This window comes from Streptomyces sp. NBC_00322, assembly GCF_036147535.1.
Classification (GTDB): domain Bacteria; phylum Actinomycetota; class Actinomycetes; order Streptomycetales; family Streptomycetaceae; genus Streptomyces.
This window is the reverse complement of the sequence record NZ_CP108019.1, coordinates 6,592,022-6,707,364: the sequence shown is the minus strand read 5'-3', so window position 1 is coordinate 6,707,364 and position 115,343 is coordinate 6,592,022. Positions and strand designations below refer to the sequence as shown.

The following is a 115,343-nucleotide window of genomic DNA, read 5'->3' as shown; positions in this document are numbered from 1 at the left end:
CTGTGCCGGGCCCGCGCCGGCCGTTTCCGCTGAGCGTCGCGGGCCTGCGGGACCGGGCCGTCGTGTACGTGGACGGGGTCGCTGCGGGCGTACTGAGCGGCGAGTACGAGGCCCTGGCGGAGCCGGTGGCCGGTCCCGCGTCGGTCGAGCTGTGGGTGGAGTCGCTCGGTCGCGTCAACTACGGGCCGCGGACGGGCGAGTCCAAGGGCATCGCGGGCGGGGTGCTGCACGAGCGGCAGTATCTGCACGGCGTACGGGCGCGGGGGCTGCGGCTGGCCGCGTTCGAGTCGGCGGCGGTGGAGAAGGTGCCCTTCCGTGCGCCCGAGGGCGGTGCGGCGGGCCTTTACCGGGGCTCGTTCGAAGCGGCCGCTGCGGGGGATGCGAGGCTCGAACTCCCCGGCTGGACGCGGGGGTTCGTGTGGGTGAACGGCTTCTGCGTGGGGCGGTACTGGGCGGTGGGGCCGCAGCGGTCACTGTTCGTGCCGGGGCCGGTGCTGCGGGAAGGGGCGAACGAGGTGTGGGTGCTGGAGATGGAGGGGGCGGGGGGGTCGTTGTGGCTGGGCTAAGTCCTGCCCCCTGAAGGGGCAGGTGCTGGACCAACCCGCCCAGCACCTGCCCCTCACCTCTCACGTGCTGAAGATCCCGCTGCTAAAGCCTGGCCGCCGCGGACTTGATGGCGGCCGCGAAGGTGGACACCTCGGTGTAGACACCCGGGTAGTTGGGCCGTGCGCAGCCCTCGCCCCAGCTGACGATGCCGACCTGGATCCACGCGTTGTTGTTGTCCTTGCGGAACATCGGGCCGCCGGAGTCACCCTGGCAGGTGTCGACGCCGCCCTGCTGGAACCCGGCGCAGATCTCCTCGCCTGCCACGAGCTCGGGGTACGCCTGCTTGCAGCCGGCGTCGGAGACGAAGGGCACCTGGGCCTTGAGGAGGTAGCGCTGCTGGCCGCCGCCCTCGCGGGCCGCACCCCAGCCGGCGACCGTGAAGGTGCCGTTGTCGAAGGCCTTGGTGTCGGCGATCTTGAGGGTGGGCAGGTCGATCGGCTTGGCGAGCTTGATCAGCGCCCAGTCCTTGCCGGTGCCGTTGTAGCCGGGGGCCTGGAGGACCTTGGTCGACTTGACCTTGATGGCGCTGGAGCTCTGCAGGTCGACGACGCCCGCGGTCGCGGTGATGCTGGTGTTGTTGCCGGAGCCGCTCACACAGTGCGCGGCGGTGAGCACGATCTGCTTGGTGTAGAGCGCGCCGCCGCAGCCCATGGAGAGCCGGACCATGAACGGGAACTCGCCCTGGGCGGCGCGGGTGCCGCCGACGACGGGCGGGGTGGCGGCCGAGGCCGAGGTGGGCTGGAGGCTGATCGCGGCGAGGACGACGGCGCCTGCGGCGGCGCATCTCTGGAGCGCGCGAACGATGTTCTTCTTCAACTGACTGCCTTTCGTGGGGGGTTGAGATGTACGCCCGCACGGATCCAGGCAGCATTGCGGCACGCTGACATGGGCCCGACAAAGCGTGAACCGGATTATGGAGAGTGGATCACCCGGCCACAAGGACCACTTTTCGGCCAGCCTCACCAGCGGGGATTCGCCTCGGCCTGCCCGTAGAGTTGAAAGCGGCCGACCGTCGTGCATGGGGGGTACGGGACGTGGTGGCGAAGGACAGCGAGGTCGTACACGGCTACCCGCACCTCGACACCGTGCGGGCGGCGATCACCGCTCTGTACAAGCGGATCTCGCCCGACGGTGTGCACTCCTACGCGCCCAGCGTGCTGCCGGCCGATGTCGCCTTCGCCGACCAGGACGATCTCCACCTCGGCGCCCAGCGCGTCGCCCATGCGCTGGTACAGCATCTGCGGCTGCCGGACGCCCGGATGGTCGTGAGCTTCCGCGAGATGCACCATGCCGCGAGCGTCGAACTCGTCGGGGGTCCGGAGTACTTCATCGAGCTGAACGACCGCTTCCGCACGCATCGCCGAGACATCGGGGCGGCTCTCGCCCACGAGATCATGCATGTGCTGCTGCACCGGCTCGACCTGGCCTTCCCCGGCACCCGCGACAACGAGATCCTCACCGACACCGCGACCACGTATCTCGGCGCGGGCTGGCTGCTGCTCGACGCCTTCCGGGAGGACGGCGTCTCCAGCCAGAAGCTGGGCTATCTCACCCCCGAGGAGTTCGGGTACGTCCTGGCCAAGCGGGCGATCGCCTTCGGCGAGGACCCCTCGCCCTGGTTCACCAGCCCGCAGGGTTACACCGCGTACACCAAGGGCCGCGCCATGGCCCTGCGCGATGCCCAGCAGCCGCCGCTGACCACGGCCGGGTGGACGGGACGCCACCGCTATGCCAAGGAGCGCCGCCTCGCCCAGGAGCACCCGGCACGGGCCGCCGCCCCCTCCCCCGAGGCCGAGTCGTCCGCGTACGCCTTCGAGCACGGGCCGGACGGGCTGCGCGTCTCCTTCCCCTGCCCCACCTGCCACCAGCGCATCCGTGTTCCCGTGCGCGGGCGGGTACGGGCCCGCTGCGGGCTGTGCCGCACGATTCTCGAATGCGACACCTGACCGACCTTCCGTAGGCTCGAAATATGACGAAAGAGCCGACGGCGGGCGCCCGCGAGATGTTCGAAGCGGTGTACAGCGGCGCGCAGGACGCCGTCGTGGCACTGCTGCGCGCCAAGGTCCCCGCTGACCTGACCGACACGGACGGGCAGACTCCGCTCTACCGGGCGGCGGTGAGCGACGAAGCGGGCATCGTGCGGCTGCTGCTGGCCGCGGGCGCCGACCCGGGGCGTGGCTCGGGCCCCGAGGGCGGGGATCTGCCGCTGTGCGGGGCCGCGGTCGGCGGGCACACCGAAGTGGTGCGGGCGCTGCTGGCCGCGGGCGCCCGGCCCGACCAGCCGGAGGCGTACGGCTTCACGGCACTGCGCTGGGCGGTGACGCTGGGGCACGCCGCGACGGCCGAGGCCCTGCTGGAGTACGGCGCCGACCCCGATCTGGAGGGACCCGGCGGCGAGCGGCCGCTGGTGCTCGCCGCACGCCGCGGCTCCCCCTCGACCGTGCGGGCCCTGCTGCGGCACGGTGCCAAGGCCAAGGAGGCGGCGCTCGCGGAGGCCCGGCAGTGGCTCGCGCGGGATGTGGAGAGCGAACTGCGCGCGGGGCTGCTCAGCGCGTACGGAAAGGGCGAGGAGTACGAGACGGTGGCGCGCCGGATCGAGGAGGACGGCGGGGTGACCGTCGTCGTCGAGCTGCTCCTGGACGGCGCACCGAGGGCGGGCAGTGAGCAGCAGACCGGCCACCCGGCGATCGTGACGCTGCTCGAGGGGCAGCTGGGGATCCGGACGCCGTACGAGGAGCTGGCCGAGCGGGCCCTGCGCTGCGGCGATCCCGGACAGGACGACTGGGTCGAGTCGGTGATGGCGCTGTGGGGCCGCGGCGGCGAGGAGACCTTCCAGGCGGCGGCCGCCTGGTGTGCGAGCGACGATCCGCTGCGCCAGGCCTTCGCGGCGGACGTGCTGGCTCAACTGGGCTTCGGGGAGGAGGGCTTGCGCCCGTTCGCGGCCCGCTCGCTGCCACTGCTGCGCGAGCTGTCCCGGGAGGCACGGGAGCCGGAGCTGATCCAGGCGGTCGTCCTCGGGCTCGGGCACCACGGGGATCCGGCCGCCCTGCCGGAGATCCTGCGGCATGCCGGGCATCCGGACGCGGAGGTGCGCAATCAGGTGGCGCTCTCGCTGTTCGGGCTCGTCCCCGGCGATCACGCCGAGGGCATCGGGACGCTGATCACGCTGAGCCGGGACGTGGACCCCCATGTCAGGGATTGGGCGACGACGGCGCTCGCGGACGTGGAAGCCGATACGAAGGAGATCCGGGAGGCGCTGGCGGCGCGGCTCACGGACAGCGATGTGGATACGGCGGCCGAGGCGGCCCGTGGGCTGGCGATCCGTCAGGATCCGCGTGCGGAAGCGACCTTGGCGCGGATTCTCGCGGACGCGGACCCGGACGGGTACGCGCGCGAGGCGGCCGCGGAAGCCGTGCGGCACATACACGACGACAGGCTCAGGCGGCGGTTGGAGCACACTTCTCCGCGCTACCGCTGATCGCGCTCGCCGAAAGTGCTCACATCAGACGGAGAGCGCCGGGCGCCCGCTCCTCCATGATCTCCACCAGCCAGTCGAAGACGGTCGTGCCGATGCCGTCCCTCGCCTGCTCCAACTGCTCTTGGACAAAGGCCCTGTTGGTCGGATGGCACCGCGCCAGCCGCAGCTCAAGCTGTCGTACGGTCTCGTCCCGGCCGAGCGCCGTACGGGAGCGTTCGTGGTCGTGCCACTCGATGACGAAGTCGCCGTCGTCCGGTGCCCCCATGCCGCCGCTGAGGCAGTCGGCGAAGGAGTCGAGATTGCGGCCGAAGTAGCCGCCGGGCCCGTTCACGGCTTCGCCGATCACCCGCCAGAAGGCGTCGAGGTCGGTGACCTCCGCCCCGTCGATTGCATAGGTCCTGGTCACGGGGCGGAGGATACCGGCTCAGCAGCGGTGGTCGACGAGGTCGAACGAGGCGTAGTGGTCGGCGGTGTAGTAGTCCTCCTGGGCCGCGCTGCCCGTGACGATGCGGCGGGCGCCGCGGTTCGGGGAGCCCGGGGTGATGACCGTGTACTCGTGGTAGTAGCCGGAGGAGTGCGAGGGCAGGACGTCTTCACGGTTGGAGAAGACGGTGCCGTCCTGCTTGTACGGGAACGGCCCGCCCTGCTCGATCAGGTCGAGGGTGTCGTGCGCCTGGGAGGGAAGGTCGGAGTAGCAGATGTGACCGATGTCGGCGGCGGTCGTGGGGGGAAGCGTGGCCAAGGGGGTGGCCGTGGCCTGTCCGCCGATGAGGAGGGTGGAGGCGAGGACAGCGATGCCACCGAGGGTGGCGATTCGTGGGGGGATTCGCATACGGACCATTGATGCGCGTAGACCTTGACGCGTCAACGCCAACTGGGGGGAATTTCCCGGGAGTTAACCGGCCAAAGAACCGGCGGACTCCTGCCTTCACGATCTGTCCGCGTGGTTACCGCACGCCGTACACAAGTCCCGGAGGCTCGGCCTCGGCCAGCAGCTTCAGCGCGGCTTCGCCCGCTTCGGCAGGACTCCAGCGCGCTCCCCTGTCGGCCGTGGGGCCGGGCCGCCAGCCCTCCATGACGGTGATACGGCCCGCCTCGGCCTCGAAGACACGGCCGGTCACGCCCGAACTGGCCGGGGAGCCGAGCCAGACGACGAGCGGCGAGACATCCTCGGGCAGGGCGGAGAGACCGGCGAAGGTCTCCTCGGTCATCCGGGTGCGGGCCGCCGGGGCGATGGCGTTGACCTGGACGCCGTAGCGGCCCATCTCCGCCGCCGCGACCAGGGTCAGGCCGATGATCCCGGCCTTGGCCGCCGCGTAGTTGCCCTGGCCGACGCTGCCCAACAGCCCTGCCCCGGACGTGGTGTTGACGACGCGTGCCGCCACCGGCCGCCCGGCCTTGGCCTCGGAGCGCCAGTGCGCTGCGGCGTGCTTGAGCGGCAGGAAGTGGCCCTTCAGATGGACGCGTATCACGGCGTCCCAGTCGTCCTCGTCGAGGTTGACGAGCATCCGGTCGCGCAGGAAGCCCGCGTTGTTGACCAGGGTGTCGAGCCGTCCGTAGGCCTCCAGCGCGGCGCTGACGAGAGAGGCCGCGCCCTCGCTCGTCGCGACGTCACCGCCGTGCGCCACGGCCCGGCCGCCGAGCGATTCGATCTCCTCGACGACCTGCCGTGCCGGTCCGCTCGATCCGCCTTCCCCGTCGAGGCCGACACCCAGGTCGTTGACGACGACCTTGGCGCCTTCGGCGGCGAAGGCGAGCGCGTGGGCCCGCCCGAGTCCGCGCCCCGCACCCGTCACGATCACCACCCGCCCGTCGCAGATGTTCCTGCCGGGGGTGCGGGGGTTGTCCCCCGGAATGGCACTGCCCGTCATCTCATGTCTCCTTGTTGACAGTTGCGGCATCGAGGAAGGCGGGGCGCTCCCCGCCGCCGTGCACCAGAAGCGAGGCGCCGCTGACATACGCCGCCCGGCGAGAAGCGAGGAACACGGCCGCGTCACCGATCTCGGAAGGCTCGGCCAGCCGCCCCAGCGGGACCGTGCGGCCGACCGCGGCGATGCCCTCCTCGTCCCCGTAGTGCAGAGGGGACAGTTCGGTGCGGACCATGCCGAGGACCAGGGTGTTCACCCGCACCTCGGGTGCCCACTCCACGGCCATGGAGCGGGCCAGGCTCTCCAGTCCGGCTTTCGCCGCCCCGTACGCGGCCGTGCCGGGCGAGGGGCGGCCGCCGCTGACGCTGCCGATCATCACGATCGAGCCGCGGGTGGTCCTGAGATGTCCGTGGGCCGCGAGCGACGCGGTCAGCGGTGCGGTCAGGTTGAGCTCGATCACGCGCGCGTGGTGGGCCGCGTCTGCTTCCCCGAGGAGGCGGTACGGCGTGCCGCCCGCGTTGTTGACCAGGGTGTCCAGCCGGCCGTGCCGAGCCACGACCCCGTCGAAGAACTCCCCCACCGCCGCCGGATCGCGCAGGTCGAGGGGCACGAACTCGGCCCCGGCTACGGGCGCTTCGGGCGGCCGTCGCGCGCAGACCACCACCTTCGCGCCCGCCCGCAGGAACGCGCGGGCGATTCCGGCGCCCACGCCCCGCGTGCCGCCGGTGACGACGGCCACCCTCCCGTCCAGCTCCATCGGCTGCTACCTTCCTCACCTAACAAATGTTTGGTGGAAAGGTAGCTGATCCGCCCATGGGTGTCTCCACCGCAAGCCCTGAGAAGGGCATCTGTGCCGTCACGGTCGACTTCCCACCCGTCAACGCCCTTCCCGTACAGGGCTGGTACGACCTCGCCGACGCCCTGCGCGCGGCCGGCCGGGACCCCGAGGTCCGCTGCGTCGTCCTGGCCGCCGCGGGCCGCGGCTTCAACGCGGGCGTCGACATCAAGGAGATGCAGCGCGACAGCGGACACTCCGCCCTCATCGGCGCCAACCGCGGCTGCTACGAGGCCTTCGCCGCGGTCTACGAGTGCGAGGTCCCCGTCGTCGCGGCCGTGAACGGCTACTGCCTGGGCGGCGGTATCGGCCTCGTCGGCAACGCGGACGTGATCGTCGCCAGTGACGACGCCGTCTTCGGACTGCCCGAACTGGACCGCGGCGCACTCGGCGCGGCCACGCATCTCGCCCGGCTGGTGCCCCAGCATCTGATGCGCGCGCTGTACTACACCTCGCGCACCGCGACCGCGCAGGAGCTGCACGCCCACGGCTCGGTCTGGAAGGTCGTCCCGCGCGACGGACTGGCGGACGCCGCACTTGAGTTGGCGCGGGAGATCGCACAGAAGGACGGCCTGCTCATCCGGCTGGCCAAGGCCGCCATCAACGGCATCGACCCGGTCGACGTACGCCGCAGCTACCGCTTCGAGCAGGGCTTCACCTTCGAGGCCAACCTCAGCGGCGTCGCCGGCCGCGTCCGCGACACCTTCGGCACCGAAGGCAAAAAGGAGGACCGAGCGTGACCGACAAGACGATGACGGCCGACGACGTCGCCTCCCGCCTGCGCAGCGGGATGACGATCGGCATCGGCGGCTGGGGCTCGCGCCGCAAACCCATGGCCCTGGTGCGAGCGCTGCTCCGTACCGAGATCGCTGATCTCACCGTCGTCTCCTACGGCGGCCCCGACATCGGCCTCCTCGCCGCCGCCGGCCGCATCCGCAGACTCGTCACGGCCTTCGTCACCCTCGACTCGATCCCGCTCGAACCCCACTACCGCGCCGCCCGCGAGCGCGGCGACTTCGCCCTCACCGAAGTCGACGAGGCGATGTTCATGTGGGGACTGACCGCCGCCGCCAACCGGATGTCCTTCCTCCCCGTCCGCGCGGGCCTCGGCTCGGACGTGATGCGGGTCAACCCGGAGCTGCGCACGGTCACTTCGCCGTACGAGGACGGCGAGGAGTTCGTGGCCGTACCGGCCCTGCGAATGGACGCCGCGCTCGTCCACCTCAACCGTGCCGACCGGCTCGGCAACGGCCAGTACCTGGGCCCCGATCCCTACTTCGACGATCTGTTCTGCGAGGCCGCCGACACCGCGTACGTCTCCTGCGAGCAGCTGGTCGAGACCGCCGAGCTGACCAAGGACGCCGCCCCGCAGACCCTGCTGGTCAAACGGCACTCGGTCACGGGAGTCGTCGAGACGCCGAACGGCGCGCACTTCACCTCCTGCGCCCCCGACCACGGCCGCGACGAGGCCTTCCAGAAGCTGTACGCGACCACCCCCTGGCCCGAGTTCGCGCAGCGCTTCCTGTCCGGCACGAGCGAGCACGACTACCAGTCGGCGGTCCAGGCCTGGCACAAGGAGCAGCAGTGATCAGTCGTTCCGAGTACTGCGTGATCGCCTGCGCCGAGGCATGGCGGGGCAACGGCGAGGTGCTGGCCAGCCCTATGGGCCTGATCCCGTCCGTCGGCGCCCGGCTGGCCAGACGGACCTTCTCGCCCGACCTCCTCATGACGGACGGCGAGGCGATGCTCGTCGGCCTGGACGGAACGACGGAGGGCTGGCTGCCGTACCGCCAACACCTCGCGCTCGTCACCGGCGGGAAACGGCACGTGATGATGGGCGCGAGCCAGATCGACCGCTACGGAAACCAGAACATCTCCTGCATCGGAGCGTGGGAGCGGCCCACGCGCCAGCTCCTCGGCGTACGCGGGGCGCCCGTCAACACCCTGAATAATCCGGTGAGTTACTGGGTGCCCAGGCACTCCCCCCGGGTCTTCGTCGAACGCGTCGACATGGTCTGCGGCGTCGGATACGACCGTGCCGCCGGTGCGCGCTACCACCGCATCCCACGGGTGGTCAGCGACCTCGGCGTGTTCGACTTCGAGACCGAGGACCGCTCGATGCGGCTCGCGTCCGTGCACCCGGGTGTCACGGTCGAACAGATCCGTCAGGCCACCGGCTTCGCGCTCACGGTCCCCGACGGTGTCCCGTACACGCGTGAACCGAGCGCCGCCGAACTCCGGCTGATCCGTGAGGTGATCGACCCGAAGGGTCTGCGCGAACGCGAGGTCAGGGTCTGATGGAGACGGCCCTCACGAAACTCACCGGCGTCCGGCACCCCATCGTGCAGACGGGCATGGGGTGGGTGGCGGGACCCCGCCTGGTCTCCGCGACCGCCCGTGCGGGCGCGCTCGGCATCCTCGCCTCGGCGACGATGACCCTCGACGAGCTGCGCCGGGCCGTCCGCGAGGTCGCCTCCCGGACGGACGCGCCCTTCGGCGTCAATCTCCGGGCGGACGCGGGTGATGCGCGCGATCGCGTACGGATCATCATCGACGAGGGGGTCCGTGTCGCCTCTTTCGCCCTGGCGCCGTCCCGCGAACTGATCGCCGAGCTGAAGGACGCGGGGGTGATCGTGATCCCCTCGATCGGCGCGCGGCGGCATGCCGAGAAGGTGGCGGCGTGGGGCGCGGACGCGGTGATCGTCCAGGGCGGCGAGGGCGGGGGCCACACCGGTGACGTGGCAACGACCGTCCTGCTCCCGCAGGTTGTGGACGCCGTCGACATCCCGGTCATCGCAGCGGGCGGCTTCCACGACGGACGCGGCCTGGTCGCGGCGCTGGCCTACGGGGCGGCGGGCATCGCGATGGGCACGCGTTTCCTGCTCACGTCGGACTCGACGGTGCCGGAGGCGGTCAAGGCAAAGTACCTGGCCGCGACGGTCAAGGACGTCACCGTCACTACGGCGGTGGACGGTCTGCCGCACCGGATGCTGCGGAGCGAGCTGGTCGACTCGCTCGAGCGTGCGGGCCGTGCGCGAGCGCTGGCCCAGGCGGTGCGCCGGGCCGCGGGCTTCAAGAAGCTCTCGGGCCTGTCCTGGTCGCGGATGATCCGCGACGGCCTGGCCATGAAGCACGGCAAGGACCTGACGTGGAGCCAGGTGCTGCTCGCCGCGAACACCCCGATGCTGCTGAGGGCCTCGATGGTGGAGGGCCGCACGGATCTGGGCGTGATGGCGTCGGGGCAGGTGGCGGGGCTGATCGAGGACTTGCCGAGCTGCGAGGAGCTGGTGGGGCGGGTGATGTCGGAGGCGGCGGTGGTGCTGGGTGCGCTGCCGCGGGCTTGTTCCCCTACCCGCCCCTTCCCGTAACTGGGGCTCCGCCCCAGACCCCGCGCCTCAAACGCCGGCGGAAATTCAGCCCGTCCGGCGTTTGAGGACATGCGGCCGAAGGTCGCATACGGGGGTCCAGGGGGCGAAGCCCCCGGTTACGGGAAGGGGCGGGGTGGGGGTGAAGCCCGCCGCAGGCGACTACGCCGCCGTGCGCCGGCCGCCCCTCGCGCCGCCCGCCGGGCGACCCGCCTGGCGGGCCTGACCGCCCTGGCGAGGCTGGCCACCCTGACCGCCGCCGGCACCGGCACCCTGGCCGCCACCGCCGCGTCGGCCACGGCTCCGGCCGCCACCGCCGCCGCCACCCTGCGCGCTCTGCCCCGGCACCTGCGCCCGCCGCCGCTGCGGTCGCTGCTGCTGCACGACCGGCTGCGGCACCTCGATGGTGACCGCGACCCCGGACGGCTCGCGCGCGCCCGTGATGCGGCTGAGCTCCTCGTCGCTGGACTTGACCCGGGCCGAGCGCGGGTCGATGCCCGCGTCCGCCATCAGGCGGGTCATCTCGCGCCGCTGCTCGGGCAGCACCAGCGTGACGACACTGCCGGACTCGCCCGCCCGCGCGGTACGGCCGCCGCGGTGGAGGTAGTCCTTGTGGTCGACGGGCGGGTCGACGTTCACGACCAGGTCGAGGTCGTCGACGTGGATGCCGCGGGCGGCGACATTGGTCGCGACCAGCGCGGTGACCTGCCCGTTCTTGAACTGGTCGAGCGTGCGGTTGCGTTGCGGCTGCGAGCGGCCGCCGTGCAGCGCCGCGGCCCGTACGCCACTGGCGAGGAGCCGCTTGGCGAAGCGGTCGGCGGAGCGCTTGGTGTCGACGAAGAGGATCACCCGGCCGTCACGGGCGGCGATGCGCACGGCGACGGCCTTCTTGTCGGTCTCGTCCGCGACGTGCAGCACATGGTGCTCCATCGTGGTGACCGCGCCCGCGGACGGGTCGACGGAGTGCACGACGGGATCAGTGAGGAACATCCGTACGAGCCGGTCGATGTTCTTGTCCAGCGTCGCCGAGAACAGCATCCGCTGACCGCCCGCCTCGACCTGCTTGAGCAGCGCCGTGACCTGCGGCATGAAGCCCATGTCGGCCATCTGGTCGGCCTCGTCCAGGACGGTGATCGCCACCTGGTCGAGTACGCAGTCGCCGCGTTCTATGAGGTCCTTGAGCCGCCCCGGCGTGGCCACCAGCACCTCGGCGCCGCGCCGCAGCGCGCCCGACTGTTTGGTGATCGACAGACCGCCGACGACGGTGGCGATCCGCAGCTGCACGGAAGTCGCGTACGGGGCCAGGGCGTCGGTGACCTGCTGTGCGAGCTCACGCGTGGGCACGAGGACGAGCGCGAGCGGCGCCTTCGACTCGGCGCGCCTGCCCGCGGTACGGGCGAGCATCGCGAGCCCGAAGGCCAGCGTCTTGCCTGAGCCGGTGCGCCCGCGGCCGAGGATGTCGCGTCCTGCCAGGGAGTTCGGCAGGGTCGCGGCCTGGATCGGGAAGGGCTCGGTCACGCCCTGGGCCACGAGGGTCTTCAGCAGGGCGGCCGGCATGTCCAGCTCGTCGAACGCCTCGACGGCGGGCAGCGCGGGGGTGATGGTTTCCGGCAGCGTGAATTCCTGCGGGGGCGCCGCCTTGCGGGCGGGAGCCTTGCCGGAGCCCTTCGCGGGGCCCTTGGCACGGGAATTGACCGGGCGCTGTCGCGTCGTGGGACGGGCCGGGCGTTCGGAGCGAGTCATGCGGATATTGCCCTCCTGGGCATGTGAGACAGCACACAAGCCGGGGCCCGCACCTTGACGGTGCGGGCCCCGGCTGCGAGATACGCGTCAGGCAATTAGGCCGGGACGATGTTCTCCGCCTGCGGGCCCTTCTGGCCCTGCGTGACGTCGAAGGAGACCTTCTGGCCCTCCTGCAGCTCACGGAAGCCAGAGGTGGCGATGTTCGAGTAGTGGGCGAAGACGTCGGCGCCGCCGCCGTCCTGCTCAATGAAGCCGAAGCCCTTTTCCGAGTTGAACCACTTCACGGTTCCAGTAGCCATGTCATTCTCCTAAAACAGGGGCAAGCCGGAAACTCACACCTCGTGAATTTCCCGTCGCTAGCATTGACCCCCATCCGGAGAAGCCGGAAACAATAATGTGCGCCTGAGGAAGCATTCCCGTCAGGCGCACACAAAGTTCATGGGTACCAAAACTGCAACGACTTCACCGTAGCATGTCCGGCCCCGAAAGGCTCGTGTTCACAGCCGTTCGATGATCGTGACGTTGGCCTGCCCTCCCCCTTCACACATCGTTTGCAGCCCGTACCGCCCTCCCGTGCGCTCCAGTTCATGCAGCAGCGTGGTCATCAGCTTCACGCCCGTGGCGCCCAGCGGATGGCCGAGCGCGATGGCCCCGCCGTTGACGTTGACCTTGCCGGGGTCGGCTCCGGTCTCCTTCAGCCAGGCGAGGACCACCGGCGCGAAGGCCTCGTTGATCTCGACGAGGTCGATGTCGTCGATCGACATGCCGGTCTTCTTCAGCGCGTACGCGGTGGCCGGGATGGGGGCCGAGAGCATCCGGATGGGGTCCTCGCCCCGTACGGAGAGGTGGTGGATCCGGGCCCGCGGCCGCAGTCCGTGCTCGGCGACGGCCCGCTCGCTCGCGATCAGCAGGGCCGCCGCGCCGTCCGAGACCTGGGAGGAGCAGGCGGCCGTGATGGTGCCGCCCTCCAGGACCGGCTTGAGGGCCGCCATCTTCTCCAGGGTGGTGTCGCGGCGCGGGCCCTCGTCGACGGTGACCTCGCCGTACGCCACGAGCTCCCGCTCGAAGCGGCCTTCGTCGATGGCCCGGATCGCCCGCTGGTGGGAGGTGAGCGCGAACTCCTCCATGTCGCGGCGCGAGATCCCCCACTTCTGGGCGATCAACTGCGCGCCGTGGAACTGGTTGACGGGCTGGTCGCCGTACCGGGCCCGCCAGCCCTCGCTGCCGGCGAAGGGGCCCTGGGTCAGTCCGAGCGGCTCGGCGGCCTGCCGGGAGGCGAAGGCGATCGGGATCTGCGTCATGTTCTGGACGCCGCCCGCGACGACCAGGTCCTGGGTGCCGGAGAGCACGCCCTGCGCCGCGAAGTGCACGGCCTGCTGGGACGAACCGCACTGACGGTCGATCGTCACGCCCGGCACCTCCTCGGGCAGTCCCGCCGCCAGCCATGCCGTGCGGGCGATGTCACCGGCTTGCGGGCCCACCGTGTCCAGGCAGCCGAAGACAACGTCCTCGACGGCGGAGGGATCGACTCCGGAGCGCTCGACCAGGGCCCGCAGCACATGCGCACCCAGATCCGCCGGGTGGACACCGGACAGTCCGCCCTTGCGCCTGCCCACCGGTGTGCGTACCGCCTCGACTATGTAGGCCTCGGCCATGACTGCTCCCCTCGGTTCATCTGCGTACGGCGATACCGTCCAGCACCATCGACAGGTACTGGCGGGCGATCTCCTCCGGGCTGTGCTGTCCGCCCGGCCGGTACCAGGACGCCGCGACCCAGACGGTGTCGCGCACGAACCGGTAGGTGAGCCGGACGTCCAGGTCGGCGCGGAAGACCTGGTCCGCGACCCCGCGCTCCAGGGTCCCGAGCCATGCCTTCTCGAACTTCTGCTGAGAGTCGGTGAGGTAGTGGAAGCGGGGCTGGGCGGCGAGGTGCCTGGACTCCTTCTGGTAGATCGCGACGGCGGCGCGGTGCCGGTCGATCTCCCGGAAGGACTCGGTGACGAGGGCCTCGATGGTCTCCCTGGGCCCGCGCCCGGCGGCGAGCACGGCGTCGTATCCCTGCCACAGCTCGTCCAGGAAGGTGGAGAGGATCTCGTCGAGCATCGATTCCTTGGAATCGAAGTGGTAGTAGAGGCTGCCGGCGAGCATCCCCGCCTGGTCCGCGATCTTGCGGACGGTGGTGGCGTTGTAGCCCTGCGCGGCGAACACCTCGGCGGCGGTGTCGAGGAGCTCGCGGCGACGCTCGGGCGAGGCGGTCACCTGGGTCTTCTTCTTGCTGTCAGTCGGCACGTGCCCATTGTGGTCCTACGCATGCTGGCTGCTGACGGATATGACCTCGCCGGTCAGGTACGAGGAGTAACCGCTGGCCAGGAAGACGATGGTGTTGGCGATCTCCCACGGCTCCGCGTACCGACCGAAGGCCTCCTTGGCGGTCAGCTCCTCCAGCAGCTGGGCCGAGGTGACCTTCACCAGGTGCGGGTGCATGGCGAGGCTGGGGGCCACGGCGTTGACGCGTACGCCGTACTCCGCCGCCTCGATCGCCGCGCAGCGGGTGAGCGCCATGACTCCGGCCTTGGCGGCCGCGTAGTGGGCCTGGCCTGCCTGGGCGCGCCAGCCGACGACGGAGGAGTTGTTGACGATCACGCCGCCGCGGCCGGTGTCGCGGAAGGAGCGCAGGGCGGCGCGGGTGCAGCGGAAGGTGCCGTTCAGGGTGACGTCGAGGACCGTGCCCCACTGCTCGTCGTTCATGTCGACGAGGGCGGCGGTGCCGCCGAGACCGGCGTTGTTGACGACGATGTCGAGGCCGCCGTGCTCGTGTACGGCCTTAACGAAGAGCGCCTGGACCTGGGTCTCGTCCGTGACGTCGCAGGGCAGTGAGGCCACCGCGTCGGCGCCGAACTCTCCGGCCAGCGCCTCCTCGCTCTCCTTCAGTCTGCGGGTGTGCGCGTCGCTGATCAGGATGCGCGCGCCCTCCTCCAGGAATCTGCGGGCGGTGGCGCCACCGATTCCGGCCCCTGCCGCGGCGGTGATCACGGCGGTACGGCTCTTCAGCAGGCCATGACCCGGTACGTACTGCGCCCTGTTGTCCGTCACGGCAGCACGTTAACCTACCAAACACTTGTTAGGGAAGGATGCGCGAATGGACCTGCACCACTCCGCCGACGAGGAAGCCTTCCGGGCCGAGGTCCGCGCCTGGCTCGCCGCGAACGTGCCCGCCGAGCCGCTGCCCTCCCTGGAGACCAAGGAGGGCTTCGCGGCGCACCGCGCATGGGAGGCGCGGCTGTCCGCGGACCGCTGGTCGGTCGTCTCCTGGCCACGGCGGTACGGCGGCCGGGGCGTCGACATCTTCCACTGGCTCCTCTTCGAGGAGGAGTACTACGCGGCGGGAGCGCCGGGGCGGGTCTCGCAGAACGGCATCAACCTCCTCGCCCCCACGCTCTTCGACCACGCCACCGAGGAGCAGCGCGCCCGCGTGCTGCCCACGATGGCGAGCGGCGAGGTCATCTGGGCGCAGGCCTGGTCGGAGCCCGAGTCCGGCTCCGATCTCGCCTCGCTGACCTCGCGTGCGGTGCGGACGGACGGCGGCTGGCTGCTCAGCGGGCAGAAGACCTGGTCGTCTCGGGCGGCGTTCGCCGACCGGGCCTTCGGCCTCTTCCGCACCGACCCCGATGCGCCGAAGCCGCATCAGGGCCTGACATATCTGATGTTCGACCTCGCGGCGCCGGGGGTGAGCGTGCGGCCCATCGGCCGCATCGACGGCAAGCCCGCCTTCGCCGAGCTTTTCCTCGACGGCGTGTTCGTCCCCGACGAGGATGTGATCGGCGAGCCCGGGCAGGGCTGGCGGATCGCGATGTCCACGACGGGCAACGAGCGGGGCCTGACGCTGCGTTCCCCCGGCCGTTTCCTCGCAGCGGCGGACCGTCTCCTGCGGCAGTGGCGCGCGTCGGGCGATCAGGCCGACACCGCGCTGCGCGACCGGGTGGCGGACGCGGTGATCGGTGCGCGGGCGTATCAGCTCTTCACCTGTGCCAACGCCTCGCGCTTCGCCGCGGGCGCCGGCATCGGCGCGGAGTCCAGCCTGAACAAGGTCTTCTGGTCTGAGTACGACATCGCCCTGCATGAGACAGCGCTCGATCTGCTGGGCGCGGAGGGGGAGTTGGCGGACGGTGAGTGGGCCGAGGGGTATGTCTTCTCACTGGCGGGCCCCATCTACGCCGGTACGAACGAGATCCAGCGCGACATCATCGCCGAGCGGCTGCTCGGCCTTCCGAAGGGCCGCCGCTGATGCGATTCCTGCTCACCGATGAACAGCGGGCGTTCGGCGACTCGCTGGACGCGATGCTGACGTCGGCGGACACTCCGGCTGCCGCACGCGCCTGGTCGGCGGGAGACCCCGCTCCGGGGCTGGCGTTGTGGTCGCGACTCGCCGAGGCGGGGGTGTTCGCGCTCGCCGCTCCGCAGGCGTACGAGGGGGTGGGGCCGCTACCGGTCGAACTGGCGGTGGCTTTCACCGAGTTGGGACGACATGCGGCGCCCGGCCCGGTGGTGGAGACGGTCGCGGCGGCGGCGCTGCTGACCCGGCTGGCGGAGTCGGGGGAGGAGGGCCCGGCGAAACGCCTGCTGCCGGGGCTGGTCACGGGCGAGTCGACCGCCACGCTGGCGGGCCGGGGCGCATACGCACTGGACGCGGATGTGGCGGGTGTGACGCTGGTGGTCTCGGAAGGGGACGCCGGCCCCGGGCCCGGCGCGGGCCGCACCGCCTGTCTCCGTATCGCCCACGGGCACGGCTCCGTGCGCGTATCCGCCGACCCCGCCCGGCGGTTGGCCGTGCCCGCGGCAGAGGGCGAGGTCATGGCCGAAGGGCGCCACGTGGCCCGGGCAGCCGCGTACGCCGGGGACGTCGCGCGTCTGGTCACCGCGGCGCAGGCGCTGGGTGTCGGGGTCGCGCTCCTCGACCGGACCGTGGCGTACGTCAAACAGCGCACCCAGTTCGGCGCCGCCATCGGCTCCTTCCAGGCGGTCAAGCACCGGCTGGCGGACACCCTGATCGGGCTCGAATTCGCCCGGCCGCTGCTGTACGGGGCGGCCCTGTCCATGGCTCCGGCAGATATCGCAGCCGCGAAGGTCACCGCAGGCGAAGCCGCGTACGCAGCCGCCCGTGCCGCGCTCCAGCTGCACGGCGCGATCGGCTACACCGAAGAGCTCGACCTCTCCCTCTGGCTGCGCAAGGCCCGCCCGCTGCGGGACGCCTGGGGCACCCCCGCGCTCTGCCGGGCGACGGTACTCGCGGGCTGACCCATGGGCCAGGACTCAGCGGCGCCGGTACGTACGGACCGGGCCGCCCGGCAGCCAGGCCCGTACCACCAGTTCCTCGCCGTCGACCGACGTCTGCACCACGTGACCGACCTCGACGCGGAAGAGATGGAACGGCTGCGGCGGCCCCGCCTCCGCCACGAAGCGGTCCAGCACCTCGGAATCGGTCACCTCCACCGCGCGCCCGGAGATCTTGACGTCACCGCCTTCCATGGAGTCGTCCGGCCCGGGGTTCGCATGGATCGCGAAGCGCGGATCGCGCAGAAGGTCCTGGGCCTTGCGTGAGCCGGGCATCATGCCGAGCCACAACTCGCCGAAGCGGAAGTCGACTTCGAGGCCGGTCACGCGCGGGGACCCGTCCTTGCGCACCGTGGCCAGCACATGGTGCTTGTACCGCTGGAAACGGTTCTGCACGGTCTCGGCGAAGTCCGGCTCCGCCGTCCGGAAATCTGCCCACGTCGAAGAGGTCATGACTCCATCGAACCGCGGAAACCAGACACCGCCTGTCGGGATTCACCTGCGCGCACCGGCTCGGATGCCCTACCGGGGCGTACGTGCTGTTCTGGTACTGGCCAAAAACCAGCCATTTCACCCGAGGAGAGTACCGATGGCGATCTTCATGCATGCCACCATGCCGGGCATCACAACCGACCAGTACGACGCCCTCAACGCCCAATTGCAGGCACTGCCCGGCGACACCTTCGCAGGGTGCCTGTCGCACACCTGCGTGGCGACCGACTCCGGCCTGGAGATTTTCGACCTGTGGGAGTCCCAGGAGGCGATGGACAAGTTCGGCACGGTGATGATGCCGGTGGCCGAGAAGCTGGGCTTCCCCCAGACGGGCCAGCCTCCGAAGGTCGCTCAGGTCCACAACTGGTGGACCCCCAGCTGACACCGCTCAGCCGCTGCGCAGGGTGACGACCGCCGCGTGCCCCTCCGTATGCAGTGATCCCGGCGACTCGTCCAGCACCGCCGCGTCGTACGGACCGAGTGTCACGTTCGCCTCCTTGAGGAGCGTGGGCCCGTCCAGCGCGACGATCACGACCGTCGAGCGTGACGGCACCACGACCGGCAGTTCTCCGCGCACCACCGAGCTCAGGCATGCCGTACGCCCCCTGCGGTGCATGACGTTGAAGTTGACGACGGGCCGCCCGTCGACGAGGCGGCCGTCGGTCTCCACGTCGCCGGGGAAGCGGTAGGGCCGGTAGCGCTCGTCGGCCAGTGTGCGCCGTCCGCCGACCGTGAGGTCCATCCCCGCCCCCTCGACGACGGTCAGGATCCGGTCCACGCCGGGGAAGGCGGAGAACGGCCCGTCCGCGCCGACGTCCGCGAGGCTGATCCGCCAGTCGAAGTCGTCCGTCCCGGCGCCCTCGGGCGACACGGCGATCTCGCGGGTGACGCCGCCGCCGTTCTTCCACGGCACGGCCCTGCGGTCGGCGGCGCGCAGCACACGTACCGTCATCGCACGATGCCCTGGGCCCCCGCGGCGGCCAGCCACAGCGGGAATTCGGAGACCAGCCGGTCGTACAGCTCGGAGTCGGGGACCTGGCGCGGGTCGAGTCCGGCGTGGAAGAAGCCCGCGTTGTCGACGACGCGCTTGGCGGGGACGGCGAGTTCGTCGAGCCTGTGCAGGAAGTCGAACTGCGAGCTCTGCTTGTTCCCGAAACCGATGAACTGCCAGAACAGCGGCAGCTTCGCCGCCTTGCACAGATAGCGCTCCGCGGCGGGCTTGCTGATCGGGCCGCCGTCCGTCTGGAAGACGACGAGCGCGGGGGCGGTCGAGCCGCTGTCGATGTAGTGGTCGATGACCGCGTCCATGGCCAGGTGGTAGCTGGTCTTGCCCATGTGGCCGAGGCCCGCCACTATCTCGTCGACCCGGCCGCGGTGGTTGTCGAGGGCGATGTCCGTGACCGCGTCGATGTCCGTGGAGAAGAAGACGACCGGCACGGAGCCGTCGTCGTCCAGGTTGGCCGCAAGACCGAGCACCCGGTCGGCGAGCGCCTGGACGCTGCCGTCCTTGTAGTAGTCCTTCATCGAGCCCGAGTAGTCGAGCACCAGATAGACGGCGGCGCGCTGCCCGCTCAGCCCGTGCTTCTGCAGCGATACGCCCGCGCTCTTGTAGAGGCTGACGAGCGCCGGCGCCTTCTCCTCGACCTTGGCGAGGCTGATGGCCGCCATGCGGGGCTCCGTTCGTGCGAGGGGACGGGAGAGTTGAGGCTACGTCACCGGAACTCGACCGGGCCGGTCCCCCGTCAGGACGGAGAATCCGGCCCGGCCCACCCGTCTCCTCAGAGCGCCAGCCACACCGCGGTGTCGCCCGGCAGCCGGTCACCGTCCAGCGTCCCGCTGGCCAGCAGTACCCGGCTGTGGGCGGGCAGGGCCACCGGCTCGTCGGAGAAGTTCACCACGCACCGGAAGCCGGGCTCACGGCGGAACGAGAGAACGTCGCTGTCCGGGGCGCTCTCCCAGGTCAGCGTGCCGTCGCCGAGAGCGGGGTTGCTCCGGCGCCCGCTCAGCGCCGACCGGTAGAGGTTCAGCATGGAGGCGGGGTCGCCGTTCTGAACCTCCGCGGTCAGGGACTTCCACGCCTCCGGCTGAGGCAGCCACGGCGCCGCGGTCGTGGCGTCGGGGCTGAAGCCGAACGGCGGGCAGTCACCGTTCCACGGCAGCGGGACGCGGCAGCCGTCACGCCCTCGGTCGGTGTGGCCGGAGCGCTCCCACGTGGGGTCCTGGAGCACGTCCTCCGGCAGATCCTCGACCTCCCACAGGCCCAGCTCCTCGCCCTGGTACAGATAGGCACCCCCCGGCAGCGCCAGCGTGAGCAGGGCGGCGGCGCGCGCCCGGCGGGTGCCGAGCTCCAGATCGGCCGACCGGTCCAGTTGGGACAGCGAGCGCTGCTGCCCCTCGGGCTGCGGCCTGGCGTAGCGGGAGACATGCCGGGCGACATCGTGGTTGGACAGCACCCAGGTGGCGGGCGCACCCACCGCGCCGAGCGCGGTGAGCGACTCGTCGATCACCCGGCGCAGTTGGCCTGCCCGCCAGGGGGCCATCAGATAGTCGAAGTTGAACGCGGTGTGGAGCTCGTCCGGGCGGACATAGCGGGCCAGCCGCTCCGGAGTGCCCGCCCATGCCTCCGCGACGAACGCACGGGTCTCGCCGTACGCGTCGGCGACAGCCCGCCACCCCTGGAAGATCTCGTGGACTTCGTCGCGGTCCCAGTGCGGGTGGTCACCGACGCCCACTCCGTCGAGGAGCTTGACGTCGAGCGAGCCGAGGTCCGGCAGCCCCGGTGCCTTGACCAGGCCGTGCGCCACATCGATGCGCACCCCGTCGATGCCCCGGTCGAACCAGAAGCGCAGGATCGACTCGAACTCGGCGCGCACCTCGGCGTTGTCCCAGTCGAGGTCCGGCTGCTCGGGTGCGAACAGGTGCAGGTACCACGGCCCGGGTGTGCCGTCGGGCTCGGTGATCCGTGTCCAGGCGGGGCCGCCGAACACGCTGCTCCAGTCGTTGGGCGGCAGGTCGCCGCGGGGGCCTCGACCGGGCCGGACGATGTAGCGGTCCCGCGCCGGCGACGAGGGGCCGCCGACCAGCGCCTCGCGGAACCACGCGTGCTCGGACGACGTGTGGTTCGGCACGATGTCGATGAGGACGCGCAGCCCGTGCTCGTGCGCCTCTTCCACCAGGGCCTGTGCGTCGTCCAGGGTGCCGAAGGCCGGGTCGATGTCCTGGTAGTCGGCGACGTCGTAGCCTCCGTCGGCCATGGGGGACGGGTACCAGGGGCTGAGCCAGAGCGCGTCCACGCCGAGTCGGGCGAGGTGGGGAAGGCGCCGGCGCAGGCCGGCGATGTCACCGATACCGTCGCCGTTGCCGTCGGCGAAGCTGCGGATGTACACCTCGTAGATGACGGCGTCGCGCCACCACTTGGCGGGGGTCCGGGCAAGAGCCACGGTGTTTCTCCTCGAAAGAACGTAGGTGAGGGGCGGGCGGGGGCCGGTTACTTGACGGCGCCCGCGGTGAGTCCCGCGATGATCCTTCGCTGGAAGATCAGTACGAGGACCACCAGCGGCACCGTGACGACGACGCCGGCCGCCATCTTGGTGCCGTAGGGGATGTCGAACCCGGTCGACCCTCCGAAGCGGGAGATCGCGACGGTGGCGGTCTGCATCGAGTTCTTGTTCACCATCGAGACGGCGATGATGAACTCGTTCCACGCGGCGATGAACGTGAGGATCGCGGTGGTGAACACGCCTGGCGCAGTCAGCGGCATGATGACCTTGCGGAACGCCTGTCCTGGAGTACAACCGTCCACCATCGCGGCCTGTTCCAGTTCGCGCGGAAGCTGCTTGAAGAACGCGGTCAGGTTCCACACCGCCAGCGGCAGTGCGAACGACATCGACGGCACGATCATCGCCTGGTAGGTGTTGACCCAGTGCAGCGTGTTGGAGAACAGCTTCAGCATCGGCACGACCAGGGCGATCCCCGGGAACATGGAGGTCGCGATGATGACGGCCAGCACCGCGTTCTTGAAGCGGAACTCCAGCCTGGCCAGTGCGTAGGCGGTGAACACCGCGATCACCAGGGTGAGCACCGTGGTGATGCCGGCCACGAGCAGGCTGTTGAGCAGCGCCCGCCCGAAGCCCGTCCCCGGCCTCAGCACCGCCCGGTAGTTCTCCAGCGACCACGGCGAAGGGATCGGGGACTTGTCGAACAGATCGGAGCTGCGCCGCAGGCTGGAGACGACCATCCAGTAGAACGGCGCCAGACAGTAGGTCATGATCGCGGCGACGCCGGTGAAGGCGAGCACGGCCGGTGCGGTGAATCGTCGCCGGGGCCGAATCCGTACGGTGGTCGAGGTGGCGCTCATGCCGTCGCTCCCTTCGTCGTTGCCCGCCGGGCGCGGCGGTCGCGCTTCGTGGCCCGCTGCTCGGAGAACACGTCGGCGCCCAGGAGTCTGACGAAGACGAAGGCGACCACGGCGACGTAGAGGAAGAGGATCACCGCGTAGGCGGAGGCAGGCCCGTAACGGGTGTTGGCCGCCTCGTCGAACGCCAGCATCGACAGCGTCTGAACCGACTCCTTGTGCGCGCCGACGAGGACGTACGGCAGGTCGAACATGCGCAGCGCATCCAGCAGCCGGAACAGCACGGCCACCAGCAGCACCGGCCTGATCATGGGAAGGGTGATGCGGAGGAACTCCTGCAGGCGGTTCGCGCCGTCCACACGCGCCGCCTCGTACACCTCTCTCGGGATGAGCTGGAGACCGGCCAGTACCAGCAGCCCCACGAACGGGGCGGTTTTCCAGGTGTCCGCCACGATCACCGCAAGGGCCGCCTGGACCCCGTCCGTGGTCCACAGGATCTCCTGCCCCAGCAGGGCGTTTGCCGCACCGTCGGCCTGGAAGATCCACTGCCACAGCAGGGCGGAGACCACCGTGGGGATGGCCCAGGGCACCAGTACGCCGGCCCGGACCAGGGCTCTGCCGCGCACCGCGTGGTTCATCACGAGCGCCATCGCCACGCCGAGCACGGTCTCGATGAGCACGGTCGTGACGGTAAAGAACGTGGTGTTGGAGAAGGCGTTCCAGAACTGTTTGCCCGCCTCCCCGCCGAAGATCTCCCTGTAGTGCGTCAGGCCGGTGAACTGCTCTCCCTCCGATACGAAGCCGGAGCTGTCCAGACCCGACTTCTCACTGAACAGGGACTCGCGGAAGGCCGCCAGCACCGGGTATCCGGCAACCAGTGCGAGAACCAGGAGCGTTGGGGACACGAGCAGTGCGGCAAGTCGGCCTGTGCCGCGTTTTCGGGAGGGGCCGGGGGCGGGGGGCGCCTTGGGCGCCAGGGTGGCGGGGCGTTGCGGTGCCGTCAGGCTGGACATCGGAGGTCACCTTCAGCGGGGCGGGGAAAGGGCGGGCGAAGTCAGCCGCGCGGAGCCGTGTCAGGGACGGCTCCGCACGGACCGGGGGTCACGGCTTCGCGATCTTCTCCAGACGTTCCTGGAGCTCCTTCAGTGCCGCCGCCGGCGTTGTGCCGCCTTGCAGTGCCTGGTACGCGGCGCCCTGGATCGCCGCCGTCGCGTCTCCGTAGCGCACCACGCGCGGCCGGGGTGCTGCGCCCAGGATCGAGCTCTTGAGCACCGGCAGGTACGGGTACTTCTCGATCATCGCCGGGTCGTCGTACAGGGACGCGATGGTCGGCGCGTTGGAGCTGAGCAGCAGATTCTCGCGCTGCGACTGCTCGCTGGTGATGAAGGCGATGAAGTCGAGGGCCGTGGCCTTGTTCTTGGCGAACCTGCTGACCGCCAGGTTGTGTCCGCCCAGGCTGGAGACGCCCGGTCCGTCCAGGCCCGGCAGCGGGGCGACCCCGAACTTCCCCGCGACCTTGGAGGAGCCGTCCTTGGCGTTGGCCAGGGACCACTGGTACGGCCACTGCCGGTGGAAGACGAGCCGGCTCTGCTGGAACGCCTGCCGGCCCTCCTCCTCCTTGAAGGTGATGGCCTTCTTCGGTATCAGGCCACTCTTGTAGGCGTCCGTGAAGAAGCTGAGTCCCTTGAGCGCCTCGGGTGAGTCGACGGTCGGCTTGCCGTCCTTGTCGACGACGGAGCCGCCCGCGCCGTCGATCATCTCGGAGAAGTTGACCGTCAGGCCCTCGTACTTGTCGAACTGGCCCGCGTAGCAGGACATGCCCTTGCCCTGCGGAAGGGCCAGGACCTTCTGGCAGGTCTGCTCCATCTCCGCCCAGGTGCGCGGGGGCTGGGCGCCCACCTGCTTCAGCAGGTCGGAGCGGTAGTACAGCAACCCGCCGTCGGAGGTCCACGGGGCGGCATAGAGACGGCCGCGGTACGAGGCGCCTTCCAGCGTGGGCCCCAGGTACTTGCCGGCCTCGAACCTGTCCTTGGGCAGCTCGGCCACCCAGCGGTTGGCGGCGAACTCGGCCGTCCACACGACGTCGAGGCTCAGTACGGAGAACTCGCCCGACTTCAGCGATGCGTTCTGGATCATCCGCTGGCGCTGGTCGTCGGCGTTGTCGGGCAGTTCGATGAAACGCACCTGCTCGCTGCGGTGGCCCTTGTTCCACTTGTCGAGCATCTTGGCGAGGACACCCGTGTTGTCCTTGCCGCCCGCCAGGGTGATGGGTCCGCGGCCCTTGAAGCTGTCCTTGCTGTTTCCGCCGGCGCTGGGCGCCTGGGTACCCCCGCTCCCGCATGCGGCCAGAACGGCCGCAGCCGTGCTCACCACGCAGGCTCTGAGCAGCAGGTGCCTCATGTTGATCTCCTTTGTGCGGCTCCCGGCGGTCGTCCTCCGCCAAGGTGCAGTGAGACTAAACAGCGAGGCGCAAGGGAGTCTACAGATACTCGCAAGTTATTTAACATTTCTTATGTAAGCAGCCGTCATTCGCGATCGGCTCCATGCGAAAGGCGGCGTCCTGGAGGACGCCGCCTTCTCTTCCGGTGGGGTGCTCCCACCACTGACTTTGCCAGCCGCGGACTTTGCTAGCCGCGCGCGACCGCGGTGCTGCCCCGCATCACCAGTTCGGGCTCGAACAGGAGCTCCTCGTTGCTGTTGCTGTTGCTCTTGCCGGCGATCCGGCTCGCCAGCAGTGAGACCGCGGCCCTGCCCATCGACTCGACCGGCTGACGCAGCGTGGTCAGCGGGGGGTTGGCCAGCGGCATGAACATCGAGTCGTCGTACCCCACGACGGAGACGTCGCCCGGCACGTCGAGTCCCATGCGCTGGAACGCCCGGACGGCACCGAGGGCCATGAGATCGCTGCCGGACACCACGGCCGTGACGCCCTGCTGAATGAGTCTTTGCGCGGCCGCGGCGCCGCCCTCCAGCGAGTACATCGTGTGCGTGACGAATGGCTCGGGGTCCCGCACGCCGCAGAGCTCGCGCATCGCCGTGATGAACGCCGTCTTCTTGCGGACGGCGGGCACATGATCGTCGTACTCCCCCAGGGCCAGCCCGATGCGCCGGTGCCCCAGGGAGGCCAGATGACGTACCGCCAGCTCGGCCGCCATCCCGTCGTCGGTCGACACGGACGGGAAGCTCAGCCCCTCCGCCATCCCGTTCACCCCGATGACGGGCAGTCCGCGATCCAGCAGCCGTTCGTAATGACTGTGGTCCGCCTTGATGTGCGAGTGGAGGCCGCAGACGAACACCGCGCCGGAGATCTGGTGCTCCAGCAGCAGGTCCACATAGTCGCTCTCGGACACCCCCCCGAACGTGCGGGTGCACAGCACGGGCGTGAACCCCCGCTGCGCCAGCGTGGAGCCGATGACCTCGGAGAACGCCGGGAACACGGGGTTGGTCAGATCCGGGGCCACCAGCCCGACCAGGCGATTGCCCCGCTCCCTCAGCTGCCGGGGCCGCTCGTACCCGAGGACGTCGCACGCGCTGAGCACCGCGGCCCGGGTCGACTCCGCGACCCCCGGCTTCCCGTTGAGGACGCGGCTGACCGTCGCCTCACTCACCCCGGCGTATTCCGCCACCTCGACCAGTCGTTTCGCCATGACCGCAAGGCTACTGCAAGACTTGCATTCGTTTACATGAGTCCATGAGGGCGGGAGCTCTCCGGGCCCGCTCCCCGTCAGCCAGACATGCCGCGGCGCCCGCCCATCGTCCGGTCGGGGACAGTTGGGCAGGCGCCGCGTTGAGTTCCGTACGCCGTTGTACGGGACCGTATGAGGGGTTGAGCGGTGATCAGACCGTCAGCGCACGGTCCGTCGGACGGATCGGAGCCGGAAGCTCACTCGCCCCCGTCAGGAAGCGGTCCACACCGCGAGCCGCCGAGCGGCCCTCGGCGATCGCCCACACGATCAGCGACTGGCCGCGACCCGCGTCGCCCGCGACGAACACGCCGTCGACGTTCGTCGCGAAATCCGCGTCCCGCGCGACGTTGCCCCGCTCGTCGAGCTCCAGGCCGAACTGCTCGACCAGGCCGTTCGCCTGGTCCGTGCCCGTGAAGCCCATTGCCAGGGTGACCAGCTGCGCCGGGATCCTGCGCTCGGTGCCCGGCTTCTGGGTCAGCTTGCCGTCGACGAACTCCACCTCGATGAGGTGCAGGTACTGGACGTTGCCGTCCTCGTCGCCCTCGAAGTGCGTCGTCGAGACGGAGTAGACCCGCTCGCCGCCCTCCTCGTGCGCCGAGGTGACCTTGTAGAGCATCGGGAAGGTCGGCCACGGCTGACCCGCCGCACGCTCGTCGCCCGGCCGCGGCATGATCTCCAGCTGGGTGACCGAGGCCGCGCCCTGACGGTGGGCCGTGCCCACGCAGTCCGCGCCCGTGTCGCCGCCGCCGATGACGACGACGTGCTTGCCCTCCGCGGTGATCGGCGGGGCGACGAAGTCGCCCTCCTGCACCTTGTTGGCGAGCGGCAGGTACTCCATCGCGAAGTGGATGCCGTTCAGCTCACGGCCGGGCACGGGCAGGTCGCGCGAGACGGTCGCACCGGCGGCGATGACCACGGCGTCGTAGCGCCGCCGCAGCTTCGCCGCGTCGATGTCGCGGCCGATCTCGACCTCGGTACGGAACTTGGTGCCCTCCGCGCGCATCTGCTCGATGCGGCGGTTGATGTGCACCTTCTCCATCTTGAACTCGGGGATGCCGTACCGCAGCAGTCCGCCGATGCGGTCCGCGCGCTCGTACACGGCGACCGTGTGGCCCGCCCGGGTCAGCTGTTGGGCGGCTGCCAGGCCCGCCGGGCCCGAGCCGATGACGGCGACCGTCTTGCCGGAGAGGCGGTCCGGCGCCTGCGGCCTGACGTCGCCCGTGTCCCAGGCCTTGTCGATGATGGAGACTTCGACGTTCTTGATGGTGACGGCGGGCTGGTTGATGCCGAGGACGCAGGCCGACTCGCACGGAGCGGGGCACAGGCGGCCGGTGAACTCCGGGAAGTTGTTCGTGGCGTGCAGCCGCTCGGACGCCGCCTGCCAGTCCTCGCGGTACGCGTAGTCGTTCCACTCGGGGATCAGGTTCCCGAGCGGACAGCCGTTGTGGCAGAACGGAATGCCACAGTCCATGCAGCGTCCGGCCTGCTTGCTGATGATCGGCAGCAGCGAGCCCGGAACGTAGACCTCGTTCCAGTCCTTCAGCCGCTCGCCCACCGGACGGGTCGTGGCGACCTCACGGCCGGTGGTCAGGAAGCCCTTGGGGTCAGCCATTGGTCGCCGCCTCCATCATCTTCTCGGTGGTCTCCTGCTCGGAGAGACCGGCGAGCTCAGCGGCGTCCTTGGCGGCGAGCACTGCCTTGTACGTGGTCGGGATGATCTTGCTGAAGCGGTCCACCGCGACGGACCACTCGGCCAGCAGCTTCGACGCGACGGTCGAGCCCGTCTCCTCCTCGTGGCGGCGCACGACATCGTGCAGCCACTGCCTGTCGGACTCGGTGAGCGACTCGATCGCCTGCAGGTTCCCGGCGTTGACGTTGTCCCGGTCGAGGTCGATGACGTAGGCGACACCGCCGGACATACCGGCCGCGAAGTTACGTCCCGTCTCGCCGAGGACCACCGCGTGACCGCCGGTCATGTACTCGCAGCCGTGGTCGCCCACGCCCTCCGAGACGACCGTGGCGCCGGAGTTGCGGACGCAGAAGCGCTCGCCGGTGCGGCCGCGCAGGAACAGCTCGCCGCCTGTCGCACCGTAAGCGATGGTGTTGCCCGCGATGGTGGAGTACTCGGCGAGGTGGTCGGCGCCCCGGTCCGGGCGGACGACGACGCGGCCTCCTGAGAGGCCCTTGCCGACGTAGTCGTTGGCGTCGCCCTCCAGCCGCAGCGTCACACCGCGCGGGAGGAACGCTCCGAACGACTGGCCGGCCGAGCCGGTGAAGGTGATGTCGATGGTGTCGTCGGGCAGGCCCGCACCGCCGAACTTCCGCGTCACCTCGTAACCGAGCATCGTGCCGACGGTCCGGTTGATGTTGCGGATCGCGATCTGCGCGCGGACCGGCTGCGCGGCCTCGGCGGAGACCGCGTTCAGCGCCTCGGCGGCGAGCTCGATCAGCTCCTTGTCGAGGGCCTTCTCCAGACCGTGGTCCTGCTCGATCAGCTGGTGGCGCACGGCGCCGTCCGGCAGTTCGGGGACGTGGAAGAGGGGCGCGAGGTTGAGGCCCTGGGCCTTCCAGTGGCTCACGGCCCGCTCGGTCTCGAGGAGTTCGGCGTGGCCGACGGCCTCCTCGATCGTACGGAAGCCCAGCTCGGCGAGGAGCTCGCGGACCTCCTGGGCGATGAACTCGAAGAAGTTGACGACGTACTCGGCCTTGCCCGCGAAGCGGTCGCGCAGCACCGGGTTCTGGGTGGCGATACCGACCGGGCAGGTGTCCAGGTGGCAGACGCGCATCATGATGCAGCCGGAGACGACGAGCGGCGCGGTCGCGAAACCGAACTCCTCGGCGCCGAGCAGCGCGGCGATGACGACGTCGCGGCCGGTCTTCAGCTGGCCGTCGGTCTGCACGACGATGCGGTCGCGCAGGCCGTTGAGCAGCAGGGTCTGCTGGGTCTCGGCGAGACCGAGCTCCCAGGGGCCGCCCGCGTGCTTCAGCGACGTGAGCGGGGAGGCGCCCGTGCCGCCGTCGTGGCCGGAGATGAGGACGACGTCCGCGTGCGCCTTGGAGACACCCGCGGCGACCGTGCCGACACCGACCTCCGACACCAGCTTCACGTGGATACGCGCGAGGGGGTTGGCGTTCTTGAGGTCGTGGATCAGCTGAGCCAGGTCCTCGATGGAGTAGATGTCGTGGTGCGGCGGCGGGGAGATGAGGCCGACGCCCGGGGTGGAGTGCCGGGTCTTGGCGACCCACGGGTAGACCTTGTGGCCGGGCAGCTGGCCGCCCTCGCCGGGCTTGGCGCCCTGCGCCATCTTGATCTGGATGTCGTCCGCGTTGACCAGGTACTCGGAGGTCACACCGAAGCGGCCGGAGGCGACCTGCTTGATGGAGGAGCGGCGCTCCGGGTCGTACAGGCGGTCCGCGTCCTCGCCGCCCTCACCGGTGTTGGACTTGCCGCCCAGCTGGTTCATGGCGATGGCGAGGGTTTCGTGCGCCTCGCGGGAGATGGATCCGTAACTCATCGCGCCGGTGGAGAAGCGCTTGACGATGTCGCTGACCGGCTCGACCTCGTCGATCGAGATCGGCTGCCGGGCCTCGGACTTGAAGCCGAAGAGGCCGCGCAGCGTCATCAGCCGCTCGGACTGCTCGTTCACACGGTCCGTGTACTTCTTGAAGATGTCGTACCGCTTGGTGCGCGTGGCGTGCTGCAGCCGGAAGACCGTCTCCGGGTCGAACAGGTGCGGCTCGCCCTCACGGCGCCACTGGTACTCACCGCCGATCTCCAGCGCGCGGTGCGAGGCGGCTATGCCGGAGGCCGGGTAGGCCTTGGCGTGCCTGGCCGCGACTTCCTTGGCGACGACGTCGAGACCGGCGCCGCCGATCTTCGTGGCGGTGCCGTTGAAGTACTTCTCGACGAAGGCCTCGTCGAGGCCGACGGCCTCGAAGACCTGCGCGCCGCGGTAGGAGGCGACCGTGGAGATGCCCATCTTGGACATGACCTTCAGGACGCCCTTGCCCAGCGCGTAGATCAGGTTGCGGATGGCCTGCTCGGGCTCCAGGCCCTCGATGAAGGTGCCGGCGCGGACCAGGTCCTCGACCGACTCCATCGCGAGGTACGGGTTGACGGCGGCAGCGCCGTAGCCGATGAGGAGCGCGACATGGTGCACCTCACGCACGTCACCGGCCTCGACCAGCAGCCCCACCTGGGTGCGCTGCTTGGTACGGATGAGGTGGTGGTGCACGGCCGAGGTGAGCAGCAGCGACGGGATCGGCGCGTGCTCGGCGTCGGAGTGCCGGTCGGACAGGACGATCAGCCGGGCGCCGTCCTCGATGGCCGCGTCGGCCTCGGCGCAGATCGCCTCGATACGGGCCGCGAGGGCGTCGCCGCCGCCGCTCACGCGGTAGAGGCCGGAGAGCGTCGCGGCGGTCATGCCGGGCATGTCGCCGTCGGCGTTGATGTGGATGAGCTTGGCCAGCTCGTCGTTGTCGATCACCGGGAAGGGCAGGGTGACGCTGCGGCAGGAGGCCGCGGTCGGCTCCAGGAGATTGCCCTGCGGGCCCAGCGAGGAGTGCAGCGAGGTGACGAGCTCCTCGCGGATGGCGTCCAGCGGCGGGTTGGTGACCTGCGCGAACAGCTGGGTGAAGTAGTCGAAGAGCAGCCGGGGACGCTCGGACAGGGCCGCGATCGGCGAGTCCGTACCCATGGAGCCGAGCGGCTCGCCGCCGGTCCTGGCCATCGGCGCGAGGATGACGCGCAGCTCCTCCTCTGTGTAGCCGAAGGTCTGCTGGCGGCGGGTGACCGAGGCGTGGGTGTGGACGATGTGCTCGCGCTCGGGCAGGTCCTCGAGCTCGATCTCACCGGCCTCCAGCCACTCGCGGTACGGCTTCTCGGCGGCGAGCGAGGACTTGATCTCGTCGTCCTCGATGATGCGGTGCTCGGCGGTGTCGACGAGGAACATCTTGCCGGGCTGGAGGCGGCCCTTGCGGACGACCTTGGCGGGGTCGATGTCCAGGACGCCGACCTCGGAGGAGAGGACCACAAGACCGTCGTCGGTGACCCAGTAGCGGCCGGGGCGCAGTCCGTTGCGGTCCAGGACCGCGCCGACCTGGGTGCCGTCGGTGAAGGTGACACAGGCCGGGCCGTCCCAGGGCTCCATCATCGTGGAGTGGTACTGGTAGAAGGCACGCCGGGTCGGGTCCATGGAGTCGTGGTTCTCCCACGCCTCGGGGACCATCATCAGCACCGAGTGGGGCAGCGAGCGGCCACCGAGGTGGAGGAGCTCAAGCACCTCGTCGAAGGAGGCGGAGTCGGAGGCGTCCGGCGTACAGACCGGGAAGATCCGTTCCAGCTTCTCGCTCCCGAAGAGGTCCGAGACGAGCTGCGACTCGCGGGCACGCATCCAGTTGCGGTTGCCCTTGACCGTGTTGATCTCGCCGTTGTGCGCGACGAAGCGGTACGGGTGGGCCAGCGGCCAGCTCGGGAAGGTGTTCGTCGAGAACCGCGAGTGGACGAGCGCGACGGCCGTGGCGCAGCGCCGGTCGGAGAGGTCAGGGAAGAAGGGCTCCAGCTGCCCGGTCGTGAGCATTCCCTTGTAGACGATCGTCCGGGCGGAGAGCGAGGGGAAGTAGACCCCGGCCTCGCGCTCGGCGCGCTTGCGCAGCACGAAGGCCTTGCGGTCGAGCTCGATGCCCGTGCTGGTGGTGTCTGCCACGAAGAGCTGGCGGAAGGCCGGCATGGTGGCGCGGGCGCCGCTGCCGAGGAGATCCGGGGTGACGGGGACCTCGCGCCAGCCGAGGACGTTCAGGTCTTCTTCAGCGGCGATCGTCTCAATGAGTGAGACGGCCTCGTCGCTGTCCCGCGCGGGCAGGAAGGCGATGCCGACGGCGTACGAGCCTGCCTCGGGGAGCTCGAAATCCACGGCCTCGCGGAGGAAGGCGTCCGGAACCTGGAGCAGGATGCCCGCGCCGTCGCCGGAGTCCGGCTCGGAGCCGGTGGCGCCGCGGTGCTCAAGATTCCGCAGGACGGTCAGCGCCTGTTCGACCAGCTCATGGCTGGCAACACCGGTGAGGGTGGCCACGAACCCGACGCCGCATGCGTCGTGTTCGTTACGGGGGTCGTACATCCCCTGAGGGGCGGGGCGACCGTCCATGGGCGACCAGGCGTCGGAACGCATCGGCTCTCCCGTCGTCGTCGTGGCATGTTCACTGCCGAGGGACGACGTTGGCCCTCTGCGAAATTTCGTGCAGGTTACATGATGGAGTGCTTCTCGGAAAGTGGATAGGTCATTCCAACATGCGGACACCGCCCAAGGCGGTGGAGGTGGGTCACACACGGACAGATCGGTGTCAGTGGACCCGTCGCAGAGCAGGCTTCATTGCCCGCAGCGCCTACGGCTCATGCCCAGTGGTTAAGGACTCGAAACCGCGGAGTAACGGCAACTTATGTAGCGCATTGCATAGTGTCGCACCTGGGGCGGATTTCGTAGACAGGGCGTACGTCACAACTTTCGGCCCGCGGGCGCCGGGGCGCACGCGGGCCGGTGGGAGCCAAGGAGCGGGGCGCGTCAGATTGCCGCGCCGAGGAGCGCGCCGAGTCCGTAGGTGACGGCGGCGGCCGCTCCGCCCAGGACCAGCTGGCGCAGTCCGCTGTACCACCAGTTGCGCGCGGTGACGCGGGCGACGAGGGCGCCGCAGGCGAAGAGCCCGACGAGAGCGAGCAGCAGCGCGGGCCACAGGGCACTCGCTCCGAGCAGGTAGGGCAGTACGGGCAGCAGCGCGCCCAGAGCGAACGAGCCGAACGACGAGACCGCGGCGACGGTCGGCGACGGCAGGTCGTCCGGGTCGATGCCGAGCTCCTCGCGGGCGTGGATCTCCAGCGCCTGCTCGGGGTCCCTGGAGAGCTGCATCGCCACCTCGCGGGCGAGCGCGGGCTCGACGCCACGGGCGACGTAGAGGGCGGCGAGCTCCTCCATCTCGTCGACGGGGTGCTTACGCAACTCCCGCCGCTCGACGTCGAGTTCGGCCTCCACGAGCTCGCGCTGCGAGGCTACGGACGTGTACTCGCCGGCGGCCATGGAGAACGCGCCGGCGGCGAGACCGGCGAGACCGGTGATGACGATCGCCTGCTGGGACACCACACTGCCGGCCACACCGGTCATGAGCGCGAGGTTGGACACGAGTCCGTCCATCGCACCGAAGACCGCGGGTCGCAGCCAGCCGCCGTTGACGTCACGGTGGGTGTGATTGTCGCGGTGCGCCGCGTGAAGCGTCGCTTCGGTTTCGATGATGGACACAGTTCTCCCCTTTTCCGGCAGCGGACTTGATGGTCCGTGCCCCCTCCGACACCCTCGAAAATACGCACGATGTAAGGGCCGCGCCAGCAAGGCAGGCCGTACTTACCTGGAGTCGGGCGGGTGACATCGAGCGGGTGACAGGGATGTTTCTCAGACTCGTCGCGCGCCGCGCGTGGCACAGATGCAGGAACAGGCTCGGTGCGCGCGAAAGGGGCCCGCCCCATGGAGTTGATTGCATGCAATCCCGTTGATCCGGCCGGTAACGCCTCGCTTCTGCGCGATCGGGCCTGTGGTGCGCTGCTGGGCCTCGCGGTGGGCGATGCGCTCGGTGCACCCGCCGAGAACATGCGGCCGTCCGAGATCCGCCGCAGATGGGGGCGTATCGAGGGCTTCGTGAGCGACGACCCGGCGGGCACGGACGACACTGAGTACGCGATCTTCTCGGGCCTGCTGCTGGCGCGGCACGGCTCGGCGCTGACCGTCGCGCATGTCGAGAACGCGTGGCACCACTGGATCGCGGATCTGGACGAAGGCCCGTTCCGGGGTGCGGGTTTCAGTGAACGCGGCACCCTGGAGAATCTCAGGCGCGGACTCGCCGCCCCCATCTCGGCTCAGCACCGGCACGCATGGAGCGACGGGCTGGCGATGCGTGCGGCGCCGTTCGGGGTCTTCGCGGCGGGGCACCCGGCGGAGGCGGCGCGACTGGTCGCGATCGACGGCTGCGTCAGCCACGACGGCGAGGGCATCTACGGCGGCCAGGCAGTGGCGGCGGGTGTGGCGGCCGCGATGGCGGGCGGCGGCCCGGCCTCGGTGATCGGCGCCGCGCTGTCCGTCGTCCCCATGGACTCGTGGACCGCCCGCTCCCTGCGCCGCGCGGTGGTGGCGGCCCAGCGCACCCACGCGGACACCCTGGCGATGGAACGCTCCGTCCGCTCGGCGGTGGTGATCGGCGGCTACCCGTGGACTGACCTGGCCCCGGAGGCGGTGGGCCTGGCCTTCGGCGCGTTCGCGGCGGCCCGCGGAGACTTCCGTACGTCGGTCCTGACCGCGGTCAACATGGGCCGCGACGCGGACACGACGGCAGCGGTGGCGGGCGCCCTCGCCGGCGCGCTGTCTGGGGCGTCGGCGATCCCCCCGGCGTGGGCCTCGGCGATCGGCCCGGTCCGCGGGAGCTGCCTCCCGTCGATGAGGGGCTACCACGTCCTGGACATCGCGGAACTACTGACGCCGGACGACGACGCCCAGGTGACACGATGACGGCGGAGGGCGGGGCACCGGCCGCGGGCGACGTGGTCGGCACAGGCTGTGACCCGACTGCCGGTGCCGGCCCGCGGGCCTCACGTGAAGCGCGGCGCGACACCGCGGTCGGACGGGGCGACACCGCGGTCGGACGGGGCGGCTCCGGCGGCACGACGGCCCCGGCCGGTCCGCACGGCTTGCGCGAAGCACTGGGCGACTCCGCGGGCGGCTCGCGCGAAGCGCCTGGCATCGCCTCGGGCCGGGCACCGGCAGCCCCGGAGGCGCTCCGCTCGGGAGCAGCATCGCCCAGGCCCGCGGACAGCGCAGTCCGCACGCCCGAAGCGGCGAGCAGCCCGGCAGGCAGCGCACCGGCCGCGGCCAGCGCGCGCCGCTTGCGCGAGGCAGCGGGCGAAGCGACCAGCATCCGCCGGAGGCCCGGGGGTCGGCCCGCCCGCGCGGCCGAGGCGCACGGGGTGGGGGAAAAGCCCCCGGCCCGGCCCATCGAAGGGCTGCTCCTCGGGCTCGCCGCCGGGGACGCCGCCGGGTGGCCCGCCGCGCGGCATCGGGCGGCGCGGATGCCCGAGTGGACCCGGCGGCTCACCCGTGAGCTCGATACCTTCGCCGAGCAGAACGCCACCACCACCCTCCCCGTACCCATCGCCCTCAACCAGCCTCCCGAACCCCTCCGCCTCGGCCCGTCCGACGACGCCGAATGGGCCGCCTTCGCCGCCGAGACCGTGCTCACCGCCGCCGGGGACCTCTTCGCCGGGCTCGCCCCCGGCCGCCGGATGCGCGCCGCCGTCGATCTCGCCTGGAACTCGCTCGCCAGCGAGGTCGCCGCGGCCGCCGACCGCGCCCCCGAGGTCGAGTCCGCCGTGCTCCCCCTCCGCGCCCGTATCTCCGTACGCGCCGGACTCGGCAATCTCGCCACCGGACTGCGCCCTCCCGCCACCGGCCATGACAACCCGCACTACTTCGACGACGCCGCCTGCGTACGCGCCGCGGTCCTCGCCGTCGTCCACCCCGGCGACCCGGCCGCCGCCGCCGAACTCGCCGAGTTCGACGCGCGCTACAGCCAGGACGGCGACGGAGTGCACGGCGCCCGCGCCATGGCCGCGGCCGTCGCCGCCGCGCTCGGCGGGGCATCCGTCGACGACGCCGTCGACGCCGCACTCGCCGAGCTCCCCGACGCCACCGAGATCGGCCGCAACGCCCACCACGCCGTCAAGCTCGCCCGCGACTCGACGGGCGCCTTCGAACTCGTGCCCCTTCTGGAGCACCAGATCGTCGACCACGTCTACAGCTACGGCATCGCCGCCGCCGAGACCGTCCCCGTCGCCCTCGCCCTGGCCGTCGCCGCCCGCGGCCGGGTCGCCGAGGCCGTGCCCGCCGCCGCCTGTCTGTCCCGAGTGGCCGACTCCGCCCCCGCCCTCGCCGGTGCGCTGACCGGCGCGCTCGGCGGCGGTGACTCCGTCCCCGCCACCTGGCGCGACGCCTGCCGGACCCTCGCCGGCTGCGCCCTCCCCCGCCTCGCCGGGACGGATCTCGTCGAACTCGCCGGGCTGCTCGCACACACGGAACTGACCGCCCCGGGTGGACAATTCCGACATGACGACGACACTCGAGACGCTCACACTCGATGACCGGATCACGGGCAGCCTGATCGGCGCGGCGGTCGGTGACGCGCTCGGCGGCCCGGTCGAGGGCTACTCCCCCGAGCAGATCGTGGAGCGGCACGGCGGCCGCGTCCATGGCATCGTCGGCCCCTGGCACGGCGACGAATGGCGAACCGCCCGCCCCATCGCTCCGTACCACAAGGGCGACGGGCACATCACCGACGACACCCTGATGACGCACGCGCTGGTCCGTGTGTACGCGACCGTCCGCGACCACCTCGACGCGTACGCCGTCGCCGACCATCTGGTCCCCGACCTGATCTCGACCCCCCGCTGGATCCCGGAGCTGGAGGCGGAGGCACTGCCCCTGCAACGCGTGTTCCTGGCCGAGAAGTGGATGGTGACCCGCCTCCACTACGGCCACAACGACCCGCGCGAGGCAGGCGTCGGCAACATCGTCAACTGCGGCGCGGCGATGTACATGGCTCCGGTGGGCCTGGTCAACGCGGCCCATCCGACGGCCGCCTACGCCGAGGCCGTCGACATCGCCGGCGCCCACCAGTCCTCCTACGGCCGCGAGGCGGCGGGCGTTTTCGCCGCGGCGGTCGCGGCGGCCGCTCTCCCGGACGCCACCCCCACCACGGTGATCGACACCGCGCTCTCCCTCGCCAAGGACGGTACGCAGGCGGCGATCGAGTCGGTCGCCGAAGTCGCCGCCCAGCACTCGGACTTCGAGTCGGCACTGGCTCCGCTGCGCGCCGCGGTCGCCCCCTTCGACACGGTCGGCCCGGACTACCGCTCCCCCTCCCTCGCCGCCCGCCGCCCCTCGCGGCTGCACTCCATCGAGGAACTGCCCATCGCCCTGGGCATGCTGATGGTCGGCGGCGGCGACTACCGCCGTACCGTCCTAGGAGCAGTCAACTACGGGCGCGACTGCGACTCGATCGCCTCCATGGCCGGTGCGATCGCGGGCGCGCTCCACGGGGAGTCCGCGGTGCCGAGCGACTGGGCGAAGACGGTGGCCGAGGCCAGCCGTATCGACCTGCACGCCCCGGCGGGGGAGCTGGCCGCGGTCGCCCGGGAGATCTTCACTCGTGACCGCGAGCGCCGCCGGGCCCACGAGTCGGCGTTCGCCCGGTTGACGGACCTGCCATGACGGGCCTGCGCCTCACCTGGGTCCAGCCGGAGGACCTGCTCGGCCATGAACTGCGCCAGGCAGAGGAGGACGGCCGCGACGCGCGGGACATCCGCAGCCGCTGGCTCCGGGCGGGCGGCCCCCCGGCCCCACCCCGCGCCGGAGCGTCCCCCACCCCCGCGCCCCCGCACCTGCGCGCCCTGGCACACGAGCTCCTGGACGAACTGGCCCTGCTTCCCTCCCCGTTGACGGAGTACGAGCCCACACCCCTGACGCTGATCACCGCTGCCTGCCCCGCCTGGCCGGCCCCGCCCGCGACCCGCCCCACCCCCAGTGACCCGGGCACACTCCACGCCGCCTGGCTCGGCCGCGCCGTCGGCTGTCTCCTCGGCAAGCCCGTCGAAAAGCTCCCCCTCCACGCCATCCGCGCCCTCGCCCGCGCCACCGGCAACTGGCCCCTCACCACCTGGTTCACCGCCAGGGGCCTCCCCCCTGAACTCGCCGCCGCCCACCCCTGGAACCGCCGGTCCGCCGCCACCTCGCTCGCCGAGAACATCGACGGCATGCCCGAGGACGACGACCTCAACTACCCCCTGCTGAACCTCCTTCTCCTCCAGCGCCACGGAAAGGCGTTCACCACCGCCGAACTCGCACAGCTGTGGCTCGACGAGCTCCCGGCCGGCCGCACCTTCACCGCCGAGCGCATCGCGTACCGCAATCTCCTCTCCGGCGTCGAACCCCCGCTCACCGCCGCCCGCCGCAACCCCTTCCGGGAGTGGATCGGCGCCGCCATCCGTGCCGACATCCACGGCTGGACGCACCCCGGCGACCCCGCGGCCGCCGCCGCGCAGGCCCACCGCGACGCCTGCCTCACCCACACCGCGAACGGCGTCTACGGTGCGATGTTCATCGCCGCCGCCCTGGCCACCGCGGCCGGCGGCACAGCCGGTGTGCACGACGCCCTCGCCGCCGGGCTCACCGTCGTTCCCCCGCGTTCCCGCCTCTCACGGGCCGTCCGGTTCGGCATCGACACCGCCCGCGCCGAACCGGACTTCGACACCGTCGTGGACCATCTCCACGCCGCACTCGGCCACTACCACTGGGTCCACGCCGTCCCCAACGCCGCCATCCTCGCGGCCGCCCTCACCCACGCCGACGGCGACTTCAGCGGCTCCATCTGCCGTGCCGTCTCCGGCGGATGGGACACCGACTCCAACGGCGCGACCGCCGGGTCCCTCGCGGGCCTGCTCGCCGGCAGCCCCGACGCCCTCCCCGGCCACTGGACCACCCCGCTCAAGAACCGTCTCGCCACCTCCGTCGCCGGTTTCGACGGCATCGGCTTCGACACCCTCGCCCACCTCACTCACCAGGAGGTACTCCGCCCATGACCGTCATCGCCGTGCTCGGCAGCACCAACATGGACCTCGTGGCCTACGTCGCCAACGCACCCAAGCGCGGGGAGACCGTCACGGGACGGGAGTTCCGCACGATCCCCGGCGGCAAGGGCGCCAACCAGGCCGTGGCCGCCGCCCGTGCCGGCGGCGATGTCGCCATGATCGGCGCGATCGGCTCGGACGAGTTCGGCGGGCGCCTGCGGCATACCCTCGTCTCCTCCGGTGTCGACACCGATCTCCTGCGCACCGCCGAGGGCCCCTCCGGCACCGCCCACATCGTCGTCGACGACGAGGGCGGCAATTCGATCGTCGTGATCCCCGGCGCGAACGGCACCGTCACCTCCCTCGCCCCCGGCGACGAGGCCCTCATCGCCACCGCCGACACGCTCCTCCTCCAGCTCGAACTCCCCCTCAGCGCCGTGCTCGAAGGCGCCGAAACCGCACGCCGCCACGGTGTACGGACCGTCCTCACCCCTTCCCCCGCCCAGCCCCTGCCTCCCGAACTGCTCGCCGCCACGGACCTGTTGGTGCCCAATGAGCACGAGGCGGCCACGCTCACCGGTGTCGCCGACCCGCACACCGCGGCCGAGGCCCTGCTGCGCCAGGTCCCCGAGGTGGTGATCACCCTCGGCTCGGCGGGCTGTCTTTACGCGAGCCGGGGAACCACGCCCTTCACCGTCCCCGCCCCCAAGGTCACCGCGGTCGACACCACCGGCGCCGGTGACACCTTCGTCGGCGCGCTCGCCGTCGCACTCGGCGAGGGCAAGCCCGTGGAGCAGGCCCTCGCCTGGGCATCCGCGGCCGCCGCCCTGTGCGTCCAGCGCCCCGGAGCCTCCACCTCCATGCCGTACCGCCCCGAGATCGACGCCTCATGACCGCACAGCCCAAGCCCCCGGCTCCCTCCCCGCTGCAGGGGCTGCGCGTCCTCGACCTGGCCACTCTCTTCGCGGGCCCGCTCGCCGCCACCATGCTCGGCGACTTCGGCGCGGAGGTCATCAAGGTCGAGCACCCCACCCGCCCCGACCCCTCCCGGGGCCATGGCCCCGACAAGGACGGCGTCGGTCTGTGGTGGAAGCTGCTCGGCCGCAACAAGCGCACCGTCACCCTCGATCTGTCCACCCCAGGCGGCCGCGCGACCCTCCTCCGCCTCGCGACCACCGCCGATGTCATCATCGAGAACTTCCGCCCCGGCACCCTGGAGAAGTGGCAGCTCGGCTGGGACGAGCTGAGCAGTGCCAACCCCCGTATCGTCCTGACCCGCGTCACCGGCTTCGGGCAGTTCGGCCCGTACTCGCACCGTCCCGGCTTCGGCACCCTCGCCGAGGCGATGAGCGGCTTCGCCGCGATCACGGGCGAGCCCGACGGTCCGCCCACCCTCCCTCCGTTCGGCCTCGCCGACTCGATCGCCGCGCTCGCCACCTCGTACGCCGTCATGACCGCACTCGCCGCCCGCACCGCCACGGGCCGTGGCCAGGTCGTCGACCTGGCGATCATCGAGCCGATCCTGACGGTCCTCGGCCCGCAGCCGCTCTGGTTCGACCAGCTCGGTTACGTACAGACCCGCACCGGCAACCGCTCCCGCAACAACGCCCCCCGCAACACCTACCGCACCGCCGACGGCTCCTGGCTGGCCGTGTCCACCTCCGCGCAGTCCATCGCCGAACGCGTCATGCATCTCGTCGGCCGTCCGGATCTGATCGACGAGCCGTGGTTCGGCAGCGGCAGCGGACGCGCCGAGCACTGCGACGTGCTCGACGAGGCGGTCGGCGGCTGGATCGCCCGGCGCACCCGCGCCGAGACCATGGCCGCCTTCGAGAAGGCCGAAGCCGCGATCGCCCCGATCTACGACGTCCGGGACGTCATGGAAGACCCCCAGTACCAGGCGCTGGACACCATCACCGAGGTCCCCGACCCCGAGCTCGGCCCCCTCCGTATGCAGAACGTCCTCTTCCGGCTCTCCGAGACCCCCGGCGCCATCCGCTGGGCGGGCCGACCGCACGGCGCCGACACGGATGCCGTCCTCACCGAACTCGGCCTGTCCCGGGCCGATATCGCCGCACTCCGTACCCAGGGCGCCCTATGACCACCCCGCTCACCTATCTGTACGCACCCGGGGACCGCCCCGAAGTGGTGCACAAGGCACTCGCCTCCGGCGCCGACGTGGTGATCGTCGACCTCGAGGACGCCGTGGCCCCCGACCGCAAGAAATACGCGCTGGCCGCCACCGCCGACCTTCTCGCTTCCCCCCAGACCCTTCCGGTCCATGTCCGCATCAACACCCCCCATGACATCGAGGCCCTCATCGCACTTCCGGGCCTCTGTGCTCTGCGTATTCCAAAGGTCGCACACGCCACTGACATCCGGCGGATCGCGGCCCGCGCCCCGGGCATCCCCCTCTATCCGCTGCTCGAATCGGCTCTCGCCATCGAGCACGCGTACGCGATCGCCACCGCCCATCCCGCCGTCCACGGCATCGCCATCGGCGAGGCCGACCTCCGCGCGGACCTCGGGGTACGGGACGGCACCTCCCTCGACTGGCCGCGCACCCGCATCGTGGTCGCCGCGCGCGCGGCCGGTCTCGCGCCCCCGGCCCAGTCCGTCTTCCCCGACATCCGCGACCTCGACGCCCTCTACGCCTCCTGCACCCACGGCCGCGCCCTCGGCTTCCTGGGCCGGGCAGCCATCCACCCCCGCCAACTCCCCGTCATCGAGCGGGCGTTCCGCCCGACGCCCGAGGAGATCGAGGCGGCGGAGGAGATCGTCAAGGCGGCCGCAACGGACGGGGGCGCGCTCGCCCTGCCCGACGGCCGCTTCGTCGACGCGGCGATCGTGGCCGCGGCGCAGCGGACGCTGGCTCTCGCCCGCCGCGAGGGTTCATGGAAATGGAGTTCCTGAAAGCGGAAGGCCGCCGGAACCTTTCGGTCCCGGCGGCCTCGTCGCGCGCTTTACCCGCGGTCAGCCCTTCTTGGCCGACTCCGCGTCGGCGGAAGCCGCACCGGCGTCCGGCTCAGCCTTCTCGTCACCGTCCGCAGGGTCGCCGTCCCCAGCGTCGCCGTCCGCAGCATCATCGGCGGGAGCGTCGTCACTCGGAGCGTCGTCAGCGTCAACAGGAGCGGTCTTCGCGGGCCTCTCCGGCTCGACGACCTCCTCGCGCCCCGGCCGCACCCTCGCCGAGATCACGATGTACGTCACCGCCAGCACGAAGACGACGATCGCGGTCCACACATTCAGGCGCAGTCCCAGCACGTGGTGCGCCTCGTCGACGCGCATGTACTCGATCCAGGCCCGGCCCACGCAGTACGACGCGACATACAGCGCGAACGCCCGGCCGTGCCCCAGCTTGAAGCGGCGGTCGGCCCAGATGACCAGCAGCGCGACGCCGATGCACCACAGCGACTCGTACAGGAAGGTCGGGTGGTACAGGCCCGCCTCCCGGTTCGTACCCTCGGTGATCTTGAGGGCCCAGGGCAGGTCGGTCTTCTTGCCGTACAGCTCCTGGTTGAACCAGTTGCCCCAGCGGCCGATCGCCTGCGCGAACGCGACGGCGGGTGCGAGGGCGTCCGCCCAGGCCGGGAGAGGGATCCCGCGGCGGCGGCAGCCGATCCAGGCACCGACCGCGCCCAGGGCGATCGCGCCCCAGATACCGAGGCCGCCCTGCCAGATCTTGAAGGCGTCGACCCAGTTCTCACCCTCGCTGAAGTACAGCTGGTAGTCGGTGATCACGTGGTAGAGCCGGCCGCCGACGAGACCGAAGGGCACCGCCCAGACGGCGATGTCGGCCACGGTGCCGGCTTTGCCGCCCCGGGCGATCCAGCGCTTGTTGCCGTACCAGACGGCCACGAAGACGCCGATGATGATGCAGAACGCGTAGCCGCGCAGCGGGAGCGGTCCGAGATGGATCACTCCGGTCGACGGGCTGGGAATGTAGGCAAGTTCCATGGCAGGACCGACGCTACCCTGCCGGGTGGGACGTACGGCAACCCACCCGGCAACGTCTGGATAACGAGCCCCGGCCCTGTACGGCAGAGCCTGGGGGCCGCGAACGGTCAGGAGGATGGAGCGCTCGGGGTCGGTGTCGACCGCTGGGTGCCCGGCTTCTTGCCCTTGTTCGCCTCGGCGACCCACTTCTTCAGGTTGGCCGGGGAGATCTGCTCGCCGCCCTTGTACGGGAAGACCTTCTCCCCGTTGAGCAGCACGGTCGGCGTGCCGCGGAAGCCGCTGTTCGTGAACGCGGTGGCCGACTTCTGCACCCACGTGTCGTGCGTGCCGTCCTCCACGCAGGAGCGGAAGGCGGGGGTGTCGAGGCCCTCGACCTTGCCGGCGAGCTCGATCAGCCTGCTGTTCTCGCCGAAGCCATCCTCCGTCTCGGGCGGCTGGTTCTGGTAGAGGACGTCGTGGTACGGGTCGAACTTGCCGACGTCCTGCGCGCAGGCCGCGGCGTTCCCGGCGCGCAGCGAGCCGCTGCCGCCCATGTTCCCGTCGATGATGGTGGCGAGGTGGTACTCGGCCTTGACCTGGCCTGTTGCCTCCAGGTCGTGGATCGTGTCCCGGAAAGCGTTCTCGAACTGGGCGCAGACCGGGCAGCGGAAGTCCTCCCACACCGTGAGCGTCGAGGGGGCGTCGCTCGCGCCCACCGGGATGGCGAGCTGGTCCTTGCCCTGCACGCCCGCGGGCGCCTGCAGCGGACCGGCGTCGGAGCCGCCGTCCTTCTTCCCGGCATTGGCCGCGATCACCCCGATCACGGCGGCGAGGCCGAGGACGCCCACCACCGCGGCCGAGACGATCAGCAGCCGCCGGCGCTTCTCACGCGCCTTCTCCTGCTCGCGTTCCTGCTGGAGCCGCTCTCGCGCGGTCCGCTTCCGTTCCTGGTTCTTCTCGCTCACATCCCACAAACGAACCGGGGAGGCGCTGCACGCCTCCCCGGTCCCAGATCCACTCGTACGAGCTACGCGCCCCTGCGCACGCCCTTGGCCAGCTCGGCAGCCAGTTCGCGTACCGCGACCAGGCCCTCGGCGTCGTCCGGTGCGTCGAGGAGCCGCTTGACGAAAGCGGACCCGACGATGACGCCGTCGGCGAAGGAGGCGACCTCGGCGGCCTGCTCGGGGTTGGAGACGCCGAGGCCCACGCAGACCGGCAGCTCGGTGGTGGCACGGGTGCGCCGCACCAGGTCCTGGGCCTGTGCGCCCACGGACTCGCGGGTGCCGGTGACACCCATCAGCGAGGCCGCGTACACAAAGCCGGAACCGGCCGCCGTGATCTGCGCGAGCCGCGCGTCCTTGCTGCTGGGCGCGACGACGAAGACCGTGGCGAGGCCGTGCTTCTCGGCGTGCTCCCGCCACGTACCGGCCTCCTCGACCGGCAGGTCGGGCAGGATGCAGCCCGCGCCGCCCGCCTCGGCGAGCTCGGTGGTGAAGCGCTCGATGCCGTACCGGTCGATCGGATTCCAGTACGTCATGACGAGGACCGGCTTTCCGGTGGCCTCGTACGCCTCGCGGACCGTACGCATCACATCGGCGATCTTGACGCCGCCGCGCAGGGCGATGTCGTCGGCGGTCTGGATGACGGGGCCGTCGAGGACGGGGTCGCTGTGCGGCAGCCCGACCTCGACGATGTCCGCGCCGCCGTCGAGGGCGGCCTTGACCGCCGCGATCCCGCCGTCGACGGTCGGGAAGCCGGCCGGGAGGTACGCGATGAGGGCGGCCCGGTTCTCGTTCCTGGCCTGCGCCAGGGTGTCGCTCAACAGTTGAATGTTGCCGCTCACTTCGCGTCCCCCTCGCCGTCGTACAGCCCGAAGTAACGGGCGGCGGTGTCCATGTCCTTGTCGCCGCGCCCGGACAGATTGACCAGGATCAGCCCGTCCCTGCCCAGCTCCTTGCCGAGTTCCAGCGCTCCGGCCAGCGCGTGCGCCGACTCGATCGCCGGGATGATGCCCTCGGTGCGCGACAGCAGCCGCAGCGACTGCATGGCCTCGTCGTCGGTCACCGCGCGGTACTCGGCGCGCCCGCTGTCCTTGAGGTAGGAGTGCTCGGGGCCGATGCCCGGGTAGTCGAGTCCGGCCGAGATCGAGTACGGCTCGGTGATCTGGCCCTCCTCGTCCTGCAGGACGTACGACCTTGAGCCGTGCAGGATGCCCGGCTCGCCCGCGGTCAGGGTGGCCGCGTGCTCCCCCGACTCGATGCCGTGGCCCGCGGGCTCGCAGCCGACGAGACGGACATCCGCGTCGGGGAGGAAGGCATGGAACAGGCCGATCGCGTTCGATCCGCCGCCGACACAGGCGACGGCCGCGTCCGGCAGGCGTCCCGCCCGCTGAAGGATCTGGCGGCGGGCCTCCACACCGATGACGCGATGGAAGTCGCGGACCATCGCGGGGAAGGGGTGCGGTCCGGCGACCGTGCCGAAGAGGTAGTGCGTACGGTCCACATTGGCGACCCAGTCGCGGAACGCCTCGTTGATGGCGTCCTTCAGAGTCCTGCTGCCCGAGGTCACGGGGATGACCTCGGCGCCGAGCATCCGCATCCGGGCCACGTTCAGGGCCTGGCGCTGGGTGTCGATCTCGCCCATGTAGATCGTGCACTCGAGGCCGAAGAGGGCACAGGCGGTCGCGGTGGCGACGCCGTGCTGGCCCGCGCCGGTCTCGGCGATGACGCGGGTCTTGCCCATCCGCTTGGTGAGCAGCGCCTGGCCCAGCACGTTGTTGATCTTGTGTGAGCCGGTGTGGTTGAGGTCCTCCCGCTTGAGGAAGACCCGGGCGCCACCGGCGTGCTCGGCGAACCGGGGCACCTCGGTCAGCGCGCTGGGGCGGCCCGTGTAGTTGACCATCAGGTCGTTGAGCTCGGCGGCGAAGGCGGGGTCGGCCTTGGCCTTGTCGTACTCGACGGAGACCTCGTCGACGGCGGCGACGAGGGCCTCGGGGATGAACTTGCCGCCGAAGGCGCCGAAGTAGCCCTCGGGGGTGGGGACGTGACCCTCCGGGTCCGGGATGAAGAAGTCGCTGGACATGGCGACGTGCTCCTTGTCAGGGCTGATGCCCCAGAAGTCTGGTGTGCAGGGACACGGTATGCGCGCGCGTCCGGGGTGACCGGGGGTGTTTTCCCCACCCCGCCCTCCCCCGGACTCCGTCCGGGGGGACCCCCAACCTCCTTGCGCCTCAAACGCCGGCGGGGCTGAATTTCCTTGGTCGGCCTGAAAAGTCAGGCCGACCGGGGGGAATTCAAGCCCGTCCGGCGATTGAGGACATGCGGCCGAAGGTCGCATACGGGGTCTGGGGGCAAGCCCGGGGAGAAGGGGCGGGTAGGGGAAAACCGCCTAGCGCGCGCAGGCCCCGCGCCATCGCATGCCGTTGACCTGGCCCGGCTCCGAGCCGATCACGTACCGCACCCGCCGACCGTGTACCCGGCGAGCCGGGGCCCGGCAGCCGCGCGGTTTGCAGCCCCGGGCGAGCGGCGCGTGCGGGTCGCGCGCGGGCAGTCCGGCGCGCGCACCGGCCAGCCCCGGGCGGCGGCCCGGGGTGGTCGGTCGGCAGGCGCGGCGGACGGTCATCGCTGGGTCAGCTCCGCCCGTGCCGCAGGGCGGGGTGGGCTCCGGCGGCGACCAGGTCGGCGACGGCCGACTTGGGGTCACGGCCGGTGACCAGGGACTCACCGACGAGAACGGCGTCGGCACCGGCGTTGGCGTAGGCGATGAGGTCGTGCGGACCGCGCACACCGGACTCGGCGATCTTGACGATGTGCGCCGGGATCTCGGGGGCGATCCGCTCGAAGGTGGAGCGGTCGACCTGGAGCGTCTTCAGATCGCGGGCGTTGACACCGATGATCTTCGCTCCGGCCTCGACCGCGCGCTCGACCTCGTCCTCGTCGTGGACCTCGACCAGCGGGGTGAGCCCGATGGACTCTGCCCGCTCGATCAGCGAGACCAGGGCTTCCTGCTCCAGCGCGGCGACGATCAGCAGCACGAGGTCGGCGCCGTACGCCCTCGCCTCCCACAGCTGGTACGCCGTGACGATGAAGTCCTTGCGCAGCAAGGGGATGTCGACCTTGGCGCGAACGGCTTCGAGGTCGGCGAGGGATCCTCCGAAGCGGCGCTGCTCGGTCAGTACGGAGATGATGGCCGCCCCGCCCGCCTCGTAGTCGGCGGCGAGTCCGGCCGGGTCGGCGATCGCGGCGAGCGCGCCCTTCGACGGGCTGGAGCGCTTGACCTCGCAGATCACATGGACGCCCTCGCCGCGGAGTGCGGCGACGCCGTCCTTGGCCGCAGGAGCCTTGGCGGCGCGCTCCTTGAGCTCGTCGAGGCTCACGCGCGCCTGCCGCTCTGCGAGGTCCGCGCGCACGCCTTCGATGATCTCGTCGAGCACACTCACGCGAGCGGCCCCCTTCCGGGACGGTGATGATGGTTCAGGATCAGCCATCTCGATGGTATCCGCAGCACGGCTCCGGGCTCGCATCAGGTTGACGTCTGTCCCACTACCTGGGACTTCGGTGCGCGGTCAGGGAGCGAGCGCGGAGCCGAATGGAAGGTTCCGGACCACGCTGAAGATCAGCAGTACACCGCCGAGCGTCCACCACCAGACGGGAGAGACGGCGATCCGCATGCGCTCGCCACGTACGGCGCGAATCAGCCAGATCACCCACACCACCGCGAAGATTCCGTAGCCCGCGACCGCCATGGCGTTGGAGCCGAGCGCGCCGGTCAGATCGCCGTGGATGAAGGCGTGCGCGCTGCGGAGCCCGCCGCAGCCGGGGCAGTAGATGCCCGTGAGGCGCAGCAGCGGACAGACCGGGTAGTGGCCCGGTTCGTTGGGATCGACCGTGCCGACGTACGCGAAGGCCGCGGCGACCCCGGTGAGGGTGGCCAGGGGCGTGGCCAGGCGCCGCGCGAGCGGGGCCGGGCCGGGTGCGGGTCCGGCGGAAAAAGGCGAGGAAGGCATGGCGTCCACCCCGTGATTCTGCCCGTTCGTACGGGAAGGCGCAGCCCGGCCGTGCCCGGCTGCGCCTTCCTCGTTCAGCTGTGGTGTGCCGGTCTCAGGCGGAGGTCTGCGCGGTGGCGGGCTGCGCGGTGACCGTCGCCGGCTGCGTCCTGGCCCGCACCTGCGCCTCGGTCTCCTTCGGCATGCCCAGGCCCGCGGCCTTCATGGCGCCACCGACGATGCCGCCGAGGAAGACGACGGCGATTCCACCCCAGAAGCCGACCGGGTTGGCCGCCACCATGAAGACGCCTGCGATGCAGAAGCCGATGAAGGAGATGGTGACACCGGTCCAGGCGGCCGGGGTGTGTCCGTGGCTGCTGCCCGCCATGAGTTTGCTCCTCGTTGCTGATGCTCTGGGGTGGTTGCGCTGTGCTGAGCCGAGGCTCGTCTCTCATTGTCCCGTACGCCACGGCATGCGATGACGTGGGGTGTCTCACGCTTCGCGGGTCGGGTCCTCGCCACGGTCCAGGGCCTTCCACAGGTCCTCGGGACGGTCCGGGTCCACGACCGCGGCCTTGCGGGGCCGGGGGGTGCCGTCGCGCTCGTAGCGGCCCGACATGGCCGGCCACTGCTTGCCGTACCGCAGCGCGAGCAGGCCCGCGAGCAGGATCAGCAGGCTGCCCGCCACGGTCACATAGGGCCAGGCCGTGTGGGTGAGGGCGTCGACCGTGGCAGCCGTGTCACCGGTCGTCCTCGCCGCCTTCTCGTCGAGCGCCGCGCTGTCGGACGCCCCGAGGAAGGAGGCGAGCGCCGCGCCCGCGCCGCTGAGGGCGAGCAGGGCGGCGACCAGCAGTCGGCCGGCGCGGCGGACCGCGAAGACGGCCACGAGGGCGGCCAGGCCGACGATGGCAAGGGCCGTCGGGACGCCGGTGACATCGCTGCCCGCGGCGTTGAGCGGCAGGGTGCCGCCGCCGACGGCGGCCCGGCCCTCGGCCCAGGTCCGGCCGGAGGAGAGCAGCACGACGGTGGCGCCGACGGCGCCGAGGAGCAGGGCCACGGCGAGGCTGCGCCTGCCGCTGTCGGCGGCGGATGCGGCTGCGGCGCGGGGCTGGGGTACGGGTACAGCACTCACATACCCCACTATCCCTTACCGCCCGTTCACGCGGTGAGGCGGTTCGCCGTATGGACGGCACGGAGCACCGCGGCCGCCTTGTTACGGCACTCGGTGTCCTCGCCCACCGGATCCGAGTCGGCGACGACACCGGCTCCGGCCTGCACGAATGCCGTGCCGTCGCGCAGCAGCGCGGTGCGGATGGCGATCGCGGTGTCGGAGTCGCCCGCGAAGTCGAGATAGCCGACGCAGCCGCCGTACAGTCCGCGGCGCGAGGGCTCCAGCTCGTCGATGATCTGCATCGCGCGGGGCTTGGGGGCGCCGGAGAGCGTGCCGGCGGGGAAGCAGGCGGTGAGCACGTCGAAGGCGGTACGGCCTTCGGCGACCCGGCCCGTCACGGTCGAGACGATGTGCATGACGTGGGAGTACCGCTCGATCGTCATGAAGTCGACGACCTCGACGCTGCCGGGCTCACAGACCCGGCCCAGGTCGTTGCGGCCGAGGTCGACGAGCATCAGGTGCTCGGCCCGCTCCTTGGGGTCGGCCATCAGCTCGTCGGCCAGTGCCTGGTCCTCCTGCGGGGTCGTACCGCGCGGCCGGGTCCCGGCGATCGGGTGGACCATGGCGTGCCCGTCCTCGACCTTGACCAGGGCCTCGGGGCTGGAGCCGACGACGTCGAAGCCGTCGAAGCGGAAGAGGTACATGTACGGGCTGGGGTTGGTGGCCCGCAGGACCCGGTAGACGTCCAGCGCGCTTGCCCTGCACGGGGTTTCGAAGCGCTGGGAGGGCACGACCTGGAAGGCCTCGCCGGCCCGGATGCGCTCCTTGATGTCCTCGACGGCGTCCTGGTAGTCCTTGCCGCCCCACGGCACGGTGAACTCGGGCAGTTCGGAGGGCGGCAGCGCGGCGGGCGCGGAGGCGAGCGGCCGGGCGAGGTCGTCCTCCATGGCGTCGAGGCGGGCGACGGCGTCGGCGTACGCCTCGTCGACGCCGGTGTCGAGGTCGTTGTGGTTGATCGCGTTGGCGATCAGCAGGACCGTGCCGTCCCAGTGGTCGAGTACGGCGAGGTCCGAGGTGAGCAGCATGGTCAGCTCGGGGAGCCCCAGGTCGTCGCGCTCGCCGGGGCCGATCTTCTCCAGCCTGCGGACGATGTCGTATCCGAGATAGCCGACCATGCCGCCGGTGAAGGGCGGCATGCCGGACGCGAGGTCGCGCGGGGTGTGCAGCGTCTCGACGGTGGTGCGCAGGGCCTGCAGCGGGTCGCCGTCGACGGGGACGCCGACCGGCGGGGTGCCGAGCCAGTGGGTCGAGCCTTCGCGTTCGGTGAGGGTCGCGGCGGAGCGTACGCCGATGAAGGAGTAGCGCGACCAGGAGCGGCCGTTCTCGGCGGATTCGAGAAGGAAGGTGCCGGACCGCTCGGCGGCGAGCTTGCGGTAGAGCCCGACCGGGGTGTCGCCGTCCGCGAGGAGGCGGCGGCTGACGGGGATGACACGGCGGTCGGCGGCCAGCTTGCGGAAGGTCTCGAGATCCATGGCGCCCGACCCTACTTGTCCAGGAGAACGTCGGCGTCGAAGCAGGTACGGGCCCCGGTGTGGCAGGCGGCGCCCACCTGGTCGACCTTGACGAGGATCGTGTCGGCGTCGCAGTCGAGGGCGACGGACTTGACGTGCTGGACATGGCCGGAGGTGTCGCCCTTGACCCAGTACTCCTGGCGACTGCGGGACCAGTAGGTGCAACGGCCGGTGGTCAGGGTGCGATGCAACGCCTCGTCGTCCATCCAGCCGAGCATCAGCACCTCACCGGTGTCGTACTGCTGGGCGATGGCCGGAACCAGGCCGTCGGCGGTGCGCCTGAGGCGGGCGGCGACGGCGGGATCGAGGGAACTTGCGGGGACACTGCTGGTCATACGCCCATTGTGCCGTGCCGCGCCGGTACGACGGGCGGTGCGTCCACTGGGCGGACCCACCACCGCCGCCGTACGCTGGCGGACATGTCGACCCATGCGAAGCGTGAACGACTTCTGCTCGCCGACCTGTTGGAATCGGCGGGCCCCGAGGCCCCGACCCTGTGCGAGGGCTGGACGGCCAGGGATCTGGCCGCCCATGTGGTGGTGCGTGAGCGGCGGGCGGACGCCGCGGGCGGGATCCTGATCGGCGCGCTCAAGCCGCGCCTGGAGCGGGTGCAGGCGGAATTCGCCGCGAAGCCCTACGAGGAGCTGATCCAGCTCATCCGTACGGGACCGCCGCGGATGTCCCCGTACGGCATCAAGCAGCTGGACGAGGCGGCGAACACCGTCGAGTTCTTCGTCCACACCGAGGATGTGCGGCGGGCGCAGGAAGACTGGACGCCGCGCCAGCTGGACCCGGTCTTCGAGAACGCCCTGTGGTCCCGGCTGGAGAAGGGGGCCCGGCTGCTGGGCCGCAGGTCACCGGTCGGCCTGGTGCTGCGCCGTGCGGACGGGCAGACGGCGGTCGCCCAGCGGGGCACCCCGGTGGTGACGGTGACCGGGGAACCCAGCGAGCTGACGCTGTTCGCGTTCGGGCGGCAGGACGTGGCGCGGGTGGAGCTGGAGGGCGACAAGGACGCGATCGCGCGGCTGCACGAGGTCACGCCGTTCGGGATGTAGGCACGGCTCAGCGGACGGGGTGACCGGCCTGTCGCAGGGTGTCCTTGACCTGCGATATCCGCAGATCGCCGAAGTGGAAGACCGAGGCCGCGAGGACCGCGTCCGCGCCGGCCGCGATCGCCGGGGGGAAGTCCGCCAGCTTGCCCGCGCCGCCGCTCGCGATGACCGGGACCGTGACGTGCCGCCGCACCGCCGCGATCATCTCCGTGTCGTAGCCGTCCTTGGTGCCGTCGGCGTCCATCGAGTTGAGCAGGATCTCGCCGGCGCCCAACTCGGCGGCCCGGTGCGCCCATTCGACGGCGTCGATGCCGGTGCCCCTGCGGCCGCCGTGCGTGGTGACCTCGAAGCTGCCCTGGGGCGTGCGCCGCGCGTCGACCGACAGCACCAGGACCTGGCGGCCGAAGCGCTCGGCGATCTCACGGATCAGCTCGGGGCGGGCGATCGCCGCGGTGTTCACGCCCACCTTGTCGGCGCCCGCGCGCAGCAGCTTGTCCACGTCGTCGGCGCTGCGCACCCCGCCGCCCACGGTCAGCGGGATGAAGACCTGCTCGGCGGTGCGGCGCACCACGTCGTACGTCGTCTCACGGTTGCCGGAGGAGGCGGTGATGTCGAGGAAGGTCAGTTCGTCGGCGCCCTCGGCGTCGTACAGCCTGGCCATCTCGACGGGGTCGCCCGCGTCGCGCAGGTTCTGGAAGTTGACGCCCTTGACGACCCGGCCGTTGTCCACGTCCAGGCAGGGAATGACTCGGACCGCGAGTGTCATGCGGCACCTCCTCGGTACGCCTCGACCTCGACCTCGACGACCAGCCGGGGGTCGACGAAGCCGGAGACGATGAGCATCGACGCTGCGGGACGGACGGTGCCGAACAGCTCCCGGTGGGCGCGGCCGATCTCCTCCACGTCCCGGGCGTGGGAGACGTACATCCGCGTGCGCACCACGTGCTCGCGGTCGAGACCGAGGTCCCTCAGCGCGCCCACGGCCACACCGAAAGCGGTGATCGCCTGGTCGTAGGGAGAGCCGTCGAGAACCACGCCGTCGACCACGGAGGTGCAACCGGACACCAGGACAAGGCCGTTCGGCAGCTCCACGGCCCGGGAGTAGCCGAAGGCTTCCTCCCACGGGCCGTCGGATGCGACACGGCGTACGACGCCGGTCATTCCGCCACCGCCGCGAGGGCTTCTTCGAGGGTGAACGCCTTGGCGTACAGCGCCTTTCCGACGATCGCGCCCTCGACGCCCTCGGGAACGAGACCGGCGATCGCGCGCAGGTCGTCGAGCGAGGAGACGCCGCCGGATGCGACGACCGGCTTGTCGGTGACCGCGCAGACATTGCGCAGCAGCTCCAGGTTGGGGCCCTGGAGGGTGCCGTCCTTGGCGATGTCGGTGACGACGTAGCGGGCGCAGCCCTCGGAGTCGAGCCGGGCGAGCGTCTCGTACAGATCGCCGCCGTCGCGGGTCCAGCCGCGGCCGCGCAGCGTCGTGCCGCGTACGTCCAGGCCGATCGCGATCTTGTCGCCGTGCTCGGCGATGACCTTGGCGACCCACTCGGGGGTCTCCAGCGCGGCCGTGCCCAGGTTGACCCGGGTGCAGCCGGTGGCCAGCGCGGCCGCGAGCGAGGCGTCGTCGCGGATGCCACCGGACAGCTCGACCTTGATGTCCATCGCTCCGGCGACCTCGGCGATCAGCGAGCGGTTGTCGCCGGTGCCGAAGGCGGCGTCCAGGTCGACGAGATGCAGCCACTCGGCGCCCGCGCGCTGCCAGGCGAGGGCGGCTTCGAGGGGAGAGCCGTAGGAGGTCTCCGAACCGGACTCGCCATGGACGAGGCGGACGGCCTGGCCGTCGCGGACGTCGACTGCGGGAAGGAGTTCAAGCTTCGGCATTACAGCGTCTCGATCCAGTTGGTCAGCAGCTGGGCGCCGGCGTCGCCGGACTTCTCGGGGTGGAACTGCGTCGCCCACAGCGCGCTGTTCTCCACGGCGGCGACGAAGCGCTCGCCGTGGGTCGCCCAGGTGACCTGGGGCGCGCGGATGGCGGGGTTGGTGACTTCCAGCTCCCATTCGTGCACGGCGTAGGAGTGCACGAAGTAGAACCGGGCGTCGGGGTCGACTCCGGCGAAGAGCTGACTGTCCGCGGCCGCCTCGACGGTGTTCCAGCCCATGTGGGGGACGATCGGGGCCTTGAGCGGGCCGACCGTGCCGGGCCACTCGTCCAGGCCCTCGGTCTCGACTCCGTGCTCGATGCCGCGCGCGAAGAGGATCTGCATACCGACGCAGATGCCCATGACCGGCCGGCCGCCGGCGAGCCTGCGGCCGACGATCCACTCGCCGCGGGCCTTCTTCAGGCCCTCCATGCAGGCGGAGAAGGCGCCGACGCCGGGCACGAGGAGCCCGTCGGCGTTCATCGCCCTGTCGAAATCGCGGGTGATCTCGACGTCCGCGCCGACGCGGGCCAGTGCCCGCTCGGCGGAGCGGACATTGCCGAATCCGTAGTCGAAGACGACGACTTTCTTGCTCGCGGTCATTCCCAGATCCCCTGAATCCGCAGGACACCGGCGACGAGACACATCACCGAGCCGATGCCGAGGAGCACGATCAGGCCCATGGGCATTTTCTGCTTGGAGAAGGAGTACACGCCGCCGGCGAGGAAGAGCCCGACGACGATGAGGATGGTGGAGAGGCCGGTCATGGGGTTAGAGCGCGCCCTTCGTGGAGGGGAGGATGCCGGCGGCGCGCGGGTCGCGCTCACTGGCGTACCGCAGAGCTCGGGCCAGCGCCTTGAACTGGCACTCCACGATGTGGTGCGCGTTGCGTCCGTACGGGACGTGGACGTGCAGGGCGATCTGCGCCTGCGCCACGAAGGACTCCAGGATGTGCCGGGTCATCGTCGTGTCGTAGGAGCCGATCATGGGCGCCATGTTCTCGGGCTCGGTGTGCACGAGGTACGGGCGGCCCGACAGGTCCACGGTGACCTGGGCGAGGGACTCGTCCAGCGGCACCGTGCAGTTGCCGAATCGATAAATCCCCACCTTGTCGCCGAGCGCCTGCTTGAAGGCGGCGCCCAGCGCGAGGGCGGTGTCCTCGATGGTGTGGTGCGAGTCGATGTGCAGATCGCCCTCGGTCTTCACGGTGAGGTCGAACAGGCCGTGGCGGCCGAGCTGGTCGAGCATGTGGTCGTAGAAGCCGACCCCGGTCGACACATCGACCTTTCCGTGGCCGTCGAGATCGATCTCGACGACGACGGACGTCTCCTTGGTGGTGCGTTCTGCTCTTCCCACACGACCCTCGCGAGTCATACGTCGTACTCCTTCTTCAGCTCACGAACCGCGTCGAGGAACGCGTCGTTCTCGGAGGGGGTACCGGCGGTGACGCGCAGCCACCCGGGCACTGAGTTGTCACGGACCAGGACACCCCGGTCGAGGATCTTCTGCCAGGCGGCGTGCGCGTCGTCGAAGCGGCCGAACTGGACGAAGTTGGCGTCCGATTCGGTGACCTCCCAGCCGATCGCGCGCAGCTCGCCGACCAGGCGGTCCCGCTCGGTCTTCAGCTGCTCGACATACCCGAGCAGCGTATCGGTGTGCTCCAGCGCGGCGAGCGCGGTGGCCTGCGTGACGGCGGACAGGTGGTACGGCAGGCGCACCAGCTGGACGGCGTCGACGACCGCGGGGTGTGCGGCCAGATAGCCCAGGCGCAGACCGGCCGCGCCGAAGGCCTTGGACATGGTGCGCGAGACGACGAGATTCGGCCTGCCCTCGATCAGCGGGAGCAGCGAGGGGCGGTGGCTGAATTCGACGTACGCCTCGTCGATGACCACGAGCGAGGGCTTGGCCGCCTGTGCGGCCTCGTACAGCGCGCGGACCGTATCGGCCTCGACCGCCGTGCCCGTGGGGTTGTTGGGCGAGGTGATGAAGACGACGTCGGGCCGGTTCTCGGCTATCGCCTTCTCGGCGGCCGTGAGGTCGATCGTGAAGTCGTCGTTGCGCGGTCCCGAGATCCAGCCGGTGCCGGTGCCGCGCGAGATCAGCCCGTGCATGGAGTACGAGGGCTCGAAACCGATCGCGGTACGGCCGGGGCCGCCGAAGGTCTGCAGCAGTTGCTGGATGACCTCGTTGGAGCCGTTGGCCGCCCAGACGTTCTCGATGCCGACCCGGTGCCCCCCGGTCCGGGTCAGATACGCGGCCAGCTCGGTGCGCAGTTCCACCGCGTCGCGGTCGGGGTAGCGGTTGAGCCCGCGGGCGGCCTCGGTGACGCGCTCGGCGATACGCCGGACCAGCGGCTCGGGCAGCGGGTAGGGGTTCTCGTTGGTGTTCAGCTGTACCGGAACGTCCAACTGGGGCGCACCGTAAGGGGACTTGCCGCGCAGTTCGTCCCTGATGGGCAGATCGTCGATGCCGGTCATTCCTTCGGCACCTTCCATCCGAACCTTGCCTTCATGGCCGCGCCGTGCGCGGGCAGGTCCTCGGCCTCGGCGAGTGTCACGACGTGGTGGGTGACCTCGGCGAGCGCGTCTCGCGTGTAGTCCACGATGTGGATGCCGCGCAGGAAGGACTGGACGGAGAGACCGGAGGAGTGACAGGCGCAGCCGCCGGTGGGCAGGACGTGGTTCGAGCCGGCGCAGTAGTCGCCGAGCGAGACCGGTGCCCAGGGGCCGACGAAGATCGCGCCGGCGTTGCGGACCCTGGCCGCGACCGCGGCGGCGTCGGCGGTCTGGATCTCCAGGTGCTCGGCGCCGTACGCGTTGACGACCCGCAGGCCCTCCTCGACTCCGTCGACCAGGACGATCGCGGACTGCCTGCCGCTCAGCGCCGGGACGATCCGGTCCTCGACGTGCTTGGTGGCCGCGATCTGCGGCTCCAGCTCCTTCTCGACCGCGTCAGCGAGCTCGGTGGAGTCGGTGACCAGCACCGCGGCGGCCATCGGGTCGTGCTCGGCCTGGCTGATCAGGTCGGCGGCGACATGCACCGGATCGGCGCTCTCGTCGGCGAGGATCGCGATCTCGGTCGGCCCGGCCTCGGTGTCGATGCCGATACGACCCGTGAAGTACCGCTTTGCGGCGGCGACCCAGATATTGCCGGGGCCGGTCACCATGTTCGCGGGAGCGCACTCCTCGGTGCCGTACGCGAACATCGCGACGGCCTGGGCGCCGCCCGCGGCGTACACCTCGTCGACGCCGAGGAGCGCGCAGGCGGCGAGGATCGTCGGATGCGGAAGCCCCCCGGCTGCGTCTCCTTCAAAACGGGGCTTCTGCGGCGGGGAGGCGAGGGCGATCGACTCGACACCGGCCTCCTGCGCCGGTACGGCGTTCATGATCACGGAGGAGGGGTAGACCGAGCGGCCGCCGGGTGCGTACAGACCCACGCGCTCGACCGGGACCCACTTCTCGGTCACCGTGCCGCCGGGGACCACCTGGGTGGTGTGGGCGTCCCGGCGCTGCGCGCGGTGCACGATCCTGGCGCGCCTGATCGACTCCTCCAGGGCGGCCCTGACCTCGGGATCCAGCTGCTCCAGGGCATCGGCCAGTGCGGCCGCGGGCACTCGCACCCGCTCCAGCTTCACGCCGTCGAACTTCTCCGCGTAGTCGATCAGCGCCGATGTGCCCCGATGATGCACGGCCTCGCAGATGGGCCGCACCTTCTCCAGGGCGGCTTCCACGTCGAACTCGGCACGGGGCAGCAGGTCACGCAGAGCGGCACCCTCGGGGAGGGCGTCGCCACGCAGATCGATTCGTGAGATCACGGAACCAATTCTCTCAGACCGGATTCGGCAGGTGGTCGCCCGTATCAGTGGCTGATACGGCCCCCGGATGTTGTTCATGACCACTAGCGTTCAGTCCGTCACTCAGCGGGAAGAACAGCTGTACGAACCAAGCAAGCGAAGGAGCGGCATTGACCGAGCCGCTGGACGACGGGCCTCCGGACGGACTGAGCCGGACCGAAGTGGACATGTGGAACGCCTTCAGAAACGGGAGTACGCACGACCTGAGCGATCCCAACCCCCTGCTGAACGATCCCTTCTCACCCCGCCCCTGGGGCCCCGAACGCAGCGTCCGCGCGTCCATCGTCGCCCGGCTGCTGCTGAGCGGTCCGCCCGCGCTGCCCGGCCGGGTCGCCGCGCTCAAGCTCCGCGGGGTCCAGATCACCGGCACGCTCAAGCTCGCGGGCGGCAGCATCGCACCGTACGTCGAGCTGAACGGCTGTCGCTTCGACAGCGAAGTACTGATGCCCGAGGCGCACTTCACCACCGTCCGCATGGTCGGTTGCGCGATCCCCCGGATCGAGGCGGCCCGGCTGCGCACCGAAGGTGATCTGCATCTGCCGCGCTGCCGGATCGAGCACGGCATACGGCTGACCGACGCACAGATCGGCACCGATCTGCTGATCAACCAGATCCATGTCCGGCCGGACCGCAGGGGCCGGGCGATCACCGCGGACGGAATGTCGGTCGCACAGGACTTACAGGCCGAACTGATAGAGACGTACGGCGAGTTCAGTCTGCGCGGTGCGAAGGTCGGGGTCTCGCTGAGTCTGCGGGGCAGCCGGCTGCGCGCGGCCGGGGAGCGGCGCGCACTCAACGCCCCGCAGCTGAGCGTGGAGCGGACCCTCTATCTGACCGGCGCGTGGGTGAGCGAGTCCACGGGCAATCAGGGAGCCACTCCCCCCTTCGGTACAGGCAGCACCGGAACGCCGTCACGCGGCACCCGGCTGCAGCCCTTCCAGTGCCACGGCGGTGTGCGGCTCGATGACGGGCGCTTCGGCGACGCGGTCGATCTGCACCGGGCCCGCTTCGTACTGAACGCGCGCGAGGAGCTGTCGCTGCGCCGGATCGTCACCCCGGAGCTGCGCTTCAACGCGGAGCGCCCGGAGGAGGGACGTGTCGTGCTGAACGGCGCGAAGATCGTGACGCTGATCGACCTGGCGGCGAGCTGGCCCGGCCCCGGCGGCCTCGCGATGGGCGGATTCGTCTACGAGAACCTCGTCCCGTACGAGGAGTTCCCGCTCAGCCGCCGTCTGGAGTGGGTGGCTTCGGCGACCCCGGAGTACTCGCCGGAGCCGTACGAACGTCTCGCGACCGTGCTGCGCAACAGCGGCGAGGACGCGGACGCCCGCGAGGTACTGCTCGCCAAACAGCGCCGCCGCCGCGAGACGCTGCCGCTGGCCGCGAAGCTCTGGGGCTACCTCCAGGACTGGACCGTGGCCTACGGCTACCGCCCCGGCCGGGCGGCCCTGTGGATGGCGGTGCTGTGGGCGGCGGGAGCCGTCGCCTTCGCGCAGGTGGATCCGGCGCCGCTCAAGGCGGACGAGCATCCGCAGTGGAACGCGGCGCTCTATGCTCTGGATCTGCTGCTGCCGGTGATCGATCTCGGCCAGGACAGCTATTGGAGACTTGACGGCGCCTGGCAATGGACATCGACGGCGCTGATCCTGCTCGGCTGGATTCTGGCGACGACGGTCGCGGCCGGTGCATCCCGCCTTCTACGTCGCGGCTGAGGCACTTTCTTTACGCTCTCTTGGCTTTCGCCAGGACAACCATTCGGCCGCTACGAACTCTTCACAGCTGGGCTCTGGCGCGCCTGTTGACCTGCAGTTTTCAATGGTCCGCACCATGTCATTGCTCCGTGCCCTGATTCGCACCGCGCGCATGATCCGTCATACGCCGCAGCTCGCCGACGGCCTGGCGCCGGACGAGATGGTGCTGCTCGACGCCCCCGACGAGCGGCTGAGCCCGGCACTCGTCGCGGCGGCACTCGGGGAGTACGAACCGGCCGCCAAACTGCTGGCGACCACACGCGAATCAGCCGAATGGGAGAACCGCGACCGGTACGTGATGCGGCTCGCGGCTTTCGCGTACAACCGCGAGGAGTGGCTCACGACGTGGCTCGCCGCCGCGCCGCGCGACCCCGACGCGCTCGTCGTCAAGGCCGAACTCGCCGTCCGCAGGGCCTGGGAGTCACCCGCCGGCACCGAACGGCTGCGGGAGGTCGGACCCCTGATCGACGCCGCGGCCGAGGGCGATCCGAACGACCCCGTGCCGTGGCGGATCTCGCTCGACCACGCGCGCGGCACCCATGCCACCCACACGGCCTTCGAGTCGCTGTGGGAGCAGGCGATCCGCCGTTCCTCGCACCACTACGGCTGTCATGTCGCGGCCCTGCAGTATCTGTCCGCGCAGTGGTACGGCTCGCACCGCGAGTGCTTCGACTTCGCCGAGCAGGCGGCGGCCGACGCGTTGCCGGGCTCGCTGGTGCGGGCGCTGCCGGTAAGGGCGGCGTTCGCCCAGCTGCTTGTCGGGGACACCACTTCCGTGCAGGACGACCGCATCGACGCGGCGGCGGATCTGGCGATCACGCTCTCCGCGGACTACGCGGCCGGGGATCCCTGGCCCGCCGAGGTGCGCAATCTGCTGGCGTACGTGCTGGTGGGGCGGGGCCGGTGGGCGGAGGCGCTGGAGCAGTTCCGGCTGATCGGGCCGCATGCGACGTCCTTCCCCTGGACCTCGGTGACCGATGACCCGCTGGGCCAGTTCCTTCACACACGGGACGGCGTACGGATCCAGATCGCCTCGATGACCCCTCTGCGCCCCAGGGCCGGACGAAGCAGGTCTCTGGGCCATTAGTCTTAAGCGCTGTGACCACCGCACGTCTCCCCCTCTTCCCGCTGAACTCGGTACTGTTCCCGGGCCTCGTCCTGCCCTTGAACGTGTTCGAGGAGCGATATCGCGCCATGATGCGCGAGCTGTCGAAGACGGACGAGTCCGAGCCGCGCCGCCTCGCCGTGGTCGCCATCCGCGACGGCCGCGAGGTCGCGCCGACCGCGCCCGGCATGCCGGACCCGACCGCGCTGCCCCAGCGCGGTCCCGCGGCGGGCTTCGGCGAGGATCCGATCCAGGCCTTCCACCGGGTCGGCTGCATCGCCGACGCCGCGACGATCCGCGAGCGCGACGACGGCAGCTTCGAGGTACTGGCCACCGGAACGACCCGGGTCAAACTCCTCTCGGTCGACGCGAGCGGCCCGTATCTGACGGCCGAACTGGAGGAAATCCCGGAGGAGTCCGGGGACGGCGCGGGGGCCCTTGCCGAGGGTGTCCTGCGCGCCTTCCGCAGCTACCAGAAGCGGCTGGCCGGTGCGCGCGAGCGCTCGCTGTCCACGGGGGCGGACCTGCCGGACGAGCCCTCGGTGGTGTCGTATCTGGTGGCGGCCGCGGCCGTACTGGACACCCCGGCGAAGCAGCGCCTCCTGCAAGCGCCCGACACGGCGACTCGGCTGCGGGAGGAACTGACGCTGCTGCGCTCGGAGACCGCGGTGATCCGCCATCTGCCGTCGCTGCCCGCGGTCGATTTGACCCGGGCGCCGACGAGCCCCAACTGACAGGAGCCTCCCGCGTGGCGAAGAAGCCCAAGAAGTCGGCCGCGTCCGGCGGCACGCCCGCCACGGTCGCGCTGACCGCGGCGGGCACGGCCTTCACGGTGCACGCGTACGACCACGACCCCGCGTCGGCGTCGTACGGCGAGGAGGCGGCCGAGGCGCTCGGCGTCCGTCCCGACCGGGTCTTCAAGACCCTGGTCGCGGACGTCGACGGCGAACTGACGGTGGCGATCGTCCCGGTGGCGGGCCAGCTCGACCTCAAGGCACTCGCGGCGGCGGTGGGCGCGAAGCGGGCGACGATGGCCGACCCGGCGGCGGCGGAACGCACGACGGGCTATGTCCGCGGCGGCATCTCCCCCTTGGGTCAGCGCAAACGCCTGCGCACGGTCCTCGACGCGTCGGCGTCGGCCCACGCCACGATCTGCGTCTCGGCGGGGCGCCGGGGCCTGGAGGTCGAACTCTCGCCGTCGGACCTGGCGTCGCTGACGGCGGCGGTGCTGGCGCCGATCGGGCGGGCGTAGGGGGTCGACGGGGTGCGGATCCTCGGCTACGACCGTAGGAACGCCCTACGGGAATGAGGACACGGCATGTCCAAACGCACCCGCAAGAGGAAGTGGCGCATCCGGAAGCACCACGCGAACCACGGCCGCCGACCGGCTTGACGGTTCGCCTGCGGCGGGCTGTTCCCCTACCCGCCCTCCCCCCGGACTCCATCCGGGGGGACACCCAACCTCCCCGCGCCTCAATCGCCGGCGGGGCTGATTTTCAGCCCGTCAGGCGTTTGAGGACATGCGGCCGAAGGTCGCATACGGGGTCTGGGGGCTTGCCCCCAGTTCGGGAAGGGGGCGGGTAAGGGAACAAGCCCGCCGCAGGCGTCAGGCGCCCGGGCCCGGCCCGTACGCAGCGGAGGGCCATTCCGGCTCCGGGTCCCGCGGCCCGAACAGGGCCGTCAGCGCCAGGTGAACCACCATCGCCGCCACCGGCCACGCCAGCAACGCCCCCCGCGCCTTCAGCTCCAGCGGCGCGTCGAACGTCACGCCCTCCCCCACCGCCCGCGCATGCGCGACCACATCGCCCGTCGGGCCGAACCACTCGCCTATCCCCCACGCCAGCAGCGAGCCGAACAGCCCGCCCAGGGCCAGGGCCACCACCAGTGCGATGCCTCCGCGCCTGCGGAAGAAGAAGACCGCGGCCGCGCTGACCGCGCCGAAGCCGAGGGCCAGCAGCGCGAACGTCCCGTCCGCGCCCACCGCCTCCTCGCCCTCCGTGTCCTTGAGGAAGACCGCCTTGTCGCTGGAGATCAGCGGAACCCGCGGGGCCAGCCACAGCCACAGCAGGCCGAGAGCGACGCCCAGGACCGTCAGGGCGACGACGACGAGGATCGCGTCCCGCGCGTCCCTTTTCAGGTCCGCGACGTCCTGCGTCTCGGGCTCGTGGAAGCGAGGCCCGGCGGGCGGCTTCTGCCACGGGTCGTTATGGGGCGAGGGCTGGTGCGGCGGAGTCAGAGGTGCGGTCACACCGCCATCGTGCCAGGCGTCCCGGGACAGTGCCTCACCGGACTGCCGCCCGCCGGTACGCCCACGTGGCGACCGTCAGCGAGACGACACCCACGGCCGCGCAGACGGCGAGATCCAGTCCGACGACCGCCCAGTCCGGGCGCGCGTCGAAGGTCCGGGCGAGGGCCTCGACGCCGTAGGTCGACGGCAGCAGATCACGGGCGTACGAGATCGGCCCGGGCAGCCGGCCGGCCGGCAGCACACCGAGGAGCAGCGCCGCGGACATGCCCAACTGCCCCAGCAGCGTGGCCAGTTCCTGGCGCGGTGCGAGCAGTCCGAGCGCCGCGCCGAGGCCCGCGAGGGCCGCACCGGCGAGCGGGACGACCGCAGCGAGCACCCATAGGTGGGTCAGTGGCAGCTGGAAGAGGACGCTGCCGGTGACCGCCGTGACGACCGTGCCGGGCACGGTGAAGGAGGCGTACGCACCGGCCGCGCCGAGCACCACCGCCGCGGGCGGCACGGGCAGCGTGGCGTAGTGGTCGAGGCCGCCGCCGGCCCGCAGCTGTCCGAAGTACTGGGCGAGAAGGTTGAGCGCGACGAACGCGACGACGAGGACGCTCGATCCGGCCACGACGGCCCTCGCTTCCGCGCCCCCGTCGACGACCCCGCGCATCAGGACCATGATCCCGATCGACTGGAAGGTCGCCACGAAGAGCAGCGGGATCCGGGCGACCCGCGCCCGTGACAGCTGCGCGCGGTACACGGCACCGAGCGCGGGCAGCAGCCGCGCCCGCGGCGCCAGGGGCGCTGCGGCCGGGGCCACGCTCCTGGCGCTGATCTGCCGGGCCTGTTCGGGATGTCCGGACACCGCCTCCGCGGGCACGGTGCTCACGCCTTGACCAGCCCCTTCGTCGCGTTCCCGCCGAGCGCCAGGTACACGTCCTCCAGGCTGGGCGCGGCCAGTGTGAAGTCGTCGAGCGCCGCGAACGCCGCGCCGCCGGTCACCGCGGCGACCGCCGCTCGTGCCTCGTCCGGCGCGAGCCTGAGCACCCACCGGCGCCCGGACTCCTGCGCGGACGCGCGCAGCGCGGCGACTTCGGGCACGTCCAGCGGCGCCCGCTCGCGCCACACCAGCTCGACGCGCACCTCGCCCGCGATACGTTCCTTGAGCCCTGTCGGGGTGTCGCAGGCGATGACCCGGCCGCGTTCCAGCACGGCGACCCGGTCGAGGACGGTCTCGGCCTCGATGACGTTGTGGGTGACGAGCAGCACGGTCGCGCCGTTCTCGGCCCGGCGCCGGTCGACGGCCGCCCATACCGCGCGCCGTGCGACGGGGTCCATTCCGGTGGTCGGCTCGTCCAGTACCAGGACCGGCCGCCCGCCCACCAGGGTTGCCGCGAAGCAGGCCAGCCGCCGCTGTCCGCCGGAGAGTCTCTTCAGGGGACGGGCGGCGAGCTCGGTCAGCCCGAGCTCCTCCAGGACGGCGTCCCGCTCGGCCCGTGCCTGCCGTGCGGGCAGTCCGCGGAGCCGGCCGGTCGTCTCGGCGGCGAGTGCGACGGTCAGTTCGTCGAGGGCGGTGGATTCCTGCCCGAGATACCCGATGAGCCGGGATGCCCGTTCGGGGTGGCGTACGAGATCGTGGCCCAGCACGTCGACGCTGCCGCTGTCCGGCCGCATCAGGCCGGTGAGCTGTCGTACGAGAGTGGACTTGCCCGCGCCGTTGGGTCCGAGCAGCCCGAAGATCTCGCCGCGCCGCACCTGAAGCGAAATCCCGTCCGTGGCACGCACCTCGGGTGTCCCGGGGGTGCCTCGGCGAGCGCGCGCGGCGGGGTACGTCTTGACCAGATCCCGCACCGCGCACACCGTACTCACAAGGGACGAGCCTACGGGGTCGGCGGGGCTATTCCCCCGCGGGGGCGTGTTCCGCGGCCGCCCGTACGTCGATCTCGCGCCAGAATCCCGCCCGGATCGCATAGCGGTCGTGCTCGTCGATCTGGTCGTCCTTGTGCGCGAGAAGCCCGAAACGTGCCGCGTACCGCAGCAGTTCGCCGTCGATACGGTGCGGGATCCGCGGGTACATGGTGGACAGCGTCTGCACATGGCCGCTCTCCGGCAGCCGTTCCATCCAGCGCCGGGCGAAGACCTGTCCGACCTCGAAGGGGTCGCCGCCGACCGTGGTGATGTCCTCCTCGCGGTCGGCCCAGCGCTGCTCGGCGCTGGTGAGCTGGGCCAGCGTCGGCAGTGAAGCGGTCTCGGGCGGCTCGCCCAGGGTGCCGGCGCCGGGCCGTTCGACCCAGCCCTTGTCGGAGGACCAGCGCAGCGTTGCGCTCGCGGGGTGGGGTGCGGAGTTCTGGCCGGGGCCGCGCAGGCCCGCCAGGTCCTTGGGGGTGGGGACGCCCTTGGCGGCGGGGGCCGGGCCGGGCTCGGAGCCGTTGTCCGAGGGAGTGGGCCCTGAGCCGTTGCGTGCGGCATCGGCGGCGCGCTCCTGCGAGGCCGCGAGCGCCGACTCGGGCAGCGGCGCGGAGAGGATCGCCGCGATCTCGGGGCGGGGCGCGGGCGAGGGGGCGCAGATGCCGGTGAGCTCCTTGGCCCGTACCGCCCGGGTGATCCAGGCGCGGTCGAGCACGCGGCGCTCGTCGGCCTCGGCGACCAGGTCCTCCGACTGGTTGTAGTCGCCGTCGGCGGCCTGCACCGCCCAGAGGTGGACGGCGACGCCGTGCTCCTTGGCGGACATCAGCCCGGGCAGCAGATCCCCGTCCCCGGTCACCAGGACCACATCCGAGCAGGCGCGGTTTCTGGCCAGTTCGGTCAGTTCGGCGTGCATGGCCGCATCGACGCCCTTCTGCGCCCAGCGGCCGTCGCTGCGGGTCAGCGCGCCCAGCCGGACCGTCACCCTCGGCATCACGCGCAGCCGCCGGTGCTCGGGCTGCGGTACGCGGTCGGGGGCGCCGTCGAACCAGTAGATGCGCAGCAGCGGGCGTTCCGTATCGGCCTCGGCGAGCTCGCGCAGGCCCTGGATCAGGGCGGCGTGATCGACGGTGATTCTGGAACGCGCCGGTTCCCCGGCGAGCAGGCTCGCGGCGGCGCCCAGCAGATATCCGGCGTCCACCAGGACAACGCAGCGGTCCACGCGTTCCACCCTCTTTCGGGAACTTCGGGATCGGGGAAGGGTCCGGATCGGGGATTGTTCCGGGTTTCCTTCGAGTCTGCCCGACCACGGGAGGGTTAACGGCCGGAACTCGATCATCGGCGTGGCGGAACCAGAACCGGCGGTGGAACAAGCGCCCTTTACGCACCGTAGTGATCCAAAATGCGACGGTTAGGCTGGTATGTGAATCTGGTCGCGGCCCTGGCCCCGAGATCCCCCACAGGAGGTATCACCATGGCCAAGAACAAGAATCGCAAGCAGAGCGGTCAACAGGACCGCGCTTCGGCCGCAGAGCGTGGTGGCGAGCAGGCCAAGTCGACCGCGTACGAGTCGCATGTGCAGCCCCAGTCGCAGGCACAGGGAAGCCCCGCTGATGTTGCGCGTAAGCACCAGCGGCGCTTCGGCCACAACTGACAGGCCGCAAAGCCACAAGGGGCGCGCCCGTGACGACGGGCGGGCCCCTTTGCCTGAGCGTGCGCGGTGAGCGGGAAGCCTCAGCCGGCCAGGCAGGACGGGCCGAGCAGCACCTTGAGATCACCGAAGAGCGCCGGGTCCGGCTGGACGCGATGCCGGTCGAGCCGGAGCACCGTCGTCTTGCGGGGGCCCTGAAGCTTGATCCGCACCTCGGTGTTGCCCTTGTGGTGGCTGAGGATCTCGCCGAGCCTGCTGACCATCGGCGGGGTGACCTTCACCGTCGGGATGGTGACCACCACGGGGGCATTGGTCCCTGCCGAGGAGAGGTCGGGGACCATCAGCTCCATGGCGACGAGCCGCGGGATGTCCTCGCGCTTGTCGAGCCGCCCCTTGACGAAGACCACGGTGTCCTCGACGAGCTGGGTCGACACCAGCTGATACGTCGCCGGGAAGAACATGCACTCGATGGAGCCCGCCAGATCCTCGACCGTGGCGATCGCCCAGGCATTGCCCTGCTTGGTCATCTTGCGCTGCAGGCCGGAGATGATGCCGCCGATGGTGACCACCGCGCCGTCCGCGTGCTCACCGCCGGTGAGCTGGGAGATCGCGGCGTCCGTCTTGTCGCTCAGGACGTGCTCGATGCCGAAGAGCGGATGGTCGGAGACATAGAGGCCGAGCATCTCGCGCTCCTGCGCGAGCAGATACGACTTGTCCCACTCGATGTCGGAGAACTCGACGTCGAGCCCGAAGCCCGGTTCGTCGGTGGCCTCGTCGCCCATCCCGCCGAACAGGTCGAACTGGCCCTCGGCCTCCTTGCGCTTGACCGCGACCACATTGTCGATCATGGGTTCGTGGTGGGCGACCAGGCCCTTGCGGGTGTGGCCCATCTCGTCGAAGGCGCCTGCCTTGATGAGTGACTCGACGGTCCGCTTATTGCAGACGACGGCCTCGACCTTGTCGAGGAAGTCGGGGAAGGAGGCGTACTTCCCCTTGGACTTGCGGCAGCGGATGATCGAGTCCACCACGTTCGTGCCGACGTTGCGCACGGCGGAGAGGCCGAAGAGGATCACGTCGTCGCCCTGGGCGGCGAAGTTCGACTGAGACTCGTTCACATTGGGCGGCAGCACCTTGATGCCCATGCGGCGGCACTCGTTCAGATAGACCGCCGACTTGTCCTTGTCGTCCTTCACCGAGGTGAGCAGTGCGGCCATGTACTCGGCCGGGTAGTTCGCCTTGAGATACGCGGTCCAGTAGGTGACCAGGCCGTACGCGGAGGAATGCGCCTTGTTGAAGGCGTATCCGGCGAAGGGGACCAGCACGTCCCACAGCGCCTGGATGGCCTGGTCACTGAAGCCGTTCTTCTTGGCGCCGGCCTGGAAGAGGACGAAGTTCTTCGCCAGCTCGTCGGCCTTCTTCTTGCCCATCACGCGGCGGAGGATGTCGGCCTCGCCGAGGGAGTACCCCGCGATGATCTGGGCGGCCTTCTGCACCTGCTCCTGATAGACGATCAGGCCGTAGGTGAGGCCGAGCACCTCCTTGAGCGGCTCCTCCAGCTCCGGGTGGATCGGCGTGATCTCCTGCTGGCCGTTCTTGCGGAGCGCGTAGTTCGTGTGCGAGTTCATGCCCATCGGGCCCGGCCGGTACAGGGCCGAGACGGCGGAAATGTCCTCGAAGTTGTCGGGCTTCATCAGCCGCAGCAGCGAACGCATCGGGCCGCCGTCGAACTGGAAGACGCCGAGCGTGTCACCGCGGCAGAGCAGTTCGTACGTCGTGGCGTCATCCAGCGGGAGAGCGAGCAGGTCGAGCTCGACGCCCTTGTTCGCCTTCACCATCTTGACGGCGTCGTCCATGATGGTCAGGTTCCGCAGGCCCAGGAAGTCCATCTTCAGCAGGCCGAGCGACTCACAACTCGGGTAGTCCCACTGCGTGATGGTCACGCCGTCGGTGTGCCTGACCCAGACCGGGACATGGTCGGTGATTGTCTCGCTGGACATGATCACGCCGGCCGCGTGCACGCCCATCTGCCGGACCAGGCCCTCGACGCCCTTGGCGGTGTCGATGACCTTCTTCACGTCCGGCTCGTTCTCGTACATCCCCCGGATCTCGCCCGCCTCGCTGAAGCGCGGGTGCTTGGGGTCGGTGATGCCGTTGAGGTCGATGCCCTTGCCGAGGACGTCGGCGGGCATCGCCTTGGTGAGCCGGTCGCCCATGGCGTACGGATAGCCGAGCACCCGGGCGGAGTCCTTGATGGCGTTCTTCGCCTTGATCTTGCCGTACGTGCCGATCATGGCGACCTTGTCGGCGCCGTACTTCTCCGTGACGTACCGGATGACCTCACCGCGCCGGCGCTCGTCGAAGTCGATGTCGACATCGGGCATGGAGATGCGCTCGGGGTTGAGGAAGCGCTCGAAGATCAGTCCGTGCTCGATCGGGTCGAGGTCGGTGATGCCCATGGCGTACGCGACGATCGAGCCGGCCGCGGAGCCTCGGCCGGGGCCCACCGCGATGCCGTTGTTCTTGGCCCACATGATGAAGTCGGCGACCACGAGGAAGTACCCCGGGAAGCCCATGTCGATGATGATGCCCATCTCGTACTCGACCTGCTTGAGCCGGTCGTCCGGGATGCCGCCGGGGTAGCGCCGGGCCATGCCGCGCATGGTTTCCTCGCGGAACCAGGTCACCTCGGTGTAGCCCTCGGGGACCTCGAACTTCGGCATCAGGTTGCGCTCTTGGAACCAGCCCTCGGTGTCGATCTGCTGCGCGACGAGCAGGGTGTTGGCGCAGCCCTCCTGCCAGGCGTCCGAGGAGTCCACGGCGTACATCTCGTCGGTGGACTTCAGGTAGTAGCCGGTGCCGTCGAAGCGGAAGCGGTCCGGGTCCGAGAGGTTCTTGCCGGTCTGGATGCACAGCAGCGCGTCGTGGGCACCGGCCTCGTGGGCGTAGGTGTAGTGCGAGTCGTTGGTGACGATCGGCGGGATGCCGAGCTTCTTGCCGATCTCCAGCAGACCGTCGCGGACCCGGCGCTCGATCTCGATGCCGTGGTCCATCAGCTCCAGGAAGTACCGGTCCTTGCCGAAGATGTCCTGGTACTCGGACGCGGCCTTGAGTGCCTCGTCGAACTGGCCGAGCCGCAGCCGGGTCTGGAGCTCGCCGGAGGGGCAGCCGGTGGAGGCGATGAGCCCCTCGGACCACTGGGCGATGGTCTCCTTGTCCATGCGCGGCCACTTCTGCAGCCAGCCCTCGGCATACGCGTCCGAGGAGAGCCGGAACAGATTGTGCAGACCGGTCTTGCTGGCCGCCCAGATCGTCTTGTGGGTGTAACCACCCGAACCGGAGACGTCGTCCCGCTTCTGGTGGGGCTGGCCCCACTGGATCTTGCGCTTGTTCCGCCGGGACTCGGGGGCGACATACGCCTCGATGCCGATGATGGGCGTGACACCCGCCTTCTTCGCCGAGTGGAAGAAGTCGTACGCCCCGTGGAGATTGCCATGGTCGGTCATGGCGATGTGCGTCATGCCCATCTCGTTGCAGGCGTCGAACATGTCCTTGAGCCGCGCGGCACCGTCCAGTAGGGAGTACTGGGTGTGGACGTGAAGGTGCGTGAAAGGCGGCTTGGTCACGGCGGAATGCCTCCGGATAACGGTGGGCGACAGGTTGCGATCAGTCTGGGGGAACAGCGTGGAAGTCTACGTCCTGGCACTGACAGTCGGCGGGCACTCCCGAGTACGGTCATGCGTTGGAGGAGACGGAACCCCCGTCCCTTTTGTCATGCACCAGGAGGCACCAAGCGATGTCGGTACCGCGATCCGCCGAGGTCACAGCTGAAGAGCGCGGCGAGCAGATTCTCGCCGTCTTCGAGACCGCCTTCGGCCAGCTGCTGGCGGCCGATCCCGCTGCCTTCCGGGTCAAGTTCCGGAAGATGGCCGCGTCGGCGTTCGCGTTCTACCGGGGCACCGCCTGCCTCTTCTACAACGACCTGGAGCGGGAGCAGCACGGCGGCCCGTTCCTCGACGACCGCACCGGCCGGGTGTGGATCCACGGCGATCTGCACGCCGAGAACTTCGGCACGTACATGGACGCCAACGGCCGGCTGATCTTCAACGTCAACGACTTCGACGAGGCGTACATCGGCCCCTTCACCTGGGACCTCAAGCGGCTGGCCGCGTCGCTGGCGCTGATCGGCTACACCAAAGCGCTCAGCGACGAGCAGATCACCGAGCTGGTGCGGGTCTACGCCGCCGCGTACCGCGAGCGCATCCACGCCCTGGCCACCGGCGCCAAGAACGACGAGGTGCCGCCCTTCACGCTGGACACCGCCGAGGGCCCGCTGCTGGACGCCCTGCGCGACGCCCGCTCTCTGACCCGCTTCTCGCTGCTCGACTCGATGACCGAGATCCGTGACTTCGAGCGCCGGTTCGCGCCCGGCGGCGGCTCGATCGAGCTCGACGCGGCCACCCGCTACAAGGTGCTCGCGGCATTCGACGGCTATCTGGAGACGCTGCCCGAGTCCAGCCTGACCCGGCCGGACTCGTACCGCGTCAAGGATGTCGTGGGCCGACGCGGCATCGGCATCGGATCCGCGGGCCTGCCCTCGTACAACATCCTGCTGGAGGGCAACAGCGACGCCCTCGAGAACGACGTCGTGATCTATATGAAGCAGGCGCAGACTCCGGCGGTCTCCCGCCACATCACCGACGCGACCGCGCGGGAGTACTTCCAGCACGAGGGCCACCGCACGGTGATCTCGCAGCGCGCGCTCCAGGACCACGCCGACCCGTGGCTGGGCTGGACCGAGCTGGACGGCGCCGGTCAGCTGGTGGCCGAGGTGTCCCCGTACGCGGTGGACCTGGACTGGTCGGACATCGACGACCCCGAGGAGATCGCGGCCGTCGTCGCCGACCTCGGCCGGGCGACGGCGACGATGCACGGCGCGGCGGACGACGAGAGCGGCCACTCGCTGGTGCCGTTCTCCACGGAGCGGGCCATCGACGCGGCGATCGCGGCGGACGAGGAGGGCTTTGCGGAGCTGCTGGTCGAGTTCGCGCACAGCTACGGCGCGCGGGCGCGGGCGGACCACCAGATCTTCGTGGACCTGTTCCGTAACGGTCGTATTCCGGGACTGTAGGGGACACCCCTCAGATCGGCCGGGTCCTTTAAGAGTCCCTTACAGGGACGCATGGGACACTCCCGGTGATGGACGTATCAGGGATGCAGCTCAGGGCGCTGCGGGCGGCGATCTTCACGGCACTGGTCGTGACGCTGTCCGCGGCGTCCCATGTGCTGCTCTCCCGGGTGCCGCTGCCGGTGACCACCGTCGCCGGTCTTTCGGCGGGCGTCTTCGCCGTCGCGTACGCCCTCTCCGGCCGGGAGCGCGGCTACTGGCGGATCGTGAGTCTGCTCGTCCCGCTGGAACTGGCCGCGGACACCGTCTTCACCACCGGCCAGGACGTCTGTTACGGCCCCGGCGGGGGCCCTGTCGCCGGGTCGCTGCGCTCGGTGGGCTTCGATGTGCTGTGCGGCGGCAGCGTCGGCACGGCGCTGCCCGGTGTCGGCGGCCCCGACCACGGCACGGCGGCGGCCCTGCTGCACTCCGCCAACCCGGCCCTGCCCTGGCTGCTGCTCACCGCGCATCTGTCGGTCGGGCTGCTGGCCGCGGCCTGGCTGCGGCGCGGCGAGTCCGCGCTGGCCGGGCTTGTACGGGCGGTGGGTGCGTTCGCGTTCCGGCCGCTGCTGCTGGCGGCCGCCGTGGTGGTCACGGCACACCGGTCCGTACGCCGCGCAGTGCGCCCTGCGCTCAGCCGCCCCGGCAGCTCCCGCACCCGCCTGCTGGTGCACTCCGTCGCACGACGGGGACCGCCGCGCTCGGCCGCAGTCTTCGCCTGAGCCCGCAGTCCCCCTTTTCCGTATCCCTCTTACGGGTACGACCTCACACGGAGTGAATCAGCATGAGTGCACGTAACAGCCAGGCCAGCAAGGCGGCGGCCCGCGAGCGGCTGCGCCAGGAGCGAGAGCGCCAGGCCAAGAAGGAAAAGACCCGCCGCCAGCTCATCGTCATCGGCTCGACGATCGTGGTCCTGGCGATCGCGGGCGGTGTCGGCTACGCGATCATGCAGGCCAACAAGCCGACGCACTGGGAGTCGGCGAAGGACGAGAAGAACGTCACCGCGCCGAAGAACACCTCGGGCGAGAACGGCACGACCGTCGTCCTCGGCAAGGCGTCCGCGAAGAAGACGCTGGAGCTGTACGAGGACTCGCGCTGCCCGGTCTGCGCGAACTTCGAGCAGGCGGTCGGCCCGACGGTGAAGAAGGACGTCGACGCCGGAAAGTACAAGATCAAGTACATCGGCGCGACCTTCATCGACGGCGCGAAGTCGATCAACGGCGAGGGCTCGAAGAACGCGCTGAGCGCGCTGGGGGCGGCGCTGAATGTGAGCCCGGAGGCGTTTGCCGAGTACAAGACGGCGCTGTACTCGAAGGCGTTCCACCCGCAGGAGACGGACGACAAGTTCTCGAAGGACTCCTATCTGCTCAAGATCGCCGAGACGGTGCCCGCGCTGAAGAACAACAGCGAGTTCAAGAAGAACGTGGAGGACGGGACGTTCGATGCTTGGGCGATCAAGATGTCGGACGCGTTCAGCAAGAGCGGGGTCGAGGGCACGCCGACGTTGAAGATGAACGGCAAGAAGGTCACGGCGGAGGGAACGGACAACCCGCCGATGACGGTGGAGCAGTACAACGCGGCGATCGCGAAGGCGCTGCAGGGCTGAGCGGGGGCTGCGTTGGGGGCCGGCGGCCAGTTGTCGCCCCGGCCCCCGAGGCGGGCCGACTGAACAACCCGCTCCGGCGCGGGCGTTCGACGCGCCTGGCCGGGTAACTCGCGCGAAGCGGCGCACTGACGTCTGGGCCTTTCCCCCACCCCGCCCTCCCCCAGACTCCGTCCGGGGGACCCCCAACCTCCTCGCGCCTCAATTGCCGGCGGGGTTGGATGTGCGGCCGGGCCGCGCATGTCAGCCCGTCCGGCGTTTGAGGACATGCGGCCGAAGGTCGCATACGGGGGTCTGGGGGCTTGCCCCGCACGCGGCGGAGCCGCAAATGTCACAGCCGGGAAGGGGCGGGGTGGGGAACAAGCCCGCCGCAGGCGCACCCCGCACCCGCAAAGGGGCACGGTGAGGGAAACGCCCCCTTCGCCCCACTACGGTCAACACCCCCGTTACCCCTCCCCCACCACCCGGCGAACTTTCCCCATTCCCCCTCCCGTTCGCTCTTCCATTCGACCTACCGATCAGTAGTCTGATCGGCCGTGACCAGTAGACTCTCTTCAACTCCCAGCCGCCGCACGGTCGTCAAGGCCGCTGCCGCCACCGCTGTCGTCGCCGCGCCCGCCATCGCGGTCGCCACCTCCGCCGCTTCGGCCTCCGCCACCGAGGCCCCGGCCTTCCTGCACGGCATCGCCTCCGGGGACCCGCTGCCCGACGGCGTGCTGCTGTGGACGCGTATCACTCCCACTCCCGACGCCGTGCCCGGCTCCGGCAAGGGGCCCGACACCGCGGTGAGTTGGGAGGTCGCCGAGGACAAGGCCTTCACGAAGGTCGTCGCCAGTGGTGCCACGACCTCGAAGGCCGCCTCCGACCACACGGTCAAGGTCGACGTAAGGGGCCTGCGCCAGGCCACCGCCTATTACTTCCGCTTCACGGCCGCAGGCAGCGTCTCCCCCGTCGGCCGGACCCGCACCACCCCCGCCACCGACGCCTCGACCCCCGGCGTCCGCTTCGGTGTGGTCTCCTGCGCCAACTGGGAGTCCGGGTACTTCTCGGCGTACCGGCATCTCGCCGCCCGCAGCGACCTCGACGCGATCCTCCATCTCGGCGACTACATCTACGAGTACGCGACCGGCGGCTACCCCGAGCCGAAGTACGTCGTACGCCAGCACTCGCCGAAGAACGAGATCATCACGCTCGCCGACTACCGCACCCGGCACGCCACGTACAAGACGGACGCCGACCTGCAGACGCTGCACGCCGCGCACCCGGTGATCGCGATCTGGGACGACCACGAGTTCGCCAACGACGCCTGGTCGGGCGGCGCGGAGAACCACACGCCGGGCACCGAGGGCGACTGGGCGGCACGCGCCGCGGCCGCGCGCCAGGCGTACTTCGAGTGGATGCCCGTACGCGCGTCGACCGAGGGCACGGTCTACCGCCGCCTGCGCTTCGGCAAGCTCGCCGATCTGCATCTGCTGGACCTGCGTTCCTTCCGCTCGCAGCAGTCGACGGTCGGCAACGGCGGCGTGGACGACCCGGACCGCTCCATCACCGGCCGCGCCCAGCTGGACTGGCTGAAGTCCGGCCTGGCCGCTTCCGATGCCTCCTGGAAGCTGGTCGGCACCTCGGTGATGATCTCGCCGGTGGCCTTCGGCTCCGTACCGGCCTATCTCCTGGAGCCGATCGCGGAGTTGCTGGGCCTGCCCAAGGAGGGCCTCGCCGTCAACGTCGACCAGTGGGACGGCTACACGGACGACCGCAAGGAACTGCTCGCGCACCTGACCCAGCGCGGCATCAAGAACACGGTCTTCCTCACCGGCGACATCCACATGGCGTGGGCGAACGACGTGCCGGTCAAGGCGGCGACGTATCCGCTGTCGCAGTCGGCCGCGACCGAGTTCGTCGTGACGTCGGTGACCTCCGACAACCTGGACGACATCCTGCATGTCGCACCCGGCACCATCTCGCTGGTCGCCTCCGCGGCGGTCAAGGCGGCCAACCGCCATGTGAAGTGGATCGACATGGACAACCACGGCTACGGCGTCCTCGACGTCACCGCCGAGCGCTCCCAGATGGACTACTACGTCATCTCCGACAAGACGCAGCAGGGCGCGACCACCAAGTGGGCCCGCTCCTACCGGACCCTGTCCGGTACGCAGCACGTCGAGCGGGTCGACCGGCCGGTGCGCTGACCGTCGAATTCCAGCCACTCGGCGCCCTGTTACGCACAGATCACGCCATCAGGCGGGTGGTGTTAATTCGCCATCCGAATCCGGACACACCACCCGCCTTGGTAACCCCGCGTGTTACCGGTCCATCTCAAAGTCTGGACCTGGCTGAAAGATTTCGCCCCGATGTCCTAATTGATCTATGGATTGATTGGGCTTGATCGATTCTCATCGAGATCTGTCATGCGCACATAACCTCCCGGCAGTGGCGAGGAAGTCACCTCCGCCCACCCCCCGCTAGGAGTCAACGTGCCCACGCTTGCCCGAATATCTCCCCGTCTGCGCAACCGATTCATCGGTACCGCGGTCATGGCCGGAACTCTTGTGCTCTCCCCGCTCTCCGCACCCGCCGGGATCGCCGCCGCCAAGACCCCCGCGCAGGACTGCGCCGACACTGCGAGCGTTTCCGCCAACGCCCGTGAGGCCAAGCCCGGTAGCCAGCACGCGGACGAGCCCAACGAAGTGACCGCCACTCAGGCCAAGGCCATGGACGCGGACATGCGCAAGAGACTCGACAAGGCCCGCGCCACTGGCAGAGCGTTCACGACGGCCGCGGCGACCACCATCCCGGTCTACTTCCACGTCGTCCACAGCGGAACGACCGGCAAGCTCACCGCGACCGACGTCAGCAACCAGATGGCGGTCCTCAACGCCGCCTACGCCGGCCAGGGCACCGGGAACACCGACTCCACGTTCCAGTTCTCGCTGGCCGCCACGGACTACACGGACAACGCCTCCTGGTACAACCTGGCCTCCGGCTCGACCAACGAGAAGGCGATGAAGACCGCGCTGCGCAAGGGCGGCGCGGGCGCCCTCAACATCTACACCGCCAACCTCGGCGGCGGCCTGCTCGGCTGGGCGACCTTCCCGAGCTCGTACAACTCCAGCCCGGGCATGGACGGCGTCGTCATCCTCGACACGTCACTGCCCGGCGGCTCCGCCACCAACTACGACGAGGGCGACACGGCGACCCACGAGGTCGGCCACTGGATGGGGCTCTACCACACCTTCCAGGGCGGCTGTAACGGCAACGGCGACTACGTCTCCGACACCCCGTCCGAGAAGAGCGCCGCGTACCAGTGCCCGACGGGCCGCGACTCCTGCGTCAACAAGACGGGCGTCGACCCGATCCACAACTTCATGGACTACACGTACGACTCCTGCATGTACCAGTTCTCCGCCGGCCAGGTGCAGCGCATGAAGGACAGCTGGACCGCCTACCGGGCGGGCTGAGGCCGAGCTGCCCGCCGCACCCGCGGCGGGCAGCATTCGTCAGCTCTCCTGGAGCGATTCCAGGAAGCCCAGCGCCACCCGCCAGGTCTGCTCCGCCGACGCCTCGTCGTAGTCGGGCAGTTCGGGGTCGGTGTACAGATGCCCGGCGCCCGGGTAGCGGTAGATCTCCACATCGGCGCCCGCCCGCTGCATCTGCAGAGACCAGGCGCTCAGCCAGTCGTGCGGCTCGAAGGGGTCGGGGTCGGCGACATGCAGCTGTACGGGCAGCTCGTCCACGCTCACGCCCTCGGCGATGTCGGACGTGCCGTGCACAAGCAGCAGCCCGCGCGCCTTCTGGTCGCCCATCGCGAGGTTCTGCGCGATCGATCCGCCGAGCGAGAAGCCGGCGTACACCAGACCCCGGTCCGAATACGGCGCGGAGGCCGCGATCGCGCGGCGCAGCAACTCCTCCGTGCCGATCTTGTCCTTGAGCTCCCTGCCCTCCTCCACGGAATCGACGGTTTGCCCGTCGTAGAGGTCGGGCACGTGAACCTGGTGCCCGGCTTCGCGCAGCCTGTCGGCCGCGGCGAGAACGGCCGGGCGCAGACCGTAGACCGAATGGAAGAGCATGATGTTCATTCGGACATCCTGCCAGTTCCCGTTAGCGTCGGAGCCATGGAGAACGCACTGCGCCCGTTGACCGTCCTCGGTGGTTCGGTCCTGCTCACGCTGCTGCTCGGCTGGGCTTTCGACCTGCTGCTGCGCCGGGTGGACCGCCGCCACCCCGAGACGCCGCTGTGGGGTCTGCTGCGCCGTTGCGGGCTGCCGCTCCAAGTCGTGCTGCTCACCGCGATACTGAGAGGGAGCTTCCGGGAGACCGGGTGGCAGCTCATCGAGAACCACGAAGCGGGCATCGGTCATGTGCTGTCGCTGGTGCTGATCGGCGCCGGTGCCTGGCTGGTGACCCGGATCGTCTCCGCCGTCGTGGAGTCCACGTACGCCCGCTACGCCACCTCCACCCGTGATCCCGCCCGGGTACGGCGGGTGCGTACGCAAGTCACGCTGATCATGCGGATCGTCACGGCGATCGTCGCCGTGGTGGCATTCGCCGCGATGCTGCTGACCTTCCCCGGCATGGAGAAGCTCGGCGCCTCGATGCTGGCTTCCGCGGGCATCATCGGCATCGTCGCCGGTGTCGCCGCGCAGTCCACGCTCGGCAATCTCTTCGCCGGATTCCAGATCGCGTTCGGCGACATGGTGCGGATCGGCGACACCGTGGTGGTGGACGGGGAGTGGGGTGTGGTCGAGGAGGTCACGCTCACGTTCCTCGCCGTACGGACCTGGGACGAGCGGCGGATAACGATGCCGGTGTCGTACTTCACCGGGAAGCCGTTCGAGAACTGGTCGCGCGGCGGGGCCCAGATAACCGGGACGGTCTTCTTCCATCTCGACCACTCGGCGCCGGTGGGGCTGATGCGCGAGAAGCTGCAGGAGATCCTGGGCGATTGCGCGGCATGGGACAGCCGGGACTGGAGCCTCGCTGTCACCGACACCACACCGACCACGATCCAGGTGCGCGCGGTGGTCACTGCGAAGGACGCGGACGACCTCTGGACGGTGCGCTGCGTGGTACGGGAGCAGATGATCGCCTGGCTGTGGGAGAAGCATCCGTACGCGCTCCCACGCGTCTCGACCTCGCCCGCAGCGCGTGACGCCACATCCACCTCGTCGGCGGCCCCGCCCGAGGAGCCGCACGAGCCGGACGAGTCGCATGAGGGCGGCGCCAACCGGCCGCGCACGGGCCGCGGTTGACACCGAGTTCGGGACGGCAGGTTCGGCGCGCTGTCACCGTCTCACGCGGCTGTCCAACTCCCGCGCGGCGCAACGGCCGTGATCAGTACGGAGGGCGCGCGCCCGGGGTCCGGGAGAGGCTCCCGCTACAGCCCGCGCCGCATCGCCCGGTGCCCGATCCCCGCGTCCAGGAACTCCGCCCCGTACACGACGTACCCCAGCCGCTCGTAGAAGCCCAGCGCATGCGTCTGCGCGTGCAGATCCACCGCCGCCAGCCCCCGCTCCCGCGCCGCGTCCTCGATCGCCCTCACCAGCGCCACACCGACGCCCAGCCCGCGTGCCGCCTTGGTCACCGCGAGCCGTCCCAGCGAACCCACCGAGGCCTCGCCGCCCGTCTTGTCCGCCGCGGCCGGTCCGTACAGCAGACGTCCCGTGCCGAGCGGCACCCCGTCCTCGCCGACGGCCAGCACATGCACGGTGTCCGCCTCCTCGGCGTCGAAGGCGTCGTACTCGATCTCCGCCGGCACGCGCTGCTCGACGACGAAGACGTCCTTGCGGACCGCGAAAGCGGCCTCACGGTCGGCCGGGCCGACCGCCACCCGCACCTGGAACCCGGTCATTCACTCTCCGCCGTGATCTTGTCCAGTGCCGACTGCAGGTCCTGCGGGTACGTGCTCTCGAACTCGACCCACTGCCCGTCCGACGGGTGCTCGAAGCCGAGGCGGACCGCGTGCAGCCACTGCCTGGTCAGCCCCAGCCGCTTCCCGAGCGTCGGGTCCGCGCCGTAGGTCAGATCGCCCACACAGGGGTGCTTGTGCGCCGCCATGTGCACCCGGATCTGGTGCGTGCGACCGGTCTCCAGCTTGATGTCCAGCAGCGAGGCCGCGCGGAAGGCCTCGATGAGGTCGTAGTGCGTGACAGAGTCCTTGCCGTCCGCCGTGACGGCCCACTTGTAGTCGTGGTTGGGGTGCCGGCCGATGGGCGCGTCGATCGTCCCGCTCAGCGGATCCGGGTGGCCCTGGACCAGAGCGTGGTACCGCTTGTCCACGACGCGGTCGCGGAACTGCGCCTTCAGCAGGGTGTACGCCCGCTCCGACTTGGCGACGACCATCAGCCCGGACGTACCGACGTCGAGGCGGTGCACGATCCCCTGCCGCTCGGCCGCGCCCGACGTCGAGATCCGGTAGCCCGCGGCCGCGAGACCGCCGATGACCGTGGTGCCGGTCCAGCCGGGGCTCGGGTGCGCGGCCACGCCGACCGGCTTCACGATCACGACGATGTCGTCGTCGTCGTGCACGATCTCCATGCCCTCGACCGGCTCGGCCACGATCTGCACCGGCGCGGCCGCCTGCGGCATCTCGACCTCGAGCCACGCCCCGCCGTGCACCCGCTCGGACTTTCCTACCACCGAGCCGTCGACCTGCACCTTTCCGGCGGCCGCCAGGTCGGCCGCTTTCGTACGGGAGAACCCGAACATCCGGGAAATGGCGGCGTCGACGCGCTCGCCCTCAAGGCCATCGGGTACGGGCAGGGTGCGGATCTCGGGAACTGTACTCACCCGTCGAGTATGCCTTGTCAGTCCTTGTGGACGGTCCCGTCGGGGTCCAGGCCCCTGAAGGACAGGATCACAATGAGGAATCCGCCGCAGACGATCGCGGAGTCGGCGAGATTGAAGACGGCGAAATGCGCGGGCGCGATGAAGTCGACGACCGCGCCCTCGAAGACACCGGGCGAACGGAAGATCCGGTCGGTGAGATTGCCGAGCGCACCCCCGAGCAGCAGTCCGAGCGCGATCGCCCACGGCAGGCTGTAGAGCTTGCGCGCCAGCCGGGCAATCACGATGATCACCGTCGCCGCGATGCAGGTGAAGATCACGGTGAAGGCCTCGCCCATGCCGAAGGCGGCGCCGGGGTTGCGTACCGCCTCGAACTTCAGCAGATCGCCGACGACCTCGATCGGCTCGTGGTGCTCCAGCTTGGCCACCACGATCATCTTGCTGACGAGGTCGATCAGGTAGGCCACGACCGCCACACCGAAGAGCACGGCGATCTTGCGCCTGCCCTTGGGCCGCTCGGCGGGCGCCGCAGCCTCGCCGTCAACATCTGGCGTACCGATGATGCGCTCCGCCTCTGCCACGTGAGTCCCTCAACCTAGGTGCCTGACTGAGCACGAGGGTACGGCACACACGTACGGAGCCAGAGGGCCCCAGGCCCTGTCCGGCCGACCTTGCCCGGCTCGCGTGCCCCTGGCGCGCGCGTGCCGGACCCCGCCCCCTGACCCGGCCCGATCGATCGGACAGGGATCTAGCCGCGTCGTTCCTGTCAGCCGCGTCGTTCCTGCTTCTGCTTGTCCTCGACGCAGAGCGTCGCGCGCGGGAACGCCTGCATCCGCGCCTTGCCGATGGGCTTCCCGCAGATCTCGCAGAGGCCGTACGTCCCCGCATCCAGGCGCAGCAGCGCATGCTCGGTCTGCTCCAGCATCTCGCGCGCGTTCGCGGCGAGCGCCAGCTCGTGCTCGCGCGTGATGTTCTTCGTCCCGGTGTCGGCGTCGTCGTCGCCCGCGCCGTCCCCGGAGTCCCGCATCATCCCGACCAGCGCCTCCTCCGAGGAGCTGATCTCGTTGCTCAGCCGGATCGCTTCGCCCGCCAGCTCGGCGCGCGCCTCGGCGACCTCCTCGGGGGTCCACGGGTCCTCGCCGGGGCGTACCGCGAGCTCTCCCGGCGGTGTCGCGGCCGCTGTACGGGCCGTGGGCAGCGCTGTCGCGCTCTTGCCCGCGGCCGATGCCCCACCCGCGGTCTTCTTCGCTCCCACCGTCCTGGCTCCTGTCTGCTTCGCGGCCTTGGCCGCCCCCTTGGCCGCGGGCGCGGCCTTCTTCGCGGCCTTTTTGGCCGCCGCCTTCGTGGCCACGGCCTTCTTCGCCACGGCTTTCTTCGCAGACGCCCTCTTCGCCGTCGGCGTCCCGGCCGTTGCTGCGGTCGTCGTCTCGTCCACGGCCGTCGCCTTCTTCGCGCTCGTCTTCTTCGCGGGCGCCTTTTTGGCGCCCGCCCTGGCAGTCGTCTTGGCAGTCGTCTTCGCGGCCTTCTTCTTGGCCGTCTTCTCGGCCGCGGCCTTCTTCGCCGCGACCTTCTTGGTCGTGCCCTTCACCGTGGACTTCTTGGCGGCCGTCGTCTTCGTCGGGGTCGCCTTCTTCGTCGCCGTTGCCTTCTTCGTGGTGGCCTTGGCCGCAGCCACCTTCCCGGCGGGTGCCGGCTCCACGACCGCCGACACCTTCTTCACCGTCGCCGTGGCAGCCGATGCCTTCTTCGCCACCTTCGCCGTCGTCGGCCTCGCCGCCTGCTTCCCACTGCCTGCCGCGGCCTTCTTCGCCACGGTGCTCTTCTTCCCGCTCGTATCCCTGGCCGCCGCTCCAGCGGCGGTGGATCTTGCGGACGCCGTCTTCTCGGCGATCTTCTTCGCCACCATGGCCGCGGCCCCTTCACATATTGTGATCTTGCTCGCGAATCGTGCTGGGACGATAAATCGACCCAGGCCCCGCGGCAAACGGGCCACGCCGCCGCTGCGGCCCACCCCGGCCTGTGACAAGGCGAACCTGCATCCGTTGTGCCCAGCTCCCCGCCCCGTAACCGCCGCAAAGAGGCAGCCGGACTCCGCAGGTCCGCGTGTGACCATTCGGGTCAACCGCGCAGCTCGCGAACGGCCGGCGGTCGGCCCGGTGAAAACCGGTCGGCCGCCGCACGTAGGGGCCCGTACACTGGGCGGAGCGAAAGGCGTGGATGGGGACGAGTAGCGTCGTACGCAGCCATGAGCGACCCGGGGACGGTGAGAGCCCGGGGGCGAGCGCGAGGTGAAGCATCACCCCTGAGCCGCCGGAAGAAAGCCCTCGGAGCGTTCGGGGGGTGACTAGACCCGGCATCGCGACCCCAATGAGGGGGCTCACCGGCCACCGCCGGCGGGCCAAGGAGGGTGGTACCGCGGGAGCACCGGCTCTCGTCCCTCCGACGGCACAGACTTTGTCCGTTGGAGGAGTTCGTCGATGACACCACCGCAGTACCGTCAGGTACCCGCCCAGGTCGATCTGCCCGCGCTCGAGCATGCCGTGCTCGACTTCTGGCGCGAGGCCAAGGTCTTCCAGAAGAGCCTTGAGCAGTCCGAGGGCCGCCCCGAGTGGGTCTTCTACGAGGGCCCGCCCACCGCCAACGGCATGCCGGGTGCCCACCACATCGAGGCCCGCGTCTTCAAGGACGTCTTCCCGCGCTTCCGCACGATGCGCGGCTACCACGTCGCCCGCAAGGCCGGCTGGGACTGCCACGGCCTGCCGGTCGAGCTCGCCGTCGAGAAGGAGCTCGGCTTCTCCGGCAAGAAGGACATCGAGGCGTACGGCATCGCGGAATTCAACGCGAAGTGCCGGGAGTCGGTGACCCGGCACACGGACGCGTTCGCCGAGCTGACGGACCGCATGGGCTACTGGGTCGACCTCGACGACGCGTACCGCACCATGGACCCCTCGTACATCGAGTCGGTCTGGTGGTCGCTGAAGGAGATCTTCAACAAGGGCCTGCTGGTCCAGGACCACCGCGTCGCCCCCTGGTGCCCGCGCTGCGGCACCGGCCTCTCGGACCACGAGCTTGCGCAGGGTTACGAGACTGTCGTGGACCCGTCCGTCTTCGTCCGTTTCCCGCTGACCTCCGGCCCGCTCGCGGGCGAGGCCGCGCTGCTGGTCTGGACGACGACCCCCTGGACCCTGGTCTCGAACACCGCCGTCGCCGCGCACCCCGACGTCACGTACGTCGTCGCGACGAACGGCCAGGAGAAACTCGTCGTCGCCGAGCCGCTGCTGGAGAAGGCACTCGGCGAAGGCTGGGAGGCCACCGGCCAGTCCTTCACCGGCGCGGAGATGGAGCGCTGGACGTATCAGCGCCCCTTCGAGCTGGTGGCCTTCCCGAGCGTCAGCGAGGGAAGCGATGGACACAGCCCCGCCCCGGCCCACTACGTCGTGAACGCCGAGTACGTGACGACCGAGGACGGTACGGGTCTGGTCCACCAGTCCCCCGCCTTCGGTGAGGACGACCTCAAGGTCTGCCGCGCGTACGGCCTGCCGGTCGTGAACCCGGTCCGCCCCGACGGCACCTTCGAGGAGGACGTCCCGCTGGTCGGCGGCGTCTTCTTCAAGAAGGCCGACGAGACGCTCGTGCCCGATCTGGAGTCCCGCGGCCTGCTCTTCAGGCACGTCCCGTACGAGCACAGCTACCCGCACTGCTGGCGCTGCCACACCGCGCTGCTCTACTACGCGCAGCCGTCCTGGTACATCCGCACCACCGCCATCAAGGACCGTCTCCTCGAGGAGAACGAGAACACCAACTGGATCCCGGACTCGGTCAAGCAGGGCCGGTACGGCGACTGGCTGAACAACAACATCGACTGGGCCCTGTCCCGTAACCGCTACTGGGGCACGCCGCTGCCGATCTGGCGCTGCGAGGACGACCACCTCACCTGCGTCGGCTCGCGCGCCGAGCTCGGCGAGCTGACGGGCACGGACCAGTCGTCGCTGGACCCGCACCGGCCGTTCATCGACGAGGTGACCTTCGCCTGCCCGACCTGCCGGAAGACGGCGACGCGCGTCCCCGAGGTCATCGACGCCTGGTACGACTCGGGTTCGATGCCGTTCGCTCAGTGGGGCTACCCGTACAAGAACAAGGAGCTCTTCGAGAAGCGCTACCCGGCGCAGTTCATCTCGGAGGCCATCGACCAGACGCGTGGATGGTTCTACACGCTGATGGCCGTCGGCACGCTCGTCTTCGACAAGTCGTCGTACGAGAACGTGGTCTGCCTCGGCCACATCCTCGCCGAGGACGGCCGCAAGATGTCCAAGCACCTGGGGAACATCCTCCAGCCGATCCCGCTGATGGACCAGCACGGCGCCGACGCGGTGCGCTGGTTCATGGCGGCCGGCGGCTCGCCGTGGGCGGCGCGGCGGGTGGGTCACGGCACGATCCAGGAGGTCGTGCGCAAGACGCTCCTCACGTACTGGAACACGGTGGCCTTCCAGGCCCTGTACGCGCGCACGTCCAACTGGGCGCCGTCCGCGGCCGATCCGGCCCCGGCCGAGCGCACGGTGCTGGACCGCTGGCTGCTGAGCGAGCTCAACGCGCTGGTGGACCAGGTCACTTCGGCCCTGGAGGCGTACGACACCCAGCGCGCCGGAAAGGTGCTTTCCTCGTTCGTGGACGACCTGTCCAACTGGTATGTGCGCCGCTCGCGCCGCCGCTTCTGGCAGGGCGACCCGGCCGCGCTGCGTACGCTGCACGACGTCGTCGAGACGGTGACCCGGCTGATGGCCCCGCTGACCCCCTTCATCACGGAGCGGGTCTGGCAGGACCTGGTCGTCCCGGTGACGCCGGACGCCCCCGAGTCGGTCCATCTGTCGACCTGGCCGGCTGCCGACCTGGACGCCATCGACCCCACCCTGTCCTCCCAAATGGCGCTGGTACGCCGCCTGGTGGAGCTGGGCCGCGCCACCCGCGCGGAGTCCGGGGTCAAGACGCGCCAGCCGCTCTCCCGGGCGCTGGTCGCCGCGGCGGGCTTCGAGTCCCTCTCCCCCGAACTCCACGCCCAGATCACCGAGGAGCTCAACGTCTCCTCCCTGGCCTCGCTCTCCGAGGTCGGCGGCTCGCTGGTCGACACGACGGCCAAGGCGAACTTCCGGGCACTGGGCAAGCGGTTCGGCAAGGGCGTCCAGGACGTGGCCAAGGCGGTGGCCGCGGCCGATGCGGCGGCCCTGTCCCTGGCGCTGCGCTCGGGCACCGCGACCGTCTCCGTGAACGGCGAGGAGGTGACCCTCTCCCCGGAGGAGGTCATCATCACCGAGACCCCGCGCGAGGGCTGGTCGGTGGCGTCCGACTCGGGCGCGACGGTCGCGCTGGACCTGGAGATCACGCCGGAGCTGCGGCTCGCGGGCCTGGCGCGTGACGCGATCCGGCTGATCCAGGAGGCCCGCAAGAACAGCGGCCTGGACGTCGCGGACCGTATCGCGGTGAGCTGGTCGTCGACGGACCCGTCCACGACGGAGGCCCTGACGGAGCATGCGGGGCTGATCGCGGACGAGGTCCTGGCGACGACGTTCACGACAACCCCGGCGGACGACACCTTCGGCGTCCCGTTCACGGAAGAGGGCCTGTCCCTGACGTTCCGCCTCCGCAAGGCGTAGCCGTCCCAGCGAGGGGCCCGGGCTTCGGCTCGGGCCTCTTTGCTTTCCCCTACCCGCCCCTTCCCGTAACCAAGGGCTTCGCCCCCTGGACCCCCACATGCGACCTCCGGCCGCATGTCCTCAATCGCCGGACGGGCTGAAATTCAGCCCCTCCGGCGATTGAGGAGCAAAAGGGCCGGGCCCGGGACAGATGTCCCGGGCCCGGCCCTCAGCCTGCCGACGGCTACGCGCGATTCGCGCGACCCGCCGTCAGTTGTCGTCCTCGTCGATCAGAAACCCACGCATCGGCGACGGCGCCTGCTGCATCGGCTGCGGCGCCTGCGGCCTCACCGGTGCCATCGGCTGGGTCATCGCCGGGGACATCTGCTGCTGGCCGCCGTACGACGGTCCACCGCCCATGGACTGGTTGCCGCCCATGGACTGACCCATCGACGGGTTGCCGCCCATGGTGTGACCCATCGCACCCGCACCGGCCGGAGCCATCGAGGGCGACGGCGGCAGCGACGCGGCCGCGGGCGCCCGCGGCGGGGCCAACGAGTCGTCGGCCTGGGTCTCCAGCTGACGCAGCTGCGACTCCAGGTAGGACTTCAGCCGCGTGCGGTACTCGCGCTCGAAGCCTCGCAGGTCCTCGACCTTGCGCTCCAGCGTGGCCCGCGCGGACTCCAGGGAGCCCATCGCGACGCGGTGCTTCTCCTGGGCGTCCCGCTCCAGCGCGTCCGCCTTGGCGCGGGCGTCGCGCTCCAGACCCTCGGCGCGGCTGCGGGCCTCGCCGACGATCTTGTTGGCCTCGGAACGGGCCTCGGCGATCGCCTGGTCGGCGGTCTGCTGGGCCAGTGAGAGCACGCGCGCGGCACTGTCGCCGCCGGGTCCCTGCTGCGGCATCTGCGGACCGTGTCCGCCCATGGGGCCGCCCATCGGGCCACCCATGGGACCGCCCTGCATCGGGCCGTGCGGGCCCTGCGGACCGTGACCACCGGGGCCCGGGGGCAGCTGCGGAGCACCACCGGGCAGCTGGGGCGGACCCATCTGCGGGGGCTGCTGCTGGACGGGCGGTCCGGATATGGCGGCGGGCACAGGTGCGCCCGGACCGCGGCCGTCCTGCGGCTCCGGCGGTTTGCGCATGCCCTGCTGCTGGTTCTGCGCGGCCGCACGAGTCGCCGCGGCCAGCTTGGCGCGCAGGTCCTCGTTCTCGCGGAGCAGGCGGGTCAGCTCGGACTCGACCTCGTCGAGGAAGGCATCGACCTCGTCCTCGTCGTAGCCTTCTCGGAGGCGGACAGTCGTGAACTGCTTGTTCCGCACGTCCTCGGGAGTCAGCGGCATCTCTACTTCACCTCTACGTAGTCGTCGGCAGTCGGCAAGACCGTATCGCTCACATCAGTTCCCCACGCCGTTCACGACGGAGATCAGAATGTAGACGATGATCATCAGAACGAAGAAGGACAGGTCGAGTGCCACGCCCCCGAGACGCAGCGGCGGAATGAACCGCCGCAGAAGCTTGAGCGGTGGATCGGTGACAGTGTAGGTGGCCTCCAGAACGACCACCATCGCCTTCCCGGGTGCCCATGAGCGCGCGAACTGGAAGACGTAGTCCATGACCAGCCGGAAGATCAGCACGACGAGAAAGCACACCAGCGCGATGTAGACCACATCCAGTGCGACGCTCATCTCCGCGCTTCCCTCTCCCCTGGCTCTCGTGTCTACCGGCCTCGCGGCCGGGTCGTTCCCGGTGTCGGTTCCTAGCTCTGGTTGAAGAACCCGCCCTCAGCAATGCGGGCCTTGTCCTCCGCCGTGACATCGACGTTAGCAGGAGACAACAGGAACACCTTCTGCGTAACCCGCTCAATGCTGCCATGCAGACCGAACACGAGTCCCGCGGCAAAGTCGACAAGTCGCTTTGCGTCGGTGTCGTCCATCTCCGTGAGGTTCATGATCACCGGGGTGCCCTCGCGGAAGTGTTCCCCGATGGTACGGGCCTCGTTGTAGGTCCGCGGGTGCAGTGTGGTGATGCGGTAGGGCTCCCGCTCGGACACGACCTTGGGCATGATCACCGGTGCGTTCTTCTCCAGGCTCGGTCGTTCAGGTGTGATGGATGCCACGGGGGCAATTCGCGCCGGACGTCCACTTTCAGCGGGAAGCGGAACCGGATCGCGCTGCGCGGGCGGCTGGACCACCCGCACCGGTTCATCCCTCTCGACCTGGTGCGGGGGCTGGTGGCGCCGGTGGTCCCGCTCGGGCTCCGGCTCGGGTTCGAAGTCGTCATCGGGATCGAAACCCCGGCCGTCGTACCCATCGTCCTCCACGAGGCCGAGGTAGACCGCCATCTTGCGCATCGCGCCGGCCATTCTCTGAGTCCTCCGCTCTGTGGTGGATCGGCATTCGTCACCAAGTGCCAGCGATCCACTCGGTCTGCCCGCATTGTGGCGGGAATGACCATATTTTCTGCTGTGGTCCGACTTGCTTCGCGACGTTACCCGAGCCGGGGTCGGACTCCGAGTACCGCAGTGCCGACGCGCACATGTGTCGCTCCGGCCGCCACTGCTTGTTCGAGGTCCGTACTCATCCCTGCTGACACCATGTTCGCAGCCGGATGCCCGGCGCGCAGGCTGGATGAGAATTCCATCAGCCGCTCGAACGCCGCCTGTTGCCGTCCCGCGTACGGTCCGGTGAGCGGCGCGACGGTCATCAGTCCGTCGAGCCGCAGTCCTGGTGCGCCGTCCACGGCGGCCGCCAACTCCTCGATGCCGCCCGGCGCCACGCCTCCCCGCTCCCCGCGCTCGCCCGACTCGGCATCGAGCGCGACCTGGATCAGACACCCGAGCTCGCGCTCCGCGCGGACCGCGGCGGCGGACAGCGAGGTGACGAGCCTGAGCCGGTCGACAGACTGCACGACATCGGCATAACTCGCCACGGAACGGACCTTATTGGTCTGCAACTGCCCGACGAAGTGCCAGCTGAGGTCGAGATCCGAGCAGGCGGCGGCCTTCGGTGCCGCGTCCTGGTCACGGTTCTCGGCCACATGCCGCACACCCAGCCCATGGAGCAGCCGCACATCGCTCGCCGGGTAGGTCTTGGTGACCACGATGAGGGTCACCTCCCCCCGCTTGCGGCCGGCGGCCGCGCAGGCCGAGGCGATACGTTCCTCCACGGCCGCGAGAGTGCCCGCGAGTTCGGTCTTTCGGTCCGTCATTCCTGTCCGTCCAGCCAGACGTATCCGGCGAGCCGCCCGGTGGTGCGGTCGCGGCGGTACGAGAAGTGGTCGCGCGATTCCAGTGTGCACACCGCCGACCGCTGCCGGTCGCTGACCCCGAGCGCATCGAGCTGGGCGTGGACCGCGGCAGTGACGTCGACGGCCGGGGTGCCCCAGCTGGTCTCGGACCAGGCGGCGGGTTCGATCGCGGCCACATCCGCCCGCATCTGCTCGGGAACTTCGTAGCAGCGACCGCAGACGGCCGGTCCGGTACGGGCGATGATCCGTTCCGGGTCCGCGCCGAGCGACGTCATCGCGTCGACGGCCGCGGGCACGACTCCCGCGATCATCCCGGGACGGCCCGCGTGCGCGGCGGCCACGATGCCTGCGACCGGGTCGGCGAGCAGTACGGGAGTGCAGTCCGCGGTCAGTACGGCGAGGGCGAGCCCGCGCCGCGCGGTGACCACGGCGTCCACCGAGGGAACGGGAGCCTCGCCCCACGGACCGTCGACCTCGGCGACATCCTTGCCGTGAACCTGGTTCATCCAGACGACCAGATCCGGGTCGAGCCCCAGTTCCTTCGCGGCGATCGCCCGGTTGGCGAGGACCGCCGCGGGGTCGTCGCTCACCGCTCCGCCGAGATTGAGCTCCTCGTACGGAACGGCGCTCACCCCGCCCCACCTGTCGGTGAAGGCGAAGTGCGCGCCGCTCACGATGACGTGCTGGTCTATCACTTCAAGAAGTCCGGTACGTCCAGCTCTTCGGCCTGGCTGTCCTGGTACGGACGGGCCGGCGGGACCTGCGCGGGCCCGGAGTTCAGATCGCCGGCGACCGGAGCGGGCTCGGCCGGGGCCGAGGACTCCTCGCGGGCCGGCACGGTGCCGAGACCGGACGCGCGCGAGGTCTCCGTGCCGCGCGACGGGGTGGCCGGCGGCTCATCCCGCTTGTTCGCGGCGGACCCGAGCACGTTTTCGCGGCGGGTCGGCGGCTGTCCGCCGTCGAAGCCGGCCGCGATGACCGTGACCCGTACCTCGTCGCCCAGCGCGTCGTCGATGACCGCGCCGAAGATGATGTTGGCCTCGGGGTGGGCGGCCTCGCTGACCAGCTGGGCCGCCTCGTTGATCTCGAAGAGTCCGAGATCCGAGCCACCGGAGATGGAGAGCAGCACCCCGCGGGCGCCGTCGATGGAGGCCTCGAGCAGCGGGGAGGAGATCGCCATCTCGGCGGCGGCCACCGCGCGGTCGTCGCCGCGGGCCGAGCCGATGCCCATGAGCGCCGAGCCCGCCTCGGACATCACGGACTTGACGTCGGCGAAGTCGAGGTTGATCAGACCGGGCGTGGTGATGAGGTCGGTGATGCCCTGGACACCCGACAGCAGCACCTGGTCCGCGGACTTGAACGCGTCCAGAACGCTCACCTGGCGGTCCGAAATGGACAGCAGCCGGTCGTTCGGGATCACGATGAGGGTGTCGACCTCCTCGCGGAGTTCGGCGATGCCGTCCTCCGCCTGGTTCGCGCGGCGGCGGCCCTCGAAGGTGAACGGCCGGGTGACCACACCGATCGTCAGGGCGCCGAGCGTGCGCGCGATATTTGCGACGACGGGTGCGCCGCCGGTGCCGGTACCGCCGCCTTCGCCTGCGGTGACGAAGACCATGTCGGCCCCCTTGAGGACCTCCTCGATCTCCTCACGGTGGTCTTCTGCCGCCTTGCGACCGACTGCGGGATTGGCTCCGGCCCCCAGGCCGCGGGTGAGTTCACGACCGACGTCGAGCTTGACGTCGGCGTCGCTCATCAACAGGGCTTGCGCATCAGTGTTGATCGCGATGAACTCGACGCCCTTGAGACCGACCTCGATCATTCGGTTGATGGCATTGACACCACCGCCGCCGACACCGATGACCTTGATGACTGCGAGGTAGTTCTGCGGTGCTGCCACGTCGAAGGCCTCTCGCCTCGAGTTACGTGTCGTCGCCGCGCGGTTGTCGCGCGGCGCCGACGGATGCCGATGGGACGGTCCGGAACGCCGACCCAAACCCTAACGCTGAAGTTTAGGGTTACCAGTGTGTCTGCTTCTTGGACTCTCCGAACAGGACACTAAGTCGACAAGTGGCGCACGTTCAACGAACACGCCGAACCTCCCGTTTTTCTTTTCACCCTATGTGATCACCCATAGCGATGACCAACCAGGGTGCTGGCCAGCACAGATGCGCGTCAACTACCCGACGCGGCAGGGGCGGTTGGCGCGCTCACGTCGAAGTGCCGCGCCTTGGGTGCGGCTTTCATCAGCGCCGTGAGAGCGCGCGCCTTCGCCTCGCCCTCCTCTGCGCTGCCCCAGACCACCGTACGGTCCCGACTCAACTTCAGGGTGATGTAGTCGTATGAGCGGACTGTCACAACTCTCGTGTCCATGGCGACTTTTCCGGGGAGTTCGCCCCACACACGGACCGCCTCGACAACGAGTCGATCAGGTCCGAAACGGCGCAGACTCGGGGACTGGCCCACGGTCAATTCGAGCAGCGGAAGGGCCTTGGGAGCCTTGTCCACCGTGGCGAACCGAACGCCTTCCGCGTCCACTTCGATGAACCGTGCGCCCTTCTCCATAAGCAGGACGGGCTTTCGCTCGGTCACTTTGAGATCGATCCCGTCCGGCCACGACCGTACGACATCCACCGAGTCGATACGGGGCAGCTTATGCCGAAGCCGGGCCTCAATGGCGTCCGTATCGACGGAAATCAGCGGCGAACCGATCGGGGCGGCCGCCGCTGCCGTGACCTCGTCCGGTGTCAGAACCTCGGTTCCGGAGGTCTTCACCTGCTCCAGGCGCAGCCACTGGGAGCCGTAAAGCACCCAGATTCCGGTCGCGACGAGAACAACCGCGGCCGCGGCGATCAGCAGGGAGCGGCGGCCGGGGACGCGGAGCCCGCGCAGCGGGGAGCCCTGGCGGGGCGGGCGGGCCGACCCCTCCGAGGGCCCGCGCGCACCGCGTTCGGCGGTGGTCGGTCCGGCCACGCTCTCCTGCCCTTCTTACGCCTTGCGGCGTGCAGCGATCGCCTCGTACACCATGCCGACGAGCAGGTCGTCGGCGTCCCTGCGGCCGAACTCGGCGGCGGCACGGGACATCTCGTACAGCCGGTGCGGATCGGCGAGCACCGGAAGGACATTGCCCTGGACCCACGCGGGGGTGAGTTCCGCGTCGTCGACGAGCAGTCCGCCGCCGGCCTTGACCACCGGCTGGGCATTCAGCCGCTGTTCGCCGTTGCCGATCGGCAGCGGTACGTACGCGGCGGGCAGCCCGACGGCGGAGAGTTCGGCGACGGTCATCGCGCCCGCGCGGCAGAGCATCATGTCGGCCGCGGCGTACGCGAGGTCCATCCGGTCCACGTACGGTACCGGGATGTAGGGCGGCATTCCGGGCATGTTGTCCACGCGCGGCAGTTCGTTCTTCGGGCCGACCGCGTGCAGGATCTGGATGCCGGAGCGCTGGAGTACCGGAGCGATCTGCTGGATCACCTCGTTGAGGCGGCGGGCGCCCTGCGAGCCGCCGGAGACCAGCAGCGTCGGCAGGTTGGGGTCCAGGCCGAAGGCGGCGCGTGCCTCGGGACGGACCCGGGCGCGGTCCAGGGTGGCGATGGTGTGGCGCAGCGGGATGCCGATGTAGCGGGAGTTGCGCAGCTTGCTATCGGGTGTGGCGACGGCCACACCCGCGGCGTACCGCGAGCCGATCTTGTTGGCCAGGCCGGGCCGGGCGTTGGCCTCGTGGACCACGATCGGCACGCCGAGGCGCTTGGCGGCCAGATAGCCGGGCAGCGCGACATAGCCGCCGAAGCCGACGACGCAGTCCGCCTTCGTACGCTCCAGGATCTGCTCGGCGGCCTTGATCGTGCCGCGCAGCCGCCCGGGGACGGTGATCAGCTCAGGGGTGGGCTTGCGCGGCAGCGGAACGGCGGGGATGAGCGCCAGCTCGTAGCCCCGCTCGGGCACGAGCCTGGTCTCGAGTCCCTTCTCCGTGCCCAGGGCCGTGATTCCCACGGTCGGGTCCTGCCTGCGCAGGGCGTCCGCGAGGGCGAGCGCGGGCTCGATGTGGCCGGCGGTCCCCCCACCGGCGAGTACGACATGCACCGAAATTCACCGCTCTCCGGACGGACGCATCTTGACGCGCCGCCTCATCGTTTTCCATCTCACCCCGGGCCTCCGCACGGCCAGAGCCGCCTTCGCGGCCGGGTCCTCTCGCGCGAAGGCGATCAGCAGCCCCACAGCGAACATGGTCGGCAGCAGGGCCGACCCTCCGTAGGAGAACAGCGGGAGCGGGACACCGGCGATCGGCAGCAGGCCGAGCACCGCACCGATGTTGACCACGGCCTGGGCCGTGATCCAGGTGGTCACACCTCCCGCGGCGTACCTCACGAAGGGGTCCTCCGTGCGTCCGGCCACGCGGATACCCGCATAGCCTAGAGCCGCGAACAGGGCGAGCACCGACAGCGTCCCCGCCAGACCGAGTTCCTCCCCGGCGATGGCGAAGATGAAATCGGTGTGAGGTTCGGGGAGTTGCCCCCATTTTTCCACACTTGCACCGAGACCGGAACCGAACCATCCGCCAGACGCAAGAGCATAGATGCCGTGCACAGCCTGCCAGCACTCGCCTTGGGGGCCGAGGTCGATCGCGCCGATGCAGGAGAGCCGGGACATCCGGTTCGCATTTGTCTTGATGAGCAGCAGACCGACGAGCGCGGCGATGCCGAGCACGCCCGCGAACAGCCGGGTCGGCGCTCCCGCCAGCCACAGCAGGCCGAACAGGATCGCGGTGAGGATGATCGCCGTACCCATGTCCCCGCCGAGCATGATCAGGCCGAGCAGCAGGAAGGCGACCGGGACGAGCGGGACCAGCATGTGCTTCCACTGGGTGAGCAGCCGCTTGTCCTGCTTGCGGGCCAGCAGGTCGGCGCCCCACAGGATCAGCGCCAGCTTGCCGAACTCGCTGGGCTGGAGCTGGAAGGGGCCGCCCAGATAGATCCAGTTCTGGTTGCCGTTGACCGCATGCCCTATCCCGGGGATCTGGACGAGCACCATCAGGAAGACGGCGCCCATGAGCAGCGGGTAGGACAGGGCCCGGTGGAGCTTGGCGGGCATCCGGGACGCGACCAGCAGCAGACCGGTGCCGATGGCCGCGGCGAGGAACTGCTTGCGGAAGAAGTACGAGGCCGGGAGTGACAGCTCCAGCGCCTTGATCATCGAGGCGGAGTAGACCATCACCAGGCCGAGCACGGTGATCAGCAGGCTGCTGCCGAGGATCAGGTAGTAGGCGGTCAGCGGGCGGTCCCAGGCGCGGCGTGCCTGCTCGTACAGCCTTCGTGCGCCCCTGCTGCGGGGCGGGCGGGAGGCGCTTGGCCTGCGGGTGATGGCGGGGCTCCGCCCCGGGCGCCTCGCCTCGATCGCCGGAGAGGCTCCTTTGGAGCCCGTCCGGCGGCCCAGGACTCGCCCGGAGGGGGCGGCGTCGGTGTCATCGGCCGGCATGGTCGCTGTCCCCTCCAGTCGTGCCTGGCGCGGGGGTGTGGCCGGTCAGGCGCGCTCGGCGGGGAGTTCACGGACCGCGTCCGCGAACGCCTCGCCTCGCTTGTTGTAGTTGGCGAACATGTCCATCGACGCACAGGCCGGGGCCAGCAGAACCGTGTCCCCGGGACGGGCCAGCCGCGCCGCTTCCCGGACCGCCGCCGACATCGCCCCAGTGTCTGTCCGGTCGAGGTCGACGACCGGGACCTCGGGGGCGTGTCGCGCGAGGGCTTCGCGGATCAGGGCGCGGTCCGCTCCGATCAGCACGACGCCGCGCAGCCGCCGCACCGACTTCGATACGAGCTCGTCGAAGGTCGCCCCCTTGGCCAGACCGCCCGCGATCCACACGATCGGGTCGTAGGCGGCCAGGGAGGCTTCCGCGGCATGGGTGTTGGTGGCCTTGGAGTCGTCGATGTACGCGACTCCGGCGACGTCCGCGACCTTCTCGATGCGGTGCGGGTCGGGCCGGAAGCTGCGCAGTCCGTCGCGTACGGCCGCGGGTGCGACACCGTACGCACGGGCCAGCGCCGCCGCCGCAAGGGCGTTGGCGATGTTGTGCGGGGCGGGCGGGTTGACGTCCGCGACCTCGGCGAGCTCCTGGGCCTGCTTGTGCCGGTTGTCGACGAAGGCGCGGTCGACCAGGATCCCGTCCACGACGCCCAGTTGGGAGGGGCCGGGCGTGCCGAGAGTGAAGCCGATGGCCCGGCAGCCCTCCTCGACATCGGCCTCGCGCACCAGGTCCTCGGTGGCCTTGTCGGCCGCGTTGTAGACGCAGGCGACCTTGTTGCCCTCGTAGATACGGCCCTTGTCGGCGGCGTACGCCTCCATCGAGCCGTGCCAGTCGAGGTGGTCCGGCGCCAGGTTGAGCACGACGGCGGAGTGGGCGCGCAGCGAAGGCGCCCAGTGCAGCTGGTAGCTGGAGAGTTCGACGGCGAGGACGTCGTACGTCGTGTCGCCGAGTACCGCGTCGAGGAGCGAGACGCCGATGTTGCCGACGGCCGCCGTGCGCAGCCCCGCGGCTTCGAGGATCGAGGCGAGCATCCGCACGGTCGTGGTCTTGCCGTTGGTGCCGGTGACCGCGAGCCAGGGCGCGGCGTCGGGGCCGCGCAGCCGCCAGGCCAGTTCGACATCGCCCCAGACGGGGACGCCCGCCTCGGCCGCGGCCAGGAAGAGCGGCTTGTCCGGCTTCCAGCCGGGGGTGGTGACGATGAGCTCGGTGCCCTCGGGCAGGGTCGCCCCGTCGCCGAGGCGGACGGTGATTGACTCCGCCTCGAGTTCGGCGGCCTGCGCGCGGGAGCGCTCGTCGTCCCCGTCGTTGACGACGGTGACGACGGCGCCCAGACCGTGGAGCACGCGGGCGGCCGGGATCCCGGAGACTCCGAGACCCGCGACGGTGACCCGCTTGCCCTGCCAGTCCTGCGCACTCACTTGTCGGCCGCCCAGCCCGCGTAGAAGAGCCCCAGACCCACGATGACGCACATGCCCTGGATGATCCAGAAGCGGACCACCACAAGGACCTCGGACCACCCCTTGAGTTCGAAGTGGTGCTGGAGCGGTGCCATCCTGAAGACCCGCTTACCGGTCATCTTGAAGGAACCGACCTGGATGACCACGGACATGGTGATCAGGACGAACAGTCCGCCGAGGAGGGCGAGCAGCAACTCCGTACGGGAGCAGATCGCCAGGCCGGCGAGCGCACCGCCGAGGGCGAGCGAGCCGGTGTCGCCCATGAAGATCTTGGCGGGCGAGGTGTTCCACCACAGGAAGCCGAAGCAGGAGCCCATCAGGGCGGAGGCGACGACGGCGAGATCGAGCGGATCCCGCACTTCGAAGCAGGCGTTGGGGTTGGTGAGTGTCACCGCGTTGGCGCAGGACTCCTGGAACTGCCAGAGCCCGATGAAGGTGTACGCGCCGAAGACCATCACCGAGGCGCCGGTGGCCAGGCCGTCCAGACCGTCGGTCAGGTTCACGCCGTTGGACATCGCGAGAATCATGAACAGCGCCCAGACCACGAAGATCACCGGGCCGATCGACCAGCCGAAGTCCGTGATGAACGACAGCTTGGTGGATGCGGGGGTCTGGTGGCGGCTGTCGGCGAACTGCAGTGACAGCACGGCGAAGGCGATGCCGACGATCAGCTGTCCGGCCATCTTCGCCTTGGCCCGCAGACCGAGCGAACGCTGCTTGACGATTTTGATGTAGTCGTCCAGGAAGCCGACCAGGCCCATGCCCGCCATCAGGAAGAGCACCAGCACACCCGAGAACGTCGGGTCCTCGCCGGTGATCACCTTGGCGAGGGCGTACGCGATGAGCGTGGCCAGGATGAAGGAGATACCGCCCATGGTGGGCGTGCCCTTCTTGCTGCCGTGGCTGCGCGGGCCGTCGTCCCGGATGAACTGCCCGTATCCCTTGCGGGCCAGGAGTTTGATCAGCAGCGGGGTACCGACCAGGGTCAGAAAGAGCCCGATGGCTCCCGCGAAGAGGATCTGCCTCATCGGCCGGTGACCTCGCCCTCGGTCGTGGTCTCGAGCAGTGCCTGGGCGACCCGCTCGAGCCCGACCGACCTGGAAGCCTTCACCAGCACGACATCTCCCGGACGCAGTTCACTGCGCAACAGGTCGACCGCCGCCTGCGCGTCGGACACGTGCACCGACTCCTCACCCCACGAACCCTCGTTATATGCGCCCAGTTGAAGCCAGGACGCTTCCCTGCCCCCGACTGCGACAAGCTTGCTGACGTTGAGCCGGACAGCGAGCCGCCCGACCGCGTCGTGCTCGGCGAGCGCTTCGCCGCCGAGCTCGGCCATCTGGCCGAGCACCGCCCACGTCCGCCGCCCCTGGCCCATGGCCGCGAGCGCACGCAGCGCGGCTCTCATGGACTCGGGGTTCGCGTTGTAGGCGTCGTTGACGACCGTCACGCCGTCCGGACGCTCGGTGACCTCCATGCGCCAGCGCGAGAGGGTGCCGGCCTCGGAGAGCGCCAGGGCGATCTCGTCGACGGACATGCCCAGCTCATGGGCGACGGCGGCCGCGGCGAGCGCGTTCGACACGTGGTGCTCACCGTACAGCCGCATGGTCACGTCACTGCACCCGGTGGGGGTGTGGAGTGTGAAGGCAGGCTGTCCTAGCCGGGTGAGCCGGACATTCTCGGCACGTACGTCCGCGTCCGCGGCTTCTCCGAAGAGGATCACGCGGGCCTTGGTGCGGGACGCCATGGCGCGTACGAGGGGGTCGTCGGCGTTCAGGACGGCCACGCCACCCGCATCGGCCGGGGGCAGGCATTCGACGATCTCGCCCTTGGCCTCGGCGATCTGCTCACGGCCGCCGAACTCGCCGATGTGGGCGGTGCCGACGTTCAGTACGAGAGAGACCTTCGGCGGGACCAGGCCGGTGAGATAGCGGATGTCGCCGATGTAGCGGGCGCCCATCTCGAGGACGAGGTGCTCGGTGTCCTCGGCGGCCCGCAGCGCGGTCAGCGGCAGACCGATCTCGTTGTTCAGATTGCCCGCCGGGTAGACCGTGGGGCCCTTGCGCTGAAGGACCTGGGCGATGAGGTCCTTGGTGCTGGTCTTGCCGGAGGAGCCGGTGAGCGCGACGGTCGTGGCGCCGAGGCGCTCGACGACGGAGCGCGCGAGGGCCCCGAGTGCGGCGGTCACGTCGGGCACGACGATCGCGGGTACGCCGACGGGGCGGGTGGCCAGCACGGCGGCCGCGCCTGCCGCCGCGGCCCGCTCGGCGTAGTCGTGGCCGTCGACCTTCTCGCCTGCGAAGGCGGCGAAGAGGGCGCCGGTCTGCACGGCGCGGGAGTCGATGACGACGGGACCGGTGACCCGCAGGTCCGGATCCGGTATGTCGTACGACTGCCCGCCGACGATTTCGGCGATCTCGGCGAGGGAGAGGGCGATCACTTCTTCATCCCACTGTTCGAAGAGCTTGCGGCGTTCTCGATGGCCGCGCGCAGAACCTGGCGGTCGTCGAAGGGGCGGACCACTCCGGCGATGTCCTGGCCCTGTTCGTGGCCCTTGCCGGCGACCAGCACGGTGTCGCCGGGCTGTGCTCGGGCGACGGCCGCGGCGATGGCGGCTGCCCGGTCGGCCTCGACCAGGACGTCTCCGCGTTCGTGGATCGGCACCTCGGCCGCCCCGGCGAGCATCGCGGCCAGGATCGCGAGCGGGTCCTCGGAGCGTGGGTTGTCGGAGGTCAGTACGGCGGTGTCGGCGAGGCGCGCGGCGGCCGCGCCCATCGGGCCGCGCTTGGTCTGGTCCCGGTCGCCGCCGCAGCCGAGGACGATGTGCAGCCTGCCCTCGGTGACCTTGCGCAGGGAGCGCAGGACCGATTCGACGGCGTCCGTCTTGTGGGCGTAGTCGACGACGGCGAGATACGGCTGGCCCGCGTCCACACGCTCGAGGCGGCCCGGTACGCCGGGGACGGCGGCGATGCCGTCGGCGGCGGTCTGCGGGTCGATCCCGGCGACGGCGAGGGTGACCAGGGCGGCCAGGGTGTTGGCGACGTTGAACGGCCCGGGCAGCGGGGCCCGTGCCCGGATCCGCTCGCCCGCAGGGCCGACCGCCGTGAACGCGGAGCCGACCGCGCTGACTTCGACGTCCTCGGCCCGCCAGTCGGCGTCCGGGTGGCCCTCGGCGGAGAAGCTGGTGACCGGTACGGACGCCTCCTTGAGGAGCCTGCGGCCGTACTCGTCGTCGAAGTTCACGACCCCGAGCCTGCTGCGCTTCGGCGTGAACAGCTGCGCCTTCGCCTGGAAGTAGTCCTCCATGTCGGAGTGGAATTCCATGTGCTCGGGGCTGAGGTTGTTGAAGACGGCGACGTCGAAGACGCAGCCGTCGACCCGGCCGAGCACGAGGGCGTGGCTGGAGACCTCCATGGCGACCGACTGGACGCCGCGTTCGCGCATGACGGCGAACAGGGCCTGGAGGTCGGTTGCTTCCGGGGTGGTGCGCTCGGACTTGATGCGCTCGTCGCCGATCCGCATCTCGACCGTACCGATCAGACCCGTGCTGTGGCCGGCCGCTCTGAGGCCGCCCTCGACGAGGTACGCCGAGGTGGTCTTGCCGGAGGTGCCGGTGATGCCGATCTGGAGCAGGCCGTCGCCGGGGTGCCCGTAGATCTCGGCGGCGAGGGCGCCCATGCGGCCGCGCGGGTCGTCGGTGACCAGGACCGGCAGGCCGGTCGCGGCGGCGCGCTCGGCGCCCGCCGGGTCGGTGAGGATCGCGGCCGCCCCGAGGTCCGCCGCCTGGGCGGCGAAGTCGGCGCCGTGGAAGCGGGCGCCGGGCAGGGCGGCGTACACATCGCCGGGGCGTACCGCCCGGGAGTCGTGGGTGATGCCGGTGACCTCACCGGGGCCAGGGCTCTTCACACCCAGCTCGGCGGCCAGCTCCCCCAGGGATGTCGGGCGGGGCCGGTCCGGACGGGGCGCTCCCGGCTGTTTGGCGGGGGCGTCCTGCTGGGCGGTTCGGTACTGATCAGCGTGCGACACGGCGGTGAGCGTACCGGGCGCACCCGGCCCGCGGCTAAATGAGGGGGCCTCTCGCGCGGACGGGTCCGGCGGGTTCCCGGAATCGGAGGTGATGGTTGTCACTGGTGGTTCCTCCGGGGTCACTCGCCGGCCTGGAAGGTGACGGGCAGCCGGGCGGGGGCGGCGCCGGTCGGTGCGACCTGGAGGGTCTTGAGCGCGAACTCCATGACCTTCTGGTAGATCGGACCGCAGATCTGGCCGCCGAAGTAGCTGCCCTTGGTCGGGTTCTGGATGGCGCAGTAGACGGTGATGCGGGGTTTGTCGGAGGGCGCGAAGCCGGCGAAGGAGGCGGTGTAGCCCTTGTAGCGGCCCAGTTCCGGATCGACCCGGTTGGCCGTTCCGGTCTTGCCCGCGACGCGGTAGCCGGGGATACGGGCCTTGGTGCCGGTGCCCTCCTCGTCGCCGACGACCGATTCCAGCATGGTGGCCAGCGTTCTGGCCGTCTGCTCGCTGACGACGCGGGTCTTGCTGGGGGCGGGCGCCGGGGTGAAGCGTCCGTCGGGGCCCTTCGTGCCGCGGATCAGGGTGGGCTCGATGCGTACGCCGCCGTTGGCGATCGTCGAGTACACGGAAGCCGCCTGCATGGCGTTGAGCGAGAGTCCCTGGCCGAAGGGGATCGTGTACTGCTGCGAGGTGGACCACTTCTGCGGCTTGGCCAGGATGCCGGGCGTCTCGCCCGGATAGCCGAGCCCGCTGGGGCTGCCGATGCCGAACTTGCGCAGATACGAGTAGAGGACCTGGTTGGCGGCGGGCTGGGTCTTGCCTAGCTGGCCGGCCGCCAGGATGGTGCCGATGTTGCTGGACTTGGCCAGTACGCCGTTGAGCGTGAGGTTCCAGGTGGAGTGGTCGATGTCGTCCTTGAAGAGCCGGTCGCCGCGGTGCAGCCGGTTGGGGACGACGACATGGGTGGCGGGCGTCGCGGCCTTCTCCTCCAGCACGGCGGCCATGGACATGACCTTGGCGGTCGAGCCCGGTTCGTAAGCGTCCTGGAGCGCGGCGTTGCCCATGGCGGCCGAGTTGGCCTGCGTGAGGTCGTTGGGGTCGAAGCCCGGTGCGTTGGCCATGGCGAGCACCTCGCCGGTCTGGGTGTTCTGCACTATCACATAGCCGCGGTCGGCCCTGGACTTCTTCACCTGCTCGCTGATGGCCTTCTGGGCCGCCCACTGGATGTCGCGGTCGATGGTCAGCTCGATGTCGGAGCCGGGGACGGCGGGGACTTCGCGGGAGCCCGCGGTGGGGACGCGGCGGCCGCCGGACTGGGCGTAGGTGATCTCGCCGTCCTTGCCGGCCAGCGCCTTGTCGAGCATGGACTCCACGCCGCCGCCACCGCGGCCCTCGGCGTTGACGTAACCCAGTATCCCGGCGGCGAGGTCGCCGTTGGGGTAGACACGTTTCCTGCTCGGCTCCTGGAAGACGCCGCCGAGCACATTGGCGCCGGGGCCGCCCTTGGCCTTGTCCGTCCTGGCCTTCTCGGCGAAGACGGACTTGAGGTCCTTGATCTGGTTCCAGATCTGGGGGGTCTGGCGGCGGGCGAGCACGGTGTAGCGGGACTTGGGGGCCTTGAGCTTCTTGGCGAGCTCGGCCGCGTCCTTGCCGAGGAGCGGGGCCAGCAGCGCGGCGGCCTGTTCCGGCGCGTCGGGGGCCTTGCTCTCGTTCGGCGTGAACATCTTCGGGTCGGCGATGATGTCGTACGCGTCGACGCTGGTGGCCAGGGCGATTCCGGCCCGGTCGGTGATCTCGCCGCGCTCGGCCGTGAGCTTGTGGCTGAGGTAGCGGTTCTTCTCCGCCTTGGCGGCGTACGCGCTCGCGTCGACTGCCTGCACTTGGAGCAGGCGTACGACGAAGGCCAGCATCACGAGCGTCAGGCCGAGGCTGACCAGGCGCAGCCGGGGGCGGGGGCTGCCGAGCCGGATGGCGCGGGGGGCCGGCCTGGGGCGGCGGGGCGCGGGCCGGCCGGACGGTCGCCTGGCGGGTCCTGGCACCCGGCGGCGCGGTGGTTCCTTGGGCACTGCGTCACCTGCCGGGGGTCGTCGGGGTCGGCTTCGCGGACGGGGGCGACGGCTTGTCCGTCCGGCCGGTGGTGGGCGCGGGCTGGGGCACGGGCCCTGGTGGGGGCGCGGACTGCTGCGACTGCTGGGCGCGCGGGGCGGCCGTGGCCGATGCCGTCGGGGTCGTGGCCGGAGCAGGGGCCGGGGCCCTCGCCGGGGATGCTTTGGGCGAGGAAGACGGAGACGGGGGCACCGGCTTCCGGATCTCCATCGGCGACGGGTCGGGCGACGGCAGCGCGGTGGCCTCGCCCGGAACGCCGCGTACCGTGCCGTCCGGATCGAGGAAGGCCGGACTGCCGCCCGGCACCATGCCCAGCTCGCGGGCCCGGCGCTCCAGTGCGCCGGGGGCGGAGCGGTCGTCCACGTCCCGCTGCAGCGCCTGCTGCTCGTCGGTGAGTTCGGTGGTCTTCCGCTTGAGCTCGCTCAGCTTGAACGAGCCTTGGTTGAGCGCGGAGTTCAGCAGCAGCAGCGTGATCAGGCCGCCGCCGAGGAGCACCACGACCAGCAGGACGAAGGGGGTACGGGCGGCCGTGCTCGGCCCCGACGGCATCAGCCTGGCGAGCCGCGCGGCCCGCCCCTTCAGCTGCTTGGCCGCTGCGTTCACACGTCCTCCCGGATGCGCTGCGCTCCCCTGAACCGCGCAGGCGCCGCACGGCGGTTCTCGGCGACCTCCTGCTCGGTGGGCAGCTCCGCACCACGGGTCAGCAGCTTGAGCCGGGGCTGGTACTCCTCGGGGACGACCGGCAGTCCGGGTGGCGCCGTATTGGCCGCGCCGGCCGCGAAGACCTGCTTGACCAGCCGGTCCTCCAGCGAGTGGTAGGACAGGACGGCGATACGGCCGCCGACGGCGAGCGCTTTGACGGCCGCCGGGATCGCGTGCTCCAGGACGGTCAGCTCGCCGTTCACCTCGATGCGCAGGGCCTGGAAGGTGCGCTTGGCCGGGTTGCCGCCGGTGCGCTTGGCGGCCTGCGGCAGCGCGTCGCGGATCAGCTCGACGAGCCGGGCGCTGTTGGTGAAGGGCTCCTTCTCGCGTTCCCGTACGACTGCCGAGACGATCCGCTTGGCCTGCTTCTCCTCGCCGTACATGCGCAGGATCCGCACCAGCTCACCGGGCGGGTAGGTGTTGAGGACCTCGGCCGCGCTGACGCCGGTCGTCTGGTCCATGCGCATGTCGAGCGGGGCGTCCTGGGCGTACGCGAATCCGCGGTCGGCCTCGTCGAGCTGCATGGAGGAGACGCCGAGGTCGAACAGGATGCCCTGGACGCGGGGGATCCCCAGCCGGTCAAGGACCTGCGGCAGCTCGTCGTAGACGGCATGCACCAGGGTGGCCCGGTCGCCGAAGGGGGCGAGCCGCTCGGCCGACAGCCGCAGCGCTTCCGTGTCGCGGTCGAGCGCGACCAGGCGGGCCTCGGGGAACTGGGTGAGCAGAGCCTCGCTGTGTCCGCCGAGCCCCAGGGTGCAGTCGACCACCACCGCGCCCGGCATCTGCACGGCCGGGGCCAACAGGTCCAGGCACCGCTGGAGCATCACCGGGACGTGTCGGGTCTGGCTCATGCGCGCCCCTCGCAGAGCTCGGGGCTACATTCGCCAGGCGCACGGCTTCTAATGATTCGCTCGCTGCGCTCGCTCATGCGCCCTCTCAGGTCCGGCGCGGGGTGTACGTACTGCCGGGTCCCCGCCCGCTCAGAAGGGCCGTACGTACGCCGCACACGCGGGGAGAAAATGGAAATGTGCAGGATGTGTCCGTGAACTGCGCGTCACTTTAGTCCACGCGTCCTCCCGGTCAATCAACCGGATGGCGCGTGGCGCGCGGCACCTGGAGACACGTCACGGACGCGGATACTTCACCCGTACGGGCGCGTCCGCATCACACCTGTGGGTTAGCTCACAACAAGGCTCATTGATGTTCTTTGTCCCCCCTCACAGCGGGCTTAGGCCGTCTGTGCGCATTACCGTCGTCCTCATGTCGACTTCCGCGCACCACCCCGCAGAAGCAGCGCTTCCCCGTGACACGGTCACCGACCGCCTCGTCGAGGCGAACCTGCGCTACGCCGCCGGTTTCCAGGACCCGGGGATGGACGCCCGCCCCGTACTGCGTGTGGCCGTCGTGGCCTGCATGGACGCCCGGATCGACCTGCACGACGCGCTCGGCCTGGAGCTGGGCGACTGTCATACGATCCGCAACGCCGGCGGCGTGGTCACGGACGATGTGATCCGCTCGCTGACCATCAGCCAGCGGGCACTCGGCACCCGCAGCGTCATACTCATCCACCACACGAACTGTGGTCTGGAGAGCCTCACGGAGGACTTCCGCCACGAGCTGGAGGACGAGGTGGGGCAGCGTCCGCCGTGGGCGGTGGAGGCCTTCCGGGATGTCGACCAGGACGTACGCCAGTCGATGCAGCGGGTGCGCACCTCGCCGTTCCTGCCGCACACCGACGACGTCCGCGGCTTCGTCTTCGACGTGACGAGCGGGCTGCTGAGGGAGATCAACCCCGCTGTGTGACCATCCGGACACCCGGAGAAATGCGGCAACTCCGACAATTCCCACTCCTTTATCCACAGGCAAGTGACACGACGCGGTAACGGCAACAAGAATGCGGGTGTGACACCTTCCGGAACCTTCCGGAGCTGGTGTCCGTGATTCGGGGTGGGCCGGGCCGTCTGAAGGGCGCCGGCCCGTAGAACGGGCCGAGGAGGGCCGGGTGACGACCTATGACGATCGAGCGAGCCTCACAGATCTGACCACCACAGCGGAGCGGGTGCGCCGGTCGGTGGAGGGTGTGATCGAGGGCAAGCCTGAGGTCGTACGGCTTTCGCTGACCGTGCTGCTCGCCGAGGGGCATCTGCTCATCGAGGATGTGCCGGGCGTGGGCAAGACGATGCTGGCCAAAGCACTGGCGCGGTCCATCGACTGTTCGGTGCGGCGCATCCAGTTCACGCCGGACCTGCTGCCGTCCGACATCACCGGTGTGTCGATCTTCGACCAGCAGCGGCGTGACTTCGAGTTCAAGCCGGGCGCGATCTTCGCCCAGATCGTGATCGGCGACGAGATCAACCGTGCGTCGCCCAAGACGCAGTCGGCACTGCTGGAGTCGATGGAGGAGCGCCAGGTCACCATCGACGGCAAGACGTACGAACTGCCCAGCCCCTTCATGGTGGTGGCCACCCAGAACCCGGTGGAGATGGAGGGCACCTACCCGCTGCCGGAGGCACAGCGCGACCGCTTCATGGCGCGCGTGTCGATCGGGTACCCCAGCGCGGACGCCGAACTCCAGATGCTCGATGTGCACGGCGGCGTCTCGCCGCTCGACGATCTGCAGCCGGTGGCGCACGCCCACGACATCGTGAAGCTCATCGACGCGGTGCGTACGGTCCATGTCGCCGACTCCGTGCGGCGGTACGCGGTGGAGCTGGTGGCGGCCACCCGCAGCCACCCGGATCTCAGACTCGGCGCCTCACCGCGCGCCACGCTGCATCTGCTGCGGGCGGCGAAGGCCTCGGCCGCGCTCAGCGGCCGTGACTACGCCCTGCCGGACGACATCCAGGCGCTGGCGGTCCAGGTGCTGGCCCACCGCCTGCTGCCCACCGCTCAGGCCCAGTTGAACCGGCGTACGGCGGAGCAGGTCGTGCTGGAGATCATGCAGCGCATCCCCGTGCCCACCTCCGGCGGCGCCGAGACCTCCTATGTCCCGGGCCGGCAGGCCCAGCCGCCGCTCTACGGCCAGCAGCCCGGCACCCGGCGGCTGTGATGTCGGCCGGGGACCCCGCCGCCACGGAAGGCAAGGACACGGGCGGACTGCGGGCGGCCCTGGGCGGACTGACGACGCGCGGCCGTTCCTTCCTCGCGGCGGGGATAGCCGCCGCGGTGTGCGCGTATGTCCTCGGACAGAGTGATCTGCTGCGCGTCGGACTGCTGCTCGCCGTGCTGCCGCTGGTCTGCGTCGCCGTGCTGTACCGCACCCGCTACCGGGTCGCCGGCAGCCGGCGGCTCTCGCCCGCGCGCGTGCCCGCCGGCTCCGAGGCGCGCGTACATCTGCGGATGGACAACGTCTCGCGGCTGCCCACCGGGCTGCTGATGCTCCAGGACCATGTGCCGTACGTGCTGGGGCCCCGGCCCCGGTTCGTACTGGACCGGGTGGAGGCGGGCGGGCGGCGCGAGGTGTCGTACCGGGTCCGCTCGGATCTGCGCGGGCGCTATCCGCTTGGCCCGCTCCAGCTGCGGCTGAGCGACCCGTTCGGAATGTGTGAGCTGACCCGTTCCTTCAGCGCTTTCGACACGCTGACCGTCATCCCGCGGACCGAGGCGCTGCCCGCCGTGCGGCTCGCCGGTGAGTCCTCGGGCTACGGCGACGGCCGCCACCGCTCGCTCGCGCTGGCCGGTGACGACGACGTGATCCCGCGCAACTACCGCTACGGCGACGATCTGCGCCGGGTCCACTGGCGCTCCACCGCGCGCTACGGCGAGCTCATGGTGCGCCGCGAGGAGCAGCCGCAGCGGGCCAGATGCACGGTGCTGCTCGACACCCGGCGCATCGCCTATGAGGGCGCGGGTCCCGACTCCGCCTTCGAGTGGGCGGTGTCCGGTGCGGCCTCCGCGCTGGTGCACATGCTGGAACGGGGCTTCTCGGTGCGGCTGTTGACGGACACCGGAAGCTCGGTGCCTGCTGAGGGCGCCGACGGCTTCGCCGGCTCGACCCAGGAGTCTGCGGACTCCGCGGGTCTGATGATGGACACGCTCGCCGTCGTCGACCACTCCGACGGAGCTGGGCTCTCGCGCTCGTACGACGTGCTGCGCGGCGGGAACGAAGGGCTGCTGCTCGCGTTCTTCGGCGATCTCGACGAGGAGCAGGCGACCCTGGCCGCGCGCATGCGCCGGCGCAGCGGCGCCGCCGTCGCCTTCGTCCTGGACAGCGGGTCGTGGGTCACGGGCGGCGCGATAGCGGGTGCGGTCGAGGACCGGCTGCGGCTGCTGCGCGAGGCGGGCTGGACGGCGCTGGCCGTGCCGCCCGGGGCGCAGCTCTCCGATCTGTGGCGCCAGGCCGGCCGGGAGCGCAGCGATGCCTCCGGCAGCGGTACGAACGGTTTCTCTGGGGGTTGGTCATGAGCGGTCGCGGAAGGCTGGCCCTGTGCGCCTACGCCGCCACGCTGATGGCGGCGGGCGCGATGCTGCCGCTGATCGAACCGGCCAGCTGGATGCTGCAGGCGGTGTTCCTGCTGGCGATCGTGAGCGGTGTGGGGGCGCTGGCCCGGCGCGTGCCGCTGGCCCGGCCGCTGACGGTGGCGGTGCAGGCGCTTGTCCTGCTGTTGCTGCTCACCATTCTCTTCGCCCGGGGCCAGGCGATTCTCGGCGTGCTGCCGGGTCCCGATGCCTTCCAGCGATTCGGCGAGCTGCTGAACGCGGGCGGCGAGGACGTGGGGCGGTACGCCATCCCGGCACCGGCGACCGACGGCATCAGGCTGATGGTGCTCGGCGGTGTGCTGCTGATCGGCCTCGCGGTCGACGCCCTCGCGGTGACCTTCCGCAGCGCGGCCCCGGCCGGACTGCCGCTGCTCGCGCTGTACTCGGTCGCCGCGGGCCTGACCGGCGGCGGCGCGAGCTGGCTGTGGTTCCTGCTCGCGGCCACCGGATATCTGGTGCTCCTGCTGGCCGAGGGCCGTGACCGGCTCTCCCAGTGGGGCCGGGTCTTCGGCGGTGCCGCGACCGCACAGGGACCCACGACAGGCAGATACGTCCCCCCAGGGGGCGGCCAGGCGCTGGCACCGGTGCGCACGGGCCGCCGGATCGGCGCGCTCGCGCTGGGCGTCGCGCTCGTGGTCCCGGCGGCGCTGCCCGCACTGGACGGCGGGCTGCTGGACAGCGCGGGCAACGGGAACGGCCCCGGCCCTGGCGGCGGCACGATCTCCGCGGTGAACCCACTGGTCTCGCTGCAGGACAGCCTCAACCAGCCGGATGACCGCGAGGTCATCCGGTATCGCACCAACACGACGCAGACCAAGGACCTCTATCTGCGGATCGTCGCGCTGGACCAGTTCGACGGGACCGCGTGGAAGACCTCGCAGCGCGACATCACGGATGTGCCGAATCAGCTTCCCCAGGCGCCGGGCCTGAGTCCGTCCGTCGCCGTCACCGAGATCAGGACGAACGTCTCGGCGGCAGGCTCGTACAAACAGAGCTGGCTGCCGCTCCCCTACCCGGCGACCAAGGTGGCGATCCAAGGACGCTGGCGTTTCGAGCCCGAGGGCCGGACGCTGGTCGGCGACCGCGGTCAGGACACCCGCAGCGCGCAGTACTCCGTCACCAGCCTGATGGTGAAGCCGACGGCGGAGCAGCTGTCTTCGGCACCGCGCCCGCCCGCCAAGCTGCTGAGTGAGTACACCAAGGTCCCCGACGCGCTGCCCGGCGACGTCAGGAACATCGCGAAGACGGTGACCAAGAGCGCCACGAACGACTACGAGCGTGCGGTCAAGCTCCAGGACTGGTTCGCCGTCACGGGCGGCTTCCGGTACGACACCCAGGTGGAGTCCGGTACGGGCGCCGACGCGATCAGCCGCTTCCTGAAGAAGAAGGAGGGCTTCTGCATCCACTTCTCCTTCTCGATGGCCGCGATGGCGAGGACGCTCGGCATACCCGCGCGGGTCGCGGTGGGCTTCACCCCCGGAACCCCGCTCTCGGACGGCAGCATGTCCGTCGGCCTGCAGGAGGCCCACGCCTGGCCCGAGCTGTACTTCGAGGGCGTGGGGTGGACGCGGTTCGAGCCGACCCCCAGCCGGGGCACCCCGCCCGACTACACACGGCCCCAGTCGCCGAGCGGCGGGCCGAGCACTCCGGCGAAGCCCGAGGGAAGCGCCTCCGCGGAACCCTCGACCGCGCCCTCCGCGACGGACAACTGCCCGCCGCAGGCGCGCCGTCTCGGTGACTGCGGTGCTGCCGCGCCGCGGGAGGTCGCTCCCCCCACCGACCCGGGAACCCCCGCGAGTACCTGGGTGAGCCTGGGGCTGGGCATCGTGGCGCTGGTGCTGGTGCCGCTGCTGCCGATGCTGTGGCGGATCAGGACGCGGGCACGGCGGCTGCGCTCCGGCGGCCGGGCGCCCGCGGGCGCCGCAGATCCGGCGCCGGTGTCGCTGCAGGAGACCGCCGACGGGCCGGCGCTGGATTCCGAGCGCGCGCTCGCGGAGGAGTCGGCCCGGACGCTGGCGACCTGGCAGGAGATCTCCGACCTGGCCTGGGACCACGGCATCCTGCCCGACGAGTCGCAGACGCCGCGGAAGGCGGCTGCCCGCATCGTCCGGCTGGGCAGGCTGGAGGACGAGTCGGCGGACGCGGTGCACCGGGTGGCGAGAGCTGTGGAGCAGGTGCTCTACGCCCCGGAGCCCCGGCCGGTCACGGGGCTCGGGGACGACGCGCAGCAGGTCCGTGCCGGGCTACGGGCAGCGGCGAGCCGAGGAACGCGTCTGCGCGCCCTCCTGGCGCCCCGCTCATCCGTCCGGGTGGTGTGGGCCCTCTCGGCTCGCTGGACGGCGTTCACGGACCGCTGGGGCGTGCGCGCGACGGCGGGCAGGTGGGGGCTGCTGGACAGGTGGCCTGGCATCCTGCGCCGGCCGTCCCGGCAGCGGGGCTGAAGGCTTCGGCCCGAACGGGCCGCCGGGTCATCGGGTCGGCGCAAGCCCGGCCCCATGACCCGGGCCAATGTGCGGTGAGCCGCCGGGGCGAGTGAGCCGACATACGGCTGAGGGGCGACGCGTTCTCGCGTCGCCCCTCAGCCGTATGTCGTGTGTTCCGCTTGCGGCCGCCGATCGGCTCAGCGGCCCTCGCCGCCCTGCTCGTCGCGGCGGCGCTGCCACCGCTCCTCGATCCGGTGCATCATCGACCTGCGCTGACGGGGCCGACGGCGAGCCGTGGCTGCCGTGTCCCCCAGGGTCTGCTGCTCACCCGGTTTGGGCGCCTTGCGCCATCCGGTGACCGCGAGAACCGCACAGCCGAGCATGACGAGAAATCCCACCACGCTGATCCAGATCTGCTGCGCGACCATTCCGGCCATGAGGAGCGCGATACCCACCAGGAAGCCCGCGACTGCTTGGTAGACCCGTCGTCGGGTGTACGTACGCAGCCCGCTTCCCTCAAGCGCTGTAGCGAACTTGGGATCTTCGGCGTACAGCGCTCGCTCCATCTGCTCGAGCATTCGCTGCTCGTGCTCCGAGAGCGGCACGGAGTCCTCCTAGTCGTCGGCCGCGGGGGGCGACCGGTATGCGGCCCTTTCAGGATAGGCAGGGAATCGCCCCCGTGAAACCCGCCCTCTAACCCAATTCGCCAGTCCGGGCCGCCACGGCGGCTCAGGTGCTGAGGCGTAGATTCCCCAACCTCCGATCCGTCATGCCGGATGGTGTCCCCCGATCATACGGGGCGACAGCCACGATCGGGGGGTGTGTGGCGTACTCCATGTGCGGCTGCGCCGCTGATCAGCCCTGCTTCTCACCCAGTACGTGCAGCTGGGTGGCGACGGCGTGGAAGGCGGGCAGTTCGGCCGCGGCCGCCTCCAGCTCGAGCAGCGCGTCGAGCGCTCCCGGCTCGGTGTCGACCAGGACGCCCGGGACGAGGTCGGCGAAGACCCTGACGCCGTGCACGGCGCCGACCTCGACACCCGCCTCCGCGACGAGTTCGGCGAGCTGCTCGGCCGTGAAGCGCCGCGGCACCGGGTCACCGGCGCCCCAGCGTCCGGCGGGGTCGGAGAGCGCCTGGCGTGCCTCGGTGAAGTGCCCGGCGAGTGCCCTGGCCAGGACGGCGCCCCCCATTCCGGCTGCCAGCAGGCTGATGGCGCCGGAGGACCGGAGCGCGTCCACCGCGTTGCGTACGCCCTCGGCCGGGTCGTCCACGTACTCCAGGACTCCGTGGCACAGCACCACGTCGTAGCCGCCGCGCTCGACGACGTCGAACAGGTCATGGATATCGCCCTGGACGCCGTGGACCCGGTCGGCCACACCGGCCTCGGCGGCGCGGCGCTCCAGCGCGAAGAGCGCGTTGGGGCTGGGGTCGACCACGGTGACGCGGTGCCCGAGCTGGGCCACGGGCACCGCGAAGTAGCCGCTGCCGCCGCCGGTGTCGAGGACGTCCAGGGCATCCGTCCCCCTCTCCTTGGCCCGGCGGTCGAGGGCGTCCTTGAGGACGTCCCAGACCACGGCGGTACGGAGGGAGGCGCGGGGGCGCATCGGGTCCGACACGGCAGTTGACTCCTCGGGCGGTTCTACTCGGGCGGCTCTACGGTGAAGACGCAGACCACCCTATTGCCTTCTCCGACCGCCCCCGGCCTCTGCCGGTCCGTTGTCTCACCCCGCGGCGTCCCCCGTCTCCGGCTGATCGATCCGCGGCTGGGGCAGCACGGGCTGGAGCACCAGCATCCGCTCGACCAGGCGCAGAAACATGGCCGCGTCACGGAGCAGGTCGTCGGCGTCGCGGGCGCCGGCCGCACCCTGTATCCCCGCCTCCGCGCGCGCCCTGCGCCGGGCACCCGAGGCGAACAGGGCGCTCCACTCGGTCAGTTCGGGCGCTATCTCAGGCAGGACTTCCCAGGCGCTTCGGATCCGCTGCCGTCGGCGGGTGCTGGTCTCGGGCCGGCCGCGGGCGGCGAGGACCGCGGCCGCGGTGCGCAGGGCGGCCAGATGGGCCGTGGCGTACCGCTCGTTCGGCGTTTCGAGAGTGGTGGCCTCGTCCAGTCCCGTACGGGCCTGGGCGAGCAGGTCGAGGGCTGCGGGCGGTGCCGATGTCCGCCGCAGGACGGGATGCACATCGTTCGCCGGTCCGGTCAGTGAGGGGGCAGGGCCGGTGGCGCGGCGCCGGTGTGCGGCTGCTGCGTAGGAGCTGGCCATGACGAACCTCCTGTCGTCGTGTGACGGCGCTGTGGCCGTATGTGTCCATCGTGAGGGGGACCACTGACAATCGGCTCTGACCTGCTTGTTCTCTGTGGGGACGGGGGCGGGGCTGACGGCTAAGGTGAAGGCAGGAGTTCTGCGGCAGCCCCCGGAGCAACCATGCGCGGACATCGCGCCGACCCGCCCGACGATGGGCAGCAACTGCTGATCACCCTCGGCCGGCTCGTCGACCAGGCCCTGGCGCACATCAAGTTGCAGCAGGCCCGGGTAGAGCTGGCCATGGCCCTGCAGCGCCATATGCTCCCGCCCGCGCTTCCGGACCTTCCCGGCCTGCGCATCGCCGCCCGGTACGCGCCCTCGCGGGACGGTCTCGACGTGGGCGGCGACTGGTACGACGCCTTCGTGATGATGGACGGGTCGCTCGGCCTGGCGATCGGCGATGTGCAGGGCCACGACGTGGAAGCCATCGCGTTCATGGGGCAGGTCCGCACCAGCCTGCGTGCCATCGCCGAGACGACGAGCGATCCGCGCGAGGTGCTCGGCCGAGCCAACAACCTGCTGATCTCCATGGGCTGCGGCTTGTTCGCGACCTGCTGCTTCCTTCGTTTCGACCCGGTAGGCCGCGACCTCACGGTGTCCAGGGCGGGCCACGTCCCGATGATCTGGGCCACAGCGAGCGGCCGCTCGGGCATCGCCCTCGACCGGGGAGGCGCGCCCCTGGGTGTCCTGTCGGGCGAGCTCTATCCGGTGACCCACCGACGGCTGACGGAGCCAGGAGTCCTCGTCCTGCTCACCGACGGGGTCGTCGAAGGACCGACCTATCCGATGGAGTCCGGACTGGCCGAGGTGGCCCGGCTGGTCCAGGTGGGCTTCGACGCCGACCCCGACGTGCTGGCCGCCACCATCATCAAGGTGGCCGACCAGACGGGTCACAGCGACGACGCCGCGGTGCTCGTCGTCCGCTACGACGGCCCGCCGGGGCCCGGGTGACCGGTCTGCGCCGTCTGACTCGCCGCGGCCCCGGCGGGAGCGCAGACTGCTGTGGTGCGCACTGCGGAGATCGGCCGCTATGGACCTCCTGCGCTGCGGATCCTCGCTGTCGCCGCCGTCTATTACGGGTCCGCCCGGCTCGGGCTTCTGCAGCAGCTGGTACGCGGTCAGGTCACGCCACTGTGGCCGCCGACCGGCGTGGCCCTCGCCGGTCTGCTCCTCCTGGGTCCACGGATCTGGCCGGGCATCGCGCTCGGCGCCTTCCTGGTCAATGTGTCCATCGGCCCCACCCCGCTCGCCGTGCTGGGCATCGTCGCCGGCAACACGCTGGCCCCGCTCGGCGCCTACGCGATGCTGCGGCGGGCGGACTTCCGCGTCGAGCTGGACCGGCTGCGGGACGGGCTGGCGCTGATCTTCCTGGGCGCACTGGCCGGGATGCTGATCAGCTCGACCGTGGGCAGCGGGGTGCTGGTGCTCTCCGGGGCGCTGGATGCGGGCGACTTCTGGCCGACGTGGTCGGTGTGGTGGACCGGTGACGCGATGGGGGTGCTCGCCGTCACTCCGTTCCTGCTCGCCCTGCGCCGGGCCCGGTGGCCGAGCGACGCCGGGACCGGCCGCTGGATCGAGGCGGCGGCACTGCTGCTTGGCACGCTCTTCGTGACGATTCTGGCGACGGATACGAACAGTTCGGCCCTGCTCTTTCTCGTCTTCCCGTTCCTGATCTGGGCGGCGTTCCGCTTCCAGCTGACCGGTGCGGCGCCGTGCGCGCTGATGGTAATGACGCTTGCGATCCTCGCCGCGGCCCGCGAGTCCGGCCCGTTCGCCCAGCACGACCTGCTCGAGAACATGGTCACGCTGCAGGCCTTCAACGGCGCCACGGCACTGACCGCCCTGCTGCTCGCCGCGGTCATCACCGAGCGTAACAAGACCCATGAGGAGATCAAGCGGCTCTGCGTACAGCTCACCGAGATGGTGGCTCATATGGATCCCCGTGACGGGCCGCAGACCGGTCGCTGACCGGCCGGTTTTGCTTCGGCCGCGGAACGGCGGTAGTTTTTGGACTGACCAGTCAGTTCAAAAATGGGGGAGGGTACGTGGACAGCCCGCACGGGGCGGCCGTCACCGCCGAGGACTTCGGGCTCAAGGGCCCGCGCGGCTGGGCGTTCCGCTCGGTGAACATCGACGCGGAACCCGGCTCGCTGATCGCGATCGAGGGCCCGTCCGGCTCGGGCCGCACCTGCCTGCTGCTCGCGCTCACCGGACGGATGCGCCCCGCCGAGGGCCATGCCCAGGTCGGCGGCCTGGCGCTGCCGCGCAAGATGGCTGCCGTACGCCGCATCAGCGCGCTCGGACACGTGCCGGGCGTCAGTGAGCTCGACCCGGCGCTGACCGTCGCCGAGCATCTGCGCGAACGGGCCCTGCTGCAGCGCCGTTTCGACGTCTCGCTGCGCGCCCTGCTGCGGCCGCGGGCCGAGCGTCTGGCCGCGGCCCGCAGCCGTGTGGACGAGGCGCTGGAGGCGGCCGGGCTCGACCTGGCAACGCTCCCCAAGGAGGAGCGCACCGCCGTACGCGATCTGGAGCGGCTGGAGGCGCTGCGCCTGTCCGTCGCCCTCGCGCTGATCGGCCGGCCGCGGCTGCTCGCCGTGGACGACACCGATCTCAAGCTCTCCGACACCGACCGGGCCGAGGCGTGGAAGCTGCTGCGCTCCGTCGCCGGCTCGGGCACGACGGTGCTCGCGGTGTGCAGCCAGGCGCCCAAGGACACGACCATCATCCGCACGAACGAGGAGGGGGCGGCCGATGCGCTCGCCGAAACTGGCCGCGCTTGAGCTGAAGCGGTTCGGCAGGGGGAAGCTGCCGCGCGCCGCGCTCGTCGCGGTCCTGCTGCTGCCGTTGCTGTACGGCGCGCTTTACCTGTGGTCCTTCTGGGATCCGTACGGACAGCTCGACAAGATCCCCGTCGCGCTCGTCAACGACGACAAGGGTGCCACCGCCTCCGGCAAGAAGATCGCCGCGGGCGACGAGATCACCAAGGGCCTGCGCAAGAGCAAGGTCTTCGAGTGGCACGAGGTGAGCGAGGCCGAGGCCCGCAAGGGCGTCGAGGACGGCGCGTACTACCTCTCGCTGACCATGCCCGAGGACTTCAGCGCGCGCATCGCCTCCAGCTCCGGCGACTCCCCCGAGACCGGCGCCCTTCAGGTCCGTACGAACGACGCCAACAACTACATCGTCGGGCAGATCTCACGGACGGTCTTCTCCGAGGTCCGCACCGCCGCCTCCGTCAACGCCTCCCGCACCTTCCTCGACCGGATCTTCATCTCCTTCTCCGGCATCCACGACGCCACCCAGAAGGCGGCGAAGGGCGCCGACCAGCTCAAGGGCGGGATCGGCAAGGCGAAGAAGGGCTCCAAGGATCTCGCGGACGGGCTGAAGGACGCCAAGAACGGCAGCGGCAGGCTGGCCGGCGGCCTGGCCAAGCTCAACAAGGGCGCGAGCGATCTCGAGACCGGCTCCCAGCAGGTCTCCGACGGCACCCAGGCGCTCGCCGACAAGGTCAACGGGGTGGCCGCCGACGTGCGCCCGTACCTCAAGGACAACGGCAAGGCCATCGGGAACGCGGCCCGCCTGGTCGCCGACTCCTCCCAGGCGATACGCCACAACCTCGACATCCTCGTGAAGACGGCCCCCGGCTCCGCGGCCCTGGCCCACAAGTCGGCCGACGAGCTGAGCGCCATCTACAAGGCGCACTGCGAGGACGCACTGCTCCCCGACCCCACCGTCTGCCCCGCACTCAAGCGGGCAAAGGTCACCGCGGCGGATGTCGCCAAGATCGCCGACGACGTCAACGCGCTGGTGAAGGACAACAACGGCGATCTGAAGAAGCTCGACGGCCAACTCGCCGATCTGCAGAAGAAGGCGAACGATCTCGCCAAGCGCTCACCGCGGCTCGACGAGGACCTGAAGTCGGCCGTCGGCAAGATCAACGCCCTCAACTCGGGCGCGAAGAAGGTCGCTCAGGGCGCGGACAAGCTGCACACCGGACTGAGCAGCGCCAAGACCGGCTCCACCGATCTCGACACCGGTGTCGGCAGGCTCAAGACGGGCGCGGGCAAGCTCGACGGCGGCATGTTCAAGCTCGCCGACGGTTCGACCGAGCTGGCCGGCGGACTCAACGAAGGCGTCGGCAAGATCCCCGACTACGGCAAGAACGACCGCGACCGCCGCACCGAGGTGATGGCCGACCCGGTGAAGCTCGCCAACCAGTCGCTGCACAAGGCGCCCAACTACGGCACCGGCTTCGCCCCGTACTTCATCCCGCTCTCCCTCTGGGTGGGCGCGATGGTCGCGTACATGATCATCCAGCCGCTGAACCGGCGGGCCCTCGCCGCGGGCGCCTCCGCCTGGCGGATCGCGGTGGCCGGCTGGCTGCCCGTCGCCGCGATCGGTCTGGCGCAGGTGGCGGCACTGATGTCCGTACTGCACTGGGGGCTTGG

107 protein-coding genes (2 of these 107 running past the window's edge) are annotated in these 115,343 nt (G+C 70.4%); 38 read left to right on the top strand and 69 right to left on the bottom strand.

The annotated features are described in order from the left end of the window. On the top strand, positions 1-566 hold the end of the coding sequence (locus OG905_RS30595) for a glycoside hydrolase family 35 protein (RefSeq protein WP_328679020.1). It extends 1,174 nt beyond the left edge of the window; only the last 566 of its 1,740 coding nucleotides appear in the window; its start codon lies off the left edge, out of view; it ends in the stop codon at positions 564-566. Positions 567-648: 82 nt separating this feature from the next. On the opposite strand, the gene OG905_RS30590 is transcribed toward OG905_RS30595, so the two are convergent. Next, a complete protein-coding gene (locus tag OG905_RS30590; protein ID WP_328679019.1) occupies positions 649-1,422 on the bottom strand; it encodes a S1 family peptidase in 774 nt (257 codons plus the stop codon). 221 nt (positions 1,423-1,643) lie between these two features. Between OG905_RS30590 and OG905_RS30585 the strand changes: the two genes are divergently transcribed. Continuing rightward, positions 1,644-2,552 carry a hypothetical protein gene (locus tag OG905_RS30585; RefSeq protein ID WP_328682691.1) on the top strand — a complete coding sequence of 303 codons (909 nt, stop codon included), beginning with the start codon at positions 1,644-1,646 and terminating at the stop codon, positions 2,550-2,552. A gap of 23 nt (positions 2,553-2,575) precedes the next feature. Further along, positions 2,576-4,084 carry an ankyrin repeat domain-containing protein gene (locus OG905_RS30580; RefSeq protein ID WP_328679018.1) on the top strand — a complete coding sequence of 503 codons (1,509 nt, stop codon included), beginning with the start codon at positions 2,576-2,578 and terminating at the stop codon, positions 4,082-4,084. A 19-nt stretch (positions 4,085-4,103) separates the two neighbouring features. Here OG905_RS30580 and OG905_RS30575 read toward each other — a convergent pair whose 3' ends face one another. From OG905_RS30575 to OG905_RS30560, 4 genes are all read right to left on the bottom strand, one after another. Then, positions 4,104-4,490 carry a barstar family protein gene (locus tag OG905_RS30575; protein ID WP_328679017.1) on the bottom strand — a complete coding sequence of 129 codons (387 nt, stop codon included), beginning with the start codon at positions 4,488-4,490 and terminating at the stop codon, positions 4,104-4,106. Between the two features lie 18 nt (positions 4,491-4,508). Beyond that, positions 4,509-4,916, bottom strand: coding sequence for a ribonuclease domain-containing protein (locus OG905_RS30570; RefSeq protein ID WP_328679016.1), 408 nt, complete (start codon positions 4,914-4,916; stop codon positions 4,509-4,511). A 115-nt stretch (positions 4,917-5,031) separates the two neighbouring features. Beyond that, positions 5,032-5,955 (bottom strand): SDR family oxidoreductase, encoded by a 924-nt coding sequence (locus OG905_RS30565; RefSeq protein ID WP_328679015.1) that lies wholly within the window; start codon positions 5,953-5,955, stop codon positions 5,032-5,034. Position 5,956: 1 nt separating this feature from the next. Continuing rightward, entirely contained in the window at positions 5,957-6,709 is a 753-nt protein-coding gene (locus OG905_RS30560) for an SDR family oxidoreductase (RefSeq protein WP_328679014.1), read from the bottom strand. A gap of 56 nt (positions 6,710-6,765) precedes the next feature. Here OG905_RS30560 and OG905_RS30555 point away from each other — a divergent pair, with 56 nt between their 5' ends. The 4 genes from OG905_RS30555 to OG905_RS30540 are packed head-to-tail and all read left to right on the top strand — an operon-like array spanning position 6,766 to position 10,155. Next, on the top strand, positions 6,766-7,527 hold the full coding sequence (locus OG905_RS30555; protein WP_328679011.1) for an enoyl-CoA hydratase family protein: 762 nt from the start codon (positions 6,766-6,768) through the stop codon (positions 7,525-7,527). Next, a complete protein-coding gene (locus tag OG905_RS30550) occupies positions 7,524-8,375 on the top strand; it encodes a CoA transferase subunit A (RefSeq protein WP_328679010.1) in 852 nt (283 codons plus the stop codon). Before OG905_RS30555 ends, OG905_RS30550 begins: the two co-directional genes overlap by 4 nt. Continuing rightward, a complete protein-coding gene (locus OG905_RS30545) occupies positions 8,372-9,085 on the top strand; it encodes a CoA-transferase subunit beta (RefSeq protein WP_328679007.1) in 714 nt (237 codons plus the stop codon). Before OG905_RS30550 ends, OG905_RS30545 begins: the two co-directional genes overlap by 4 nt. After that, the gene (locus OG905_RS30540; protein WP_328679005.1) at positions 9,085-10,155 is read left to right on the top strand and encodes an NAD(P)H-dependent flavin oxidoreductase; all 1,071 of its coding nucleotides are present in this window, start codon (positions 9,085-9,087) and stop codon (positions 10,153-10,155) included. Before OG905_RS30545 ends, OG905_RS30540 begins: the two co-directional genes overlap by 1 nt. Before the next feature lie 159 nt (positions 10,156-10,314). Here OG905_RS30540 and OG905_RS30535 read toward each other — a convergent pair whose 3' ends face one another. The 5 genes from OG905_RS30535 to OG905_RS30515 form a co-directional block, all read right to left on the bottom strand. Beyond that, complete coding sequence (locus tag OG905_RS30535; RefSeq protein WP_328679002.1) at positions 10,315-11,895, bottom strand: DEAD/DEAH box helicase; 1,581 nt, start codon at positions 11,893-11,895, stop codon at positions 10,315-10,317. 95 nt (positions 11,896-11,990) lie between these two features. Further along, entirely contained in the window at positions 11,991-12,194 is a 204-nt protein-coding gene (locus OG905_RS30530) for a cold-shock protein (protein ID WP_003969786.1), read from the bottom strand. Between the two features lie 198 nt (positions 12,195-12,392). Next, entirely contained in the window at positions 12,393-13,550 is a 1,158-nt protein-coding gene (locus OG905_RS30525; protein ID WP_328678876.1) for an acetyl-CoA C-acetyltransferase, read from the bottom strand. Between the two features lie 16 nt (positions 13,551-13,566). Then, a complete protein-coding gene (locus OG905_RS30520; protein ID WP_328678875.1) occupies positions 13,567-14,184 on the bottom strand; it encodes a TetR/AcrR family transcriptional regulator in 618 nt (205 codons plus the stop codon). Positions 14,185-14,199: 15 nt separating this feature from the next. Next, complete coding sequence (locus tag OG905_RS30515; RefSeq protein WP_328678874.1) at positions 14,200-14,988, bottom strand: SDR family oxidoreductase; 789 nt, start codon at positions 14,986-14,988, stop codon at positions 14,200-14,202. A gap of 46 nt (positions 14,989-15,034) precedes the next feature. On the opposite strand from OG905_RS30515, the gene OG905_RS30510 reads away from it, so the two are divergent. Beyond that, a complete protein-coding gene (locus OG905_RS30510) occupies positions 15,035-16,180 on the top strand; it encodes an acyl-CoA dehydrogenase family protein (protein WP_328678873.1) in 1,146 nt (381 codons plus the stop codon). After that, entirely contained in the window at positions 16,180-17,190 is a 1,011-nt protein-coding gene (locus tag OG905_RS30505; protein ID WP_328678872.1) for an acyl-CoA dehydrogenase family protein, read from the top strand. Before OG905_RS30510 ends, OG905_RS30505 begins: the two co-directional genes overlap by 1 nt. Positions 17,191-17,205: 15 nt before the next feature. Here OG905_RS30505 and OG905_RS30500 read toward each other — a convergent pair whose 3' ends face one another. Then, positions 17,206-17,679 (bottom strand): pyridoxamine 5'-phosphate oxidase family protein, encoded by a 474-nt coding sequence (locus OG905_RS30500; RefSeq protein WP_328678871.1) that lies wholly within the window; start codon positions 17,677-17,679, stop codon positions 17,206-17,208. 136 nt (positions 17,680-17,815) lie between these two features. Between OG905_RS30500 and OG905_RS30495 the strand changes: the two genes are divergently transcribed. Beyond that, positions 17,816-18,100, top strand: a complete 285-nt coding sequence (locus OG905_RS30495) for a hypothetical protein (RefSeq protein WP_328678870.1) — start codon at positions 17,816-17,818, stop codon at positions 18,098-18,100. A 6-nt stretch (positions 18,101-18,106) separates the two neighbouring features. Here the strand turns inward: OG905_RS30495 and OG905_RS30490 are convergent, their stop codons facing one another. The 10 genes from OG905_RS30490 to OG905_RS30445 form a co-directional block, all read right to left on the bottom strand. After that, on the bottom strand, positions 18,107-18,670 hold the full coding sequence (locus OG905_RS30490) for a HutD/Ves family protein (protein ID WP_328678869.1): 564 nt from the start codon (positions 18,668-18,670) through the stop codon (positions 18,107-18,109). Beyond that, positions 18,667-19,386 carry a vWA domain-containing protein gene (locus OG905_RS30485; protein ID WP_328678868.1) on the bottom strand — a complete coding sequence of 240 codons (720 nt, stop codon included), beginning with the start codon at positions 19,384-19,386 and terminating at the stop codon, positions 18,667-18,669. Before OG905_RS30485 ends, OG905_RS30490 begins: the two co-directional genes overlap by 4 nt. A gap of 110 nt (positions 19,387-19,496) precedes the next feature. Beyond that, a complete protein-coding gene (locus OG905_RS30480; RefSeq protein ID WP_328678867.1) occupies positions 19,497-21,158 on the bottom strand; it encodes a glycoside hydrolase family 13 protein in 1,662 nt (553 codons plus the stop codon). Positions 21,159-21,205: 47 nt separating this feature from the next. After that, positions 21,206-22,075, bottom strand: a complete 870-nt coding sequence (locus tag OG905_RS30475; RefSeq protein ID WP_328678866.1) for a carbohydrate ABC transporter permease — start codon at positions 22,073-22,075, stop codon at positions 21,206-21,208. Then, on the bottom strand, positions 22,072-23,085 hold the full coding sequence (locus OG905_RS30470) for a carbohydrate ABC transporter permease (protein WP_328678865.1): 1,014 nt from the start codon (positions 23,083-23,085) through the stop codon (positions 22,072-22,074). Before OG905_RS30470 ends, OG905_RS30475 begins: the two co-directional genes overlap by 4 nt. Before the next feature lie 88 nt (positions 23,086-23,173). Next, the gene (locus OG905_RS30465) at positions 23,174-24,472 is read right to left on the bottom strand and encodes an ABC transporter substrate-binding protein (RefSeq protein WP_328678864.1); all 1,299 of its coding nucleotides are present in this window, start codon (positions 24,470-24,472) and stop codon (positions 23,174-23,176) included. A gap of 227 nt (positions 24,473-24,699) precedes the next feature. Further along, entirely contained in the window at positions 24,700-25,719 is a 1,020-nt protein-coding gene (locus OG905_RS30460) for a LacI family DNA-binding transcriptional regulator (protein WP_328678863.1), read from the bottom strand. Positions 25,720-25,909: 190 nt separating this feature from the next. Further along, on the bottom strand, positions 25,910-27,370 hold the full coding sequence (locus tag OG905_RS30455) for a glutamate synthase subunit beta (protein WP_328678862.1): 1,461 nt from the start codon (positions 27,368-27,370) through the stop codon (positions 25,910-25,912). Further along, positions 27,363-31,925 carry a glutamate synthase large subunit gene (gene gltB / locus OG905_RS30450; protein ID WP_328678861.1) on the bottom strand — a complete coding sequence of 1,521 codons (4,563 nt, stop codon included), beginning with the start codon at positions 31,923-31,925 and terminating at the stop codon, positions 27,363-27,365. The genes OG905_RS30455 and gltB overlap by 8 nt, the downstream gene beginning before the upstream one ends. A 390-nt stretch (positions 31,926-32,315) precedes the next feature. Continuing rightward, positions 32,316-33,044, bottom strand: a complete 729-nt coding sequence (locus OG905_RS30445) for a VIT1/CCC1 transporter family protein (protein WP_328678860.1) — start codon at positions 33,042-33,044, stop codon at positions 32,316-32,318. A 222-nt stretch (positions 33,045-33,266) separates the two neighbouring features. Here OG905_RS30445 and OG905_RS30440 point away from each other — a divergent pair, with 222 nt between their 5' ends. From OG905_RS30440 to OG905_RS30410, 7 genes are all read left to right on the top strand, one after another. Further along, positions 33,267-34,301, top strand: coding sequence for an ADP-ribosylglycohydrolase family protein (locus OG905_RS30440; RefSeq protein WP_328678859.1), 1,035 nt, complete (start codon positions 33,267-33,269; stop codon positions 34,299-34,301). A 230-nt stretch (positions 34,302-34,531) separates the two neighbouring features. Beyond that, on the top strand, positions 34,532-35,926 hold the full coding sequence (locus OG905_RS30435) for an ADP-ribosylglycohydrolase family protein (protein ID WP_443044095.1): 1,395 nt from the start codon (positions 34,532-34,534) through the stop codon (positions 35,924-35,926). Next, positions 35,892-37,055 carry an ADP-ribosylglycohydrolase family protein gene (locus OG905_RS30430; RefSeq protein WP_328678857.1) on the top strand — a complete coding sequence of 388 codons (1,164 nt, stop codon included), beginning with the start codon at positions 35,892-35,894 and terminating at the stop codon, positions 37,053-37,055. The genes OG905_RS30435 and OG905_RS30430 overlap by 35 nt, the downstream gene beginning before the upstream one ends. Continuing rightward, entirely contained in the window at positions 37,052-38,422 is a 1,371-nt protein-coding gene (locus OG905_RS30425; protein WP_328678856.1) for an ADP-ribosylglycohydrolase family protein, read from the top strand. The genes OG905_RS30430 and OG905_RS30425 overlap by 4 nt, the downstream gene beginning before the upstream one ends. Further along, positions 38,419-39,303, top strand: coding sequence for a ribokinase (rbsK, locus tag OG905_RS30420; RefSeq protein ID WP_328678855.1), 885 nt, complete (start codon positions 38,419-38,421; stop codon positions 39,301-39,303). Before OG905_RS30425 ends, rbsK begins: the two co-directional genes overlap by 4 nt. After that, positions 39,300-40,511 carry a CaiB/BaiF CoA transferase family protein gene (locus OG905_RS30415; protein WP_328678854.1) on the top strand — a complete coding sequence of 404 codons (1,212 nt, stop codon included), beginning with the start codon at positions 39,300-39,302 and terminating at the stop codon, positions 40,509-40,511. Before rbsK ends, OG905_RS30415 begins: the two co-directional genes overlap by 4 nt. Continuing rightward, on the top strand, positions 40,508-41,323 hold the full coding sequence (locus OG905_RS30410) for an HpcH/HpaI aldolase/citrate lyase family protein (RefSeq protein WP_328678853.1): 816 nt from the start codon (positions 40,508-40,510) through the stop codon (positions 41,321-41,323). Before OG905_RS30415 ends, OG905_RS30410 begins: the two co-directional genes overlap by 4 nt. A gap of 60 nt (positions 41,324-41,383) precedes the next feature. Here the strand turns inward: OG905_RS30410 and lgt are convergent, their stop codons facing one another. From lgt to hisI, 11 genes are all read right to left on the bottom strand, one after another. Next, complete coding sequence (lgt, locus tag OG905_RS30405) at positions 41,384-42,367, bottom strand: prolipoprotein diacylglyceryl transferase (RefSeq protein WP_328678852.1); 984 nt, start codon at positions 42,365-42,367, stop codon at positions 41,384-41,386. Positions 42,368-42,474: 107 nt separating this feature from the next. Further along, positions 42,475-43,311: a DsbA family protein gene (locus tag OG905_RS30400; protein ID WP_328678851.1), complete on the bottom strand. Its 837-nt coding sequence runs from the start codon at positions 43,309-43,311 to the stop codon at positions 42,475-42,477. A gap of 62 nt (positions 43,312-43,373) precedes the next feature. Beyond that, positions 43,374-44,189 (bottom strand): tryptophan synthase subunit alpha, encoded by an 816-nt coding sequence (trpA, locus tag OG905_RS30395; RefSeq protein ID WP_328678850.1) that lies wholly within the window; start codon positions 44,187-44,189, stop codon positions 43,374-43,376. Beyond that, positions 44,186-45,427: a tryptophan synthase subunit beta gene (trpB, locus tag OG905_RS30390; RefSeq protein ID WP_328678849.1), complete on the bottom strand. Its 1,242-nt coding sequence runs from the start codon at positions 45,425-45,427 to the stop codon at positions 44,186-44,188. The genes trpA and trpB overlap by 4 nt, the downstream gene beginning before the upstream one ends. A 306-nt stretch (positions 45,428-45,733) precedes the next feature. Continuing rightward, positions 45,734-45,967 carry a tryptophan biosynthesis modulator TrpM gene (gene trpM, locus OG905_RS30385; RefSeq protein ID WP_328678848.1) on the bottom strand — a complete coding sequence of 78 codons (234 nt, stop codon included), beginning with the start codon at positions 45,965-45,967 and terminating at the stop codon, positions 45,734-45,736. Between the two features lie 7 nt (positions 45,968-45,974). Continuing rightward, complete coding sequence (trpC, locus tag OG905_RS30380) at positions 45,975-46,784, bottom strand: indole-3-glycerol phosphate synthase TrpC (RefSeq protein WP_328678847.1); 810 nt, start codon at positions 46,782-46,784, stop codon at positions 45,975-45,977. A gap of 126 nt (positions 46,785-46,910) precedes the next feature. Beyond that, a complete protein-coding gene (locus OG905_RS30375; protein ID WP_328682688.1) occupies positions 46,911-47,351 on the bottom strand; it encodes a DUF2752 domain-containing protein in 441 nt (146 codons plus the stop codon). A gap of 94 nt (positions 47,352-47,445) precedes the next feature. Continuing rightward, entirely contained in the window at positions 47,446-47,718 is a 273-nt protein-coding gene (locus OG905_RS30370) for an HGxxPAAW family protein (RefSeq protein WP_328678846.1), read from the bottom strand. A gap of 105 nt (positions 47,719-47,823) precedes the next feature. Continuing rightward, positions 47,824-48,471: a TIGR02234 family membrane protein gene (locus OG905_RS30365; protein WP_328678845.1), complete on the bottom strand. Its 648-nt coding sequence runs from the start codon at positions 48,469-48,471 to the stop codon at positions 47,824-47,826. A 17-nt stretch (positions 48,472-48,488) separates the two neighbouring features. Further along, entirely contained in the window at positions 48,489-49,973 is a 1,485-nt protein-coding gene (locus tag OG905_RS30360) for an anthranilate synthase component I (RefSeq protein WP_328678844.1), read from the bottom strand. A gap of 11 nt (positions 49,974-49,984) precedes the next feature. Then, the gene (gene hisI / locus OG905_RS30355) at positions 49,985-50,347 is read right to left on the bottom strand and encodes a phosphoribosyl-AMP cyclohydrolase (protein ID WP_328678843.1); all 363 of its coding nucleotides are present in this window, start codon (positions 50,345-50,347) and stop codon (positions 49,985-49,987) included. 84 nt (positions 50,348-50,431) lie between these two features. Here hisI and OG905_RS30350 point away from each other — a divergent pair, with 84 nt between their 5' ends. Continuing rightward, on the top strand, positions 50,432-51,067 hold the full coding sequence (locus tag OG905_RS30350) for a TIGR03085 family metal-binding protein (RefSeq protein WP_328678842.1): 636 nt from the start codon (positions 50,432-50,434) through the stop codon (positions 51,065-51,067). A 7-nt stretch (positions 51,068-51,074) separates the two neighbouring features. On the opposite strand, the gene hisF is transcribed toward OG905_RS30350, so the two are convergent. Genes hisF through hisD form a run of 8 tightly spaced genes read right to left on the bottom strand, consistent with a single transcriptional unit; the run spans position 51,075 to position 56,799 of the window. Then, positions 51,075-51,830, bottom strand: coding sequence for an imidazole glycerol phosphate synthase subunit HisF (hisF, locus tag OG905_RS30345; protein WP_328678841.1), 756 nt, complete (start codon positions 51,828-51,830; stop codon positions 51,075-51,077). After that, entirely contained in the window at positions 51,827-52,225 is a 399-nt protein-coding gene (locus OG905_RS30340; RefSeq protein ID WP_328678840.1) for a Rid family hydrolase, read from the bottom strand. Before OG905_RS30340 ends, hisF begins: the two co-directional genes overlap by 4 nt. Further along, positions 52,222-52,947: a bifunctional 1-(5-phosphoribosyl)-5-((5-phosphoribosylamino)methylideneamino)imidazole-4-carboxamide isomerase/phosphoribosylanthranilate isomerase PriA gene (gene priA / locus OG905_RS30335; RefSeq protein ID WP_328678839.1), complete on the bottom strand. Its 726-nt coding sequence runs from the start codon at positions 52,945-52,947 to the stop codon at positions 52,222-52,224. Before priA ends, OG905_RS30340 begins: the two co-directional genes overlap by 4 nt. Continuing rightward, a complete protein-coding gene (gene hisH, locus OG905_RS30330; protein ID WP_328678838.1) occupies positions 52,947-53,588 on the bottom strand; it encodes an imidazole glycerol phosphate synthase subunit HisH in 642 nt (213 codons plus the stop codon). Before hisH ends, priA begins: the two co-directional genes overlap by 1 nt. Beyond that, a complete protein-coding gene (locus OG905_RS30325; RefSeq protein ID WP_175258652.1) occupies positions 53,585-53,752 on the bottom strand; it encodes a hypothetical protein in 168 nt (55 codons plus the stop codon). The genes hisH and OG905_RS30325 overlap by 4 nt, the downstream gene beginning before the upstream one ends. Positions 53,753-53,756: 4 nt before the next feature. Further along, complete coding sequence (hisB, locus tag OG905_RS30320) at positions 53,757-54,359, bottom strand: imidazoleglycerol-phosphate dehydratase HisB (RefSeq protein WP_328678833.1); 603 nt, start codon at positions 54,357-54,359, stop codon at positions 53,757-53,759. Further along, the gene (locus tag OG905_RS30315) at positions 54,356-55,462 is read right to left on the bottom strand and encodes a histidinol-phosphate transaminase (RefSeq protein WP_328678832.1); all 1,107 of its coding nucleotides are present in this window, start codon (positions 55,460-55,462) and stop codon (positions 54,356-54,358) included. Before OG905_RS30315 ends, hisB begins: the two co-directional genes overlap by 4 nt. Further along, the gene (gene hisD / locus OG905_RS30310) at positions 55,459-56,799 is read right to left on the bottom strand and encodes a histidinol dehydrogenase (RefSeq protein WP_328678830.1); all 1,341 of its coding nucleotides are present in this window, start codon (positions 56,797-56,799) and stop codon (positions 55,459-55,461) included. The genes OG905_RS30315 and hisD overlap by 4 nt, the downstream gene beginning before the upstream one ends. A gap of 149 nt (positions 56,800-56,948) precedes the next feature. On the opposite strand from hisD, the gene OG905_RS30305 reads away from it, so the two are divergent. The 4 genes from OG905_RS30305 to ybaK all read left to right on the top strand — a co-directional run bounded on the left by OG905_RS30305 (position 56,949) and on the right by ybaK (position 60,946). Then, positions 56,949-58,550, top strand: a complete 1,602-nt coding sequence (locus OG905_RS30305) for an oxidoreductase (RefSeq protein WP_328678828.1) — start codon at positions 56,949-56,951, stop codon at positions 58,548-58,550. Positions 58,551-58,653: 103 nt separating this feature from the next. Further along, entirely contained in the window at positions 58,654-59,676 is a 1,023-nt protein-coding gene (locus OG905_RS30300) for a hypothetical protein (RefSeq protein ID WP_328678826.1), read from the top strand. Between the two features lie 11 nt (positions 59,677-59,687). Next, positions 59,688-60,428: an LON peptidase substrate-binding domain-containing protein gene (locus OG905_RS30295; RefSeq protein WP_328678823.1), complete on the top strand. Its 741-nt coding sequence runs from the start codon at positions 59,688-59,690 to the stop codon at positions 60,426-60,428. 14 nt (positions 60,429-60,442) lie between these two features. Next, on the top strand, positions 60,443-60,946 hold the full coding sequence (ybaK, locus tag OG905_RS30290) for a Cys-tRNA(Pro) deacylase (RefSeq protein ID WP_328678822.1): 504 nt from the start codon (positions 60,443-60,445) through the stop codon (positions 60,944-60,946). Positions 60,947-61,300: 354 nt separating this feature from the next. Here ybaK and OG905_RS30285 read toward each other — a convergent pair whose 3' ends face one another. The 4 genes from OG905_RS30285 to OG905_RS30270 are packed head-to-tail and all read right to left on the bottom strand — an operon-like array spanning position 61,301 to position 65,060. Further along, the gene (locus OG905_RS30285; RefSeq protein WP_328678820.1) at positions 61,301-61,942 is read right to left on the bottom strand and encodes an ABC transporter permease; all 642 of its coding nucleotides are present in this window, start codon (positions 61,940-61,942) and stop codon (positions 61,301-61,303) included. Between the two features lie 34 nt (positions 61,943-61,976). Further along, positions 61,977-62,789: an ABC transporter permease gene (locus tag OG905_RS30280; RefSeq protein WP_443044094.1), complete on the bottom strand. Its 813-nt coding sequence runs from the start codon at positions 62,787-62,789 to the stop codon at positions 61,977-61,979. 20 nt (positions 62,790-62,809) lie between these two features. Next, positions 62,810-63,784, bottom strand: a complete 975-nt coding sequence (locus OG905_RS30275; RefSeq protein WP_328682684.1) for an ABC transporter ATP-binding protein — start codon at positions 63,782-63,784, stop codon at positions 62,810-62,812. Between the two features lie 37 nt (positions 63,785-63,821). Then, on the bottom strand, positions 63,822-65,060 hold the full coding sequence (locus OG905_RS30270) for an NYN domain-containing protein (RefSeq protein WP_328678817.1): 1,239 nt from the start codon (positions 65,058-65,060) through the stop codon (positions 63,822-63,824). 243 nt (positions 65,061-65,303) lie between these two features. Between OG905_RS30270 and OG905_RS30265 the strand changes: the two genes are divergently transcribed. Then, positions 65,304-65,483 carry a hypothetical protein gene (locus OG905_RS30265; protein WP_328678815.1) on the top strand — a complete coding sequence of 60 codons (180 nt, stop codon included), beginning with the start codon at positions 65,304-65,306 and terminating at the stop codon, positions 65,481-65,483. A gap of 80 nt (positions 65,484-65,563) precedes the next feature. Here the strand turns inward: OG905_RS30265 and dnaE are convergent, their stop codons facing one another. Next, on the bottom strand, positions 65,564-69,103 hold the full coding sequence (dnaE, locus tag OG905_RS30260; protein WP_328678813.1) for a DNA polymerase III subunit alpha: 3,540 nt from the start codon (positions 69,101-69,103) through the stop codon (positions 65,564-65,566). Positions 69,104-69,273: 170 nt separating this feature from the next. On the opposite strand from dnaE, the gene OG905_RS30255 reads away from it, so the two are divergent. From OG905_RS30255 to OG905_RS30235, 5 genes are all read left to right on the top strand, one after another. Next, complete coding sequence (locus OG905_RS30255; RefSeq protein ID WP_324989588.1) at positions 69,274-70,608, top strand: DUF2252 domain-containing protein; 1,335 nt, start codon at positions 69,274-69,276, stop codon at positions 70,606-70,608. Positions 70,609-70,676: 68 nt separating this feature from the next. Further along, positions 70,677-71,366 carry a hypothetical protein gene (locus tag OG905_RS30250; protein WP_328678812.1) on the top strand — a complete coding sequence of 230 codons (690 nt, stop codon included), beginning with the start codon at positions 70,677-70,679 and terminating at the stop codon, positions 71,364-71,366. Between the two features lie 62 nt (positions 71,367-71,428). Continuing rightward, complete coding sequence (locus OG905_RS30245; RefSeq protein ID WP_328678811.1) at positions 71,429-72,250, top strand: DsbA family protein; 822 nt, start codon at positions 71,429-71,431, stop codon at positions 72,248-72,250. A 533-nt stretch (positions 72,251-72,783) separates the two neighbouring features. Beyond that, positions 72,784-74,436: an alkaline phosphatase D family protein gene (locus OG905_RS30240; RefSeq protein WP_328678810.1), complete on the top strand. Its 1,653-nt coding sequence runs from the start codon at positions 72,784-72,786 to the stop codon at positions 74,434-74,436. A 345-nt stretch (positions 74,437-74,781) separates the two neighbouring features. Further along, complete coding sequence (locus OG905_RS30235) at positions 74,782-75,705, top strand: zinc metalloprotease (protein ID WP_328682683.1); 924 nt, start codon at positions 74,782-74,784, stop codon at positions 75,703-75,705. Positions 75,706-75,744: 39 nt separating this feature from the next. Here the strand turns inward: OG905_RS30235 and OG905_RS30230 are convergent, their stop codons facing one another. Continuing rightward, entirely contained in the window at positions 75,745-76,323 is a 579-nt protein-coding gene (locus OG905_RS30230) for a dienelactone hydrolase family protein (protein ID WP_328678809.1), read from the bottom strand. 36 nt (positions 76,324-76,359) lie between these two features. Here OG905_RS30230 and OG905_RS30225 point away from each other — a divergent pair, with 36 nt between their 5' ends. Further along, complete coding sequence (locus tag OG905_RS30225; protein ID WP_328678808.1) at positions 76,360-77,496, top strand: mechanosensitive ion channel family protein; 1,137 nt, start codon at positions 76,360-76,362, stop codon at positions 77,494-77,496. Positions 77,497-77,621: 125 nt separating this feature from the next. On the opposite strand, the gene OG905_RS30220 is transcribed toward OG905_RS30225, so the two are convergent. The 4 genes from OG905_RS30220 to OG905_RS30205 form a co-directional block, all read right to left on the bottom strand. After that, entirely contained in the window at positions 77,622-78,095 is a 474-nt protein-coding gene (locus OG905_RS30220; RefSeq protein WP_328678807.1) for a GNAT family N-acetyltransferase, read from the bottom strand. Further along, complete coding sequence (locus tag OG905_RS30215) at positions 78,092-79,033, bottom strand: RluA family pseudouridine synthase (RefSeq protein ID WP_328678806.1); 942 nt, start codon at positions 79,031-79,033, stop codon at positions 78,092-78,094. The genes OG905_RS30220 and OG905_RS30215 overlap by 4 nt, the downstream gene beginning before the upstream one ends. Positions 79,034-79,050: 17 nt before the next feature. Next, the gene (gene lspA / locus OG905_RS30210; RefSeq protein ID WP_328678805.1) at positions 79,051-79,611 is read right to left on the bottom strand and encodes a signal peptidase II; all 561 of its coding nucleotides are present in this window, start codon (positions 79,609-79,611) and stop codon (positions 79,051-79,053) included. Positions 79,612-79,796: 185 nt separating this feature from the next. Continuing rightward, positions 79,797-80,936 carry a TraR/DksA family transcriptional regulator gene (locus tag OG905_RS30205; RefSeq protein WP_328678803.1) on the bottom strand — a complete coding sequence of 380 codons (1,140 nt, stop codon included), beginning with the start codon at positions 80,934-80,936 and terminating at the stop codon, positions 79,797-79,799. Positions 80,937-81,507: 571 nt separating this feature from the next. On the opposite strand from OG905_RS30205, the gene ileS reads away from it, so the two are divergent. Continuing rightward, on the top strand, positions 81,508-84,678 hold the full coding sequence (ileS, locus tag OG905_RS30200; RefSeq protein ID WP_328678801.1) for an isoleucine--tRNA ligase: 3,171 nt from the start codon (positions 81,508-81,510) through the stop codon (positions 84,676-84,678). A 249-nt stretch (positions 84,679-84,927) separates the two neighbouring features. Here the strand turns inward: ileS and OG905_RS30195 are convergent, their stop codons facing one another. The 16 genes from OG905_RS30195 to rsmH form a co-directional block, all read right to left on the bottom strand. After that, positions 84,928-85,998 carry a DivIVA domain-containing protein gene (locus OG905_RS30195; RefSeq protein ID WP_328678799.1) on the bottom strand — a complete coding sequence of 357 codons (1,071 nt, stop codon included), beginning with the start codon at positions 85,996-85,998 and terminating at the stop codon, positions 84,928-84,930. 54 nt (positions 85,999-86,052) lie between these two features. Then, on the bottom strand, positions 86,053-86,343 hold the full coding sequence (locus OG905_RS30190) for a YggT family protein (RefSeq protein ID WP_266477386.1): 291 nt from the start codon (positions 86,341-86,343) through the stop codon (positions 86,053-86,055). 71 nt (positions 86,344-86,414) lie between these two features. After that, positions 86,415-87,020 carry a cell division protein SepF gene (locus tag OG905_RS30185; RefSeq protein WP_266477384.1) on the bottom strand — a complete coding sequence of 202 codons (606 nt, stop codon included), beginning with the start codon at positions 87,018-87,020 and terminating at the stop codon, positions 86,415-86,417. A gap of 125 nt (positions 87,021-87,145) precedes the next feature. Next, positions 87,146-87,865 (bottom strand): YggS family pyridoxal phosphate-dependent enzyme, encoded by a 720-nt coding sequence (locus tag OG905_RS30180; protein ID WP_328678796.1) that lies wholly within the window; start codon positions 87,863-87,865, stop codon positions 87,146-87,148. Next, complete coding sequence (pgeF, locus tag OG905_RS30175; RefSeq protein WP_328678794.1) at positions 87,862-88,599, bottom strand: peptidoglycan editing factor PgeF; 738 nt, start codon at positions 88,597-88,599, stop codon at positions 87,862-87,864. The genes OG905_RS30180 and pgeF overlap by 4 nt, the downstream gene beginning before the upstream one ends. Further along, positions 88,596-89,801 (bottom strand): cell division protein FtsZ, encoded by a 1,206-nt coding sequence (gene ftsZ, locus OG905_RS30170; RefSeq protein WP_328678792.1) that lies wholly within the window; start codon positions 89,799-89,801, stop codon positions 88,596-88,598. Before ftsZ ends, pgeF begins: the two co-directional genes overlap by 4 nt. 275 nt (positions 89,802-90,076) lie before the next feature. Next, positions 90,077-90,874, bottom strand: coding sequence for a cell division protein FtsQ/DivIB (locus OG905_RS30165; protein WP_328678790.1), 798 nt, complete (start codon positions 90,872-90,874; stop codon positions 90,077-90,079). Between the two features lie 15 nt (positions 90,875-90,889). Then, positions 90,890-91,984, bottom strand: coding sequence for an undecaprenyldiphospho-muramoylpentapeptide beta-N-acetylglucosaminyltransferase (murG, locus tag OG905_RS30160; protein WP_266477378.1), 1,095 nt, complete (start codon positions 91,982-91,984; stop codon positions 90,890-90,892). Positions 91,985-91,990: 6 nt separating this feature from the next. Next, a complete protein-coding gene (gene ftsW, locus OG905_RS30155) occupies positions 91,991-93,376 on the bottom strand; it encodes a putative lipid II flippase FtsW (RefSeq protein WP_328678785.1) in 1,386 nt (461 codons plus the stop codon). A 45-nt stretch (positions 93,377-93,421) separates the two neighbouring features. Then, positions 93,422-94,840, bottom strand: a complete 1,419-nt coding sequence (gene murD, locus OG905_RS30150) for a UDP-N-acetylmuramoyl-L-alanine--D-glutamate ligase (protein WP_328678784.1) — start codon at positions 94,838-94,840, stop codon at positions 93,422-93,424. Then, positions 94,837-95,907, bottom strand: coding sequence for a phospho-N-acetylmuramoyl-pentapeptide-transferase (mraY, locus tag OG905_RS30145; protein WP_307664036.1), 1,071 nt, complete (start codon positions 95,905-95,907; stop codon positions 94,837-94,839). The genes murD and mraY overlap by 4 nt, the downstream gene beginning before the upstream one ends. Further along, entirely contained in the window at positions 95,904-97,319 is a 1,416-nt protein-coding gene (locus tag OG905_RS30140; protein ID WP_328678781.1) for a UDP-N-acetylmuramoyl-tripeptide--D-alanyl-D-alanine ligase, read from the bottom strand. The genes mraY and OG905_RS30140 overlap by 4 nt, the downstream gene beginning before the upstream one ends. Continuing rightward, positions 97,316-99,007, bottom strand: coding sequence for a UDP-N-acetylmuramoyl-L-alanyl-D-glutamate--2,6-diaminopimelate ligase (locus OG905_RS30135; protein ID WP_443044012.1), 1,692 nt, complete (start codon positions 99,005-99,007; stop codon positions 97,316-97,318). Before OG905_RS30135 ends, OG905_RS30140 begins: the two co-directional genes overlap by 4 nt. A gap of 17 nt (positions 99,008-99,024) precedes the next feature. Continuing rightward, a complete protein-coding gene (locus OG905_RS30130) occupies positions 99,025-100,953 on the bottom strand; it encodes a peptidoglycan D,D-transpeptidase FtsI family protein (protein ID WP_328678776.1) in 1,929 nt (642 codons plus the stop codon). Positions 100,954-100,957: 4 nt separating this feature from the next. Continuing rightward, complete coding sequence (locus OG905_RS30125; protein ID WP_443044011.1) at positions 100,958-101,596, bottom strand: FtsB family cell division protein; 639 nt, start codon at positions 101,594-101,596, stop codon at positions 100,958-100,960. Further along, the gene (rsmH, locus tag OG905_RS30120; RefSeq protein WP_328678774.1) at positions 101,593-102,546 is read right to left on the bottom strand and encodes a 16S rRNA (cytosine(1402)-N(4))-methyltransferase RsmH; all 954 of its coding nucleotides are present in this window, start codon (positions 102,544-102,546) and stop codon (positions 101,593-101,595) included. Before rsmH ends, OG905_RS30125 begins: the two co-directional genes overlap by 4 nt. Positions 102,547-102,955: 409 nt before the next feature. Here rsmH and OG905_RS30115 point away from each other — a divergent pair, with 409 nt between their 5' ends. The 4 genes from OG905_RS30115 (at position 102,956) to OG905_RS30100 (ending at position 108,615) form a co-directional block, all read left to right on the top strand. Further along, entirely contained in the window at positions 102,956-103,498 is a 543-nt protein-coding gene (locus OG905_RS30115) for a beta-class carbonic anhydrase (RefSeq protein ID WP_328678773.1), read from the top strand. Positions 103,499-103,697: 199 nt separating this feature from the next. Next, positions 103,698-104,744, top strand: a complete 1,047-nt coding sequence (locus tag OG905_RS30110; protein WP_328678771.1) for an AAA family ATPase — start codon at positions 103,698-103,700, stop codon at positions 104,742-104,744. Then, on the top strand, positions 104,744-106,099 hold the full coding sequence (locus tag OG905_RS30105) for a DUF58 domain-containing protein (protein ID WP_328678770.1): 1,356 nt from the start codon (positions 104,744-104,746) through the stop codon (positions 106,097-106,099). Before OG905_RS30110 ends, OG905_RS30105 begins: the two co-directional genes overlap by 1 nt. Next, the gene (locus OG905_RS30100; protein WP_328678769.1) at positions 106,096-108,615 is read left to right on the top strand and encodes a transglutaminase TgpA family protein; all 2,520 of its coding nucleotides are present in this window, start codon (positions 106,096-106,098) and stop codon (positions 108,613-108,615) included. Before OG905_RS30105 ends, OG905_RS30100 begins: the two co-directional genes overlap by 4 nt. A 179-nt stretch (positions 108,616-108,794) precedes the next feature. Here OG905_RS30100 and OG905_RS30095 read toward each other — a convergent pair whose 3' ends face one another. The 3 genes from OG905_RS30095 to OG905_RS30085 form a co-directional block, all read right to left on the bottom strand. Continuing rightward, a complete protein-coding gene (locus tag OG905_RS30095) occupies positions 108,795-109,202 on the bottom strand; it encodes a DUF3040 domain-containing protein (protein ID WP_328678767.1) in 408 nt (135 codons plus the stop codon). A gap of 250 nt (positions 109,203-109,452) precedes the next feature. Next, positions 109,453-110,211 carry a methyltransferase gene (locus OG905_RS30090; RefSeq protein WP_328678765.1) on the bottom strand — a complete coding sequence of 253 codons (759 nt, stop codon included), beginning with the start codon at positions 110,209-110,211 and terminating at the stop codon, positions 109,453-109,455. A 105-nt stretch (positions 110,212-110,316) separates the two neighbouring features. Further along, positions 110,317-110,856, bottom strand: a complete 540-nt coding sequence (locus OG905_RS30085) for an SAV_6107 family HEPN domain-containing protein (protein ID WP_328678763.1) — start codon at positions 110,854-110,856, stop codon at positions 110,317-110,319. Between the two features lie 162 nt (positions 110,857-111,018). On the opposite strand from OG905_RS30085, the gene OG905_RS30080 reads away from it, so the two are divergent. The 4 genes from OG905_RS30080 to OG905_RS30065 all read left to right on the top strand — a co-directional run. Continuing rightward, positions 111,019-111,849 (top strand): PP2C family protein-serine/threonine phosphatase, encoded by an 831-nt coding sequence (locus OG905_RS30080; RefSeq protein WP_328678761.1) that lies wholly within the window; start codon positions 111,019-111,021, stop codon positions 111,847-111,849. Between the two features lie 54 nt (positions 111,850-111,903). Then, positions 111,904-112,866, top strand: a complete 963-nt coding sequence (locus tag OG905_RS30075) for an MASE1 domain-containing protein (protein ID WP_328678759.1) — start codon at positions 111,904-111,906, stop codon at positions 112,864-112,866. A 77-nt stretch (positions 112,867-112,943) separates the two neighbouring features. Next, positions 112,944-113,678, top strand: coding sequence for an ATP-binding cassette domain-containing protein (locus tag OG905_RS30070; RefSeq protein ID WP_328678756.1), 735 nt, complete (start codon positions 112,944-112,946; stop codon positions 113,676-113,678). Then, positions 113,650-115,343, top strand: the 5' portion of a protein-coding gene (locus OG905_RS30065) for a YhgE/Pip domain-containing protein (RefSeq protein ID WP_328678754.1). Its footprint extends 394 nt past the window's final position; the window shows 1,694 of its 2,088 coding nt (coding positions 1-1,694); the start codon lies at positions 113,650-113,652; the stop codon falls past the right edge of the window. The genes OG905_RS30070 and OG905_RS30065 overlap by 29 nt, the downstream gene beginning before the upstream one ends.

Bases quoted from the DNA above. Each gene is read 5' to 3' on its own strand.
- OG905_RS30580 (WP_328679018.1), top strand. From the start codon at position 2,576: ATGACGAAAGAGCCGACGGCGGGCGCCCGCGAGATGTTCGAAGCGGTG.
- OG905_RS30570 (WP_328679016.1), bottom strand. From the start codon at position 4,916: ATGCGAATCCCCCCACGAATCGCCACCCTCGGTGGCATCGCTGTCCTC.
- OG905_RS30565 (WP_328679015.1), bottom strand. From the start codon at position 5,955: ATGACGGGCAGTGCCATTCCGGGGGACAACCCCCGCACCCCCGGCAGG.
- OG905_RS30560 (WP_328679014.1), bottom strand. From the start codon at position 6,709: ATGGAGCTGGACGGGAGGGTGGCCGTCGTCACCGGCGGCACGCGGGGC.
- OG905_RS30555 (WP_328679011.1), top strand. From the start codon at position 6,766: ATGGGTGTCTCCACCGCAAGCCCTGAGAAGGGCATCTGTGCCGTCACG.
- OG905_RS30540 (WP_328679005.1), top strand. From the start codon at position 9,085: ATGGAGACGGCCCTCACGAAACTCACCGGCGTCCGGCACCCCATCGTG.
- OG905_RS30535 (WP_328679002.1), bottom strand. From the start codon at position 11,895: ATGACTCGCTCCGAACGCCCGGCCCGTCCCACGACGCGACAGCGCCCG.
- OG905_RS30530 (WP_003969786.1), bottom strand. From the start codon at position 12,194: ATGGCTACTGGAACCGTGAAGTGGTTCAACTCGGAAAAGGGCTTCGGC.
- OG905_RS30525 (WP_328678876.1), bottom strand. From the start codon at position 13,550: ATGGCCGAGGCCTACATAGTCGAGGCGGTACGCACACCGGTGGGCAGG.
- OG905_RS30510 (WP_328678873.1), top strand. From the start codon at position 15,035: ATGGACCTGCACCACTCCGCCGACGAGGAAGCCTTCCGGGCCGAGGTC.
- OG905_RS30505 (WP_328678872.1), top strand. From the start codon at position 16,180: ATGCGATTCCTGCTCACCGATGAACAGCGGGCGTTCGGCGACTCGCTG.
- OG905_RS30500 (WP_328678871.1), bottom strand. From the start codon at position 17,679: ATGACCTCTTCGACGTGGGCAGATTTCCGGACGGCGGAGCCGGACTTC.
- OG905_RS30495 (WP_328678870.1), top strand. From the start codon at position 17,816: ATGGCGATCTTCATGCATGCCACCATGCCGGGCATCACAACCGACCAG.
- OG905_RS30490 (WP_328678869.1), bottom strand. From the start codon at position 18,670: ATGACGGTACGTGTGCTGCGCGCCGCCGACCGCAGGGCCGTGCCGTGG.
- OG905_RS30485 (WP_328678868.1), bottom strand. From the start codon at position 19,386: ATGGCGGCCATCAGCCTCGCCAAGGTCGAGGAGAAGGCGCCGGCGCTC.
- OG905_RS30475 (WP_328678866.1), bottom strand. From the start codon at position 22,075: ATGAGCGCCACCTCGACCACCGTACGGATTCGGCCCCGGCGACGATTC.
- OG905_RS30470 (WP_328678865.1), bottom strand. From the start codon at position 23,085: ATGTCCAGCCTGACGGCACCGCAACGCCCCGCCACCCTGGCGCCCAAG.
- OG905_RS30465 (WP_328678864.1), bottom strand. From the start codon at position 24,472: ATGAGGCACCTGCTGCTCAGAGCCTGCGTGGTGAGCACGGCTGCGGCC.
- OG905_RS30460 (WP_328678863.1), bottom strand. From the start codon at position 25,719: ATGGCGAAACGACTGGTCGAGGTGGCGGAATACGCCGGGGTGAGTGAG.
- OG905_RS30455 (WP_328678862.1), bottom strand. From the start codon at position 27,370: ATGGCTGACCCCAAGGGCTTCCTGACCACCGGCCGTGAGGTCGCCACG.
- gltB (WP_328678861.1), bottom strand. From the start codon at position 31,925: ATGCGTTCCGACGCCTGGTCGCCCATGGACGGTCGCCCCGCCCCTCAG.
- OG905_RS30440 (WP_328678859.1), top strand. From the start codon at position 33,267: ATGGAGTTGATTGCATGCAATCCCGTTGATCCGGCCGGTAACGCCTCG.
- OG905_RS30430 (WP_328678857.1), top strand. From the start codon at position 35,892: ATGACGACGACACTCGAGACGCTCACACTCGATGACCGGATCACGGGC.
- OG905_RS30425 (WP_328678856.1), top strand. From the start codon at position 37,052: ATGACGGGCCTGCGCCTCACCTGGGTCCAGCCGGAGGACCTGCTCGGC.
- rbsK (WP_328678855.1), top strand. From the start codon at position 38,419: ATGACCGTCATCGCCGTGCTCGGCAGCACCAACATGGACCTCGTGGCC.
- OG905_RS30415 (WP_328678854.1), top strand. From the start codon at position 39,300: ATGACCGCACAGCCCAAGCCCCCGGCTCCCTCCCCGCTGCAGGGGCTG.
- OG905_RS30410 (WP_328678853.1), top strand. From the start codon at position 40,508: ATGACCACCCCGCTCACCTATCTGTACGCACCCGGGGACCGCCCCGAA.
- lgt (WP_328678852.1), bottom strand. From the start codon at position 42,367: ATGGAACTTGCCTACATTCCCAGCCCGTCGACCGGAGTGATCCATCTC.
- trpB (WP_328678849.1), bottom strand. From the start codon at position 45,427: ATGTCCAGCGACTTCTTCATCCCGGACCCGGAGGGTCACGTCCCCACC.
- trpM (WP_328678848.1), bottom strand. From the start codon at position 45,967: ATGACCGTCCGCCGCGCCTGCCGACCGACCACCCCGGGCCGCCGCCCG.
- OG905_RS30375 (WP_328682688.1), bottom strand. From the start codon at position 47,351: ATGCCTTCCTCGCCTTTTTCCGCCGGACCCGCACCCGGCCCGGCCCCG.
- OG905_RS30370 (WP_328678846.1), bottom strand. From the start codon at position 47,718: ATGGCGGGCAGCAGCCACGGACACACCCCGGCCGCCTGGACCGGTGTC.
- OG905_RS30360 (WP_328678844.1), bottom strand. From the start codon at position 49,973: ATGGATCTCGAGACCTTCCGCAAGCTGGCCGCCGACCGCCGTGTCATC.
- hisI (WP_328678843.1), bottom strand. From the start codon at position 50,347: ATGACCAGCAGTGTCCCCGCAAGTTCCCTCGATCCCGCCGTCGCCGCC.
- OG905_RS30350 (WP_328678842.1), top strand. From the start codon at position 50,432: ATGTCGACCCATGCGAAGCGTGAACGACTTCTGCTCGCCGACCTGTTG.
- hisF (WP_328678841.1), bottom strand. From the start codon at position 51,830: ATGACACTCGCGGTCCGAGTCATTCCCTGCCTGGACGTGGACAACGGC.
- OG905_RS30340 (WP_328678840.1), bottom strand. From the start codon at position 52,225: ATGACCGGCGTCGTACGCCGTGTCGCATCCGACGGCCCGTGGGAGGAA.
- priA (WP_328678839.1), bottom strand. From the start codon at position 52,947: ATGCCGAAGCTTGAACTCCTTCCCGCAGTCGACGTCCGCGACGGCCAG.
- hisH (WP_328678838.1), bottom strand. From the start codon at position 53,588: ATGACCGCGAGCAAGAAAGTCGTCGTCTTCGACTACGGATTCGGCAAT.
- OG905_RS30325 (WP_175258652.1), bottom strand. From the start codon at position 53,752: ATGACCGGCCTCTCCACCATCCTCATCGTCGTCGGGCTCTTCCTCGCC.
- hisB (WP_328678833.1), bottom strand. From the start codon at position 54,359: ATGACTCGCGAGGGTCGTGTGGGAAGAGCAGAACGCACCACCAAGGAG.
- OG905_RS30315 (WP_328678832.1), bottom strand. From the start codon at position 55,462: ATGACCGGCATCGACGATCTGCCCATCAGGGACGAACTGCGCGGCAAG.
- OG905_RS30300 (WP_328678826.1), top strand. From the start codon at position 58,654: ATGGTCCGCACCATGTCATTGCTCCGTGCCCTGATTCGCACCGCGCGC.
- OG905_RS30265 (WP_328678815.1), top strand. From the start codon at position 65,304: ATGGCCAAGAACAAGAATCGCAAGCAGAGCGGTCAACAGGACCGCGCT.
- OG905_RS30255 (WP_324989588.1), top strand. From the start codon at position 69,274: ATGTCGGTACCGCGATCCGCCGAGGTCACAGCTGAAGAGCGCGGCGAG.
- OG905_RS30250 (WP_328678812.1), top strand. From the start codon at position 70,677: ATGGACGTATCAGGGATGCAGCTCAGGGCGCTGCGGGCGGCGATCTTC.
- OG905_RS30245 (WP_328678811.1), top strand. From the start codon at position 71,429: ATGAGTGCACGTAACAGCCAGGCCAGCAAGGCGGCGGCCCGCGAGCGG.
- OG905_RS30235 (WP_328682683.1), top strand. From the start codon at position 74,782: ATGGCCGGAACTCTTGTGCTCTCCCCGCTCTCCGCACCCGCCGGGATC.
- OG905_RS30230 (WP_328678809.1), bottom strand. From the start codon at position 76,323: ATGAACATCATGCTCTTCCATTCGGTCTACGGTCTGCGCCCGGCCGTT.
- OG905_RS30225 (WP_328678808.1), top strand. From the start codon at position 76,360: ATGGAGAACGCACTGCGCCCGTTGACCGTCCTCGGTGGTTCGGTCCTG.
- OG905_RS30220 (WP_328678807.1), bottom strand. From the start codon at position 78,095: ATGACCGGGTTCCAGGTGCGGGTGGCGGTCGGCCCGGCCGACCGTGAG.
- OG905_RS30205 (WP_328678803.1), bottom strand. From the start codon at position 80,936: ATGGTGGCGAAGAAGATCGCCGAGAAGACGGCGTCCGCAAGATCCACC.
- ileS (WP_328678801.1), top strand. From the start codon at position 81,508: ATGACACCACCGCAGTACCGTCAGGTACCCGCCCAGGTCGATCTGCCC.
- OG905_RS30195 (WP_328678799.1), bottom strand. From the start codon at position 85,998: ATGCCGCTGACTCCCGAGGACGTGCGGAACAAGCAGTTCACGACTGTC.
- OG905_RS30190 (WP_266477386.1), bottom strand. From the start codon at position 86,343: ATGAGCGTCGCACTGGATGTGGTCTACATCGCGCTGGTGTGCTTTCTC.
- OG905_RS30185 (WP_266477384.1), bottom strand. From the start codon at position 87,020: ATGGCCGGCGCGATGCGCAAGATGGCGGTCTACCTCGGCCTCGTGGAG.
- OG905_RS30180 (WP_328678796.1), bottom strand. From the start codon at position 87,865: ATGACGGACCGAAAGACCGAACTCGCGGGCACTCTCGCGGCCGTGGAG.
- ftsW (WP_328678785.1), bottom strand. From the start codon at position 93,376: ATGCCGGCCGATGACACCGACGCCGCCCCCTCCGGGCGAGTCCTGGGC.
- mraY (WP_307664036.1), bottom strand. From the start codon at position 95,907: ATGAGGCAGATCCTCTTCGCGGGAGCCATCGGGCTCTTTCTGACCCTG.
- rsmH (WP_328678774.1), bottom strand. From the start codon at position 102,546: ATGAGCCAGACCCGACACGTCCCGGTGATGCTCCAGCGGTGCCTGGAC.
- OG905_RS30115 (WP_328678773.1), top strand. From the start codon at position 102,956: ATGTCGACTTCCGCGCACCACCCCGCAGAAGCAGCGCTTCCCCGTGAC.
- OG905_RS30105 (WP_328678770.1), top strand. From the start codon at position 104,744: ATGTCGGCCGGGGACCCCGCCGCCACGGAAGGCAAGGACACGGGCGGA.
- OG905_RS30100 (WP_328678769.1), top strand. From the start codon at position 106,096: ATGAGCGGTCGCGGAAGGCTGGCCCTGTGCGCCTACGCCGCCACGCTG.
- OG905_RS30085 (WP_328678763.1), bottom strand. From the start codon at position 110,856: ATGGCCAGCTCCTACGCAGCAGCCGCACACCGGCGCCGCGCCACCGGC.
- OG905_RS30080 (WP_328678761.1), top strand. From the start codon at position 111,019: ATGCGCGGACATCGCGCCGACCCGCCCGACGATGGGCAGCAACTGCTG.